We start from the raw sequence: 86,460 nt of genomic DNA, 5'->3' as shown, positions 1-86,460 counted from the left end.
TCAGGGCCAGCAGACATCGGGTCTGCACAACAGGCCGGATATAAGACTGCAGCCAGATCCTCAAGCGTCAAATGCAAACTTCACTTGCCAAACCGGGAGGCGTCCATATAAGCGGGCTTGACCGCGACCGATGCCGCCAAGCGCGGCGACGTCCAGCTCTGCCGCACCGCGTCGCCGTCTCTGGATGTGCGGGCCTGGCCGCGACCCGCCATTCCGGTCGCGGACAGGTCCGCCACCACCCCGGCGCACGATCAGCCCGGAATGCGCTCCACATGCAGCAGGTTGGTGCTGCCGCTGCGGCCGAAGGGCAGGCCGGCGATGACGACGATGTTGTCGCCGGGGGCGGCGAAGCCGTGGCTGACCGAAGCGCTGGCGGCATGCGCGACCATCTCGGTGACGTCGGCGACCTGCTCGAACGGGATCGGATGCACGCCCCAGGCCAGCGCCAGGCGGCGCGCGGTGCCGATCTGCGGCGTCAGCGCGAGGATGGGCGCCACCGGGCGCTCGCGGCTGGCACGCAGCGCACTGAAACCCGAGGACGTGTAGGCGACGGTGGCAGCCGGCTCGAGCAGCGCAGCGACGCGGCGCAGCGCGCAGCAGATTGCGTCAGGCGTGTTGGCGCCGGCTGGCGTGTGGCTCGCCTCCAGCCCGTCACGCCAGGCGGGATCCTGCTCCACCTCGCAGATGATGCGATGCATGATGCTGACCGCTTCCACCGGGTACTGGCCGGAGGCGGATTCGGCCGACAGCATCACCGCATCGGCGCCGTCGTAGATCGCGGTGGCCACGTCGGAGGCTTCGGCGCGGGTGGGTACCGGCGCGGTGATCATCGATTCCAGCATCTGCGTCGCCACCACCACCGGGCGGCCGGCGGCGCGCGCCGCGCGCACGATGCGCCGCTGCAGCACCGGCACCTGCTGCGGCGGCAGTTCCACGCCGAGGTCGCCACGCGCCACCATGACGCCGTCGGCCAGCGCGACGATGGGCTCGAGCTGCTCGATCGCCGCCGGCTTTTCCAGCTTGGCCATGATCCAGGCGCGGTCGCCGATGATCTCGCGCGCCTCGCGGATGTCCTCGGCGCGCTGCACGAAGGACAGCGCCACCCAGTCCACGCCCAGCGCCAGGCCGAAGTCGAGGTCGGCGCGGTCCTTGGCGGTGAGCGGCGAGATCGGCAGCACCACGCCGGGCACGTTGACGCCCTTGCGGTCGGACAGCACGCCGCCCACCAGCACCGTGGTGTCGGCAAAGTCGGGGCCGAAGGCATCCACCCGCAGGCGCAGCTTACCGTCATCGAGCAGCAGCTCGGTGCCGGTCTCCAGGGCGGCGAAGATCTCCGGATGTGGCAGGTTGGCGCGATGCACGTCGCCTTCCTCCGGCGACAGGTCGAGGCGGAAGCTCGCGCCCGGCGCCAGCGTGACCTTGCCTTCGGCGAAGCGGCCGACGCGCAGCTTGGGGCCCTGCAGGTCCATCAGCACGCCGATCGGGCGCTCGAGTTCCTGCTCGACCTGGCGGATCAGCTTCAGGCGCTCGGCGTGGTCGGCATGGCTGCCATGGCTGAAGTTCAGGCGGAAGACGTCGGCGCCGGCCTCGGCCAGCGCGCGGATGCGTTCGATGCTGGAGCTTGCCGGCCCCAGCGTGGCGAGAATGCGGGCACTGCGTTCGCGTTTCATGCTGTCTCCTTGACGGCAATGACGGCGGCGACGCCAGCGCGTGCCACCTGGGCGTCCTCGCCCGATTTCACCCCCGACACGCCGACGGCGCCGATCACGGTGCCATCAATGATGATGGGTTCGCCGCCTTCGAGCGGCACCACCGGCATCTTCAGCGCGGCGAAGCGGCCGTTGTTGACCATGTCCTCATATACGCTGCTGGGCTTGCCGCTCAGCACGCAGGTGCGCGCCTTCTCCGGCGCCACCATCGCGCTCATCGGCGCGGCGCCGTCCAGGCGTTGCAGCCACAGCGGGTGCCCGCCGGCATCGCACACCGCGATGCTGACCGCCCAGCCGTGGGCCAGGGCTTCGCGTTCGGCCGCCGCTGCGATGCGCTTCACATCGTCCAGCGTCAGTGCCTTGATGTCCTTCATCTGCTGTCTCCTCATTCTGTTGGCCACAATCAGCTTGCAGCGTGCTCTTTCCCGTAGGGCCGGCTTCAGACGGCCAGCGCTCCGCTCCGACATCCTGTGGCGGGCTGAAGCCCGCCCTACGACGACGCGGGGCGTTCCGGTCGGGTGATTCGTAGGGCCAGCTTCAGCCGGCCAGTGCTCCGCTCCGACATCCTGTGGCGGGCTGAAGCCCGCCCTACGACGACGCGGGGCGTTCCGGTCGGGTGATTCGTAGGGCCGGCTTCAGCCGGCCAGGGCTCCCCTCCGACATCCTGTGGCGGGCTGAAGCCCGCCCTACGACGACGCGGGGCCATGTCGATCAGGTGATCAGGACGGCGCGGAAGTCGTTCACGTTGGTCAGCGTCGGCCCGGTGATGAGCGAATCGCCAAGTGCCTCGAAGAAGCCGTGGCCGTCGTTGTTGTCCAGGCTGTCGCGCGGGCGGATGCCCTGCGCCCAGGCGCGTGCCAGGGTGTCGGGGGTGACGAAGGCGCCGGCGATCTCTTCCAGGCCGTCGACGCCGTCGGTGTCACCCGCCACGGCGTGCACGCCCGGCTCGCCGTTGAGCGCCAGCGCCAGCGACAGCAGGAATTCGACGTTGCGGCCACCGCGGCCATTGCCGCGCACGGTGACGGTGGTCTCGCCGCCGGACAGCAGCACGCACGGCGGCGGCACCGGCTGGCGGTGGTTGCTGGTCTGCAGGGCGATGCCGGCCATCACCTTGCCGACGTCGCGCGCCTCGCCTTCGATACTGTCGCCGAGCAGCACCGGCGTCACGCCTTCCAGCGCGGCGACCTTGGCGGCCGCCTTCAGCGCCAGTTGCGGGGTGGCGATCAGGTGGGTGGTGACGCGCGCCAGGCGGTCGTCACCCGGCTTCACCGTCTCGCCCGCGCCGCTCTCGAGCAGGTTGCGTGCGCCTCCCGGCAGCTCGATGCCGTAGCGGCGCACGATCTCCAGGGCATCGGCGCAGGTCGTGGGGTCGGCCACCGTCGGGCCGGAGGCGATGTCGATCGGGTTGTCGCCGGGCACGTCGGAAATCAGCAGGTTCACCACCCGCGCCGGATGGCAGGCCGCCGCCAGGCGTCCGCCCTTGATGCCGGACAGGTGGCGGCGCACGCAGTTCATCTCGGAGATGGTCGCGCCGGACTTCAGCAGCGCGCGGTTGATCACCTGCTTGTCTTCCAGCGTGATGCCGGCGCCGGGCAGCGGCAGCAGCGCCGAGCCGCCGCCGGAGATCAGGCAGATCACCAGGTCGTCCGCGGTCAGTCCGCGCACGAAGTCCAACATGCGGCCGGCGGCTTCGCGGCCGGCCGCGTCCGGCACCGGGTGTGCCGCCTCGACGATCTCGATGCGCTCACACGGCACGGCGTAGCCGTAGCGCGTGACGACCAGGCCGGTCAGCTCGCCCGGCCAGTGGCGCTCCAGCGCCTGCGCCATTGCCGCCGAGGCCTTGCCGGCGCCGATGACGAGGGTGCGGCCCTTCGGCGGCTCGGGCAGGAAGCGGGGGATGCAGTGTTCGGGCTGTGCCGCGTTCACCGCGGCGGTGAACATGTTGGCGAGCAGTTCGCGCGGGGTAATGTTCATTGCGTTTCCCTACGTTGTTGCGTCAGCGCGCGCCGAGATCGCTGAAGCGGATGTCCTGGGCGCCCTGCCATAGCACGGTGCGGCCCATCTCCATGAGCTTGTCTCCACCTTCGACCACGGTCAGGAAGTGATTGCCGGCGAGCTGCCCCATCTTGCTCGCGAAACAACTGCTGCCGTAGGCGAACAGGATCTCGGTTTCCGAGAAGCCGCCCGGGTAGAGCAGGATGTCGCCGCGCGACGGGTGGCTGGTGTGGTTCTCGAAGCCGACGCCGGTGTCGAAATCGCCCAGCGGCACCCAGACCGCCTCGCCGCTCCAGCGCGAGTGGATGACCTGGTTGGGAAAGGGAAGCAGCTTCAGGAAGGCGGCGCAGGTGCGGGGCGCGGCTTCTTCTTCGAGACGGGCGACGAAGCGGAAGGATCCGACGTCGATGGCGAGATGACGCATGACATGCTCCTCTGGTGGTCCCGCAGGCGCGCAGCCATGACGGGCCTGGCCGGTCCTTGCCGGGCCTTTGTTGTGGTTGCCGCCCGACGCAGTGCGGGCGGCGCGATGCTTGCAGCGAGATGTGCCGGCCGGGAAGCGGGTACCGGCCGGCGGGGTCTGTTACTTGCCGCCGATCTCGAAGTTGGCCATGCGCTCGAGTGCGCGCACCATGGCCGAGTGGTCCTGGCCGGCGCCGCCGTGGGCTGCGCAGGAATTGAACAGCTCCTGGGCGGTAGCGGTGTTGGGCAGCGACACGCCGAGCTGGCGCGCGGTGGTGAGCGCCAGGTTGAGGTCCTTCTGGTGCAGCTCGATGCGGAAGCCCGGATCGAAGGTGCGCTTGACCATGCGCTCGCCGTGCACCTCGAGGATGCGAGAGTTGGCGAAGCCGCCCATCAGCGCCTGGCGGACGCGTGCGGGATCTGCGCCGGCCTTGGCCGCCAGCAGCAGGGCCTCGCCCACCGCCTCGATGTTCAGCGCGACGATGATCTGGTTGGCGACCTTGGTGATCTGGCCGTCGCCGTTTCCGCCCACCAGGGTGATGTTCTTGCCCATCAGCTCGAACAGCGGCTTGACCTTGTCGAAGGTTTCCTGGCTGCCGCCGACCATGATGGTCAGGCTGGCGGCCTTGGCGCCGACTTCACCGCCCGACACCGGCGCGTCGAGGTAGTCGCAGCCGAGCGCGTTGATGCGCTTGGCGAAGTCCTTGGTGGCGACCGGCGAGATCGAGCTCATGTCGACCACGATCTTGCCTTTGGACAGGCCCGCGGCGACGCCGTTGGGGTTGAACAGCGCGTCCTCGACGTGGGGCGTGTCCGGCACCATGGTGATGATGATGTCGGCGTTGCGTGCCACCTCGGCGCCGCTGGCGCAGGCCCTGGCGCCGGCCTCGATCAGCGTCTTCGGCGTGTCGCCGTGGGTGAAGGTGTAGACGGTGTGGCCGCCCTTGAGCAGGTGGCCCGCCATGGGGGCGCCCATGATGCCGAGTCCGATGAAGCCGATGTTTGCCATTTCGTGTCTCCTGAAGTCTATTGGTGTGGTCGGGGTTGTGTAGGAGCGGGCTCGACCGCGATGCGAACGTCCGGGGTCTGTGCTGTCGCGGTCAGGCCCGCTCCTACGGTCAGTGGGTTCAGCCTGCGAGCGCCTTCATCCAGCCCAGTCCGGCGACGGTGCCGGCGGCCGGCTTGTATTCGCAGCCGATCCAGCCGTCGTAGCCGAGCTTGTCGATGAAGCGGAACAGCCAGGCGTAGTTGATCTCGCCGGTGCCCGGCTCGTTGCGGCCCGGGTTGTCGGCGATCTGCATGTGGGCGATGCGCGGCAGGTGCTTGGCGATGGTATTGGCCAGCTCGCCCTCCATGCGCTGCATGTGATAGATGTCGTGTTGCACGAACAGGTTGTCGGAGCCGACTTCGTCGAGCAGCGCGATCGCCTGCGCCGTGCCGTGCAGGTAGAAACCGGGGATGTCGAAGGTGTTGATCGGTTCGACCAGCAGGTGGATGCCGGCCGCCTTGAGCTGCCCTGCGGCGAAGCGCAGGTTATCGACGACGGTGGCGTGAACCTTGTCGGCATCCACGCCGGCCGGCACGATGCCCGTCAGGCAGTTCACCTGCCTGCAGCCCAGCGTCGTGGCGTAGTCGATGGCGCGGCCGACGCCGTCGCGGAACTCGGCGACGCGATCGGGGTGGCAGGCGATGCCGCGCTCGCCGCCTTCCCAGTTACCTGCGGGCAGGTTGTGCAGGACCTGGGTCAGACCATGGCGTTGCAGGCGTTCGGCGAGTTCGTTCTTGTCGAAGGCATACGGGAAGAGGTATTCCACGCCCTTGAAGCCCGCCTCGGCGGCGGCCTGGAAGCGGTCGAGGAAAGGAAGCTCGTTGAACAGCATGGTCAGGTTGGCGGCAAATTTCGGCATCGTTCTACTCTCCGTGTTCAGTTCGATCGTTACGGTCGCCGTGTAGGAGCGGGCTTGACCGCGACTCCACAGGCTTGACCGAGCCCTACGCATCGCATCGCGGTCAAGCCCGCTCCCACCGGGCAAACATCTTGTATGCGGTCAATGTCGCAGCCAGGCCCGCTCCAGCGCACGTGAAGGGAGGAGGGAGCGTAAGCGCCGGGGCAGGCCTGGCAGCGAACTCCTGCATCAGTCGAGCATCGAGACCGCGGTGGGGGCGTCGGCGCCCTTCTCGGCAAGCTCCTCGAACTCGTTGATGGCGTTGATCTCGGTGCCCATCGAAATGTTGGTGACGCGCTCGAGAATGATCTCGACCACCACCGGCACGCGGAATTCTTCCATCCACTGCTTCGCCTGGGCGAAGGCGGGCTGGATGTCTTCCGGCTTGCGCACACGGATCGCCTTGCAGCCCAGACCTTCGACCACGCTCACGTGATCGACGCCATAGCCTTCCGTTTCAGGCGCGTTGATGTTCTCGAATGCGAGCTGCACGCAGAAGTCCATGTCGAAGCCACGCTGCGACTGGCGGATCAGGCCGAGGTAGGCGTTGTTCACCAGCACGTGGATGTAGGGCAGGTTGAACTGCGCACCCACCGCCAGCTCCTCGATCATGAACTGGAAGTCGTAGTCGCCCGAAATCGCCACCACCTTGCGCTGCGGGTCGGCTGCGCACACGCCCAGTGCTGCCGGGATGGTCCAGCCGAGCGGGCCGGCCTGGCCGCAGTTGATCCAGTGGCGCGCCTTGTAGACGTGCAGGAACTGCGCGGCGGCGATCTGCGACAGGCCGATGGTGCTGACGTAGCAGGTGTCCTTGCCGAAGGCGCGGTTCATCTCTTCATACACGCGCTGCGGCTTCATCGGCACGTTGTCGAAGTGCGTCTTGCGCTGCAGCGTGCGCTTGCGCTCCTGGCACTCCGCAACCCATGCGCTGCGGTCGCGCAGGGCGCCGGCGGCCTTCATCTCGCGCGCCACTTCGAGCAGGCGGTCGAGCGCCGCGCCGGCGTCGGACACGATGCCGTAGTCGGGGCCGAACACGCGGCCGATCTGGGTCGGCTCGATGTCCACATGCACGAACTTACGGCCTTCGGTGTACACCTCGACCGAGCCGGTGTGACGGTTCGCCCAGCGGTTGCCGATGCCGAACACGAAGTCCGACGCCAGCATGGTGGCGTTGCCATAGCGGTGCGAGGTCTGCAGGCCCACCATGCCGGCCATCAGCGGATGGTCGTCGGGGATCGTGCCCCAGCCCATCAGGGTCGGGATCACCGGCACGCCGGTGAGCTCGGCGAATTCCTGCAGCCTGGCTTCGGCGTTGGCGTTGATCACGCCGCCGCCGGACACGATCAGCGGGCGTTCGGCGGCGTTGAGCATCGCCATCGCCTTCTCGGCCTGGGCGCGGGTGGCGGCGGGCTTGTAGGCGGGCAGCGGCTCGTAGGTGTCGATGTCGAACTCGATCTCGGCCATCTGCACGTCGAAGGGCAGGTCGATCAGCACCGGGCCGGGACGGCCGGAGCGCATGATGTGGAAGGCCTGCTGGAACACGCGCGGCACGAGGGCCGGCTCGCGCACGGTCACCGCCCACTTGGTGACGGGCTTGGCGATCGATTCGATATCGACGGCCTGGAAGTCTTCCTTGTACAGGCGGGCGCGCGGCGCCTGGCCGGTGATGCACAGGATGGGGATCGAGTCGGCGGAGGCCGAGTACAGGCCGGTGACCATGTCGGTGCCGGCCGGGCCCGAGGTGCCGATGCACACGCCGATGTTGCCCGGGTTGGCGCGGGTGTAGCCTTCGGCCATGTGCGAGGCGCCTTCGACGTGGCGGCCGAGGACGTGGTGGAAACCGCCGTTCTTCTTCATCGCCGAATACAGCGGGTTGATCGCGGCGCCAGGCACGCCGAACACCGTGCTCACGCCTTCCTTGCGCATCACCGCTGCGGCGGCATCCACTGCTCTCATACGGGCCATCTTTGTCTCCATTTCCGGTCTTGGTTGGGGGATGGCTGCAGATTAAAGGCATGCACGATTTCGTTGAATGCCCGCATCTGTCGCTTGTGTCGATACTTGAAGTATCGTCTTATCGATCCCGAGTGGAGATTGAGCGCTTGTTTTCAGTGGTTCTACATCGTTCCTGCTTATGCCGCATATAAGTTCCGGCAATAGTTGCTCCGCCAACGAATCCTAGAATCGGTCGTGCCTGCCGTCCAGTTGCCGCTGAACGCGAGCCATTGGCGGGCATTTTTCCCCACGAGGCGTTTCCCAGGAGGATGTACAGATGAGCAATCTCGACGAAGCTGATATTCGATATCTGCGTAGAGCTATTGAGCTTTCGCGCATCGCGCGGGACAAGGGTAACGGCGCCTACGGGGCAGTGCTGGTCGGTGCCGACGGTCAGGTGCTTGCCGAGGCGGAGAACAACCAGGTCACCGATCGCGATCCGACCGGCCATGCCGAGACCAACCTCGTGCGCATCGCCGCCAAGCGCTTCGATGCGCGCACGCTGGCCGGCGCCACGCTTTATGCAAGCGCCGAGCCTTGTGCGATGTGCGCCGGCGCGGTGTTCTGGAGCGGGGTGAAGCGCGTGGTGTATGCCCTCGGCAGCGAGCGCAACTACGCCCTGCTGCCGCCGTCGGGCGACGAGCTTCGAATCGGCTGCCGCGAGATCCTGGGGCGCGCCGGGCGTGCCGTGGAGGTGGTCGGCCCCGCCCTCGAGGACGAGGCTGCGCGGGTCTTTACCGGATAGGGGCATCGGTCGCTGCCCGCTCCGTCCGCCGCCGGCTGGCGGCGGTGGTCAGGTTTCCTCGCTCAACACCCGCCGCCCGACGTCGCACAGCAGGTTGCGCAGCCAGCGATGGCTTTCGACCAGGTGCGTGCGCTCGTGCCACAACTGGTAGAAGCGCATGCGCGGGAAGTCGAACGGCGGCGGCAGGATGGCGAGCGGCAGGAATCTCGCGAAGTGGCGCGCGAAATGCCGGCTGGTAGTGAACACGAGGTCGGTGCCCGGCAGCAGGTAGAGCGCCATGCTGAAGTAGGGCAGCACCACCGTCGCGTTGCGCGACAGATTGAGGCTCGCGAGGTGGGTGTCGACGACCCCGCGGTGCACGACCGAATACGGCGTCGGCACGATGTGGGCGGCGCGCAGGTACTGCTCGGCGCTCATGCCCTTGCGCGCGAGCGGATGGTTGCGGCCGACGACGCAGACCACCTCGTCCTCGATCAGCGTGGTCAGGTGCAGGCTGTCGGGCGGCGTCGGCCAGTTGCCGATCACCACGTCGAGTTCGCCGTCGGCGAGCGCGCGCTGGTAGTCGAAGCCCGGCCCCAGCGGATGGATGATCAGCCGCGCGTGCGGGGTTTCGCGCCGCATGCGCTCGACGACGCCCGACAGGAACACCACCGACAGGAAGTCCGGCGTTCCGATCCTGAAGGTGACTTCACTCTGGGCGGGATCGAAGCTCTTGCGCTCGGCAAACAGCTTGTCGATGTCGCCAAGGATGGTGCGCGCCGTGCCGTGGAGTTCGAGCGCGCGCTCGGTCGGGATCAGCCGCCCCTTGTCGAGCGCGAACAGCGGATCCTTGAAGATCTCCCGCAGCCGCTTGAGTGCATTGCTGATTGCAGGCTGTGACTGGTTCAGCTTGATCGCGGTGCGCGACACGCTGCGCTCGACGACCAGCGTGCACAGCACGCGCAGCAGATGCGTGTCGAGCGAATCGGCGGCTTTCGGCATGTGCGGTCCGTGTGCGGGGCTATCGAGTCAGGTTATTCCGAGTATAGCCGCGGCGCCGTTTCGTCCCGTTTCCGAAAAATATACTGCCCATCAAGCAAGGACATGCTTGCGGAAAACAAGGACATGCCGGCGCGGGCCGGTGAGGAGACAGGAGTCATGCAAGTTTCGATCGATCGGATCAACGCCATGGACCGGGACGCCTTCGTGAAGGCTTTCGGCGGGATCTTCGAGCATTCGCCGTGGGTGGCGGAGCGTGCCTGGCAGGCGCGCCCGTTTGCCGACATCGGCTCGGTGCACGATGCGATGAAGGCCGTGGTGCACGCCCTTCCGCGCGAGGAGCAGGTTGCGCTGCTGCGCGTACACCCCGACCTCGCGGGCAAGGAGGCCGAGGAGGGGACGATGACCGACCATTCCGTTTCCGAGCAGGCCAGCGCCGGGCTCGATGCGATGACGCGGGAGGAGATGGCGCACATGCGCGACCTGAACGTGCGCTACCGCGCGCGCCACGGCTTTCCGTTCATCATCGCCGTGCGCCGCTACACCAAGGACCAGATCTTCAGCGAGTTCGAGCGACGACTCGCCAACGATAGCGACGCCGAACTCGAAGAGTGCCTCGCCCAGATCTTCGTGATCACCCGCCTGCGCCTGATGGCGCTGGCCGGCGAGATGGCGGTCGCCTGAGCGGTATCCGCAGCAGTCAAACACCAAAGGAGACAGAGATGGACAAACAGGATCCGAGCCGGCGCCAGTTCCTCGCCGGCAGCCTCGCCCTCGGCACCGCCTCGCTGCTGCCCGCGCGCGCAATCGCGGCCGATACGCCGCAAGCCGCAGCGCCCGCAGCCGCGCCGACCCCTGCAGCGGGCGGCGGCCGCCTCACCTTCCACGCCATCGATACCCATCACGGTGCCACGATCGGCACCCTGCGGGTGGAGCTGCGCCGACTGGAAGGCGGGCGCTACCAGCCGGTGAAGACCTTCGACACCGTGAAGAATGGCCGCTCCGACGGCGCAGTCGTCGAGGGCGACGCGTTCAAGCCCGGCCTGTACGAGGCGGTGCTGCACGTCGATGACTACTTCGCTGCGCTCGGCACCAAGCTGCCGACGCCGAACTTCCTGTCCAAGGTGCCGCTGCGCTTCGGCGTGCATGACGCGTCGCAGCGTTATCACCTCGCGGTGCTGTTCAACCCCTGGAACTATTCCTACTACCGCGGCAGTTGAGGCGGCGCACCGGGCGCGGCGCGCGCCGCGCTTCCTTGCCGCCCCGCAGATTCCGATTCGATTTCCAGGAGAACCCCCATGGCAGGCATTACCACCCACGTGCTCGACACCACCAGCGGCCGCCCCGGCGCGGGCATGCGCATCGACTTCTCGATGATGGTCGATGGCAGCTACAAGCTGATCAAGACCGTCGTCACGAATGTCGACGGCCGCACCGACCAGATGATCCTCAAGCCCGAGGATACGGTGGTCGGCGAATACGAGCTGCTTTTCCATGTCGACGACTATTTCCGCAAGCTGGGCATGAACCTGCCCGAGCCCTCCTTCATCGGCCAGGTGCCGGTGCGTTTTGCCGTGTTCGACCCTAAACAGCACTACCACGTGCCCATGCTCGCCACGCCGTGGAGCTGCGCGACCTATCGCGGCAGCTGATCCGCTGCGAGCGGGCGGCGACGCCCGGAGCATCCATACCCGAGGGGCCACGCGCCGCTCGCCAAAACAATGTGAGGAGACCGAAATGAACGACAACCATGCGTGCCTCGAGCGCGGGAGGGCTGCCTGATGACACATGCTGCCGCCCTGCCTGCCAGTTCCGGCGCCGACGAGCGGTCGACGCTCGAGCGGGCCTATTCCCGGATCACCTGGCGCCTGATTCCCTTCCTCGCCACCCTGTGGGTGCTTGCCTGGCTCGATCGCGTCAACATCGGCTACGCCAAGCTGCAGATGCTCGACGACCTCGCCTTCAGCGAGGCGGTATATGGCCTGGGCGCCGGCATCTTCTTCCTTGGCTATTTCTTCTTCGAGGTGCCCAGCAACCTGCTGCTGGAGAAGATCGGCGCCAGGAAGACCATCATGCGCATCACCATCGGCTGGGGCCTGGTGTGCATCGCCCAGATGTTCGTCAAGACCCCGGGGATGTTCTACTTCCTGCGCTTTCTGCTGGGCGTGTTCGAAGCGGGCTTCTACCCCGGCATCATCCTGTACCTGACGTACTGGTATCCGACCACGCGGCGTGCGCGCGCCTTCGGCCTGTTCATGTCGGCAACGGCGCTCGCAGGCGTGATAGGCGGGCCCCTCGCCGGGGCGATCATGACCGGCCTGCACGGGTTGAACGGCTGGTCGGGCTGGCAGTGGCTGTTCCTGATCGAGGGCATTCCGTCGGTGCTCGCGGGCGTGGTGACAATGTTCTATCTGACCAACAAGCCGCAGGAGGCAAAGTGGTTGAGCGCAGAGGAAAAGCGCCTGGTGCTGGCGGACATCGAGCGTGACCACGGTCAGCTTGGCGATCGTGAGCACAGCTTCCTGTCGGCGCTGCGCAACCCCAAGATCTGGCTGCTGGTGCTGATCTTCTTCTGCGTGATCGGGGCGAACTCGTCGCTGACGTTCTTCGCGCCGACGCTGGTCAAGCAACTGGGATTCACCAGCACCATGCAGATCGGCTGGATCATGTCGGCCATCTACCTGCTGGGCGCCGCGGGCATGATCCTCAACGGCCGCCATTCGGACCGCAAGAAGGAGGCCAGGCTGCATTGCGGCGTCGCGGCCCTCGTCGGCGCGGTGGGCCTGACGGTGGTGGCGCTGGTCAGCGACAACACGGCCGTTGCCCTGGCTGCCCTGGCGGTCGCAGTGGTCGGCACGATGAGCGCCATCCCGGTATTCTGGCAGTTGCCCAGCTACTTCCTGTCGGGATCCGCCGCGGCGGCCGGCATCGCGTTGATCAACTCGATCGCCAACCTCGCCGGTTTCGGCGCGCCGTGGATGCTCGGCGTGGTGAAGACCAACACCGGGTCCTTCACCGGCGGGTTGCTTGCCGTCGCAGCGATCGAGGCGCTCACGCTGCTGATCATTCTCGCGGTCATCCCGCGGCGCATGAACACCAGGGCTTGAGCAGGCGTCAACCGTCGCGCCCGAACCCGGGCGACGTCTTCGGGCGCCGTCCGGGTTTGGCCTTTTGAGTGATACCGGCAGCGGACGCCGGCCTTATGATACTTTTGTCCGCCAATGCCCGACCCGGAGCAGATGGCGATTTGCGCTGGCTGGGACGCTGACCTTCCGGTCGTGTCGGAGCGGGGACATGGATCGATACACCGAGATTCGCAGCTTCACGCTCGTCGCCGAAAAGGGCAGCTTCGCTTCCGCCGCCCTGGTGGAGGGGGTAACGCCCGTGGTGATGGGGCGCCGGCTCGATGCGCTCGAGCAGCGCCTCGGCGTCAAGCTGATGCACCGCTCTACCCGCGGGCTGACGCTGACCGATCTCGGCGAGCAGTTTCTCGACCAGTGCCGCGCCTTGCTGCGCGAGTTCGACGCGGTGGAGAGCGCGGTGAGCGCCGGCCGCAAGGTCGTGCGCGGGCATCTGGTGGTGTCGGCGCCGGCCGCATTCGGTCGCCGCCACGTCGCGCCGCACGCGCCGGCATTCAAGGCGATGCATCCCGAGCTGAAGATGTCCTTCAATTTCACCGACAGCGTCGTCGACCTGGTGCGCGAGGGCTACGACATGGCGATCCGCATCGGCGAGGTCACCGATCCCAACTACGTCGCGGTGCGCCTGTATCCGAACCGGCGCGTGGTATGCGGTACGCCGGACTACTTCGAACGCCACGGCGTGCCGCGCGTGCCCGAAGACCTCGTGCGCCACAACTGCCTCGCCTTCAACCTGCAGGGCGGCCAGCAGCGCGGCTGGAGCTTCGTGCGCGATGGCCGGCTGTTCGCGGTGCGCGTAGATGGCGACCTCGACTGCAACGACGGCGAGTTGCTCTACGGCTGGGTCAAGCAGGGCCTGGGCATCGGCTGGCGCTCGACCTGGGAGATCCAGTCCGAGCTCAAGCGCGGCGAGCTGGTCACCGTGCTCGACGAGTTTGCCGTGCCGAGCTACGACATCCAGGCGGTGTATCCGCATCAGCGCTTCCTGCCGGCCAAGGTGCGGCGCTTCATCGATTACCTGAAGGCGATCTACAACACCTCCGGGTATTGGGAGGGAGGCGTGGGGGAGGGAGGCGCGAGGCAGAGCGGCGCAGGGTGAGGCCAGCGCACGGTGTCTTCTTCCAGCGGCTAAACTTCCAGTCCCGGATGCCGTAGAACGCTCGATGGAGGGGCCATATGACCCGGTTCAAGAACATCAACGATAGCGCCCGCATCGATCCCGGATTTACGTACGCCGACTACGCCGTGCAGATGAACGAGGTGATTTTCGCCGGATTGCCGCGGATGGCGCGGACGGTGTCCGGCACGCTGCCGACGAGCCTTTGCTGGTCGGCGTCTGCGCTCGACGCAAGCTGGGCGGACGGCGTCCTGCTGCACGGCGATGTGGCGCGCCAGCGCGGCGCCTCGCTCGTCCTGGACCATATCCTGCTCGAATCCGCGGATGCCTGGCTGGAAGCTTACGGCAAGGTCCAGATCGGCCTGGCGAGCGGCAGCACATCGGCGCTGAGCGCGAATCGGCTGGGTTTCGGCAATGACCAGACGGCCGAGGTGTGGACCGGCAAGCTGACGCTGGACATGGCGACCGGCGCACTGAGCGGCAGGATCCGGACGATGACCCTGGCGTGGAGCACGGACGATCCCGCCACGCCGGCGCACGAGTGGAATTACCTCACCCTGATCGGCAATGCCGCGTTGAGCTCCGCGGGCGAGCTCACGGGAAAGGTGCGCAGCGTCGAATGGGGGACGGCGACGAGTGCCGCCGCGCACGACGCGGATCTGCACTATGCGGTCGCAGGCAGTGTCGATGGCCTGAAGGCGGATGCCGGGGTGCTGTTCGCGGCGATTCAGACCGAAGGTTTCGATGCGCTGGCTACCGGCCTGAACGGTGCCAACGATTTCATCTGCGGCACCGTCGGCGCCGATCGCCTGGCGGGGGGGGCAGGCAACGACTGGGTGTTTGGCGGCGCGGGCAACGACGTGCTCGCCGGCGGCGCGGGAAAGGATCATCTGGTCGGCGCTGCGGGCAGCGACACGTTCGTCTTCGACAACCTCGCGACCGGTGGCGCCGACACCATCATGGACTTCGAAGCCGGCGACCGCATTGCCTTCGACACGACCGTATTCACCAGCCTGGCAGGCGGCATCGGGCCTGACAACTTCGTGCGCGGCAAGGTGGCGATGGACGCCAACGACTACCTGATCTTCGATCCCGCCGGCGGCAAGCTCTACTACGACGCCGATGGCAACGGCGCCGGCGCTGCGGTGCAGATCGTCGCCGTCAAGGGCGCGACCGCCGACCTGGGCTACGCCGATTTCCAGGTCTTTACCTGAGCAGTCGCTACCGTAGCCGCGTGCCGCGATCCCGGTCAGGTGGAGGAGCGTGGCGCAGCGGCGGCGCTGCGCACATGCAGCCGGATGTGCCGCGGCTGCGGCACCAGACCGGCGGCCGCGGCGCGGGCGCGCAACTGGCCGCAGCCGCCGTCCACATCCTGGCCCGCGGAATGGCGTAGCTTGGTCAGCACGCCGCGCTGGTGCAGCGCGCGCGCCATCGCGGCGGCGCGCTCCCAGGACGGGCGGCGGTAGGCCAGCTCCGGCACCGCGTTGTAGGGGATCAGGTTCATCACCGCGTACTTGCCGGCAAGCAGGCGGGCGACGCCTTCCACTTCCTCGTCGCTGTCGTTGATGCCTTCGAGCAGCGTCCATTGGTACTGGATGGGGTAGGTGGTGGCGCGCGCGTAGGTCTCGCCCAGCTCGACCAGTTCCTCCGGCGTAATCTGCGGGGCGCGCGGCAGCAGCGCCGCACGCAGCTCGGCGCGGGTGGTGTGCAGCGACAGCGCCAGCGCCGGCTTCACCGTCCGCTGCGGCAGGCGCTCGAACACGCGGCGGTCGCCGACGGTGGAGAAGACGAGGTTCTTGTGGCCGATGTCGCCCAGCGTGCCGAGCGCGTCGATCGCTTCCAGCACGCTGTCGAGGTTGTGCGCCGGTTCGCCCATGCCCATGAAGACGACCTTCTTCACCGGCTGCCGTGCGCGCGCCAGCGCCACCTGGGCGACGATCTCGGCGCTGTCGAGCTGGCGCACGAGGCCGTCGCGGCCGGTCATGCAGAACACGCAGCCCACCGCGCAGCCGACCTGGGTGGAGACGCACACGCCGCCGCGCGGCAACAGCACCGATTCCACCGTCTGGCCGTCGGCCAGTTCCACCAGCAGGCGGGCGCCGTCCTCGCCCGGGTGCTCGGAGCGGACGTGCGCCAGGCGGTCGAGCTCGGCGAGCAGGCCGGGCATGCCTTCGCGCAGCGCCAGCGGCAGGAAGTTCTCGGCGCGGCCGCGCCGCGTGTCGAGCGGGCGCGCCTGTATCCACGCGCGCAGCACACGCTGTTCATGGCCGGGTTTGGCGCCGAGGGCGCGCAGGCGCTGGCGGAGGTCTTCGATACGCATGGGGCGCGAATGTAGCACTGCGCGCCCGGTCGCGGCATGGTGTCAGCGGCGCCCGGGTTGATCACCCGCCGCTTCGGGCGGACAATCTCGCCCGAGTTGCAGCGGATGCGGTGAACGTGCCGCACTTGCCTGCCAGACCCCGAATTTCCCCCATTCCTGGCCAGAAGATCATGAAGAAGTTGACCTCCCTGCTGATGATGTCCCTCACCGCCGGCGCGCTGCTGTCGGGCTGTGGCAAGAACGAACCGGCGCCGGCGGCGCAGTCGGGCGCGGCGCCCGCGCCTGCGCCCGTCGCGAGCAAGATCGTGATCGGCCTCGACGACAACTTCCCGCCGATGGGTTTCCGCAACGAGAAGAACGAGCTCGTCGGCTTCGATATCGACCTGGCGAAGGAAGCGGCCAAGCGCCTGGGACTCGAGGTCGAGTTCAAGCCCATCGACTGGAGCGCGAAGGAAGCCGAGCTCAACGGCAAGCGTGTCGATGCGCTGTGGAACGGCCTGACCATCACCGAGGAGCGCAAGCAGAACATCGGCTTCACCGCGCCCTACATGGAAAACCACCAGATCATCGTCGTGCCGGCCGGCTCGGCGATCAAGGCCAAGGCCGATCTCGCCGGCAAGGTCGTCGGCATCCAGGACGGCAGCAGCGCGGTCGATGCGGTGCAGAAGGACGCGGTCGCGGGGTCGTTCAAGGAGCTGAAGAAGTTCGGCGACAACGTCACCGCGCTGATGGACCTCACCACCGGTCGCCTCGACGCGGTGGTGCTCGATGAGGTCGTCGGCCGCTACTACACGTCCAAGAAGCCGGGCGCGTACACCGTGCTCGACGACAACTTCGGCACCGAGGAATACGGCGTCGGCACGCGCAAGGACGACGCCGCGCTGCTCGGCAAGCTGCAGAAGGCGATGGACGAGATGAAGGCGGACGGCAGTGCCGCGCGCATCTCCAACGAGTGGTTCGGCAAGAACATCATCAAGTAAGGCCGGAGCCCGGCCGGGCTCTGCCATCGCGCCCAGCGCCGCTCCCATCCAGGCGAAATCGGCTGATACGAGACTGACCTGTGGGTGCGGCGACAGCCGCGATCAACCTTCGCCCCTCGCCGCTCACCCGGCCAGGGGCGCCGTGCCGCGACACCCCGCGCGCGGCCTGTCTTCCGGCTCTCCGCAATGGACTACATCCTCAGCATCATCGCGCCGCTTGCCGAAGGCTCGCTGGTCACCCTCAGGCTCTTCGTCATCACCCTGGTGCTGGCGGTGCCGCTCGGCCTCGCGCTGGCGCTGATCCGCATCTCGCGCTTCCGCGCCGCCAGCCAGGCGGTCAACGGCTACATCTGGCTGATGCGCGGCACGCCACTGATGCTGCAGTTGCTGTTCATCTACTACGCGCTGCCCTTCGTGCCGGTGGTGGGCGTGCGCCTGCCCGACTTTCCGGCGGCGATCGTAGCCTTCGCGCTCAACTACGCGGCCTATTTCGCGGAGATCTTCCGTGCCGGCATCCAGTCCATCGACCGCGGCCAGTACGAGGGCGCCAAGGTGCTGGGCTTCACCTATGGCCAGACCATGCGCCGCGTCGTGCTGCCGCAGGTGGTCAAGCGCATCCTGCCGCCGATGAGCAACGAGACCATCACCCTGGTGAAGGACACGTCGCTGATCTACGTGCTCGCGCTCAACGACCTGCTGCGCGCGGCGCGCGGCATCGTGCAGCGTGATTTCACGATCACGCCCTTCGTCGTCGCGGCCGGCTTCTATCTGCTGATGACGCTGGTGCTGACCTGGCTCTTCCAGCGCCTGGAGAAACGCCATGCCGTCTATGACTGAGGCCAACCCGCTGGCAGCGCCGATGACGAGTCCAATGATTCTCGCCGACGGCATCCGCAAGCGCTTCGGTGCCAACGAAGTGCTGAAGGGCGTGTCGCTGTCACTGGCCAAGGGCGAGGTGGTGGCGGTGATCGGCCCGTCCGGCTCGGGCAAGAGCACTTTCCTGCGCTGCCTGAACCACCTCGAGACCATCGACGCCGGGCGCATCGTCATCGAGGAAGAGGTGCTCGCGGAAAACGACGAGCGCGGCGAGGCGCGTTACGCGCCCGAGGCGGATGTGCGCCGCATCTGCCGGCGCATGGGCATGGTGTTCCAGCACTTCAACCTGTTTCCGCACCTCACCGTGCTGCAGAACGTGATCGAGGCGCCGATCACGGTGAAGGGCCTGAAGCGCGAAGCGATCCTGCCCAGGGCCGAGGCGCTGCTGAAGAAGGTCGGCCTGCACGACAAGCGCGACGCCTACCCGGCGCGCCTGTCCGGCGGTCAGAAGCAGCGCGTGGCGATCGCACGCGCGCTGGCGATGGAGCCGGACATCATGCTGTTCGATGAGCCCACCTCGGCGCTCGACCCCGAGCTGACGGGCGAGGTGCTGCGCACCATGCGCCAGTTGGCCGACGAGCACATGACCATGCTGGTGGTGACGCACGAGATGGGCTTCGCGCGTGAAGTCGCCAGCCGCGTGGTGTTCATGGACGGCGGCGAGCTGATCGAATCGCGCCCGGCGGCCGAATTCTTCGCCAGCCCGCAGCATCCACGCACGCGCGCCTTCCTTGACAGCATGCTGTGACGGCGCGCCGCCGCCCCGGCATCAGTCGCCGAGCATCGCCGCCAGCGTGTCGACGAGTTCAGCCCAATCGGCGTCGTCCTGGATTTCCTCGCGCAGGAACTGCGCCTGGCTGGGCGACCAGAACGCGGCGTCGGCGAGCCGGGTACCGCGCGGCAGCGGGCGGTGGGTCGAGACGAAGTGCTCGATGTCGGCAGGTGTGTCGGGCAGGCCGAGCTGCCGGAACAGGTCGCCGAGGTCGTGAGTTGCCTTTTCCATGTCTGCGTCTCCCGGGGCTGATCGAACCGGCGCCCGCATCGCTGCCGGCGTCCTGATACAGGATAGAGTGCGAAGCCCGGGTGGGAAAGGGCTGCCGTCGTGCTTCAGTTTTGCCGCCACATGCCGTTCTAGTTGATATACCCCGTTTCCTCCGAGCCGATTTCCCAGTCATGAAAAAAAGCGAACCCAATGTCGGTGCCCTGATCGCCGCCCTCCTTGCCGCCTTGCTGTCCGCAGTGGCTGCCGTCCTGGGCAGCGACGTCGCACGCTACTGCGCGTCAGCCGCCGCAGTCCTGGGCTTCGCTGCGGCATGGCTCGCCTGGAGCAGCGGGGCGAATTCGCAACAGGGTCAGGCGCTGGTTGCGCTGGAGGACGAGCTCGAGCGCGAGCGTGCGCAGAGCGCGGCACTGCAGGCGCGATTGCGCGACGCCGAGACTGCTGCGCAGGGTGCGCAGGCGGCGGCCGCAGCCGAGATCGAGCAATTGCAGGGTCTGCAGCGCGCATCCGGGCGCGCTGGCAGCCTGGCGCAGGAACTGCTCGCGATGGTCGACCAGGCGGTGGCGGACATGGCCGAGGCCAACACGCTGGCGAAGGCGAGCGGCGAAAAAGTGGCCCTTGGCGGCGACCTGATCGCGCGTGCCGGCGACGCCATCGAGCAGCTCGGCGCCGGCCTGCAGCGTGCGCAGGACGATCTCGTGGCGCTGGCGGCGCAATCCGGCGAGATCGGCGGCATCGTCGCTTCGATCACGCAGATTTCGGAACAGACCAACCTGCTGGCGCTCAACGCGGCGATCGAGGCGGCGCGTGCGGGTGAGGCGGGACGCGGCTTCGCGGTCGTTGCCGACGAGGTGCGCAAGCTCGCCGAGCAGGCGAGAAACGCGAGCGAGCGCATCGGCCGCATCGCCGCCGATCTCAGCCTGACTTCTCGCGATGCCTCCGACGCGGTGCGGGAGACTAGCCGCGTCGCCGACAGCGGCCGCGAGCTCGCCCACGGCGCGCGTGACGCGATGAGCGAGATCGAGGCCGGCGCACGGCGCCGCGTCGAGGTCGTCGGCCAGATCACGCGCGCGATTGGCCGCCAGCGCGAGATCGGTGCCGGCATCATCGACGCGCTCGACGGGCGCTGAACGGCGCGCTGCGCTTCAGCCCTGCGCCGGGACGAGCCGGCGTGTCACCCACGCGACGAAGTCCTGCGCCATCGCCGGCGTGATCTCGTGCCGTGCCGGGTAGCGCTTCTGCTCGAAACGCACCCCGAGCTGCTGCAGCAGGGACGCGCTGCGCTCGGCCCACTCCACCGGCAGGCGATCGTCCTGGTCGCCATGCAGGATCAGCGCGTCGAGCCCGCCGAGCTGCGCCGGCGGGGCGATCAGCGGGGCGATTTCGGGCAGGATGCGGCCGGACAGGATGGCGAACCCGGCAACGATGTCGGGGCGCGTCAGGCCGAGGCCCGCCGACATGATGCCGCCCTGGCTGAAGCCCGCTGCCAACGTGCGTGAGGGCGCGACGCCGGTGCGTGCCTGCAGGTCGCCGACGAAGCTTGCCAGCAACCGGCGGCTGTTTTCGGCGGCGTCGGCGTCGATCATCGGCCCGCTGGCGGTGAAATTGACACTGAAGGCGCTGTAGGCACCCGGCGCCATTTCGATCGGGAAGCGCACCAGTGCGACGGCGATGTCGTCGGGGATCAGGCCGAGGAAGCCGGCGAGCGAGGTTTCGTTGCTGCCCACGCCGTGCATCAGCAGCACGAGTCCGGCGGCGTTGCCGCGTGCGGGCCGCAGGCGGTAGGGCAGGCCCAGGTCGGTGACGAGAGGGGGAAGCTGGAGGCGGTCGTTCATAGGGGGTGTCCTGCGGTCAGCGTTTGTCTGCGGCGGGCAGCATGCGGGTCAGCACGTCGTCGCGATCGATGAAGTGATGCTTCAGCGCGGCGCCGACGTGGGCCAACAGGATGGCCAGCAGCGTGAAGTTGAGCGTTTCATGGACTTCCTGCAGCAGGTCACCGAGCGCCTTGTCCTTGCCGACCAGGTCGGGCAGCGGCAGCACGCCGAACCACACCGTCTGGAAGCCCTTCGCGGAACTCATCAGCCAGCCGCTGAGCGGGATCATGATCATCAGCGCGTACAGCACCCAGTGCGCCGCGTGGGCAGCGAGCCGCAATGCGGCGGGCATCGTCGCCGGCAGCGGCGGTGCGGGATGGGTGATGCGCCACGCCAGGCGCAGGATCAGCAGCACGAAGAGCGTCACGCCGGCCCATTTGTGCCAGGAATAGAGCTGCAGCTTGGTGGGCGACAGCGGCAGATCTTGCATGTACGTGCCGAGGGCGAAGGTGCCGATGATGCCCAGCGCCATCAGCCAGTGCAGCGAGCGGGCGGTGCGGGTGTAGCGGGCTTTCATGTCTGTTCCTTGATGAAGTTTGGATATCGTGGCCGCGAGGCGGCTGGCTCAGGCCGGCACGCCCTGCGGGGCCGCCACATCGACGTCGATGCGGGCGCCCAGCACGAAGCTGTCCATGCTCAGCACGCCGTAGGTCACGCCGCCTTCGAGCCGGGTGGCTTGGGTCCAGTCCTCGCCGGCGGCGCCGATGGCGAAGTACAGCGGCAGGAAGTGCTCGTCGGTGGGATGCGCCCGCGCTGCTGCCGGGGCCTTGCTGCGGTAGTCCAGCAGATCGCCGAGCTCGCCGTCCTCGATGCGTTGCCATACCCAGTCCGCAAAGGCCTGGGCATAGGGTTCGTCGGCGCCTGCAAGGCGGAATTCGTACAGGTTGTGCGTCATGCTGCCGGAGGCGACGATCAGGATACCCCGCTCGCGCAGCGGCGCCAGCGCCCGACCGAGTTCGAGCAGCGCCAGCGGCGAGGGGCTTGCGGGCTGCGACAACTGGATCACCGGGATGTCCGCCTCGGGATAGAGGTGCATCAGCGGCACCCAGGCTCCATGGTCGAGACCCTGGTGCTCGTTCGGCGTTGCGTTCAGGCCGCTGTGGGCGAGCTGCGCGATCACCTCCGAGGCCACGTCGAGCGCGCCGGGCGCGGGATACTGCAGGGTGTACAGCACGCGCGGGAAGCCGCCGAAGTCATGCACGGTGTCGGGCCGCGGGCTGGCGGTCACTTCCAGCCGGCGGCTCATCCAGTGCGGCGACAGCACGACGATGGCGCGCGGCCGCGGCAGGGCGCGCCCCAGCTTGCCGAGCAGCGGGCCAAGGCGGCCGGGTTCCACGGCGAAGGTGGGGGCGCCGTGCGAAATGAACAGGGTGGGAAGTTTCATGGTCGGGTCGTCCCGTGAAGTGGCGCACCAGGGAGGCGGTGCCGTGCCGATGCTTGCAGTCTATTGCTCGCCAGTGGATCGATAAATGATCCCGCGCTTGATTGACTGTCAATGACTGATTGACAATGCTCCATGGACCGCTTTCGCGAAATGGAGAGTTTCATCGCCGTGGTGGAGGCCGGCAGCTTCGTCGGCGCCGCTGACCTGCTGCGTGTCACCAAGGCCGCGGTGTCGCGCGGCGTGATGGAGCTGGAGGCCCGCCTGGGTGCCCGCCTGTTGCAGCGCACGACCCGCCGCCTGTCGCTGACCGAGGCCGGTCGTGCCTACTACGGCCGCTGCAAGCAGATCCTCGCCGAAGTGGAGGAGGCCGACAGCGCCGTGGGTGTGGTCACCGGCCACCCGGTGGGGCGGTTGCGCATCAACGCGCCCTTTTCCTTTGGCATCCTGCATCTGGCGCCGTTGTGGGGGCCGTTCATGGAGCGCTATCCGGACGTCGAACTGGAGGTGACGCTGGCCGACCGTATGGTCGATGTGGTGGAGGAGGGCTTCGACGTCATCGTGCGCATCAGCCGGCTGGAGGACTCCAGCCTGGTCTACCGGCGGCTGGCGTCGACCCGGATCCTTGCCTGCGCCAGCCCGGAATACCTGGCGCGCAACGGCAGCCCTGCCAGCGTCGAGGACCTTGCCCGCCATCCGGTCATCGCCTACACCTATGCGGCGCAGGGCGACCAGTGGCGCTTCAGCACGCCCGACGGCGAGCGCGAAGTGCTCACGCGTCCGCGCATGCGCACCAACAACGGCGACACCTGCCGTGCGGTGGCGCTGGCGCACCAGGGCATCGTGCTGCAGCCCGACTTCCTGGTCAGCGACGACATTGCTGCCGGCCGACTGGTTGAAGTCCTGCCCGATTGCCGCGGCCCGGAGATCGGCATCTTTGCCGTCTATCCGTCGCGCAAGCATCTTTCCGTCAAGGTGCGGGCGCTGGTGGACTTCCTGGTCGACGCGTTCGCGGCGCCCCGCGGCTGGGGGCGGGCAGGGGCCGTCTGAGGCCAGGGGCGGCTGACATTTCCGGTAACGGGAAGGGCTTGCAGTTTGGATGCTGCAATGCAACATTAAGACGTTTCCCGAACTTCGGAGTTGTTCATGTTCTTCGGTTCCCGCAGCACAAACCGTGTCAGCCTGGCCCTGCAGGGTGGGGGCGCCCATGGTGCGTTCACCTGGGGTGTGCTCGATGCGCTGCTCGAGGACGGCCGGCTTGATTTCGAAGGCATCAGCGGCACCAGCGCCGGGGCGATGAATGCGGTGGTGCTGGCCGACGGCCTGGCGAAGGGCGGCCAGGATGGCGCGCGCGAGGCGCTCGCGCGCTTCTGGGAGGCGGTGGCGAGCAGCGCGCCGTTCGACTTGAGCGTTGGCGCGGATGCCGAGAACGGCAGCGTGGCGCCCGGCGTCAAGATGCTGCTTTACTGGGCGCGGCAGTTCTCCCCCTCGCAGCTCAATCCGTTCGACATCAATCCGCTGCGCGACATCGTCAGCGCCCAGATCGACTTCGACCGCTTGCGGGCACGCAGTCCGCTCAAGCTCTTCATTGCCGCCACCCACGCGAACACCGGCCGCCTGCGGCTGTTCCGCACGCGCGAGCTGAGCGCCGCGGCGCTGCTTGCGTCCGCCTGCCTGCCATCCATCCATCACACCATCGAGGTCGACGGCGAGCCGTACTGGGACGGCGGCTATTCGGCCAACCCCGCAGTCTTCCCGCTGGTGTACGACTGCGACGCGAGCGACATCCTGCTGGTGCTGCTGAGCCCCCTGTTGCACGGAGAGACTCCCCGCAGCGCGGAGGAAATCCGCGGCAGGCAGATGGACCTGGCGTTCAATGCCACCTTCCTGCGCGAGATGCGCTCGCTTGCCCATGCGCGCGAGTACGCCAGCCGCTCGGTGTTGCCGCTGGGGCGACTGGAGCGGCGCCTGAAGCGGCTGAATTTCCACCTCGTCGCCGACGACGAGCTGATGAGCCAGCTTGCCGCGGAGACGAAGCTCACCACCAGCCTGGCCTTCCTGCAGATGCTGCGCGACCGCGGCCGCGCGCATGCGCTCGAGTGGCTGTCGGCGCACTTCTGGGAAATCGGCCGGCGCTCGTCGGTGGACATCCGCGGCATCTTCGATTGAAGTAACGGGTTTTCCGCAAGCTGAGCCGGTTCCGGTTCTGCGCCTTCGCTCGATGCCCCCCTGGAAAGCCCGTCTGCTCGGTCTGTCAGAACGTCTGTTCGCCCTCGCGCGCCGCTATCCCGGCACGATCGCCGCCTTCGGCTTCGTGTCGGGGCTCGCCAGCTTCTTCCTCGTCGACCGCCATGAAGGTTTCGCGCGCAGCGTGGCGGTGCTGATGCTGGTGGCCTGGGTGTGGCTGATGCTGGAGAACGCGCTGCGCAGCACGGTGGAGCGCTGGTTCGGCTTCACGCTGCCGCCGCCGCTGCTGCGTTACGCCACGCAACTGATTCACCAGGAAAGTCTTTTCTTCGCCTTGCCCTTCTTCGCCACGACCACTTCGTGGAACAGCGGCCAGGCGGCGTTTACCGGTCTGCTGGGTGTCGCGGCGCTGGTGTCCATCACCGATCCCCTCTACTACGGGCGTCTGGCCGAGCGCCGCTGGCTGTACCTGAGCTATCACACGCTAACGCTGTTCGCCGTGCTGCTGGCCGCCCTGCCGGTGATCCTGCACACGCCGACGCCGCTGAGCTACGAGCTGGCGCTGGGCGTCGCGGTGTTGCTGTCCTTCCCCTCCATCGCCGGCTCGCTGTCCATGCAGCGCTGGTGGCGCGGCGTGCTGCTGGTGCTGCTGATGGCAGCACTCGCTGGCGCCGGGTGGTGGCTGCGGCTGTGGGTGCCGCCGGCCACGCTGTGGCTGAACGAGGTGGCCGTGACCGTGCGGGTCGACGATGCGAGCAAGGCGCCCGGTGAAAGCCTGCGCGCGCTCGGTGCGGCCGAGCTCAAGGCCCAGGGGCTCTACGCCTACACCGCGATCAATGCGCCGCTCGGCCTGCAGGAGCGTATCTGGCATGTGTGGATGCATGACGGCGCCGAAGTGGACCGCATCGCCATCGACATCCGCGGCGGGCGCAAGGAAGGCTACCGGGCGTGGACCCACAAGCAGAACTTCCCGGCCCAGCCTGTCGGGCGATGGCAGGTCAAGGTCCTCACCGACGCCGGCCAGATGATAGGGACGTTGCGCTTCAGGGTCACCGCCGACGACGTGCCGGGCGCGGTCCGATAGTGACGCGTGGAGCGCCGCAGCGCGGCCGAGCGGGGCCCCCGGTGACGTCGCGGCCTTGATCACGGCTGCGGAAACCGCAAATGCTTGCGATTCGCATTATTTTTTGCTTTGCGAAGCGGGCGGACTATAGTTAAGGCATCCTCGCACGCATACCGGCCGGCGCCCGCGAAAAGGCACCGGGGGGTGCGTTTCCGGCTTAGTCGAGGCCGGGGCGAGGTGTACAGAACATTCCAGGGAGGCTCGATCAGGCCGGGTGCATGTGCCGGCCGGGCGCGGCATGTCCGCATCGGGGACCGTAGGGCGGGCACCGTGCTCGCCATAGCAGGGGATTCCCTTCCGGGAGAGACATGATGAAACACCTGAGTCACTCCGTGCTGCCCGCGCTGGCTGCCGTCGCGCTGTGCGGCCTATCCACCAGTGCGCTGGGCGGTGGCATGAACGACGCCGACCGCTGGAGCGGAGATCTCCGCTACAGCATCTATCACATCGCCGCGGAGAATGACGCGGCGCTCAAGGAGGGCGCAATGGCGTCCGGCCAGGCCGGACGTGCCGGCCCCGAATCGCTGCCGATGGGCAAGACCGATTCGGACATCACCGCATGGCCGTCGGACACCCGCTACAGCGTCTATCACATCGCCGCCGAGCGCGATGCCGAGAAGAAGGCTGGGATGATGAGCGGACAGGCCGGCCGCGCCGGTCCCGAGACCTTGCCCACCGGGCGCATCGAACTGCTCGATGCGCGTGACACGCGTTTCAGCATCTATGACACCAAGGGACGCAGCGAGTGGTGAGCAAGATCGAGTGGTGAGCGCGATCGACTGCTGAGCAGGATTGCCGGCAGCCGTCAGGCCGAAGGTGCGCTCAAGGCCCAACTGACAGGGGCGGCTCTGCGGAGCCGCCCTTGACGTTCATGCCATCAGCTTGATCAGCGCGCCGATTGCGCGAACATCAGCCCTGCGGGGCTCGCTGGCCTGGGAGCCTCCTGCTGCTGCGCCTCCCTGCCTTCGAACAGGCCGATGATCTGCGCCACCACCGCGCGCTGCGCCGGCGGGCAGGCATCTTCCCAGGCGCGCAGATAGTCGCCGAACGGGCGCTCGGCGTCTTCCGGGCGATGGTTCAGGTAGGCGATCGCACCGAGCGCGTCGCGGTTCTGCTCGAACAGCGGCAGCATGCGATTGGCCACCACCTCGTTCTTGTCGCGCAGATAGGGGCTGCCCTCGAGATCCGCACGATTCGAGCGGAACCAGTCGGCCAGCGTGGTGGAGGCCGACAGGCGCCGGTGGGGTTCGCTGACGAGGTAGTCGGCGAGGGCCTGCAGCGTCTGACCGTAGCCGGCGAACTGTGGCGCCGGTGGATCGGTTTCCCAGCGGCTGGCGAGCCGCCGCACCGTGTACAGCGCCGCCGCCTCGCACACGCTCTCCTCGAACCACTGGTTGCTGTGGCCGATCTCGCCATGATGGGCGAGCTTGTTGTCGAAATTGGAGTACAGGTGGCAGAGCTCGTGCGAGAACTGGTACACGAACTGGTGCCAGCGCGACTGACGCGCGCTCAGGCGGATCACGTAGTCGCCGTCGGCGCTCTTGTCATAGAAGGCCAGCGGGCCGCCTTCGCCGTAGACGATGCGCAGCGTGCCGAGCTCGCGCCCGGGAAAGCGCGGCGCAAGCTCCGCCGCGACCGCGTCGAGAACGATCCTGAGTTCGTCCAGCGAGGTGTTGCCCCAGCCCTCGGGCGAAATGCGCAGCGAGGGCGTGGCGCCGTGCGAGAGCTTGTGCTCCACCGCGGCGCGGGCCGGCTTGGCAGGAAGGACGGAAAACAGCACGGCCGCCACATACAGCAGGCGCACGAAACCCGTCCGCGGGCTCTTGCGCATGCCGTGACGCGCACCCAGCCGGATGGTGCGGTGCGTTTCGCCGCGCGGGTGATCGAGCTTGACGTTGGGTCGCATGATGGGTCCCGCAGTGCCTTCCTCCAGTCGTGCATCCGCCGATGAGACTGCTGGAAGTCGCGCAGCTCCTGTGAAATAAACAGTTCAAACCTAGCAGCCGAAGGCCACCCCCGTCAACCTGAGGATTCATGAAAAATCCATAATAATCAATATGCTAAGTGGTCTTCCGTGTGGCCGGCTAGGGCCGCGTGGTGCTGCGGTGCCATGGCCGCTGACAGCGCGTGCGCGCGGTGCGAAAATTAGCCATGGGGAGGTGCCACGCGGGCGGTGGACAAAGGTCCGGCGCAGGTGCGTCGAGCGGCCGGCGGGGCACAAAGGGGGCGGGGTGGAGCGCATCACCGATGTGCGGCAGCAACTGGTTGGCGTGGCAGCGCCAACCTCGCGCGTGCTGCGCCGCATCTACTGGGCAACGGCGGCCCTGGTCCTGCTGCTGCTGGTGGGCACGGCCGGCTTCCTGCATTACGGCCCCGCGGGCACGCCGCTGTCCGACGCCTTCTACATGACGGCCATCACCATCACCACCGTCGGCTATGGCGAAGTCGTCGATCTCAGCCGCAGCCATGGCGGCCGCCTGTTCGCCGCCTTCGTGTCGTTCGCCGGCTTTGGAACGGTGACCTTCATCTTCTCCAGCCTGACCGTCTTCTTCCTCGAAACCGATCTTAACGAAGCGCTGCGGAGGCGCCGCATGGAAAAGGCCATACGCAAGCTGCACAGCCACTACATCGTCTGCGGTTTCGGCCGCGTCGGCCGCAACGTGGCGATCGAGCTGCAGGTGACCAACCACCGTTTCGTCGCGGTGGACACCGAGGTCGGCGAGATCGAGCGCTTCCTCGAGCGCTACCCCGGACTGCTCTACATCCAGGGCGACGCCTCGGACGACGACGTGCTGGTGCGCGCCGACATCGCGGACGCGAAAGGCGTGTTCGCCGTCACCGGCGACGACAGCCGCAACCTGATGATCTGCCTGACCGCCAAGCAGCTCAATCCAACGGTGCGCGTGGTGGCGCGCTGCCACGAACTGCGCAACGCCGACAAGCTGCGCAAGGCCGGTGCGGACGTGGTGGTGTCGCCGGACTTCACCGGCGGCATGCGCATCGCCTCGTCGATGATCCGGCCGCAGGTGGTGTCCTTCCTTGACGAGATGCTGCGCTCCGAGGTCAAGACCCGCATCGACGAAGCGAGCGTGCCGGGCGGCTTCGAGCCCTGCACGCTGGCCGAGCTGGGGCGGCGCAGCCCGCACTACGTGCTGCTGGGCGTGCGCGTGGGCAGCGAGATGCACTTCAATCCGCCCGACGAGTTCCGCATCGAGCCCGGACAGACGCTGATCCTGATGGGCAATGCCTCAGGACGCGTCGCGTTGGAGTCCGCGCTGTTGCCTGCCGGCTGAGGGTGACGGCTGAGGGTGACGGCTGGGGGTGACGGTTGAGGGTGACGCTCAGCCGCCCTGCTGCGGCGGCCACGGCCGCCCGCGGCGGCGGCAGAAATCGCGCAGCAGCCAGTGGGCGATGGTCGACGGGCTGGGCAGCGAGGCAGGCAGCGCATCGACATGGAAGAAGCCGGCGTGCTCGATCTCGTCCGGCGCGCAGACGATGTCGCCGGCCTCGTATTCGGCCTGGAAGCCCAGCATCAGCGAATGCGGAAAAGGCCAGGGCTGGCTCGCGAAGTAGCGCACGTTGCGCACGCGCAGCGCCACTTCCTCGTCGATCTCGCGGTGGATCGCCTCCTCGGCCGATTCGCCGGCGTCCACGAAGCCCGCCAGCGTGCTGTAGAAGCCCGGCGCGAAATGGTAGGAACGGCCGAGGAGGATCTCGTCGCCGCGCTCCACCGCGACGATCACCACCGGCGACACGCGCGGATAGTGCTCGCGGCCGCAGGCGGGATTGGTGCAGCGGCGCACCTTGGCGTCGCCCGGCTGCACCGTCGCCGAACCGCAGGCGCCGCAGAACTGGTGCGCGCGGTCCCATTCGAGCAGTTCCAGCGCGCGCGCGGCGAGGCGGCGGAGGTTGTCCGGCAGGACGTCGTTGAGGCGCTTGAGGTGGGTGAAGCGGGTGCCCGGCGGCGGCTCGGCGTCGGCCGGCAGTTCCGCCGCCTGGCAGGGCAGGCCGGCGCCCGCCCCGGCGTCGGCCGGCACGCCCAGCGACTGGGTGCGCAGCGGCAGGCAGCCGAGCGCGCTGAGCGCGTCGCCCGCCGGCAGCGTGCCGGCGTCGGTGAGCAGCAGTTCGGCGCCGCGAAACGCCAGCCAGCGCAGCGGCTGCGCCAGTGCGCTGGCGGCGGCATCCTGCCCCATTCCCGGTTCATCCATAACGTCTTGCCGCCTCCACCGCGAGTCCGGCTCCGATACTGCCATAGAGATCGCCTTCCACGCTGCGTGCGGCGGGCAGCTCGGCGGCGATGCGTTCGCGCAGTTGCGCCACCCCGCTGGCGCCGCCGGTGAAGTAGATCGTGTCCACGCGCTCGCGGCGCACGCCGGCTTGTGTCAGCAGCGCGCCCACGCATTCGCCCACACGCTCGACCAGCGTGCGGGTGGCGCGGCTGAAGTCCTCGCGGGAGATGGCGTGCGTCAGGCCGGCTTCGAGGCGGTCGAGGTTCAGCGTCGCGACCGGCGCGGTGGACAGGTCGATCTTCGCCTGTTCCACCTGCAGCGCCAGCCAGTGGCCTTCGCGCCGGCTCACCAGCCGCGACAGGCGGTCGAGTTCGGTGCGCGCCAACGCATCGCGGTAGATGTGCTGCAGGTCGGCCCATGCCTGGCGGCTGTAGGCGAAGTTGATGGTGTGCCAGGTGGCGAGCTGGAAGAAGATGCTCGACGGGATTTCGGCGCCGTTTTTCATGCGGCCGCGATAGCCCAGCAGCGGCATCACGCATTCCAGGCTCAGCACGCGGTCGAAATCGGTGCCGCCAATGTGCACGCCGGCATTGCCCAGCAGGTCTTCATGGCGCTCGGCGTGTTTGCCAAGGCCGCGCGCGCGCTCCGGCGACAGGCGCACCAGCGAGAAATCCGCGGTGCCGCCGCCGATGTCGGCGATCAGCACCAACTCCTCGTGCGCCAGCGAAAGTTCGTAGTGCAGCGCCGCGCCGATCGGCTCGAACTGGAAGCTCACCTCGCGAAAACCCACCTGATGCGCGATCGATTCGAGCGTGCCCTGCGCCTTGCGGTCGGCGGCTTCGTCGTCGTCGACGAAATGTACCGGGCGGCCGAATACCGCCTGCTCGAAGGTGCGCCCGGCCTGCGCCTCGGCGCGCCGCTTGAGCTCGCCGATGAAGCTCGCCAGCAGGTCGCGAAAGCGCAGCGCGCGGCCGTGCACCTCGGTGTGGCCGTCGATCAGGCTGCTGCCGAGCAGGCTTTTCAGGGCGCGCATCAGGCGGCCTTCGTAGCCTTCGAGGTACTCGGCGAGCGCGGCGCGGCCGTAGCAGGTGCTGTCCTCGTCGGCATTGAAGAACACCGCCGACGGTAGCGTCGGCCGGCCATCCTCGAGTGCGAGCAGGGCCGGCGCATCCGGGCGCAGCCAGCCCACGGTGGAGTTCGAGGTGCCGAAGTCGATGCCGCAGGCGCGGGCAGGTGCTTGCATGGTCGGAGTCTGTGGCGGGACGGCCGGCGATGCTACGCGAGCGTGGCGCAACGGTCGACCGCCGCGCGGTGCGGAATCCGTGCGGAATTTCTCCTGCCTTGCGCGTTGGGGGTGCTTCAATGCGGCCGCTTGCGGGTGTAGGCTGGAATCATGAATACGACCGCACCGACGCCGGCCACAGGCAATGGCAGCACGGCTTTCCCGCTCGCGCTGCGGCGGGTGGCGATCGACACGTATCGCGAGAACGTCGCCTACCTGCATCGTGACTGCGAGGTTTATCGCGCCGAAGGCTTCCAGGCCCTGGCCAAGGTCGAGGTGCGCGCCAATGGGCGGCGCATCCTCGCCACGCTCAACGTCACCACCGACCCGCGCATCGTGCGCTGCAACGAGCTCGGGTTGTCGGAGGACGCTTTCGCGCAGCTTGGCGCCAGTCCGGGCGCGTCGGTGGTGGTGTCGCAGGCCGAGCCACCGACCTCGATCCCGGCCCTGCACCGCAAGATCGCCGGCGAGCGCCTGACACGCGACGATTTCCAAGCCATCGTGCGCGACATCGCCGAGCACCGCTATTCCAAGATCGAGCTCACCGCCTTCGTGGTCGCGTCCAACCAGGGCGAGCTCGACCGCGAGGAGGTCTACTTCCTCACCGAGGCGATGTCCGCGGTCGGCAGCCGGCTCGACTGGCGCGAGCGGCCGGTGGTGGACAAGCACTGCATCGGCGGCATCCCCGGCAACCGCACATCCATGCTGGTGGTGCCCATCGTCGCGGCGCACGGCATGCTGTGCCCCAAGACCTCGTCGCGCGCGATCACCTCGCCGGCCGGCACCGCCGACACCATGGAAGTGCTGGCCAACGTCGAGCTGCCGATGGAGCGCCTGTCCGAGATCGTGCGCGAGCACCGCGGCTGCCTCGCCTGGGGCGGCACCGCGCAACTGTCGCCGGCGGATGACGTGCTGATCTCGGTGGAGCGGCCGCTGTCGGTCGATTCGCCGGGCCAGATGGTGGCGTCCATCCTGTCGAAGAAGATCGCCGCCGGCTCCACCCACCTCGTGCTCGACATCCCCGTGGGGCCGAGCGCCAAGGTGCGTTCGATGCCCGAGGCGCAGCGCCTGCGCAAGCTGTTCGAGTTCGTCGCCGCACGCCTGAACCTGGCGCTGGATGTGGTGATCACCGACGGTCGCCAGCCCATCGGCGGCGGCATCGGCCCGGTGCTGGAGGCTCGCGACGTGATGCGGGTGCTGGAGAACGACCCGCGCGCGCCCAACGACCTGCGGCAGAAGGCGCTGCGCCTGGCCGGACGCATGCTGGAGTTCGACCCCGACGTGCGCGGCGGCGACGGTTTCGCCATTGCGCGCGACATTCTCGATTCCGGCCGTGCGCTGGCGAAGATGAACGCGATCATCCAGGCCCAGGGAGGCAAACCCTTCGACCACAACGCGCCGGCCCTCGCGCGCCTGGACTTCGTCGTCGCGGCGCCGGCCGATGGCGTGGTGACGGCGATCGACAATCACCAGCTTGCCCGCATCGCGCGCCTGGCCGGCGCGCCCAAGGTGCCCGGCGCAGGCGTCGACCTGCAGCGCAAGCTGGGTGATCCGGTGGTGGCGGGCGAGGCGCTGTACCGGGTGCACGCCGATTTCCCGGCAGATCTCGAGTTCGCCCGCCAGGCTGCCGCGCGCGCGAGTGCCTACACCATCGGCCGGGTGGTCGAGGTGCCGCACATGTACGTGGAGCTGTGATGGACCTGCTGCTGCATTTCGACGACGAGCGCGAGGCGGCGGAGCGCCTGGCGCGCGAAGCCGGGCTGGCCTCGGCGTGCATCGAGCGCCATCGTTTCCCCGACGACGAGTTGCGCCTGCGCCTGCCGGTCGATGGCGGTGGCGGTCTGCCGTTGGGGGTGGTGCTGTTCCGCAGCCTGGTCCGCCCCAACGAGAAGCTGGTGGAATTGCTCTTCGCTGCGCGTACTGCGCGCGCGCTCGGCGTCCGCCACCTGACCCTGGTCGCACCTTACCTCGCCTACATGCGGCAGGACATCGCCTTTCACCCAGGCGAGGTGATCAGCCAGCGCGTGCTGGGCGAGTTCCTTGCCGGCCTGTTCGATGCCGTCATCACGGTCGATCCGCACCTGCACCGCGTGGCGAGCCTGGCCGAAACGGTGCCGACGGGCCACGCGGTGGCGTTGTCTGCCGCACCGTTGCTGGCCGACCTGATCGCGGCCCGATGTGGCGGTGCTGCCCCGGTGCTGATCGGTCCCGACGCCGAGTCGGCGCAATGGGTCGGCGCCGCCGCGGCGCGGCACGGCTTCGAGCACGCGGTGTGCAGCAAGCGCCGTCATGGCGACCACGAGGTCGATGTCGAGCTGCCGCCGCTGGAGCTGCGGGGCCGCGCCGTGGTGCTGATCGACGACGTCGCCAGTTCCGGTCGCACCCTGGCGCAGGCTGCGCGCCTGCTGCTGCAGGCCGGGGCCGCCCGGGTGGACGTCGCGGTCACCCACGCCCTGTTTGCCGACGATGCGCTGCAGACCATCCGGGACGCGGGGGTCGGGCAGGTGTGGAGCACCGACTGCATCGCCCATCCGACCAATTCCGTCGCCATCGCGCCGCTGCTGGCCGCGGCCTTGCAGGTCCTGGCGGCGGATCGGGCCTGAGCCCACCCAGGCGTGCTGGCGTCGCCGGTCCCATGCCCGGGCGATGACGCTGGACGGGCCGCAGTGTTACGATTCAGGCCTGTATCAATGTGGTCAGATCGGATTTGGCCAGATTTGCCGTGTGGTGCCGTAGCCTGCGGCCTTGCAGCAGGCGCCCGTTTTTCATGAGGAATGATGTGGAACAGTCGGTGAGGACCGTCGTATTTGTCGACCTGACGGGCAGTACCGGTCTGTTCGAATCGATCGGCAATGTCCTGGCGACACAGGTCGTCACGCGCTGCACGCAGGCCATCGGCCAGCACTTCGCGCGCGCCGGCGGGCATATCGTCAAGTACCTGGGCGACGGCGTGCTGGTGCTGTTCGACGACACCGTGGCCGCGGTCGAGGCCTGTGCGCGGGTCAAGGAGCTGCTCGCCGAGCTCGACATCGCCGAACTGCGCAGGGTGCGGCTGGAGGCCAAGACGGGCGTCGAGCGCGGGCTGATCGTCGAGCACGACGGCGACTGCTATGGCGACGCGGTCAACGTCGCCGCACGCCTGAGCGACCTGGCCCAGTCGGGCGAGATCCTCGTCGGCGAATCGGTTTACGCCTGCCTGCCGGATTTTCACCGTGTCGCCTGCCACAACCTCGACCGCATCATCATCCGCGGCAAGGCCGAGCCGATGCGCGTGTGGCGCATCGACTGGGCGCGAACCGCCGAAACGACGCTCACGGCGCCGATGGAGTTCTTCGAGATGCAGGGCGAAAGGCCGGCCCAGCACCGCATCGATCTCAACTGCATGGACCAGCACCTTCGGCTCGAGCCGCACGACGGCCCGCTCATCATCGGCCGCGGCCAGGATGCGGGCTTCCAGGTGAACGACCAGCGCGTGTCGCGGCGCCATGCCCGCATCGAGTGGAATGGTGGCCAGTGCGTGCTTACCGACTCGAGCAGCAACGGCACCTGGGTGCGCTTCGCCGGTTCGCCGGTGGCGGTGACGCTGAGGCGCGACAGTTGCACGCTCAATGGCGAAGGCGAGATCGGCCTCGGCGCCACGGCCGACGATTTCACCGCGCCGACGGTGGGCTTCCGCGTGCTCAACGACGCCTGAAGGCCGTCAGCCTGGCCTTGCCGAGACCGGCCGGCGCAGGACGGCACGGGCCGCAACGGCGTGGGGAAGAGCCGATGCCGCACGATGACCCTGAAGTTGAGCAAACATCCGCGAATCACCCCGTCGCCATCGCGGGCGCGGGGCCCGCGGGCTTGGCTGCCGCGATCACGCTGGCACATGCGGGGCGTCGGGTGGTGGTGCACGAGGCGCGCCGCGAGGTGGGATGCCGCTTCGGTGCCGACCTGCAGGGGCTCGAGAACTGGTCGGGCGGCGAAGACGTGCTTGACGAACTGCGCGCACAGGGCCTGACTGACGGATTCATGCGTCATGGCTGCAGCGAGGGCGTCGCCTTCGATGCCTGGGACCGCGCCTACGCCTTGCGCAGCCCGTCGCCGTTGGTGTACGTGGTCGAGCGCGGTCCGCGACCGGGCAGCCTTGATCATGCGCTGTTGCAGCAGGCGCTCGACCTGGGTGTGGAGCTGCGCTTCGGCAGTCGTGTGCGCGAGGCCGGCGCCGTCCACATCCTCGCCACCGGTCCCACGCATGCCGACGCGGTCGCCGCCGGCTACCAGTTCGAGACCGGCATGGCGAATGGCTTCTGGCTGGTGCTGGACGACGCGCTGGCGCCGGGCGGCTATGCCTATCTGCGGGTCATGAACGGCCATGGCACGGTGAAGAGCTGCATGTTCGCGGACTTCGGCCGCCAGCAGTCGTACGTCGCGCGCACGGTGGAGCGCTTCCGGCGCCTGGTCGGCCTCGACATGCAGGCGCCGCGCTTCCATGCCGGGGCAGGGAACATCCTGATGCCGCAGACGGCGATGCACGGCGGGTGTGCGGTCGTCGGCGAGCGCGCCGGCTTCCAGGACGCCCTGGCCGGCTTCGGCATGCGCTACGCCATGCGATCCGGCGTGCTCGCCGCCCGTGCGCTGCTCGAAGGACGCGACTACGACAGCCTGTGGCGCCAGCACATGGCACAGCCGCTGCGCGCGTCGCTGGTCAACCGGGCGCTGTACGCCCGCTTCGGCAATCGAGGCTACCGCTGGCTGTTGCAGGCCCAGGCGGCCAGCGGCAACACCCGCGCCTTCCTGCGCTGGCTTTACGGCCACGGCGCGTTCAGCCGCAGCCTGATGCCGTGGGCCCGGCGGCGCGTCGGCGGCCGGCGCGCGGCGAGCCCGGACGATGCCCTGCTGTCGCGCTGACCCGAGCCCGGTCGGGCCACCGGCTCAGGCCAGCTTCCAGTCGAAGCTGCGGATGTGGCGGCGCAGCGTCGCGCACTCCTGCTCGAACGCGCGTCGCGCACCCGCGAAGTGCGCGTCCCAGTCGTCGCTTGCCCGTGCTTCGCGGTAGGTGGGATCGAGCTGCAAGGTCTGCACCGCGAGGATCAGGTCCGCGACCTCGTTCTGCAGTTCTCCGACAAGGTGGCGCAGACCGTCGCCGACGGCCGGCGCGGACGATGCGCCATGTGCGCCCGCCGTGCCGGCAGGCTCCTGCAGTTCGTCGATGATGCGCCGCAGCGCTTCCGCGTCGTTGTTGCGATAGGCCTCCTGCACGCGCAGGAAGCGTGCATGGGCCTCTTCCTTGTCCGCTTCGCCGGCACGGTCGGGATGGCAGCGGCTCGCTGCCGTCCGGTACAGCCGGCGCAGTTCGTCGCGTTCGCTTTCATCGAGTTCGGGCAATGCCGGTGGCTGCGCCTGCGCGCTGCGCTGGTAGGACTCGAAGTCATCCGCGGCCGCACGCGCGGCGTCGATGTCGGCGTCCGCACCCGAGCGTTCCGCCTGCAGCCGGGCGTGCTCATGACGCAGCCGCAGGCATTCGGACAGAACCTCGTGCAGCGCCTCATACTGGCGCCGTTCGAACTCGCGCACCAGTCTCTCCATGTCCGCCAGTTTCGCGCCGAATTCCAGTTTCTGCTCCTGCAGCCGCGCCGAGCGGGCGAGCAGGCGGTCGTGGTCGGGGTCCGGCAGCGGCGCGGGTGCCATCGGCGGCGTTTCAGGAAGGGGCGCAACGGTCGGCAATGGCTCGACTGCCACCGCCTGCTGCGGCGCAGGGCCGGACATGACCGCTGCGGGGGCTCCGGCGTCCGGCTTTGCTGCCTCAGGGGTCACGGCTGCCCTGTCTGCGGCCGCAGGCCCGATGCCCGCACTGGCATGAGCCGAAGCGCTGGACTTGTCCGCGTGGGGTCTTACGCCGCGCAGCAGCGTCAGGGCTGCCTCGCGGAGACGGGCGAAGGCGAGGCTCAGATTCACGGTCGATCTCCATTGCAGGTGCCGCGGGAATTTGCGGCAGTGCAGCAATGTTAATCGAGTCGTGGGTCGGGAATGTTGTACTGCAGCAAATGACTTCCCCGAGCCGACGGCGAGATACGCGCGGTCAACGAGCGCGGGCCCGACGGCGCTCGCTGCGCCGCCGGGCCCGCGACACCGATCAGCCCAGGCGGGCGAGGGTGCCGGCGTCTGCCAGTGCCATCACCACGTTGCCGCTACCCGAGGACTGCGCGTACTCGCCGTACTGGCGACCGGCGAGCGGGCCGGCGTCGGCCGCCATCGCGCGTGCCACGCCCAGCATCGTCGCCAGCGGGCGGCCGCCCATCTCGGCACCGACGAACTTGCTGTACTCGGTGATGCCCTCCACGGCCTCGTCGATCTTCCCCGCCTTCAACTGCGCGATGAAGCGCTGGTCGGCTTCGATGCGCTCGGGCAGCGGCCAGTTCTCGCGACCGCGCACCAGCACGTGGGAGAGCGCCGAGCTGGTCACGAACACCACCCGCCGGCCGAGCTTCTTCGCCGTCGCATGCACCAGCTCACCCGCGCGCACGCATTCCTCGTGCGTCGACATCAGCACCGAGGGCAGCGCCACCACCGGCACGTCGCCCGTCGGGTCGAGATACTGCATCGGTACGAAGGTGCCGTAGTCCCACTCGAAGTATTCCGAGTCGTTGCGGTTCGACGGTACGCCACCGGCCTTGAAGGCCTCGACCAGCGCGCCGGCGAATTCGGGGTCGCCCAGGTAGTCGTAGGGGCGGCCCGGGATCAGTTGCGGCGCCTCGTCGGCCACGCAGTGCCCCTTGTGCCGGGGCTGGCAGGTCACCGGCCAGTCGAAGGTGGCCACCCAGTGGCTGGAGACGATCACCCACAGGTCGGGCTTCAACTGGCGGCGAATCGCTTCGCCCAACTCGCGCTCGGCCGCCACCAGCGTCTGCTGGTAGTCGGGCGTGTTCTTCGCCAGGCCCAGCGTGGGCACATGCGCCGCGATCGTCGCGGCAATCACTCCACTCATCGTCGTCTCCTCTCAGTTGACAGCATTCGCGCCCGCTTGCGCGGTCGCTTCTTCATCGGCCTCGCGCTTGGCGATGTTGGCCAGGATCTCGGCGCCGCGGTTGGCCGCCGACAGGCCGCGGAACAGGAAGGCCAGGCCGATGGTGGCCTGCAGCTCTTCCCAGGTGGCGCCGGCGCGGCGCGCGGCGATCGCGTGCAGCGGGGCGGCGTCGTTCAGATCCATCATCAGCATGCCGAACAGCATCAGTTGCGAAGTCTTCACGTCGAAGCACTTCGGGTACATGGCGTGCGCGCGCATCTGCTCCTGCAGCTCGAGCAGCTTCGGGTCGAGCGCGCCGGTGACGTTGATGCGCGCCTCGATGCGCGGCGGCACGAAGCCGATCAGCTCCTTGTAGATCGCAAAACGCTCTTCCTGCGTGTAGTCCTGCTCGGCGTAGGCGCCGATGCGTTCGCGGACGAGGTCGATATTGACGCGGGGGGGAATCATTGGAGTCTCCTTGGAAATCAGACCGATCGTCGAAGCACCTCTGGACGATACGGTCATTGTCGAGCTTGCGATCGCCGCCGAGGTCCGGCCACATGCCGGCCCCGGCGCGATGTTCGGTTGCAGCGCTTCCCGATCGAACGCATGAAGCGTTTCAGTCATTCTGCGCCGACATCGAATTACCGGAGAATTCCAGCAAAGAACGAGGACAATTCGGCGAAGCCATCCAGCGGCAGGACGTGCGCAACGTACTGGTCGGGGCGGACCACCACCATGCAGCCCCTGTCACGATCGATGCCACGCATGTCGTAAATGTCGCCAAGCCCCTTGTGATCGACGCAGAAGGTTTTTTCATGGTCCTGCAGGCCGAGCTTTCCGGTCTTCGGCTTCAGCAAGGACGGCAGGTTCTCGTAGGCGAGCTGATCGAAGGTCTGCTGGAACACCGCGCGGAAGTCGATCACTGCGTCGATGTCTTCGCCCTTGCGGGTGTGCTTGACGACGGGCGAGCTGGGGTTGGTTTCCAGCCAGTCCGCGAGCTTGTGGATCGCCGAGCCCGCATCGGAACCGTCAGCTTTCCCTGCGAACGCATAGATGCGCCAGCGTGCGTCTGCCTCGGCGACATGGCCCAGTTGCATCTGCTTGGCGTCCGCCACACGCACCACCGGGGCCGAGTGGAAGCGACGGCCAATCTCCAGCTTGCTCGCAAGCGCCTCGTGAGTCCCGGCACCCGTAATTTGGGACTGGTCGTACTTCACCGCATTGCCGCCGGTGAATTCCAGGTTCTCCTTGAACTGGCGGATGATGCGCGGCTCCTCGGTGCCATTGCGTTCAGCCTCGGTGGTCGGTGCCGACATGACGCGAGCCCACTTGTGGTCCGTCTCGACCAGACGCTTGGCCTCGGTCAGACGCTCCCTGGAGTAGGTGCGCAGCAGGCTGGCATCTGCCCGGCCCTGCAGCACGTGCACCAGTTTCCAGCCCAGGTTGAAGGTGTCCTGCATCGACACGTTCATCCCCTGACCGGCCTTGGGCGAGTGCGTGTGGCATGCGTCGCCGGCGGTGAAGACGCGGGGATTGCGGTCTTCGCCTTCGGGAACGTCATCGAAGCGGTCGGTGATGCTGTGACCGATCTCATAGATCGACCACCAGACCACTTCCTTCACATCGATCGAGTACGGCTTGATGATGCGGTTCGCCGCGGCAATGATGTCATCCTGGTTCAGCTTGCGCTGCGCGATCTTCTCGTCCGGCGCGAGCTTGTCGAGCTCGACGTACATACGGAAGATGTAGCCGCCTTCGCGCGGCAGGATCAGCACATTGCCCTCCTTGGCGGAGGAGATCAGGCACTTCTGGCGGATATCCGGGAAATCCGTGTTGGCGAGGATGTCCATGACGCCCCAGCCCTGATGCGCGGCATCGCCATGCAGTTGCCCGCCGATCGACTTGCGCACCGCGGAATGCGCGCCATCGCAACCGACCACGTAGTTGGCGCGCACGGTGCGGGTTGCCCACCAGTTGATGCCGGTGGCGTCCTTCAGGGTCACGGTGACCGGATAGTCTTCGGTGGTGGGGTCGACCGTCACATTGACCACTTCCCAACCGTAGTCCGGCTCCAGCCGAGACGGCGAGTTCTTCATGACGTCCAGGAACAGTTGATGCATGCGCGCCTGGTTGATCAGGATGTGCGGCATTTCCGAGCTGTCGTCGGCCACGTCCTGCACGCGACCGACACGCTTGATGCGCTCGGGATTCGCGGGATCGGGCATCCAGAAGGCGGTTTGGTTGACCCAGTAGGTTTCGCGCTTGACCTGATCGGCAAAGCCGAAGGCCTGGAACATCTCCATGGTGCGCGTGTTGATGCCGTCGGCCTTGCCCTTGATGATGTTGCTGGGCATGCGCTCGATGATCATCGTCTCGATCTCGGGGAACTGCGACAACTGGGCGGCCAGACACAAGCCAGCGGGGCCGGTGCCGGCAATCAGCACATCGACCTTCTCGGGCAAGGGTTCGTTGATCCCGCGGTTGCGACGGTTCGGTGCCGCCGGCTTGATGTCGGGGTTGCCACCTCTGAATCCATTCTTGTAGAACTGCATGTTGTTTCCTCCTCTGGCGGCGCCCCGGCCGCGCGGTTTCGTGTGGCGCGTACTGTATGCAGTCGGCTCACATGTCTCAATGTGATGAGTAGAATAGATCCAATTCGAAATTCGAATTTCCATCCCGTACATGCATAGCCTCGACACCCGACTGCTGCAGATCTTTGACGAGATCTACAAGACACGCAGCGTGAGCCGCGCCGCGGAACAGCTCGGGCTGGGGCAGCCGGTGGTCAGCATTGCCCTGGGCAAGCTGCGCCAGCATTTCGGCGATCCGTTGTTCGTTCGCACCTCGTCCGGGATGGATCCGACGCCGCTGGGCGAGGAGCTTGTGCGACCGATTCGCAACGCGATCGACGCGCTGCAGGCGGCGCTCGGTTACCGCACCGCCTTCGATCCCCGCACCGTGCAGCGCATGTTCCGCATCGCGATGACGGATATCTCCCAGATCGTGCTGCTGCCCGGGCTGTGGACCCGCCTGCACCAGCTCGCTCCCGGCGTGACGGTGGATGTGACCAGCCTGTCGCTCGAGACGGCGCACATGCTGGAGTCCGGAGAGGTCGATCTGGCGCTCGGCTTCATGCCGCAACTGGACGCGGGCTTCTACCAGCAGACGCTCTTCGCGCAGCGCTACGTCTGTCTCGCCAGCGTGGATCACCCTCGCATACAAGGCGAATTGACTCTGGAGCGCTTCCAGGCTGAAGAGCATGCCATGGTGATCAGCTCGGGTACGGGCCATGGCTACCTGGAGCGCGAGCTCGCGCGCCAGGGCGTCACGCGCAAGGTGGTGTTGCGCGTACCGAACTTCCTCGGCGTGGCCTTCGTGGTCGAGCACACCGATCTGGTGGTCACGATTCCCGCCCGGCTGGGGGAGATGCTGAGCCAGCACGGCCGTTTCCGCATCTACCCGACGCCGTTCGCGCTGCCTGGCTACACGGTGAAGCAGTTCTGGCATGAGCGCTTTCATCACGACCCGGGCAACCGCTGGTTGCGCGGCCTGATCCGCGAACTGCTCGGCGAGGCGGCCGCGAATGCTCGCCGGCCCTGACGCCAGTCCTTGATGACCGGGCGAGGCCGGCTTCCTCGTCAGTCGAGGCATTCGAACGGCAGGCCGACGTAGTTTTCCGCCAGCGAAGTCGCGGCGGCGCGGGAACTGACCACGTAGTCGAGCTGCGCACGGCGGAAGCGGCGGGTGATGGTGTCCTCGCCCTCGAAGTCGTGCAGCATCGTGGTCATGAACCACGAGAAATGCTCGCCGCGCCAGATGCGCTTGAGCGCGGTGGCGCTGTAGCCGTCGAGGCCCGCCTGGCTGCCGTTGCGGTAGAAGTCGCGGATCGCCCTGGTGAGCACCACCACGTCGCCCGCGGCGAGGTTGAGCCCCTTGGCGCCGGTGGGCGGCACGATGTGCGCCGAGTCGCCGGCGAGAAACAGCCGGCCGTGCTGCATCGTCTCGCAGATGAAGCTGCGCATGGCGATGATGCCTTTCTGGAAGATGCGGCCTTCCTTCAGCGCCCAGCCTTCGTCGTTGGCCATGCGGGCGCGGAATTCGGCCCAGATGCGATCTTCGGACCAGTTGTTGACGTTGTCGGTGGGGTCGCACTGGAAGTACATGCGCTGGATCTTTGGCGTGCGCGTGCTCACCAGCACGAAGCCGCGGTCGCTCTGCGCGTAGATCAGTTCGTCGCTCGACGGCGGGGCCTCGCACAGGATGCCGAACCAGCCGCAGGGATAGACTTTCAGGTGTTCCTGACGGATGGCGGCGGGGATGGCCTGGCGCGAGGGGCCATGGAAACCGTCGCAGCCGGCAATGAAGTCGCACTGGATCTCGTGCGGTTCGCCGCCCTTCGCGTAGCGGATCGACGGCCGGGTGGTGTCGATGTCGTGCAGGCTGACGTCAGAGACGCCGAACTCGATGGTCGTACCATTGGCGAGCACCGCGGCGACCAGGTCCTTGATGACCTCGTGTTGCGGATAGACCATGATGGACTTGCCGCCGGTCAGCTCGTGCAGGTCGATGCGGTGGCGCTTGCCGCCGAAGGCGAGCTCGATGCCGTGATGCTCGAAGCCTTCACGCGTCATGCGCTCGCCCACGCCGACCTGCTTGAGCAGCTCGACGGTCGGGTGCTCGAGCACGCCCGCCTTGATCGTGCCCTCGATCGCTTCGCGCGTCTGGGCTTCGACGATGATCGATGCAATGCCCTGGCGATGCAGCAGATGCGAGAGCAGCAGGCCGGCGGGCCCTGCGCCGACGATGCAGACTTGCGTTCTTTCCATCATTTTCGTTCTCCTCGGGTGTGGATATGTTGGCTCGTACGTCGCTGGCCGATGCCCGAAGCGAAGTACGGCTGCCATGGTAGAAGCCGGCGAAAATATCGAGAATGGAGGAAACGTCGATATCGAATGTACTTTTCGAATGTTCGGCGAATGCCCGCCGCGGCATCGGTGTGCCTGGGTTCAGTCGGATGCGGAGGGTGTTTCAGCGGCCGCCTGGCCGTGAAATGCGCGGAAGGCCGACGGCGTCATGCCCTGGGTGCGGGTGAAGAAGCGTGAGAAGTAGGCCTGGTCCTTGAAGCCCAGCTCGTAGCCGATGCGCGTGATGTCGAGGTCAGAGTAGGCGATTAGGCGGCGCGCTTCCAGCAGCAGGCGATCGTGGATCAGCGCCTGCGCGCTGCGGCTGGTCTTGCGTCGGCAGGTCGCGTTGAGCTGGGCCGAGGAAACGCCCAGTTGGCTGGCATAGAAGCTGACCGGCCGCCATTCGCGGAAGTGCTTTTCGATCATTTCCTGGAAGCGGTCGATGCGCTGGCGGAAGCGATCGCGGCCGACTTCCCGCGCCTGCGGCTCGCCCGCGCGTGCCAGCCATACCAATATTTCCATCAGCAGCGCCATCAGGATGCAGGCCCGGCCCGGCTTCGCCTCTGCGTATTCGGCGCTGAAGCGCGCAAAGAGGCTCTTGATCAGCGCCAGGCCGGCTGCGTCGCCGGCGAGTGCGTGGCGCCGGGTCAGCTTCAGCGATTCGCGCAGCTCGGGGGCGAGGTGCAGCAGCTCGGCGATCAGGAACTGTGGCAGCGTGACGATGTGGCCCACCAGGTTGGGCGAGAACGAGAAGCCGTGGATCGCCCGCGGCGGGATCAGCGCGATGCAGGGCGAGGCCAGCGGCTCGGTCACCGTTTCGAGGGTGATCCACGCATCGCCCGCCTCGAGCATCAGGATCTGCAGCAGATTGTCGTGGCGGTGGGGGGCGATCTTCCATTCATAGATGGAACTGCGTGCCGCGATGGTCTCGTAATGGACCAGATCCGACGACGGCCAGATTTCCTCCTCGCCGAACAGCTTGTAGGTGGGAACGCGGGCATCGTCCATCGCTGCTCATCCAGTCCGGGCCATGGCCGGATTCTGCACGAGCGGCGATGTGGTGTGCAGCGTCTGCCGGTTGTCAGGGGCGCTCCGAGCGGGCATCTGCCGGTACCCGTCCTTGCTTGACCCACGCATAGATCGCCGGAATCACCGCCAGCGTCAGCACGGTCGACGAGATCATGCCGCCGACCATCGGCGCGGCGATGCGGCTCATCACCTCGCTGCCGGTGCCGCTGCCCCACATGATGGGCAGCAGGCCCGCCATGATGGCGACCACCGTCATCATCTTCGGCCGCACGCGCTCGACCGCGCCTTCCATGATCGCCTCGTACAGGTCGGTGACGGTCGGTGCCCTGCCTTCGGCGCGGCGGCGGGCCTGGATCGCCTCCCAGGCGTGATCAAGGTAGATCAGCATGATCACGCCGGTCTCCGCCGCGACGCCGGCGAGCGCGATGAAGCCCACCGCCACCGCCACGCTCATCTGGTAGTCGAGCCACCACATCAGCCACACGCCGCCGACCAGCGCGAAGGGCACCGACAGCATCACGATCAGCGTCTCGGTGAGGCGGCGGAAGTTCAGGTACAGCAGCACGAAGATCAGCGCCAGCGTCAGCGGCAGCACGATCTTCATCTTCTCCTTGGCGCGCTCCATGTTCTCGAACTGGCCGCTCCAGGTGGCGTAGTAGCCGGGCGGGAAGCTCACCTGTTCGGCCACCGCCTGCTGCGCCTTCTTCACGAAGGCGCCGAGGTCGGCGTCGCGGGTGTCGACATACACGTAGGCGGCGAGCAGCGCGTTCTCGGTGCGGATGCCGGCCGGGCCGAGCTTCAGGCGCACGTCGGCGAGCTGGCCGAGCGGGATCGGGCCGTTCATCGTCGGTACGTAGACGTCGGTGGCGATGCGCTGCGCGTCGTCGCGCAGGCCACGCGGGTAGCGCACCGACACGCCGTAGCGCTCCAGGCCTTCGACGGTGGTGGTGAGCATCTCGCCGCCGAGCGCGGTGGCGACCACGTCCTGCACCATGTCGATGGTGAGGCCGTAGCGCGCGAGCTGCTCGCGGCGCGGCTCGATGTCGAGGTAGTAGCCGCCGGCGACGCGTTCGGCATAGGCGCTGGAGGTGCCCGGCACGCTCCGTACCGCGGCCTCCACCTGCTTCGCCACCTGCTCGATCGTCGCCAGGTCCTTGCCGAACACCTTCACGCCGATCGGCGTGCGGATGCCGGTGCTGAGCATGTCGATGCGCGCCTTGATCGGCATCGTCCACGAGTTGGCCAGGCCGGGGAACTTCAGCGCGGCGTCCATCTCGGCGATGAGCGTGTCGGTGGTCATGCCCGGCCGCCATTGGTCCTGCGGCTTGAGGTTGATGACCGTTTCGAACATCTCCAGCGGCGCCGGGTCGGTGGCGGTGCTGGCGCGGCCGGCCTTGCCATATACCGACTCGACTTCGGGGAAGGTCTTGATGATGCGGTCGGTGGTGGCCAGCAGCCGTCCGGCCTCGGTCACCGACATGCCCGGCAGCGCCGCCGGCATGTAGAACAGCGTGCCTTCATTCAGCGTGGGCATGAACTCGGAGCCGAGCTGGCGCGCCGGCACGATGGTCGCGGCGGTCGCCAGCAGCGCCAGCAGCAGGGTGACGCCCTTGAAGCGCAGCACCGCGCGGATGATCGGACGGTACAGCCAGATCAGCAGGCGGTTCACCGGGTTGCGCGCCTCGGGCAGGATGCGCCCGCGCACGAAGAACAGCATCAGCACCGGCACCAGGGTCACCGACAGCAGCGCGGCGCCCGCCATGGCGAAGGTCTTGGTGAAGGCGAGCGGCGAGAACAGCCGGCCTTCCTGGCCTTCCAGCGTGAACACCGGCAGGAAGGACACGGTGATGATCAGCAGCGAGAAGAACAGCGCCGGGCCGACTTCCTTGCAGGCGGCGAGGATGGCGGCGGCGCGAAGCGCGCTGGTGTCGGCCCCGTCCGGGGACGCATCCAGCCGCTCCAGATGCTTGTGCGCGTTCTCGATCATCACGATGGCCGCATCCACCATCGCGCCGATCGCGATCGCGATGCCGCCCAGGCTCATGATGTTGGAGCCCAGCCCGAGTGCGCGCATGGCGATGAAGGCGATCAGGATGCCCAGCGGCAGCGTGATGATCGCCACCAGCGCGCTGCGCACGTGCAGCAGGAACACGACGCACACCGCGGCGACGATCAGGCTTTCCTCGAGCAGCGTCCATTTCAGGTTGGCGATCGCGCGTTCGATCAGCGTCGAGCGGTCATACACCGGCACGATCTCGGCGCCGGCCGGTAGCCCGGGGGCGATCTCGGCGATCTTTGCCTTCACGCCGGCGATCACGTCGAGCGCGTTCTGGCCGAAGCGCGCCATGACGATGCCGGAGGCGACTTCACCTTCGCCGTTCAGCTCGGCGATGCCGCGGCGCTCGGCGGGCACCAGCTCGACGCGGCCGATGTCGGCCACTCGCACCGGGGTGCCGCCCTCGCTCTTGAGCACGATGGCGGCGATGTCGTCGATGCTGCGCAGGTAGCCACGGCCGCGCACCATGTATTCGCGCTCCGCGAGCTCGACGAGGCGGCCGCCGACGTCGCGGTTGGACGCGCGGATCGCCTTCGTCACCTCGTCGAGCGCGATGCCGTAGCTCGCCAGCCGCTGCGGATCGACGGTGACCTGGTATTCGCGCACGTAGCCACCGAGACTGGCCACCTCCGCCACGCCGGGCGCCTTGGTGAGCTGGTAGCGCAGGTACCAGTCCTGCAGGCTGCGGGTGTCGGCGAGGCTCATGTCGCGGCCGGTGAGCGCGTACTGGTACACCCAGCCCACGCCGGTCGCGTCCGGCCCGAGCTGCGGCGCAACGCCCTGCGGCAGGCGGCCGGCGGCCGTGCTGAGGTATTCGAGCACGCGCGAGCGCGCCCAGTAGATGTCGGTGCCGTCCTCGAAGATCACATACACCCAGGACGCGCCGAACATCGAGAAGCCGCGCACCACCTTCGCGCGCGGTACCGCCAGCATCGAGGTGGTGAGCGGGTAGGTCACCTGGTCCTCGACCACCTGTGGCGCCTGGCCGGGGAAATCGGTGAAGACGATGACCTGCACGTCGGAGAGGTCGGGCAGGGCGTCGAGCGGCGTGTGCTTGACGGCGTACAGCCCGCCGCCGATCAGGAACAGCGTGGCCAGCAGCACCAGGAAGACATTGCGAGCGGACCAGTCGATGACGCGGTCGAGCAGGCCGGTGGCGGCTGGCGCCTGATCATGGGGCGTGTGCATGTCAGTGGCCCTGGTGTGCGCCGGCGGCCGGTGCCTGGGCCGCCGAGCTGCGCTCGAGGCGGACGATCACGTATTCGCCCGGGGCGCGCTCGGCAAAGTCGAAGCGGACCGGCAGGCCCGGCACGATGCCCTTGAGCAGGCCGGGGTCGGCCAGCGTGAAGTCCATGGTCATCGCCGGCCAGTTGAGCGACGCGACCTCGCCGTGGGTGATGGTCACGCTGTTGGCGGCGGCATCGATCGCATCGACGGTGCCGTCGGCGCGGTGGGTTTGCGCGCCGGTGGCGGCAGGGCCGGACGGCTGGGGATCGGCGTCGGTGAGATTGGACAGCGCCGCCTTCAACTGGCTCTCCGAGTCGATCAGGAAATTCGCCGACACGACCACCCGGTCGCCGGCGCGGAGGCCTTCGCGCACTTCGACGAGGTCACGGCCGCGGGCGCCGAGCTTCACCGGCTGCGGCTTGAAGCGGCCCTCGTCCAGCGCCAGCAGCACGACCTGGCGCACGCCGTCGTCGATGACCGCCGAGGCCGGCACGGTCACGCGCGGCACGCTGTTGCCCGCCGCGAGCTCCACCTGGGCGAACATGCCCGGGCGCAGTTGCCCGTCGCGATTGGCCAGTTCCAGGCGCACCCGCGTGCTGCGCGTCGCGGTGTCGAGCGTGGGGTAAAGGTAGCCGACCTTCGCCGCGAAGGTCTGGCCGGGGAAGGCAGGGATCGTCACCGTGGCGGTCTGCCCTACGCGCACGCGCGCCAGGTCCTGCTCGAAGATGTCGGCGATCACCCACACCGTCGACAGGTCGGCGATGCGGTAGATCGCCTCGCCGGGCATGAAGCGTGCGCCTTGCACCGCGTTCTTTTCCAGCACCACGCCGTTGGCCGGTGAGGCGAAGGTCTGGCGCTGTCCCGCCTGGCCGGCGACCTCCATGTTGCGCAGTCGGGCGCGCGTCGCTTCGGCGAGCCGGCGCGCGGATTCCGCCGCCGCCGGATCGCTCGCCGCGGCGTCGCGCTGCAGGCGCTCGGCGATGCGCAGCTCCTCGCCGGCCGACTGCAGCTCCGGGCTGTACACGGTGAACAGCGGCTGGCCGCGGCGCACCGGGTCGCCCACGGCATTCACGTGCAGGCGCTCGATCCAGCCTTCGAAGCGCGGCGCCACCTGCACCACCGCACGCTCGTCGATCTCCACCCGGCCCACCGCGCGCACCGCCGCGTCCACCACCCCTTCCGCGGCGAGCGCGGTCTTCACGCCCAGCGTCTGCACGCGCGCCGGGCTCACCACCACCACGCCGGCATCGTCGGGCTTGTCATCCGCATAGACGGGGATGTAGTCCATGCCCATCGAATCCTTCTTCGGCACCGGCGAGGTGTCGGGCAGGCCCATCGGGTTGCGGTAGAAGAGGATCTTGCGTGCGCCGGCGGTGCTCGCGGGGGCTGAGGATGCGGAGGACGAGCCGGCAGCCTGGCTGGCGGCGGGCGTGGTTGCCGGCGCGGCGGGATGGGCGTCGCCCGCGTTGCGGCTACCCGCCCAGTAGCCGGCGCCCAGCGCCAGCGCGACCGCCGTGGCGGCCAGTGTGAGTTGCAGGGCGGGCTTCACTTGATCTCTCCGGTCAGTTTTTCCATGTCGGCGAGCGCCATGCGCGCATCGACCTCGGCCTGCAGCAGCGCCATGCGGGTGTCGATCAACTGGCGCTCGGCGTCGAGCACCGAGTCGAAATCCACGCGCGCGTTGGCGAACGCCGCCCGCGTCGCGTCGCGCGTCGCCTCGGCCTGCGGCAGCAAGGTGCCGCGCAGCAGGCGCGCCGTGTCGCGTCCGCCGGTGAGCGTGGAATGCGCACGGCCAAGCTCGCCCAGCAGCGTCGCCTCGGCCGCCGCGCGCCGCGCTCCGGCCGCCTCTTCCATGTGCAGGGCCTCGCGCTCGCGCGCCCGGCGCGCCGACTGCTGCAGCGGGATCATCACCTCGAACATCAGGTCCCACGACTGCTCGCCGCCGCGTGGCCGGTTGTTCGTCAGCCCGACGGCGAAGTCGGGGTAGCGCTCGCGCCAGGTGCGCTCGCGCTGCAGCCGCGCCGCTTCCATGCCGCGATCTTCGGCCGCCAGTGTCGGGCTGAAGCCGCGGGCGCGCTCGATCAGCTCGGCGAACGGCGGCACCGCTGGCAGCGGCGGCAACTCGCCCGGCGCTGCCAGCGGCGCATTCGCTGCACGCGCGAGCAAGGCATTCAGCGCTGCCGCCGCGCCTTGCCGGCGCTGTTCCACCGCCACCAGCGCCACCCGCTGCGCCGTGAGTTCGCGCTGCGCCCGCAGCACCGCCGCCTGCGGCAGCAGGCCGGTGCGGTAGCGCGCCAGCGTCGTCTCCTCCAAGCCCTGCAGCAGCGCCAGCGCATTGCGTCCCAGCACCGCCTCCCGGTCGGCCATGTAGTAGCGCAGCCACGCCGACCTGATCTCCGCCACCAGGGCCAGCCACGCCGCCTCTCGCGTCGCCTCCGCCTTGCCGGCCAGCGCCCCCGCCGCCTGCGCCTCCAGCTCGCGCTTGCCCCAGCCCGGCAGCGGCTGCGTGATGCGATAGCGCGTCTCGCCCACCTGGCCTGGTACCAGCGAGGTCGAGCCGCCGCGCATCTCGTTGGTGAAGTCCATCAGCTCGACCTGGAAGGTCGGATCCGGCAGCGCGCCCGCTGCGCCGACGCGCTCGCGCGCCGCCGCCGCCTCGGCCCGCTCGACGGCGAACATCGGATTGCTGGTGCGTGCGTGCTCGATCAGGCTGCCCACGTCCGCACCGAGAAGAGTCGCGTCCGCGTCCGCGAGCGCCGGCGCTGCGGCGAACGAGGCGCCGCAGGCAAGTGCGCCGAGAAGGGAGCGTGCCCTGTGCCGCCGTGCAGGTTGCAATTTCATGAGGAGGAAGTTCGCCGACGAATCGTTAGCCGCGTTCGACCGGCCTGGAGGGAGCCTTAAGGGAACCGCAGGTCAGGAGAGCGGGCGGGGTGTCCATGGAGCGGGCGAGGACTGTCCGAGCACCGAGCGAAGCGAGGGCGAGTTCCGCAGCCCGCGGAATGGACACCCCGCCCGCTCTCCAGGCCGCGCACCCAGCTCAACGACAAGACATCACTGTGCAACTTCCAGCACCGTCACCGTGTAGGCCCCGCCCACGCGGGTCGCATCGAAGCGGATGCGGTCGCCCGCCTTCACCTTGTCCAGCATCGCCGCATCGGCTGCGCGGAACACCATCGTCATCGCCGGCATATCCAGGCTCTTCAGCGGGCCATGGGAGATCGTCAGCTTGCCCGCCGCCTTGTCCACCTTCTTCACCGTGCCCTCGGACAACTCGGCCACCGCGCCGGCGGTGGCCGGTGCGGGCGTGTGGTGCGCGTCGTGCTCGTTCGCGGCGTGGGCAGGAACGGAAACCAGCAGCGCAAGGCTCAGCGCCGAAACGGAAAAGGCGATCTTCATGTCGAACTCCACAGAAAATGGAAACTGACGCCAGTGTGCCGCTTGCTTGGGGACGCACGGCTGACACGAGCATTACATTTTTGTCAGATTGGCTATCCACCCCGCAGCGTCAAGAATAACGTCCAGCACGCGTCCACGCGCCAACACAACGCCGCCCACCCTCACGCCACCCTCACGCATGCCCTTTCTGCCCCATCTCGCCTCGCGCGGCGTACGCGCCGCACTCGCTGCCGCGCTGCTGTTCGGCGCGGGCACGCCGCTCGCCAAGCTGCTGCTGCGCGACATCGACCCCTGGATGCTGGCCAGCCTGCTCTATCTCGGCTCAGGGCTCGGCCTCGCCCTCTACCGAGCGATCGTGCGCGTGCCCAAGGTGCGCCTCGCGCCGGCCGAGGCCGGCTGGTTTGCCGCTGCGGTGTTCGCCGGCGGCGTCGTCGCCCCGGTGCTGCTGATGTCCGGGCTCGCCGCCATGCCCGCCGCCGGCGCCTCGCTGCTGCTCAACGCCGAAGCCGTGTTCACCGCGCTGATCGCCTGGGCCGTGTTCCGCGAGGGCGTGGATCGGCGCATCGCCCTCGGCCTGCTCGCCATCGTCGCCGGCGCGCTGGTGCTGAGCTGGCCGGCGAGGAGCAGCGGCGGGGTGGCCGGCTTCGGCGGCATCGTGCCGACGCTGCTCGTTCTCGGCGCCTGCCTGGGCTGGGCCATCGACAACAACCTCACGCGCCGCGTATCGCTCGCCGACCCCACCTGGATCGCCTCGGTCAAGGGCCTCGTGGCCGGCACGGTCAATCTCGGCATCGCGCTGGCTGCGGGTGCCGCGCTGCCGGCACCGGTCGCGGCCCTGGCGGCGATGGGTGTCGGCCTGTTCGCCTATGGCGCCAGCCTCGCGCTCTTCGTCGTCGGCCTGCGCGAACTCGGCACCGCGCGCACCGGCGCCTATTTCGGCATCGCCCCGTTCTTCGGCGCGGCGCTCGCCGTGCTGCTCGGCGAGCCGCTGACCGGGGCGCTCGTCGCGGCCGGCGGGCTGATGGCGGTGGGCGTGTGGCTGCACCTCACCGAACGTCACGCGCACGAGCACACTCACGCGGCGATCACGCACGACCACCTGCATGTGCATGACGCGCACCATCGCCACACCCACGACTTCGACTGGGACGGCAGCGAGCCCCATCGGCATGTGCATACCCACGAACCGCTGCGGCACGTACATCCGCATTTCCCCGACGCGCACCATCGTCATCGGCACTCCTGACGGCAGGGGAGGAGCGCGGCGCGTGTTCAGGGCCTGACGACGATCGTTCCCCTCATCCCCGCCTGATAGTGCCCGGGAATCAGGCAGGCGAACTCGAACGCCCCGGCGCGGTTGAACTGCCACACGATCTCGCCCTTTCCGCCGGGTGCCACATGGGCCATCCACGGCTCCTCGTGCTCCATTTCCGGAAACTTCTCCATCAGCGCCGCATGTTCCGCGAGTGCGGCCGGCGTGCCGATCACCATCTCATGCATGACCTTGCCGACATTGCGATGGGTGAAACGCACTGTTTCACCGCGCTTCGCCTCGATGTGGTCCGGGGTGAAGCGCATGTCGTCGCTCATCGTGATCGGGATGGTGCGGCGCACCGCCTTCGCCTCGCCGGCGATGCCCCAGTCCTGCTGCTCGCGCACGACCGGGCCCGTCCTTTGCGCGGGGTGGGCAGCATCGCCGTGGGCCAGGGCACGGCGGCCCGGGGCGAACAGCGTGGCAACGCCCGCGGCGAGGCCGAGGGCGAGAAAGGTGCGACGGGTCTTCATTCGGGTCTCCGCATGTTCGGGTTCGATTCCTCGTCGTTCTCGTCGCTCTCGTCGTTCTCGTCGTTCTCGTCGTGCTCGTCGTGGCATGCGGGGCCAGTCAATGCCCTTCATGCCCGGCCGGCTTGCGCACCTGCATCTCGACCGTCGGCGCGTCCTGCACGCGCCGCATCGCCCGGCCGCCGGCCGAGCGGCTGCGCGGCGCTTCGGCCAGCGGTGCGCCGGTCCACTCGTGGGCGACGGTGCCGGGCGGATGGCGGAACCAGCCCGGGTCGGAATAGTCGCCCGGCTTCTGTTCGCGGCGTACCTTCAGCACGGTGAACATGCCGCCCATCTCCACCGCGCCGAACGGCCCCTGGCCGGTCATCATCGGCAGCGTGTTGTCGGGCAGCGGCATCTCCATCTCGCCCATGTCGGCCATGCCGCGCTCGCCCATCAGCATGTAGTCGGGCACCAGCTTCTGGATGCCCTCGACCAGGCCGCGGTGGTCGACGCCGATCATGGTCGGCACGCCGTGGCCCATCGCGTTCATGGTGTGGTGCGACTTGTGGCAGTGCATCGCCCAGTCGCCTTCCTCGTCGGCGATGAACTCGATCTGCCGCATCTGGCCCACCGCGATATCGGTGGTGACCTCGGACCAGCGTGATTCGGGGCGAGTCGGCCCGCCGTCGGTGCCGGTGACCTCGAACTCGTGACCATGGATGTGGATAGGGTGATTGGTCATCGTCAGGTTGCCGATGCGCACGCGCACGCGGTCGCCCTTGCGCACATTGAGCGAGTCGATGCCGGGAAAGGCGCGGCTGTTCCAGGTCCACAGATTGAACTCGAGCATGGTGTTCACCTTCGGCACGTAGCTGCCTGGCTCGATGTCGTAGGCGTTGAGCAGGAAGCAGAAGTCGCGGTCGACGCGCGCGATGTGCGGATGCGGTGCGCGCGGATGGGTGACCCAGAAGCCCATCATGCCCATCGCCATCTGCACCATCTCGTCGGCGTGCGGGTGGTACATGAAGGTGCCGGGGCGGCGGGCGACGAACTCGTAGACGAAGGTCTTGCCCGGCGGGATCTGCGGCTGGTTGAGGCCGCCCACCCCGTCCATGCCATTGGGCAGGCGCTGGCCGTGCCAGTGGATGGTGGTGTGCTCGGGCAGGCGGTTGGTGACGAAGATGCGCACGCGGTCGCCTTCCACCACCTCGATCGTCGGCCCCGGCGACTGGCCGTTGTAGCCCCACAGCCGCGCCACCATGCCGGGCGCGATCTCGCGCTCGACCGGCTCTGCGACGAGGTGGAACTCCTTCACGCCGGCGTTCATGCGCCACGGCGCGGTCCAGCCGTTGAGCGTGACCACCGGGTCGTAGGGGCGGCCCGCGCCGGTCACGCCTCGCGGGAGCAGCGGCGCGGCAGTGGCGGCACTCGACTGGATCACCGGTTCGGGCAGGGCGGCCATCGCCACCCGGCTGACGGCGCCGGCGGCGGCCAGCAGGCCGGCACCGGCGAGGAACTGACGTCGGTTCGACATGAGGGTCTCCGGGTTTCTCAATGGCCGCCGCTGGCTGCCGCCGGGGCTTCGCTGGCTTGAAGGACGAGCGGGGTGATCGGCTGCCCCAGCAGGCTGGCCCGCAGGGCGGCGTCGGCGCGCCAGAAGTCGCGCTCGGCTTCGATCGCCTGCACCACGCTCGCGATCTGGGCACGGCTTTCGGCGAGCAGGTCGAATACGCCGATCAGCATGCCGTTGTATTGCAGCACCGACTCGTCGACGATGCTCTGCCGCAGCGGGACGATCTCGTCGCGGTAATGACGCGCCAGATCATGGGCGCTGCGATAGCCGTCGTAGGTCGTGCGCACCTGCGAAGCGGCATCGCGGGCAACCCGGACGGTGCGATTGAAGGCCGCGAGGTAACGCGCCTGACCGCCCGAGCGCGCCGCATCGCCGAAGTCGAACAGCGGCAGCGGCAGTTCGACCTCGAAGCCCTTCTGGGTCGGCTGTCCGGTTTCGCTGTTGCTGACGCCCGACAGATGCAGGCCGTTCACGACACTGGTCACGCGCGTCAGTCCCAGTTCCTTCGCCGTGCGGTCGAGCTCGGTACGTGCGATGCGCAGGTCGAGCCGTTCGTCGAGCAGCACCTTGCCGGCGGTCGCTTCGTCCATCGGCGCCTTGGGCAGTTCGGGCAGGCGATCGGGCAGTTTCAGCGCGAGGGCCTGGGTCGGGGTGAGCCCCAGGCGCCGCACCAGGGCTTCACGCGCGGCAGCCGCGTTCTGGCGCGCACGCACGACGGCCGCCACCGATTCGGCCGACAGCGCCTGTTCGCGGGCGCGTTGCAGGCGGCTGAAGTTGCCGGCGGCCTGCATCCGGCGTGCGAGTTCGGCCGTCGTCCCGGCCGCCGCGGCCACATCTTCCCGGTAGCGCGCGATCTGGCGCGCGGCGACCGCATCGATCCAGGTCTGGCGCACCTCGGTGACGGTGCTCAGCAGCGCGCTCGAGGCCTGCAGCCGGCTCTGCTGCTGGCGGAACTCGGCGCGCTCGAGGCGTGCGGGCAGGAGCAGGAGATCGAGCAGCGAGACGCTCAGCGAGCGGCCAATGTCGAGTTCGCGCTCGCCGCCACCCGAACGCAGCAAGCGCTCGAAGCTGAACACCGGGTTGGGCATGCGGGCCGACTGGGTGGCCTCGGCCGAGGCGGAGGCCGCCTCCGCCAGCAGCACCTGGAACGCGGGGCTGTAGCCCAGCGCGATGCGGACCGCGTCATCCATCGCCAACGGTCTTTCCAGCAGGCGATCGACCTCGGCGCTCATCGAGGCCCGTTCCTCGTCGGAGCGCAGCCATCGCACCTCGCTCCCCGCCTGCGTCTGTGCGAAGCGCTGGACTTCCCGGTAGTTCTCGTCGATGGTCACGCCTGCACAGCCGGTCAGGACGATCGCGGCCATCGCGGACAACGGCAAGGCCCGCCTCATGGCTGCGCTCCCGGGCGGGCCCTGCGGTCAAGCTGCCCCGCGTGCCCGCCCAGGCTGCCCGCTTCGTCGTTCACCTCACGCCATGGGCGCATCGGCTCGTCCGGCCGGTAAGGCCGGTAGGTTTCGAGCGGCGACTGGTAGGGAGGCAAGATCACCGTCTCGGCCCGCGTCCCGCCTTCAGCCCGTGGCGGCGCAGCCGTGACCGGGCGTTCGGGGATAGCGGATGCGGTATCGGCGGCCTGGGCGCCCAACACGATGCCGAGCCCAAGACCGATGCCTCCGGCGACGCGGAGGATGCGTTCTCTGTGCATTGGGATGATCCGTTTTTTGTTCTTTATCGGGCGCAGAGGGCGGGCGTTCCGCCCCCGCCTTCGCCGCAGCCGCTACTTCGTCGCCGGCGGGGAAGCCGGGGCCGGCGCCTTCATCATCCGCTGCATCATGTCGAGGTGCTGCTGCATCATCTTCATGTGCTCCTGCATCAGCGTCGGGTCCATCATCATCATGCCGCCTGCTGCGCCCGGCCCGGTCCCGGGGCCGCGGCCACCTTGCATCGGTATGCCCATCGGACCACCCATCGGACCGCCCATCGGACAGGGCTGCGTCACCGCTTGCGAGGCGGTTTCCAAGGCCTTGATCTGTTCTTCCATCAGCGCCATGCGGCGTTCGGGGTCGGTCGCTTCGCGGATCGCCTTCATGCGCACCTGCAGCGCCGGGACACTGGCGGCTGGCGCCCATTCCTGAGTCTGGCGCATGGCACCCGCGCCGGTGCCCTGAGCAGCAACCGGCCCGGCGAGCAGGGCAAGAGATATTGCAAGCACCGGCATCAAACCGGGTGCGGAAAGCTGGCGTTTCATGATCGACCTCCGTGGGGATGAACGGGATGCGACGACGGGCGCGACGGATACCTCCGCCGCGTTGCCATCTTGATTCCTCCATGCCGTCGGCAGGCTGACCCTTCGATTACATCTTTGTAATGCTGATTCGAGCCGATCTCCGGGCGCGCAATGGGTAAGCCCGGTGGCCCAGTCATTGGAAAAATCCTGCCGGTGAGATTGCCGAACGGACCTGCACGCGGTTGTCGAGTCCGAGTTCCATGACCAAAGCTCCCAGCGATGTCGCGCCTATACCTCCGCCCGGCGCAGCCGCAATGCATTGCCGACGACCGACGCCGAACTGAAGCTCATCGCCAGCGCGGCGATCATCGGTGACAGCAGCAGACCAAAGACCGGATACAGCACACCGGCCGCGATCGGTACGCCCAGTGCGTTGTAGAGCAGGGCGAAAAGGAGGTTCTGGTGCATGTTGCGCACCGTGGCGACGGATATGTTGCGCGCGGTGGCGATACCGCGCAGGTCGCCTTTCACCAGCGTCAGGTGTGCGCTGTTCATCGCGACGTCGGTGCCGGTGCCCATCGCGATGCCGACGTGGGCGCGGGCGAGCGCCGGGGCGTCGTTGATGCCGTCGCCCGCCATTGCGACGACGCAGCCCTCGCCCTGCAGCTTCGCGACCAGGTCGTTCTTGTCCGCCGGCTTGACCTCGCCGAAGACTTCGTCGATGCCCAGTCGGGCGCCGACTGCGCGCGCGGTGGTAAGGCCGTCGCCGGTCGCCATGATGATGCGCAGCCCGCTATCGCGCAGCGCCTGCAGCGCGGCCGGCGTGGTGGCCTTGACCGGGTCGGCGACCGCGAGCAAGCCCGCCGCCTGGCCATCGACGGCGAGGTACATCACGCTGGCGCCTTCCAGGCGCAGGGCTTCGGCGCGTTCTGCGAGCGCTTGCCACGCGACCTGTTCGTCTTCCATCAGCGCGGTATTGCCGAGGACGACCCGTCGGCCGTCGACGGTGCCGCGCACGCCGATCCCGGAAGACGATTCGAAGCTTTCCGCCGTGCTCAGCGCCAGGGAGCGCAGCTTCGCCTCAGCGACGATGGCGTGGGCGAGCGGATGCTCGCTGCCCTGGTCGAGACTGGCAGCGATGCGCAACACGTCGGCCTCGCTCCAGCCGTTTGCCGCGGCAACGCCGTGGAACGCGGGCCGGCCCTCGGTGAGGGTGCCGGTCTTGTCCACAATCAGCGTATCGACCTTGCGCAGCGATTCGATCGCGGCGGCGTCGCGGAACAGCACGCCGTGCGTGGCTGCCTTGCCGGTGGCGACCATCACCGACATCGGCGTCGCCAAGCCGAGCGCGCACGGGCAGGCGATGATCAGCACCGCCACCGCATTGATCAGGCCGTAGGCCCAGCTCGGTTGCGGGCCGAACAAGCCCCACACCAGCAGCGTGGTCACCGCGATCGTCACCACGCCGATCACGAACCAGCCGGCGACGACGTCGGCCAGGCGCTGCATCGGCGCCCGCGAGCGCTGCGCCTGCGCGACCATCTGCACGATCTGCGACAGTACCGTCTGCGCGCCGATCTTCTCTGCCAACATCACCAGCGCGCCGCTGGTGTTGAGCGTGGCGCCGATCAGCTTGTCGCCGGGGCGCTTCGTCACCGGCATCGGTTCGCCGGTGAGCATGGATTCATCAACCGCGCTTTCGCCTTCGACCACCGCGCCGTCGACCGGCACCTTCTCGCCGGGCCGCACCCGCAGGCGGTCGCCGGGATGCACATGGGCGAGTGGGATATCCTCCTCGCCGCCGTCGGCGCGGATGCGGCGCGCGGTTTTCGGCGCCAGGCCGAGCAGGGCCTTGATTGCGGCGCCGGTCTCGGAGCGCGCCTTCAGCTCCATGACTTGACCGAGCAGGGTCAGCGAGATGATCACCGCCGCCGCTTCGAAATAGACCGCGACATGTGCCCCCATGCGGAACGAGGGCGGAAACAGGTCGGGTGCCGCCGTGGCGATGAGGCTATACACATAGGCGGAGCCGGTGCCGATGCCGATCAGCGTCCACATGTTGGGGCTGCGATTGCGGATCGACTGCACGCAGCGCACGAAGAAGGGCCAGCCCGACCACAGCACCACCGGCGTCGCAAGCGCCAGCTCAACCCAGGGGCGACCGGCGCCGAGCAGGCGGTCGAACAGACCGCCGGACATCGCGATCAGCGTGACCAGCACGGTGAGCGGCAAGGTCCACCAGAATCGTTGGCGGAAATCGGCCAGCTCCGGGTTCTCTCCCTCTTCGCCCCCTTCGCCCCCCGGCATCACCGGCTCCAGCGCCATGCCGCATTTGGGGCAGGTGCCGGGGCCGATCTGGCGGATTTCCGGGTGCATCGGGCAGGTGTATTCTGTGCCCGACGTTTCGGCACTCTTCGATGCAGCAGGCACCGCTGCTGCCGGTTGCAGATACTTCGCGGGTTCGGCCTCGAACTTCTGCAGGCAGTTCGCGCTGCAGAAGCGATAGGTATGGCCGGCGTGCACTGCCCGCCACGACGAGTCCTGCTTGACCGTCATGCCGCATACCGGATCCTTGTCGGGTTCCGCCGCGGCGGCAGGCGCAGCGCCATGACCGCCGCCGTCGTGGCCGCCTTCATGACCGGAGGGGGCACCGCGCGCATGGCGGTGGTCTGCGTGCGAGTCGTGATGTGTGCTCATGAACGGTCTCCGCAAGGGCGCGAATGGTGTCCCGCAGCCGGCGGCGGTGCGGAGCAGCACGGCGAAACCGGCGCCGCCCTGTGTGCCCGCTCGTTCTCGCGGCACCACGCGCGCAATGACGCGCACACTGAAAGCAACCAGTTCTTCAATTCGGCCTCCCGCGCGCAGACGGCCTCGCAATACCACGGCCTCGGTTTGAAGCCTACGCCTTGGAGGCTGTCGAGGAGCTGACCCGCAGATTACATTTCCGTCACCGCCGCGAAGCTCCGCCCGCAGGTAGGGGCAGCGAGCGGGGAAACGACCAGCTCTCTCGCACCGATGTGCTCGAACGGATCGCGCTCCGCAGCCCGAGTCGGCGGGCGGTGACACCCGCGACAAAGCCTGCTAGACGGCAAGGCGCGAGAGTTCTTCCGCAAGGGTTGTCTCGTTGAAGCGCTTGTGCGCCTTGAGGCCGGCAAGCAAGCGGGCGACCTTCTTGGGCAGAGCCTCCCCGAACATCGCGTTTGCCGCATCCGGCAACTCGACAAGGCAGTCTTCCCGAAAGTCCGCGTTGGGTGCATCGGGTTCGCCGGGGTCGCAATCGACGAAGACGATCGCGCCGTTCGATTTGCGCACGAAGGCGTTGGTCAGCGACGAGAAATCACCCACTCCGTATCCCGCCGCGTGGACGGTCGCCACCGCGCGGGCGAGTTTCAGGAAGTCCTTGGCCGTCGGCCGCTTGAGCGCGGACAGCGGCACACCGTCGATGAACTCGAAGACCAGGAACCAGCAGCCATTGTCATCGTCGAGAAACCACTGACCGTAGTGATGGTAGATGGGAACGTGCTGGGTCCATCGAAGTTGCTCGTAGTACCACGCGGTGTGGATCAGATGACGAATCGAATCGAGCTCATCCGTTCGGAACAATTTCAGCGCGCGCACGGCATCGGTCGGGACTTCGACGACCTTGTACACTTCGCCCTCCCACCCGCGACCCACATTCTCGAGCACACGGTAGGGGCCGATGCGTTCACCGTCCTCGATGCCAAAAGATCGTACTTTTCCCACGTATGCGACTCCTTCCTGCGGCATGAGGATCAGGGTTTCAATTCGAGACCGGCATCGCGGCAATGCGCTTCATGTCGTGCGTGCTGTCGCCGTGTCGATGCTACGACGATCAAGTTGGAATGCGAAATTCGCGCGGCAACCCAGACCCCAAACTGACGTCGCGATTACATCTTTGTAATCCTGCGGCCGGGCCTCGCGGTGCAAGGCACAATTCACCCCGCAAGCTGCCTGCACGAACCGACACGAGACCGCGGTGAAGATCCTGATCGTCGAAGACGAGCCCAAGACGGGCGACTACCTGCGCCAGGGCCTGAGCGAGGCCGGCTTCGTCGTCGACCTGGTGCGCGACGGGCTGGACGGCCTGCATCTGGCGCTGACCGGCGACTACGACCTCGTCGTGCTGGACGTGATGCTGCCCTCGCTGGACGGCTGGGGCGTGCTGCAGACGGTGCGCCGCGGCGGGCACGACATGCCGGTGCTGTTCCTGACCGCGCGCGACCAGGTGGAGGACCGTGTGCGCGGGCTGGAGCTGGGCGCCGACGACTACCTGGTGAAGCCGTTCGCCTTTTCCGAGCTGCTGGCGCGGGTGCGCACGCTGCTGCGCCGTGGCAAGGCGCGCGAGCCCGAGGTGCTGCGCGCGGCCGACCTGGAGCTCGACCTGCTGCGCCGGCGGGTGACGCGCGGCGGCGTCCGCATCGACCTCACCGCCAAGGAGTTCGCCTTGCTCGAGCTGCTGCTGCGCCGCCAGGGCGAAGTGCTGCCGCGCTCGCTGATCGCCTCGCAGGTGTGGGACATGAATTTCGACAGCGACACCAACGTCATCGAAGTCGCGGTGCGGCGGCTGCGCGCCAAGATGGACGAGCCGTTCGAGCCGAAGCTGATCCGCACCGTGCGTGGCATGGGCTACGTGCTCGACGTGGCGGAGCCGTCGGCGTGAGGCTGTCGCTCACCGCGCGCCTGGCGCTGCTGTTCGCCGCAGCCACTGCCGGCCTGCTGGTGGTGGTTGCGGTGGTGCTCGGACAGGCGGCCGAGTCGCACTTCCTCGAGCTCGACGAACACGAGCTGTGGGGCAAGATGACGCTGATCGCCAATTTGCTGCAGCGCGTCGATTCGCCCGCGGCGCTGGAGGCGCTGCCGCAGCGGCTGGACGACGCGCTGGTCGGCCACGACGCGGTCGCGGTGCTGATCCGCAATGCCGAGGGGGCCGTGATCTACGCCTTTCATCCGCAGGCTTTCGCACCCGCGCAGGCCGGCGGTGTGCCGCTGTCGGCCACCGGCGCGGCGTGGTGGATAGGCGGGCAGCAGTATCTTGGCCATGAATCGCAGTTTGTCCTGCCGCTACCGGCGGACGCCGCCGACGGGCACCGCGAACTGCGCGTGCTGCTTGCGATCGACGTGTCGCACCACCAGCATTTTCTCGATTCGGTGCGCAAGCGCTTGTGGCTCGGCATCGCCTTAGCGGCGGTGGCGGCAGCGCTGCTCGGCTGGTTCGCCGCGCACCGCGGCCTGGCGCCGCTGCGCCGCGTCACCGCGACCGCGCGCGGCCTGTCGGCCGACCACCTCGACCAGCGTCTGGACGGGCGCGATGCGCCGGCCGAGGTGCGCGAGCTGGTGGACGCCTTCAACGGCATGCTCAACCGCCTGCAGTCGTCTTTCCGGCGGCTGACGGATTTCTCCGCCGACATCGCCCACGAGCTGCGCACGCCGATCTCCAACCTGATGACGCAGACCGCAGTGGCGCTGTCGCAGGCACGCAGCGCCGACGAATACCGCGAGGTGCTCGGCTCCAACCTGGAAGAGTACGAACGCATCGCGCGCATGGTGGGCGACATGCTGTTCCTCGCCCAGGCCGAGAACGGCCGCCTCCCGCTGCCGGTCGAAACCGTCACGCTGGCCGACGAGGCGCGCGCGCTGGCCGAGTTCTACGAGGCGCTGGCGGAGGAGGGCGGGGTGCGCATCGAAGTGCATGCGGCGGAGGGGGGCGTCGCGGTGAGCGGCGACCGCCTGATGCTGCGTCGGGCGCTTTCCAACCTGCTGTCGAATGCGCTGCGCCACACGCCATCGGGCGGCATGGTCGCCATCGACATCGGGCGCGAGGGAGACGAAGCGCTGATCGCGGTGTCCAATCCCGGCGAGCCGATCCCCGGCGAGGAGCTGACGCGTATCTTCGAGCGATTCCATCGCGCGGGCGCCGGTCGCCGCGACCGCGGCGAAGGGGCCGGGCTGGGGCTGGCGATCACCCGCTCCATCGTCGAGGCGCATGGCGGGCGGGTGACGGCAAGCTCGGACGCCGGAGCGACGCGCTTCACCCTGAGCCTGCCGCTACATGGCCCGCGCCAGGCGCAGGCGGCCGCCGACCAGAAGTGACCGACCTGCATTGACCATTTTGTGGAGATAAGCGCATGAAACCTCGATTCCCCCGTCGCCTCGCGCTCGAGCGCACGCCGCGGCACCTGCTCGCCGGGCTGTTCCTCGCCGCCGTCCTGGGCATGCCGCCGGCCTTCGCCGCAGGCGAGGACGTCACCATGTACAAGGATCCGAACTGCGGCTGCTGCGGCAAATGGGCCGAGCACATGCGCGCCAGCGGCTTCCGGGTGAAGGAAGTGGCCACGCCGCAGATGGCCGCGGTCAAGCACGCGGCCGGCGTGCCGCAGGCGCTGGGCTCCTGCCACACCGCCAAGGTCGGCGGCTACGTGATCGAGGGCCATGTGCCGGCCGCCGACGTGAAGCGCTTGCTGGCGGAAAAGCCGGCGGTGGCGGGGTTGCCGGCACCGGGCATGCCGCAGGGCTCGCCCGGCATGGAGGGCCCGTTCCCGGCCGAACGCTACGATGTCGTCAGCTTTGATCGCGAGGGCCGCACCGCGGTGTTCGCGCAGCACTGAGCGGAGGCGCCACTGCGCTTCAGCGCATGCGCAGGATGCGGATGGCGCCGGCGAGCACCACCAGCGCGATGAGGGTGCCGATGATCCAGTCCGGCCACGGGCTGGCCGTCAGGCTCACCAGTACGCCGGCGGCGATCACGCCGAGGTTGGCGATGACGTCGTTGGCCGAGAAGATGTAGCTCGCGCGCATGTGGGCGCCGCCGTCACGATGGCGCGCCAGCATCAACAGGCAGGCGACGTTGGCCGCCAGCGCCAGCAGCGAGATGCCGATCATCGCCGGGGCCTCGGGCAGGCTGCCGGCGGCCATGCGGCGCACCACTTCCGACAGCGCGCCCAGCGCCAGCAGCAATTCGAGCATGCCCGCCAGCCGCGCGGCGCCCAGCTTGTGTGCGGCGGAACGCCCCACCGCGAACAGCGCCACGCCGTACACCGCGGCGTCGGCGAACATGTCGAGCGCATCGGCGATGAGTCCGGTCGAGCGCGCCCACCAGCCGGCGACGATCTCCACCACGAACATCGCCGCGTTGATCGCCAGCAGCCACCACAGCACGCGCGTCTGCGCAGCGTCGTCGGTCGTGGCAGCCGCCGGCGCTGCGTCGGCAGGCAAGGGGCCGGTCTCGACCAGCTCGGCGCCGAAGCCCAGCGGCAGCAGCGGCGTGAGGATGGCGGTGGCCTCGCCCTCATGGTCGACCGTCAGGCGCCGTCCCGGCAGGTCGAAATCCAGCGCCGTGACTGGCGCGTCGGCCAGCCGCAGGCGGATCATCTGTTCCTCGGACGGGCAGTCCATGCCGGGAATGCGGAACACCGAGCGCGACAGCGGACGGTCGGAAGCCTGGGCGGAATTGGCGGGCGAGTGCATGGTCCACGCAGCGGGAACGGGATGAGCGCGAGTGTACGCCAGGCGGCAGGCCGGGATGCGAAGGCCATCGCGCCGCGGCAAGGACGAAGCGGGAAGTCGATATGCAACAGCAACATGCAGGAGCAGTCATGAAAGCGCATCGATGGAGCAGAAGGCCGGCGTTCGCCCTCGCCGCCGCATTAATGCTGTGCTTCACCGCGCCGGTCGTCGCACAGCCGCGCGACACCGTCACCGGCGACCGCGGCGGCGACATGGCGGTCGACCTGGTGGTGGTGCGGCCGCTGGGCATCGTCGCCACCGTGATCGGCACGGCGGGCTTCGTGCTGGCGCTGCCCTTCACCCTGCCCAGCGGCAGCACCGAGGACACCGCGCGCGAATGGATTGCCGCGCCGTTCGAATACACCTTCAACCGTCCGCTGGGCGACTTCGACCGCTGCGGCGCCGACCGCCATCCCTGCGGACGGCGATGAGCGGAGTGAGCGCCTCGCCAGGGCCGGCGGCCTACGCCGGGCGCCCGCTGTTCGAACCGATCTCCCGGTTGCTGGCGGCCTGCGCCGGTGCGGGGCTGCCTGACTCCGCCCGGCTCACCGCCCTGCTGCGCAGCGTCGCGCCCCCAGCGGTGAGCGGCGCGGGGCAGCCGATCCGCTTCGTCGCGCCCGAGGGCGAAGTGGATGGCTATGAGGCGCATATCCACGCCACCGGCGAAGTGCCGACCCGGCCGGACGACTGGCACGACTTCTTCAATGCGCTCGCCTGGTGCGTGTGGCCACGCACCAAGGCGGCGTGCAACACGCTGCACATCGAGGAACTGCGTGCCCGCGAGGCGGCCGGTCTGCCCGGGCGCGGGCGCCGCCGCGATGCGCTGACGCAGTTCGACGAATGCGGCCTGGTGGTCGTGTCCGCCGACGCGGAGATCCCGGCGCTGCTCGCGGCGCACGAGTGGGAAGAGGTGTTCTGGCGCCGCCGCGAGGCCGTGCTGCGCAGCTCCCGCTTCCTCGTCGTCGGCCACGCCACCTGGGATCAACTGCGCGCGCCCTTCTTCGGCCTGTGCGCGAAGGTCATCTATCGCGTGGTCGAGCCGGCCTGGCTGGCGCTCGACGCGGCCGAGCGTCAGGCGGAGACCGACTGCTGGCTCGCCGACCATCTGCGCGGGCCGGCAGGCATCGCCGCGCCGCGCGACCTGTCGCCGTTGCCGCTGCTGGGCATCCCCGGGGTGACGCCGGACAGCGAACAGGCCGAGTACTACCGCGACACGCGCCAGTTTCGTCCGCGCCGCGTAGCCGGTGCGGCGCAGGCGTCCTCCATCGACTAGTCTGAAAGCCGGGCCTCGGCGCGCGTGGATCGGCGGCGAGGAGAGGGGAGGGGCGCGCGGGCGCATGACCGGGTGGAAGGAGGCGAAGATGCGCATCAGGGCGATTGTGGGAGCCACGCTTGCCTGCCTGTGCGGGGCGGCGCTGGCGGCGAGCGGGGAGTGGCTGTCGCTGGGCAGCAAGCATTGGTCGCCAAGCGTCTTCTCCAAGTCGGGCATCGGCACGCAGAACGCACGCGCCGAAGCGCGCGTGACGCGCGAGGAAATCCAGGGCTGGTGCGAAAACTGGGCGCCGGGCGACCGCGGCTGCGTGCAGCGCGAGCTGTCCTCACCGGAAGCGAAGGCCACCTATCGTGCGTCGGCTGACTGCACCCGCGGCCGCATCACCGCCGTCGACGGCGAGACCTACACCCTCGCCGGGCGCTGGGACAACAGCGACATCGGTGGCGGCCGCACGCGCTGGCGCGACCGCAATGGCCGCATCGTCGGTCGCGACAACGCCAGCGGCGGTCTCGGCATCGCCCAGCAGTGGGAGGTGCTGTGTCCCGAGGGGCGCGGCACGGCGCGCAGCGCGCCGACAGTGCAGGCGCCCATGGCGCAGCCACCGGCGCTGCGCGCGCCGCACCCGGCGGTGGCGATGGCGCACAGCTTCGCGGTGGGCGAGGTCGTCTATGCGCGTTCGGGTCCGGCCTGGGTGCGCGGCCGGGTGACCCACCTCAGCCAGCTCGCCGGGCCGCGCGGGCCCGAGATCGCCTATGGCGTGACGCTGGACAGCGGCGAGCGCGGCGTGCTGCCGCCGCACATGCTGCGCAAGGCGCCGCGCCGGTAAGTCGGCGCCTGCAGAGGCGCCAGCGCAGCACCCGGATTGTTTTGTTGGTCAAAACAGTGATGCGTCGATCTGGTTGTTTATCATCGACGGGCAAATAACGATAATTTGCGGCAATGCACCATGCCCAAGGAATCGAGACCAAACCCATGCTCGCCCAACTCGAACGTCCCAGCCTGCAGGCGCCACGCCTGCGCCAGATCTTTTCCGACTACGGCCTGACCTATTTCGCCAACGGCCTGATCGCCTTCATCTTCTCGGCCACAGGGCCGCTCGCCATCATCCTGTCGGTGGGCACGCGCGGCGGCCTGTCGCAGGCGGAACTGGCCTCCTGGGTATTCGGCGTGTTCTTCGTCAATGGCCTCGTCACCATCGCCATGAGCTGGCGCTACAAATCGCCGCTGGGCTTCGCGTGGACCATTCCCGGCACCGTGCTGGTCGGGCCGGCGCTGCAGCATCTGAGCTTCGCCGAGGTGATCGGCGCGTTCTACGCCACCAGCCTGCTGGTGCTGGTGATGGGCGCCAGCGGCTGGGTGAAGCGGCTGATGTCCGCGCTGCCCATGCCGATCGTGATGGGCATGGTGGCCGGCGTGTTCCTGCGCTTCGGCCTCGACCTGGTGCGTTCGCTGCACAGCAACGTCGCCGTCGCCGCGCCCATGGTGATCGCCTTCCTCGCGCTGTCGGCGAGCCCGGCGCTGGGCAAGCGCATGCCGCCGCTGATCGGGTCGCTCCTGGTCGGCGCGCTGGCGGTGGGCCTGCTCGGTCAGCTCGACACCAGCGCGCTGGGCAGCTTCGCCTTTGCCGCGCCGGTGGTGCAGGCGCCGGTGTGGTCGGTGGGGGCGCTGGTCGAGCTCGTGGTGCCGCTCGCCATCACCGTGCTGGTGGTGCAGAACGGGCAGGGCGTCGCCGTGCTGAAGGGCGCCAAGCATGAGCCGCCGGTCAATGCCATCGCGGTGGCCTGCGGCATCGGTGCCTTCTTCAGCGCCGCCGTCGGCGCGGTCAGCACCTGCCTGACCGGCCCGAGCAACGCGCTGCTGACGTCCTCGGGCAAGCTCGAGCGGCAGTACACCGCGGCGCTGACCTTCGGCGCGTTCGGCGTGCTGTTCGGCCTGATGGCGCCGACCTTCACCGGCCTGATGCTGGCCACGCCCAAGGAATTCATCATGGCGCTCGGCGGCCTGGCCATGCTGCGCGTGCTGCAGGGCTCGTTCATCGGTTCGTTCGGCAGCGGCAAGTTCACGCTGGGCGCGCTGGTGAGCCTGCTCGTCACCGTCACCGACATCGGCATCTTCAACATCGGCGCCGCATTCTGGGGTCTGGTCGCCGGCTTCGTCGTGTCGTGGCTGATGGAGAAGGCCGACTTCGTCGCGCTGGCGAACAAGGGCTGAACTTTCTGTCGATGGATTCCGCTTTCCGCAGCGGTGCCCGCGAGGGCATGCGCGCCTTCCTGCCGATCTCGGTCGGCCTCGTCCCGTGGGCGATCGTGACCGGCATCGCGATGCGCTCGATCGGCCTCTCCGAGCTCGAGTCCATGGGCATGAGCCTGCTGGTGTTCGCCGCCACCGCACAGCTCGGCACGCTGCCGCTGATCGCCTCAGGCGCGCCGCTGTGGCTGATCTTCCTCACCGGGCTGGTGCTGAACCTGCGCTTCGTGATCTTCAGCGCGGCGATCGCGCCGGCCTTCCACGACCACTCGCTGGCGCGCCGGCTGGCGAGCAGCTACCTGCTGACCGACGGCGTGTTCGCAGCGGTGTCCGAGAAGTTGCGCTCGTCCGATGACCCGCAGTGGCGCTGGGGCTGCTACCTGGTGCCGTCGCTGTATGGCTGGGCGCTGTGGCAGGTGTGTGCGCTGGTGGGCGTGCTCGGTGCCGGCGCGGTGCCGCAGGACTGGTCGCTGGAGTTCATGGCCACGATCGCGCTGATGATCATGCTGGTGCCCATGGTGAGGACGCGGCCGATGCTGCTCGCCGCGCTGGTGGGCGGGCTCGGCACCGTGTTGCTGCGCGGCATGCCGCTGCGGCTGGGGCTGTTCGTGGCGATCGCGCTCGGCATCGCAGCGGGCTTCGCCGCCGAACACTGGCAGGAACGGAGGGCGGCGCGATGATCGAAGGCGTTTGGCTGTGGATCACCTTCGTCGCGCTGGCGCTGACGACGGTGATCACCCGCGGCAGCTTCATCCTGATCGGCGAGAAGGGCCGTCTGCCGCCGACGGTGCAGCGCGCGCTGCGCTATGCGCCGGCCTCGGCGCTGGCGGCGTTGATCGTGCCCGACCTGCTGCTGGACCACGGCCATTTCCAGGCCTTCAACCCGAAGCTGGTGGCGGGGGCGGTGATCGTCGCCATCGCGCTGCGCACGCGCAACCCCTGGCTGCCCTTCATTCTCGGCATGGGCGTGCTGATCGCCTTGCGCAAAGGGCTGGGCTGGTAGCAGGCGGGCTGAAGCGCGTGCCGCGCGGCGGCAGGCGCTTCAGCCCGCCTCCACCCAGATGTGGCGCGCGACCACGTGCTCGAGCGCGATCTCGACGTGGTCGCACAGGATCACCGTCATCGGCTGCTGCTGCAGCACGCGCACCGGGTGAGTGGTCGACAGGCCGTAGGCGTGCAGTTGCTCGCGCTGCAGCGGGTCGATGTCGTCGCCGAATTCGGCGATGTGGACCAGACGACCGACCGGCGTGCCGGTGAGGCGGATGCGCTCGTGCGCGGGGCGGGCTGGGGTGGGCGTCATCATCGGCGTCCTCAGGCGAAGAAGCGCAGGATGTGGTTGAGCACCCCGCCGACGAGGAAGGCGGTGGGCACGATCATCGCGACCATGGTCGCGGCGGTGCGCAGGCCCTGTTCCTTGATGATCATCATCAGGCTGGCGACGCAGGGGATGAACAGGGTGATCGTCACCATGCCCACCACTACCTGGGTGGCGTCGAGCTGGCCCTGCAGCGCGAACAGGCCGGTGGCGCCGAAGTCGCGGCGCAGGAAGCCCATCACGAAGGCGGCGCTGGCTTCCGGCGGCAGGCCCAGCCAGCCGGTGACCAGCGGCTCGCCGGCCTTGATGATCCACGGCAGCGCGCCGCTCCGGTCGAGCAGGAACATGATCAGCGTGCCGAGCAGGAACAGCGGGATCACCTCGATCAGGTACCACTTCAGCCGGCCGCCGGTCTTCTTCAGCACGTTGCCCAGCACCGGCATGCGCATCGGCGGCAGCTCGGTGACGAGCGGGATGCGGCGGCCCTTCACCACCTTGCCGGCGAGCCAGCCGGTGAACAGCAGCACGCCGACCATGCTGGCGGCCCAGATCAGCGTCACCGCGAAGGACTGTCCGCCGAGCATGCCCAGCACCACGCCGAGCTGAGCCGAGCAGGGAATCGCCAGCGCCATCAGGAAGGTGGTGATCAGTCGCTCGCGCTTGCTGTGCAGGATGCGGGTGGTGAGCGTGGCCATGGTCACGCAGCCCAGGCCCAGCACCATCGGCAGCACCGCGCGGCCGTTGAGGCCGATCGCCGCGAACATGCGGTTGGCGATCACCGACAGGCGGGTGAAGTAGCCCGAATCCTCCAGTACGCCGAAGGCGAGGAAGAAGGTGGTGACGATGGGCAGGATCAGCGCCAGCGCGTAGGTCATGCCCATCGTCCACAGGCCGTACTGGCCCACGAACAGGTCGGCGAGCCAGGGAATGCCGACGTGCTGATGCACGAAGCCGGTGACGGCGGGGTTGAGCACTTCGCCGAAGAAGCTCTTTTCCAGCAGCCCGACGAGCGTGCCGGCGCCGAAGTCGCCGACGAAGAGATACACCACGTACAGCACCGCCAGCAGCATCGGCCAGCCCCAGAAGCGATGCACCGCGAGCTGGCCGACGAGCAGCGACAGCGTGCGGTCCTTGCCCGCGGCCTGGCGGGTGACGGTGCGCGCCAGCGCCTCGGCGGCGCCGCCGCGTTCGCGCGCGAGGCGCGCCGGCGGCGATTCGCGGCCGGTGAGGGCGCAGCCTGCCGCCAGCGCCGCCTGCACCGGTGCGGCACCGGCCTGCTCGCCGAGCCAGCGCTCCACTTCGGGGTCGCGGCCCAGCAGCAGGATCGCCAGGCCGCGCGCGGCCAGCCGCGGATGCGGCGCGTGGCGTTCGAGCAGGGCGGCGAGGCTGGCGATGTTCGTCTCCAGGTCGGCGTCGTACTGCAGCAGCGGCGCCGGCGTTTTCGCCCGCGTCAGCGCCTCGGTGAGCGGGGTGACGCCTTCGCCACCGGTGGCGACGGTGGCCACGACCGGCACGCCCAGCGCTTCGGCCAGTGCCGCGGCATCGACGGTGACGCCACGCGCCCTGGCCTCGTCCGCCATGTTGAGCGCCAGCACCATGGGCACGCCCAGCTCGGCGAGCAGCGCGGTGAGGTTCAGCGTGCGGCGCAGGTTCTTGGCGTCGCCCACCTGGATGATGACGCGCATGTCCTCGTGGAGCAGCGCGCGCATGGTGGCGCGCTCGTCGTCGCTGCGCGAAGGCAGCGCCAGCACGCCCGGGGTGTCGAGCAGCGATGCCTCGCGGTCGAAGCGCGGCGTGGCGCGCGCCACTTCCACCGTGGTGCCGGGATAGTTGGAGACGTTGACATAGGTGCCGGTCAGGCGATGGAACAGCACCGATTTCCCCACGTTGGGGTGGCCGACGAGGGCGAGGGTGCGCAGCGCGCGATCGCCGGCGAGTGACGCAGCGTGATTCATGAACGATCCGGATGCGGACGTGCGGAATTTCTCGAGTCTGAAAATGATAATCGATGCTATTCGTTTTTTTTCTGAGCCAGGTCAAATTCTTGGCTGTCCCGGTCGCGAGCGTCCGTGCCAGCGTGGCACATGCCAAATCCATCCCCGCCCGACGCTTTTCATGTTCGTTTAAGGCTGCGGCAATAGAATTGCGGTCTATCGTCATTCAGGGGGTCGTATGCCGCGCTTCATCACATCGCAGGTCCTGCCACGGCGCCACCACGGCTCCCCCTCTGCGCGCCGGGATTGGCCGATGACGAGACGTGCCGGCTGCCTGCTGGCGCTGTTCGCAGCCCTTGGCGTCGTCGCCCCGGGGATTGCGGCCGCCGCGAGCGCGGAAATCCGCGTAGATGAAGTGCAGATGAAGCAGTTGGCCCTGCGCCTGGAGCAGGCGCAGCCGACGGAAGTGGGCAGCCTGCGTGGCCTGCAGGCGCGCGTCATGTCGCGCGCTGCCGACGTGTGGCTGGTGTCGGCGCCGGCGGCGGGAGTGGTGCAGGGCGTGCATGTCGTCTCCGGCGAACGGGTGGACGCGGGCCAGCCGCTGCTGCGTTTTGCCAGCCCGTGGCTGGCCGAGTTGCAGCGCGACACCGAGCAGGCCAATGCGCAACTCGCGCAGGCGCAGGGGCAACGAGCGCGCGACGAGAACCTGTTCCGTGAGGGCATCGTGCCGCAGTCCCGCATCGAGCAGAGCCGTGCCGCCGAGTCGGTGGCGCGTGCCGCGCGCGACGAGAAGGTGCGCCAGGCGAAGATCGCCGGCGTGAGCAAGGGCGGAATGTTCGCCGAACTGTCGGCACCCTTCGCCGGCCGCGTCGGGGAGGTCAGCGTGAGCCCCGGGCAGCGCGTGGAGGCCGGTGCGACGCTGGCGCGGGTGACGCGCGACGGCCCGCTCGCGGTGGAGGTGCTGGTGCCGCGTGCGAGCGTCGGCAGCATCGCGCCGGGCGCGCGCCTGCGCGTCGGTGGGGTGGACGGCAAGGTGGTCGGCGTCGATCCGCAGATGATGGAGGGCACGCAGATGGCCATGGTGCGGGGCACACTGGCTGCGGCGCCCGGACTGCTGCCTGGCCAGGCGGTGGAGGCCGAGATCGACACCACGCTGCGGGGCGTGCGCCTGCCTGCGCGCGCGCTGGTACGCAGCCAGGGACGCACAGTGTGCTTCGTGGCGACCGGCACGCCCGGCAGCTTCGTCGCGCAGCCGGTGCAGGTGCTGTCGGAGGATGCGCGTGAGGCGGTGGTTGCCGGCCTCGCCGCGGATGCGCGCGTGGTGGTCGAAGGTACGGCGGCGCTGAAGTCGATGATGAACGCCGGGGACTGACGATGCTCACCCGCCTGGTTTCCTTCTCGCTCACGCAGCGTCTGTTCGTGCTCGTGCTCACCCTCGGGCTGGTCGGCATGGGCGTGGTCGCCTTCCGCGGCCTGCCCATCGACGCCTTCCCCGACGTCTCCACCACCCAGGTGAAGATCATCATGAAGGCGCCGGGCATGACGCCGGAGGAAGTGGAGACGCGCATCACCACTCCGATCGAGCAGGAGCTGCTGGGCATTCCCAGCCAGCGCATGCTGCGCTCGACCTCCAAGTACGCGCTCGCCGACATCACCATCGATTTCGAGGACAGCACCGACATCTACTGGGCGCGCCAGCAGGTGTCGGAGCGGCTCAACAACGTGTTGAAGGATCTGCCGGCCGGGGTGTCCGGCGGGCTGGCGCCGATCACCACGCCGCTGGGCGAGATGTTCATGTTCACCGTGGAAGGGCCGCTGTCGCTGGAGGAGAAGCGCACGCTGCTCGACTGGACGATACGCCCGGCGCTGCGGACGATTCCCGGCGTCGCCGACGTCAACAGCCTGGGCGGACATGCGCGCACCATCGAGGTGGTGCCCGATGCCACCGCGATGCTGGCGCAGGGCGTATCGCTCGCCGAGCTGGAAGCAGCGCTGGCGGCGAACAACCGCAACGACGGCGCCGGTCGCCTGACCGAGGGCGAGGAGGCGCTGGTGGTGCGCGCCGAAGGCGCGGTGCGCACGCCGCAGGACGTGGCGGCGATCGCGGTGAAGCGCGTCGGTGACGCGGTGCTGCGCGTCGGCGACATCGCCCAGGTGCGCATCGGCAGCCTCACGCGATATGGTGCGGTGACCCGCAGCGGCCAGGGCGAGGCAGTCGAGGGCCTGGTGCTCGGCCTGCGCGGCGCCAATGCGCGCGAGGTGGTCGCCGGCGTCAAGCTGCGGCTGGCCGAGCTCGCGCCCAGCCTGCCGCCGGGCGTGGAGATCGTGCCCTTCTACGATCGCAGCAACCTGGTCGACCGCGCGGTGCACACCGTGTCGAAGGCGCTGGTCGAGGCGGTGGTGCTGGTGCTGGTGCTGCTCTTCCTGTTCCTCGGCAACCTGCGCGCGGCGCTGGTGGTGTCGATGATGCTGCCGCTGGCGGCGCTGGCGACCTTCCTGCTGATGCGCCAGTTCGGCCTCAGTGCCAACCTGATGAGCCTGGGCGGCCTGGCCATCGCCATCGGCATGCTGGTCGACGCCGCGGTGGTGGTGGTGGAGAACGTCGAGACCGAACTCGCCAAGGGCGGGGCGAGCAGCCGCCTGCCGATCCTGCACCGCATCTTCCGCGCCACGCGCGAGGTGGCGGTGCCGGTGGCCTCCGGCGTGCTGGTGATCGTCATCGTGTTCGTGCCGCTGCTGACGCTCGAAGGGCTGGAGGGCAAGCTGTTCCGGCCGGTGGCGCTGACCATCGTGTTCGCCCTGTCGGCTTCGCTGCTGCTGTCGCTGACGGTGATCCCGGTGCTTTGCTCCTACCTGCTCAGCGCCGCGCATGCCGGCGAGCCCTGGCTGGTGCGCTTCCTGGTGCGCCATTACCGCAGGTTGCTCGACCTGGCCTTCGCGGGGCAGAAGACAGTGTTCGTCGCCGCCGGCGTGGCGCTGGTGGCAGCGGTGGTGGCCTTCCCCTTCATCGGCAAGAGCTTCATGCCGACGATGGACGAGGGCGACCTCATCATGCAACTGGAGAAGCTGCCGTCGATCTCCCTCAACCAGACGATCGCGCTCGACACCCGGGTGCAGCAGGCGGTGCTGGCGCGGGTGCCGCAGGTGGCGGCCATCGTTGCGCGCTCCGGCTCGGACGAGCTCGGCCTCGATCCGATGGGGCTGAACCAGACCGATACCTTCCTCGTGCTCAAGCCGCGCGAGACCTGGCCGGTGCCCGACCCGGAATGGCTGAGGGATCAACTGCGCGACGTCATGAAGGAGTTTCCCGGCGTGTCGTACAGCTTCACCCAGCCGATCGACATGCGCGTGTCGGAGATGCTGACCGGTGTGCGTGGCGCGCTGGCCATCAAGATCTACGGCACCGATCTCGCCGCGCTCAACGGCCTGGCGAAGCAGGTCGAGACGGTGGTGCGGCAGGTGCCCGGCGCGCAGGACACCTTCACCCTGCAGAATGACGGCGTGCAGTACTTCCGCGTCGTCATCGACCGGCTGGCCGCCGGCCGTGCCGGGCTGACGGTGGAGGCGGTGCAGGACGACCTGCGCCGCATGCTCGAGGGCCGCAGCGTGGGCACCGTGATCGAGAGCGGCCGGCGCACGCCGCTCGTCATTCGCGGCGGCGGTGCGGTCACCACGCCGCAGGCCTTCGCCGCGCTGCAGCTCACCACGCCCGACGGCAGCCGCATGCCGCTGGCGCAGGTGGCGCATCTGGAGCGCATCGAGGGGCCGGTTAAGATCGACCGCGAGTCGGCGCAGCGCTTCGTCGTCGTGCAGTCCAACGTCAGCGGCCGCGATCTGGTCGGCTTCGTCGCCGAGGCGCAGCGGATGGTGGGCCAGCAGGTGAAGCTGCCCGCCGGCTATCGCATCGCCTGGGGCGGCCAGTTCGAGAACCAGCAGCGCGCCGCGGCCCGCCTCGGGCTGGTGGTGCCGGTGGCGTTGGCGCTGATCTTCTTCCTGCTGTTCTCCACCTTCGGCTCGGTGCGGCAGGCGGCGCTGATCCTGTCCAACATTCCGTTCGCGCTTATCGGCGGGATCCTGGCGCTGGCGGTGACGGGCGAATACCTATCGGTGCCGGCGTCGGTGGGTTTCATCGCGCTGCTCGGCATCGCCGTGCTCAACGGCATCGTCATGGTGTCGACCTTCAACCAGTTGCGCACCGCCGGCATGAGCCGGGTCCAGGTGGTGCGCGAGGGCGCGCTGCGGCGCCTGCGGCCGGTGCTGATGACGGCCAACATCACCGCCTACGGCCTGATCCCGCTGCTGCTGGCGACAGGGCCGGGTTCGGAGATCCAGCGCCCGCTGGCGATCGTGGTCATCGGCGGCCTGCTGAGCTCCACCGCGCTGACGCTGATCCTGCTTCCCCTCATCTACCTGCGCTTCGGCTTTCCGCCCAAGCCGGCCACGCTGGAGGCGTGAACGATGCCTGCTCCCGATACCTGCCTGAACCTGGTGATGCCGAGCGCGCTGGCCGGCGACGTGGTGGACCTGCTGCTGGACCATGCCGAGCTGCAGATCAGCTTCGCCAGCTTTCCGGTGAGCGCGCACGGCGCCGACGTCGCACTTGTCGAGCCGAGCGAGCATGTCAGCGGCCAGGCCAGCCGCATCCAGATCCAGTTGCTGCTGCGCCGCGAGGACGCCGAGACGGTGCTCGGCCACCTCAAGGCGCAGTTGCCCAACCCCATGGTCTTCTACTGGTCAATGCCCATTCTGTCTTCCGGGAGGCTGGGATGACGAACCGCCTCCTCATGCCGTCGCCTCGTCGTGACTCTCTGCGCCCCATGCCGCGCCGCCTGATTGCCCTCGGCCTGCTCGTGCTCGCCTGCCAGCAGGCTTGGGCAGCGCCCGCCGAGCCGCCGGAACTGCCACCGTCCGCCGTCGTGCGCACGCTGCTGGAGAGCGCGCCCGCGGTGGGGGCGGCGCGCCACGAGCTGGACGCGAGCGAGGCGCAGGCGCGGCAACTGCGCGCTGGTCCGCACGAGTGGACGGTGCGCGGCGACCTGCAGCAGCGCACCGTGCGGCCGGAGAACGACCGGCGTTATGGCGAATATGCGGCTGCGCTCGAGCGTGGCGTGCGCATCGGCGGCAAGGCCGACATCGACGATCGCCTCGGCGCCGCAGGCCAGGAAGTGTCGCGCTGGGCGCTGGGCGACGCGCAGCACGAGGCGGCGCGCGAAGTACTTGCGCGATGGTTCGACTGGTTGCGCGCGGAGGACGAAGTCGCTGCCCGAACGCGCCAGCACGCGCTCGCCGCCGAGCTGGCGCGCATCGCCGAGATCCGCCTGCGGCAGGGCGATGCGGCCCGGCTCGACCTCAACCTGGCGCAAGGCGCCGTCGCGCAGGCTGCGGCACAGCTCGCCAGCGCAGAGGCAAGACGGACGGAAGTGGGTGCTGAGCTCGATATCCGCTTTCCGGGGCTGCGGCCGCGCGCGGCGGTGAATCTGTCCGAGCCCGCCGACCCGGCAGGCATCCGCTTCGACACGGAAGCCATGATGTCGCGCAACCACGAGCTGGCGAAGGCCCGCGCGCTGTCGCGGCAGGCGATGCTGACGGCGCAGCGCGCCGATGCGAACCGCATGCCCGATCCGGTGCTCGGCGTGCGCTACGCGAGCGACAAGGGCGGCGACGAGCGTGTGCTCGGCCTCACCGTCGCGATCCCCATCGGCGGTGCGGCGCGTGCGGCGGCCTCCGATTCCAGCCTGGCGATGGCGCGCGCTGCGGCCGCGCAGGAGGCGGCCATCGAGGCGCGGGTGCGTACCGAGGCCGCGCGCGAGCTTGCCGCAGTGCGCAGCGGCTACCAGACCTGGCATCGATTGCGGGCGGCCGCGACCGCCCAGCAGACGGCGACCGACATGCAGGAAAAGGCCTGGAAGCTCGGTGAATCGTCGATCGCCGACCTGCTGCAGGCTAGGCGCACGGCCGACGAGCTGCACCTGGCCGAGCGGCTGGCCCGCATCGACGCCCTGGCCGCGTTTCATCGCTGGCGGCTCGATACCCACGAGCTGTGGGATTTCGACAACGACGAGCATTGATGCCCGATGCGCGGCGCGCCGTCGTGAGCTCGCCGCGCGGTGCGTACGAAACGTCTGCCCGAACGCGCCTGCCGCGCGGGCCCGGCGAGGGCTTCAGATGTCCGCCCACTGCCGCAGCAGGTTGTGATAGGTGCCGGTGAGCCGCACCACCGGGTCGGTGTCGCCGATGTCCTGACGCAGCTTGAGGAGGGCCATGTCCATCTCGTACAGCAGGCGGCGCTGGCCGGGGTCGCGCACCATGCTCTGCATCCACATGAAGCAGGCCACACGCTCGCCGCGCGTGACCGGCAGCACGCGGTGGATGGACGACGACGGATACACCACCATGCTGCCGGCGGCGAGCTTCACGCCGTGGTCGCCGAAAGTGTCCTCGATCATCAGTTCGCCACCGTCGTAGCTGTCCGGGTCGGACAGGAACAGCGTCGCCGACACGTCGGTGCGCACATAGCCGCGCCCGTCGGGCAGCCGGCGCACCGAGCCGTCGACATGGTTGCCGAAGCTGTTGGCCTCGTCGCCGTAGCGGTTGAACAACGGCGGATAGATGTGCAGCGGCAGCGCGGCGGTGAAGAAGGTCGCGCTGCGCGACAGCGCGCCCAGCACCAGTTGGCGCAGCGCCGGCAGGTGCTCGGCTTCTTCGCCCAGTTGCCGGTTGTTCTTCACCTGCGCCGCCTGCATGCCGGCGGTGTTGCCGCCATGCGCCCACGCGGAGCGGGCGAGCAGGTCGCGCGCCAGCGCGAGTTCTTCGGCGGTGAGGACGTCGGGGATGGTGATCAGCATGGGAGGTCCGGTGTCGGTTTTCCGGGGTGCTAGTCCGGCGATGCAATCAGGTGGATGCGTCGAGCCGTCAGGGTAGGAGCGGGCTTGACCGCGACCCGGCGTCGCGAGATCGCGAAATCGCGGTCAAGCCCGCTCCTACGGCGAAATGGCGTAGCGTCTTCGCGCAGCGAATGGAGGAGCGAGACAACTCCCTCGTCCGCAATGCCGTCAGAACCTGTACTCGCCCGTCAGGATCACCGTGCGCCGCGTGCCCGGCACGGTGAAGCCGCCGTTGTCATACACCTGGTCGTAATACACCTTGTCGAACAGGTTCTTCACGTTCAGGCGCGCCACCCACTTCGGCTGCTCGTAGGACAGCATCGCGTCCCAGCGCGCGTAGGCCGGTGCGGTGTTGGGCTTGAAATTGCCATTGACGAAGAGGTTGTCGGCGTTGGCCGTCGACGGCGAGTAGGCGTAGCGCTCGGTCTTCGCCTCCACCCCGCCGCCCACCTTCCAGCCATGGCCCAGCGCGTAGGTGGACCACAGGTTGAAGGTGGCCGCCGGCGTGTTGCGCGGCACCTGGCCCTTCAGGCGCGCGTCGGCCTTCGTCGCCACGCCCGCCGCATTGCGATTCTCCGCCACCTGCAGGATGTCCGCGTCCATCAGCGACAACCCGGCGAAGACCTCCCACTTGGGCGTGATGCGGCCGGCGACTTCGAGCTCGATGCCGTCGGTGCGGCGCTTCCTGGTCAGGATCGCGGCGCTGGATTCGAGGTCGGTGTTGCGCTCCCATTCCTTTTCGGCGCGGTACAGCGCGGCGCGTAGCGCCAGGTCGCCCTCCAGCAGCAGCCACTTGGCGCCCAGCTCGGTGACGTTGCTGCGCTCGGCCGGGTAGGCGTTGCCGGACAACTGGTAGAGGTCGGCCGTCGGGCTGAACGAGTCGCTGTAGCTGAGGTAGTAGTGCGTGTCTGCGCTCGGCTGCCAGGACAGGCCGGTGCGCACGCTGGTCTCGCCGAAGCTCAGCGCTGCGCTGCTGGCAATGCGCGTGTTCTGGTTGTAGAAGTCGTAATCGGCATCGAGCTCGTCGCGCCTCAGGCCGAGGGTGAATTTCCAGTCGGGAACGAATTCGATCGTGTCCTGTGCATACACCGCGATGGTGTCGCCGCTGTATTTGCCCGCCGCCGGGCGGTTGAGGACGCCGCCGGTGTAATGGGCGGACGCGGCGCTGCCCTGGTTCAGCAGCGTCCAGCGTGTGGCGTTTTCCTTCAGGTACTCGACGCCCGCCAGCAGCTCGTGCTTCATGCCGAACAGCTCGGTGCGCATGGTGAGGTCCGACTGCAGCGTGAGGTCTTCGGTTTCGCTGCGGCGCGTCTTGCTCTGGCCGGCGGTCAGGTCGACCGTCGGCGCCCGTGTGTTCGACGGTGCCGCGGCCCAGTAGGCGCGGTTGTAGGTGGCGTAGCGCAACTGCGTGCGCAGTTCGGCCTTGGACGACAGGCGGAGCTGGTGCACCAGCGAGGTGATGTTGGTCTCGGAGTCGTCGAAGGTGTCTCTCGTGCCCCAGAAGTCTTCCGGGTCGAACAGCCGCGACGGGCGCTTGGTCCTGCTGTCGAAGGGCACGCCGTAGTCTGGGTTGTCGGCGGTCTTCAGGTAGTAGTGGTTCAGCGTGATTTCGCTGTCGGTGTACAGGCCGGTGGCCAGGCTCACGCCCACGCCCTCGCGCCGCACCTCGGCTTCGGTGCCGGTGACCGCGTTCTCGCGGATGCTGCCCTCGTCACGCTTCATCAGATTCAGGCGCAGCGCGGTGCTGTCGCCCAACTGCTTGTTGAAGTCGCCGGTGATCTCGCGGTAGTCGTCGGTGCCGATGCTGCCGGTGATCTTGCCGCGGTCGCCGAGCAAAGGCGTCTTGCTCACCTGGTTGATCACGCCGCCGGCCTGGCCACGGCCGAACAGCATCGCCGCCGACCCGCGCAGCACATCGATCTGCTCGAGGTTGAAGGTTTCGCGGTTGTACTGGGCGGTGTCGCGGATGCCGTCCAGGTACATGTCGCCGAAAGTGTAGAAGCCGCGCAGGTTCATGTTGTCGCCCGAGCGGCCGCCTTCGCCGGCGTTGAAGGTCAGGCCGGAGACATTGCGCAACGCCTCGCGCAGCGAGCCGACCTGCTGCTCCTCCATCAGCGTGTTGGTGACGGTGGTCACCGCCTGCGGGATGTCGTGCGGATCCTGCAGCGTCTTGCCGACACGGGTGGTGGTGGCGCGATAGCCGTCCTGCACCGCTTCGCCGGCGGCCTGCACCGTGACGGCGGGCAGTTGCTGGGCTGCGGGCGCGCCAGCGCCGCTGCTCTGCGCCTGCGCGCCGAGCGAGATGCCGGCCAGCATCAGTGCGCCGAGGGGCAGCAGGGGCGTGTTGCGGGAATCGGATTGCGGACGTGCAGCGGCCTGCTGCGCATGATGTTCCATCGGGGCAAGTCTCCGGATTGTCGGGAAGTCGTTGGGGCTGGCTTCCTGACGACCGGGACATGGGAGCCCCGCATCAGGTGGCTGGCTGATCTGGAGGTGAGATTATCATGGTAATGATAACAATTCGCAATACGTTTCTTGATGAAAGGGCTTGTTTTTGCGGCGGGACATCAGCTTTGTCCATTGCCTGGATGGCCTGGATTGCCTGGATGCTCGCCTGAACCGGCTGCCGCCTCCGCCTGCCAGCCGCCGCCCAGCACCTTGTAAAGCGCTACCGCGTCGGCCAGCCGTGCCTGGCGCAGTTGCGCGAGCTGGTCCTGCGCGGTGAACAGGGTGCGCTGTGCGTCGAGCACCGTCAGCAGCTCGTCGGCGCCTTCACGGTAGCGCAGCTCGGCGAGGCGCAGCGAGCGCTGCGCTTCGGCAAGGATCTCGCGCTGGGCCGCCTCCTGTCGTGTGTCGCGGGCGGCGTTGCCGAGCGCGTCCTCGACTTCCTTCAGGGCGGTGAGGATGGCGGACCGGTAGCTCTCGACCAGCTCGCGCTGGCGCGAGCGAGCCACTTCGACCTGCGCCTGTCGCACGCCCGCGTCGAAGATCGTCTGCAGCAGGCCGGCCGAGATCGACAGGCTGTTCGATGGGCTGGCGAGCGACAGCAGCAGCTCGCTCGCCACGCCGCCGGTCACCGACAGGCTGATGCGCGGCAGCAGGGCGGCGCGGGCTGCGGCGATGTCGGCCGACGCGGCGGCGAGCCGGGCTTCGGTGCTGGCGAGGTCGGGGCGGCGCAGCAGCAGCTCGGCCGGCAGCCCGGGGGCGACGGCCGGCACCACGACGTCGGCAAGTGCGACGTCGGTGGTTGGCGCCTGCTGCGGCACGCGGCCGAGCAGGATCGCCAGCGCGCTGCGCGTCTGGCGCTCGCGCACGGCAATTGGTTCGATCGCGGCGCGCTGCGTCAGCACGGTGGTGCGCTGGCGGCTGACGTCCAGCGCCGAGGCGGCGCCGTTACGAAAACGGGCTTCGACGATCTTCAGCACGCGCTCGGCGATAGCGAGGTTTTCCTGCGCGATGGTGAGGCGCTCAGTCGCGGCGAGGCTGTCGAACCAGGTGGTGGCGACGGCAGCGGCCAGGCTCAGGCGCGCGGCGTCGCGATCGTAGCGGGTGGCGGTGAGCGTCGCGGCGGCGCTGTCGGTGCCGGCGGCGAGTCGTCCCCACAGGTCGAGTTCATAGCTTGCCGACAGGCTGAGGCCGGAGCTCTTCGTCTCGCTCACCACGTTGCCCGCGCGATTGCCGCTGTCATTGCGCCGCCAGCCGCTGTCGGCGCCGAGGTCGAGCGTCGGGAACAGCGACGCGCCGGCGATGCGCAGCGCGAGCTCGGCCTGGGTGACGCGTTCGGCCTGGATCCTGAGGTCGGGACTGGCGGCGAGCGCCTCCCGGATCAGTGCCTCGAGGCGAGTGGAGCCGAAGCTCTGCCACCAGGTGTCGGACGGCGTGGCGGCCTCGTCGCTGGTCGTGACTGCTTCCATCCAGGTCGCTGGCAGCGGCACATCGGGCCGCGCCACCGGTTCGGTGATGGCGCAGCCTGCGAGCAGCAGCGCGGCAATGCCGGGCACGAGCCGGCCAGGTAGCGGAATTCCGGGTTTCATCGGGCGGCGGACTGGGGTGGGTGATACGGTTTGCATGGTGTCTTCCGGGGGAGCGGCAGGAGCGGACTCGAGCAAGGCAGGCGCGTCATCGCGTCCCGATCGCGCCCCGGTCCGCTCCAACGGGTCGTGGCTGGTTCATTCCGACGCCAGCGCGACGACCGGGTCCAGCCTTGCGGCCTTGCGCGCCGGCAGCCAGCCGAACACCAGCCCGGTGGCGAAGGCGCAGCCGAAGGCCAGCACTACCGGCATCACCGAATAGCGGATCGGCGTGCCGAAGCTGGCGATGAGGGCCGCGCTGCCCAGCCCCACGGCCACGCCGACGAGGCCGCCGACCGCGGACACGACGAGCGCCTCGATGAGGAACTGCTGCAGGATGTTGCGCATGCGCGCGCCGGTGGCCATGCGGATGCCGATCTCGCGCGTGCGCTCGGTGACCGACACCAGCATGATGTTCATGACGCCGATGCCGCCCACCAGCAGCGAAATCGCCGCCACGGTGCCGAGCAGCACGGTGAGCGTGTTCTGTGTCTCGCTCACGGTGGCGATCACCGAGGCCATGTTGCGGATCTGGAAATCTTCCACCCCGTGGCGCGCCAGCAGCAACTGGCTCACCTCGGCCTGCGTGTCGTCGATGCGCGACACGTCTTCCACCGCTACCGTGACGTTGCGCAGGAAGCGCTGGCCGGTCAGGCGCAGGCTGCCGGTGGTGAAGGGCACGAAGACGATGTCGTCCTGGTCCTGTCCCCAGGGTGTGGCGCCCTTTGGCGTCATCGTGCCGATGACCTGGAAGGGGATGTTATTGACCAGCACGTACTGGCCGATCGGGTCGGCGTCGCCGAACAGCGCCCGCGCCGTCGTCTGGCCGAGCACTGCGACGGTGGCGTAGCGCGCTTCGTCGGCGGCGCTGAAGAAGGTGCCGGTGGCCACGTCCCAGTTGCGCGCCAGGCTGTATTCGGACGAGGTGGCGTTGACCGTGGTGCGCTGGTCGGTGTTGCCGTAGCGCACGGTGACGCCCGCGCCCTGCTCCGGCACCGAGGCGAGCACGTTGGGCAACTCGGCGATGGCGCGTACGTCCTCGATCACCAGCGTGGCGGTGGTGTCGCGCCCGCGCTGGTTGGGCGCGCCGGGGCGCACGGTGAGCAGGTTGGTGCCCATGGCGCTGATCTGGTCGACCACCTTCTGCTTGGCGCCGTCGCCGATGGCCAGCATCGCGATCACCGAGGCGACGCCGATGACGATGCCGAGCAGCGTCAGGATGGCGCGGAAGACGTTGGCCCGCAGCGCGCGCAGCGCCGTGCGGGTCGCCTCCAGCACATCGGACAGCGAGGAGGTGCGATCGACGTGCGGCGTGAAATCCGGCTCCGGCCCCTGTGGCGGCTTGGGCCCCGGATCGGTGACGATGCGGCCGTCGCGGATCTCGATGATGCGCTGCGCCTGCTCGGCGACCTCGCGTTCGTGCGTGATCAGGATGATCGTGTGGCCTTCGGCCGAAAGCTGTCGCAGCAGCTTCATGACCTCCTCGCCGCTCTTGCTGTCGAGCGCGCCGGTGGGCTCGTCGGCGAGGATGATGCGGCCGCCGTTCATCAGCGCGCGCGCGATCGACACCCGCTGCTGCTGGCCGCCGGAGAGCTGGTTGGGGCGGTGACGCGTGCGTTCGCCCAGGCCGAGGGCGGCGAGCAACTGCTCGGCGCGCGCATGGCGCTCGGCTGGCGGCATGCCCGAGTAGACCGCCGGCACCTCGACGTTCTCACGCGCGCTGGCACCGCCGATCAGGTTGTAGCTCTGGAACACGAAGCCGAAGGCCTCGCGCCGCAGGCGCGCGAGCTCGTCGCGGTCGAAGCCGGCCACGTCCCTGCCCATGAAGTGGTAGATGCCGCTGCTCGGGCGGTCGAGGCAGCCGAGGATGTTCATCAGCGTGGATTTGCCCGAACCCGAGGCGCCGACGATGGCCACGAACTCGCCCGGGTAGATGCTCAGGTCGATGCCGTGCAGCACCCGGGTCTCGACCTCGCCGTTGATGAAGCTGCGGGTGATGCCCGACAGCTCGATGAGCGGGACGCGGGCGGGGGGCTCGGCGCTGCGCGCCGCGTCCGTCGCCGGGCTGCCGAACGTGTCGCGCTTCATAGCCGCGGCGGCATGCGCGGCGTGGCGCCGCTGCCGTTGCTGCCCGGCGTGGTGAGGCCGGCGACCACGCGCTCGCCTTCGGCGAGGCCGGACAGCACCTGCGCCTGCACGCGGTTCGATACGCCGATCTCGACCTTGCGCTCTTCCAGGGTGCCGCCATCGGTCGCGACGCGGACGCTGCGCTGGCGCGGACGCGGGGCAGCGGCCTGGTCAGCCTGGCCCGCTGCGCTCCGGGTGGCATCGCCGCCCGTGCGCGATGCGCCAGCCGGCGCCCCTGCCGGCACACTTGCCTGTGCTGCGGCGGGGGTCCCGCCGCCCTGCGCACGCGGCCCGCGCCCGCCCTGGCTCAGCGCTGCCATCGGTACCACCAGCACATCCTTCGCCTGTGCGACGACGAAGAACACCTGTGCGGTCATCTGCGTCATCAAATGGCCGTCGGCGTTGGGGACGTCGAACAGCGCGTTGTACAGCACCACGTTGTTGGTCACCGTGGGCGTGGGCTCCACTTTTTCCAGCTTGCCGTACCAGCGCTTGCTCTGGCCGCCCAGCGTGGTGAAGTAGGCGTCCATGCCGAGCTTGAGCCGGCTCACGTCGGCTTCCGACACCTGGGTCTGCACGGTCATCGTATTGAGGTCGGCCACCCGCAGGATCACCGGCGCCTGCTGGTTGGTGTTCAGCGTCTGGCCCTGGCGCGCGGTGATGGAAACGACGGTGCCGGTCATCGGTGACAGGATGCGCGAGTACTGCAGGTTGGCCTCGTCGGCGCGCAGGGTGGATTCGATCTGCTCGATCTGCGCGCGCAGCGCCTCCAACTGGGCCTGGGCCGACTTCTGCGTCGCCTCGGCGGTCTGCAGCGTCTCCTTGGTGGTGGCGTCCTCGGCCATCAGCGCCGTCTGGCGGCGCAACTGGATGCCTGCCAGGGTGAGCTGTGCCTCCCGGTCCTTGAGCTGGGCGCGGAGGTTGCGCAGTTGCGCGCGCGAGGCGTCGACCCTGGCCAGATACACGGTGGGGTCGATCTCGGCCAGCAGTTCGCCCTCCTTGACCTCGGAACCCACGTCCACGTGGATCTTCTTCAACTGGCCCGAGACCTGCGCACCCACATCCACGTAGTTGCGCGGCTGCAGCGTGCCGGTGGCGGTCACCACGTCCTCGATGTCGCCGCGCTGCACGGTGGTGAATTGGTACTTCGTCTGTTCGTCGGTCTTGCCGAAAATCCGGGGCCATGCGAACCAGGTGGCGCAGGCGAGCGCGGCAACGATGGCGAGGTACAGGGCGGGACGTTTCCAGCGTGACGGGCGAGGGGGGGCGTCGGAACTCATCGGGCAGGGGAGGGCTGTCGTGGGGCGATTGTCTGGTGTCTACGGTACGAGACCATGGACGAAGCATAGAGGTTCGCGCCCGGCCGATGTGTATCGCGCTGTACATGCGCCGTTGGCTACCAGGAATGCAGACGGGGCACACGCGATGAGCGGTGCCCCGTCAGGACCGGGTGCGGGCCAGGCCGCTGCGCGGCCGTGCGGCCACGCTACCGGAGGCGCCGCCACCGGGGTTGCCGCCGCCGGTGTGACGGCCGGCGGTTCGATGACTACGGCTGCTGCGGCACCGTGATGAAGCCCATCTTCTCGATGCCGGCGGTGCGCGCCTGGGACATCACTTCGGCGAGCTTCTGGTAGCGGGTGTTCTGGTCTGCACGCAGGTGCAGCTCGGGCTGCGGCGACTTCGCGGCCGCCTCGGCCAGGCGGCCGGGCAGCGCGGCGGCGTCCAGCGGCTGGTCGTTCCAGAACATGCGGCCTTCGGCGTCGAGCGCGAGGGTGACGGTTTCTGGTTTTTCCACCGTGGGCTGGCTCGCCGCCTGCGGCAGGTCGATCTTCACCGAGTGGGTCAGCAGCGGCGCGGTGATCATGAAGACGATCAGCAGCACCAGCATCACGTCGATGAGCGGCACCATGTTGATGTCGCTCTGCGGGGCGCGTGCGTCGCCCTGGCTGAATCCGCCGAACGCCATCATGCCGCTCCGCTGGTGGCCGGGCGGATGCTTGCCGGGGTGCTGCTGCCGCCCTGCAGCTCGTTCAGCGGCACGATGCGCGAGCCGGTCGAGAACCAGGCGTGCAGGTCGTGGGCGAAGGCGTCGAGCTCGGACAGCTCAAGCCGGTTCGAGCGCGTCATCCAGTTGTAGGCCAGCACTGCGGGGATCGCGACGAAGAGGCCGAAGGCGGTCATGATCAGCGCCTCGCCCACCGGTCCGGCCACCTTGTCGAGCGTCGCCGCACCGGACACGCTGATGTTCACCAGCGCGTGATAGATGCCCCACACCGTGCCGAAGAGGCCGACGAAGGGCGCAGTGGAGCCGATGGACGCCAGCAGCGTCATGCCCGATTCCAGGCTGGCGGTGGACAGCGCGATCGACTTGCGCAGCGCGCGGGTGATCACCTCGTCGGCGTCCAGGGTGCTGCCCAGGCTGCCTTGATGCGTGTGGCGGCGGACGTGATCGGCGGCAGCGGCGCCCTGCTGGGCGAGCGCCTCGAAGGGCGAACCCGCTGCCTGCTGGGCAAGGCGCCTGAGGCCTTGCCCGAGGTCGGGAGCGGACCAGAAGGCTTCCACCGCGCCGTCGAAGCGGCGTGC

General features: G+C 68.6%; 79 protein-coding genes (1 of these 79 only partly in view). 36 read left to right on the top strand and 43 right to left on the bottom strand.

Annotation, left to right across the window (positions count from 1 at the left end):
• Positions 1 to 251: 251 nt before the first annotated feature.
• The 7 genes from pyk to gcl all read right to left on the bottom strand — a co-directional run bounded on the left by pyk (position 252) and on the right by gcl (position 8,077).
• Positions 252 to 1,670, bottom strand: coding sequence for a pyruvate kinase (gene pyk / locus GH664_RS12255; RefSeq protein ID WP_153168354.1), 1,419 nt, complete (start codon positions 1,668 to 1,670; stop codon positions 252 to 254).
• Positions 1,667 to 2,083: a heme-binding protein gene (locus GH664_RS12250; protein ID WP_153168353.1), complete on the bottom strand. Its 417-nt coding sequence runs from the start codon at positions 2,081 to 2,083 to the stop codon at positions 1,667 to 1,669. Before GH664_RS12250 ends, pyk begins: the two co-directional genes overlap by 4 nt.
• A gap of 337 nt (positions 2,084 to 2,420) precedes the next feature.
• Complete coding sequence (locus tag GH664_RS12245; protein WP_153168352.1) at positions 2,421 to 3,683, bottom strand: glycerate kinase; 1,263 nt, start codon at positions 3,681 to 3,683, stop codon at positions 2,421 to 2,423.
• Positions 3,684 to 3,705: 22 nt separating this feature from the next.
• On the bottom strand, positions 3,706 to 4,128 hold the full coding sequence (locus tag GH664_RS12240) for a DUF3830 family protein (protein WP_153168351.1): 423 nt from the start codon (positions 4,126 to 4,128) through the stop codon (positions 3,706 to 3,708).
• Between the two features lie 159 nt (positions 4,129 to 4,287).
• Positions 4,288 to 5,175: a 2-hydroxy-3-oxopropionate reductase gene (locus GH664_RS12235; RefSeq protein ID WP_153168350.1), complete on the bottom strand. Its 888-nt coding sequence runs from the start codon at positions 5,173 to 5,175 to the stop codon at positions 4,288 to 4,290.
• 118 nt (positions 5,176 to 5,293) lie between these two features.
• A complete protein-coding gene (gene hyi / locus GH664_RS12230) occupies positions 5,294 to 6,073 on the bottom strand; it encodes a hydroxypyruvate isomerase (protein WP_153168349.1) in 780 nt (259 codons plus the stop codon).
• A 228-nt stretch (positions 6,074 to 6,301) separates the two neighbouring features.
• On the bottom strand, positions 6,302 to 8,077 hold the full coding sequence (gene gcl / locus GH664_RS12225) for a glyoxylate carboligase (RefSeq protein ID WP_153168348.1): 1,776 nt from the start codon (positions 8,075 to 8,077) through the stop codon (positions 6,302 to 6,304).
• A gap of 307 nt (positions 8,078 to 8,384) precedes the next feature.
• Between gcl and GH664_RS12220 the strand changes: the two genes are divergently transcribed.
• Complete coding sequence (locus GH664_RS12220) at positions 8,385 to 8,852, top strand: nucleoside deaminase (RefSeq protein WP_153168347.1); 468 nt, start codon at positions 8,385 to 8,387, stop codon at positions 8,850 to 8,852.
• Between the two features lie 48 nt (positions 8,853 to 8,900).
• Here the strand turns inward: GH664_RS12220 and GH664_RS12215 are convergent, their stop codons facing one another.
• Positions 8,901 to 9,833, bottom strand: a complete 933-nt coding sequence (locus tag GH664_RS12215; RefSeq protein ID WP_153168346.1) for a LysR substrate-binding domain-containing protein — start codon at positions 9,831 to 9,833, stop codon at positions 8,901 to 8,903.
• Positions 9,834 to 9,989: 156 nt separating this feature from the next.
• Here GH664_RS12215 and uraD point away from each other — a divergent pair, with 156 nt between their 5' ends.
• From uraD to GH664_RS12185, 6 genes are all read left to right on the top strand, one after another.
• Positions 9,990 to 10,514 carry a 2-oxo-4-hydroxy-4-carboxy-5-ureidoimidazoline decarboxylase gene (uraD, locus tag GH664_RS12210; protein WP_153168345.1) on the top strand — a complete coding sequence of 175 codons (525 nt, stop codon included), beginning with the start codon at positions 9,990 to 9,992 and terminating at the stop codon, positions 10,512 to 10,514.
• A gap of 38 nt (positions 10,515 to 10,552) precedes the next feature.
• Positions 10,553 to 11,050, top strand: coding sequence for a hydroxyisourate hydrolase (locus tag GH664_RS12205; RefSeq protein WP_153168344.1), 498 nt, complete (start codon positions 10,553 to 10,555; stop codon positions 11,048 to 11,050).
• 78 nt (positions 11,051 to 11,128) lie between these two features.
• A complete protein-coding gene (gene uraH / locus GH664_RS12200; RefSeq protein WP_153168343.1) occupies positions 11,129 to 11,482 on the top strand; it encodes a hydroxyisourate hydrolase in 354 nt (117 codons plus the stop codon).
• A gap of 129 nt (positions 11,483 to 11,611) precedes the next feature.
• Positions 11,612 to 12,937, top strand: coding sequence for an MFS transporter (locus GH664_RS12195; protein ID WP_153168342.1), 1,326 nt, complete (start codon positions 11,612 to 11,614; stop codon positions 12,935 to 12,937).
• Between the two features lie 187 nt (positions 12,938 to 13,124).
• The gene (locus GH664_RS12190) at positions 13,125 to 14,069 is read left to right on the top strand and encodes a LysR family transcriptional regulator (RefSeq protein WP_153168341.1); all 945 of its coding nucleotides are present in this window, start codon (positions 13,125 to 13,127) and stop codon (positions 14,067 to 14,069) included.
• A 77-nt stretch (positions 14,070 to 14,146) separates the two neighbouring features.
• A complete protein-coding gene (locus tag GH664_RS12185) occupies positions 14,147 to 15,301 on the top strand; it encodes a calcium-binding protein (protein ID WP_153168340.1) in 1,155 nt (384 codons plus the stop codon).
• Positions 15,302 to 15,336: 35 nt separating this feature from the next.
• Here GH664_RS12185 and GH664_RS12180 read toward each other — a convergent pair whose 3' ends face one another.
• Positions 15,337 to 16,407, bottom strand: coding sequence for an RNA methyltransferase (locus GH664_RS12180; RefSeq protein WP_153168339.1), 1,071 nt, complete (start codon positions 16,405 to 16,407; stop codon positions 15,337 to 15,339).
• Positions 16,408 to 16,577: 170 nt separating this feature from the next.
• Between GH664_RS12180 and GH664_RS12175 the strand changes: the two genes are divergently transcribed.
• The 3 genes from GH664_RS12175 to GH664_RS12165 all read left to right on the top strand — a co-directional run bounded on the left by GH664_RS12175 (position 16,578) and on the right by GH664_RS12165 (position 19,011).
• On the top strand, positions 16,578 to 17,387 hold the full coding sequence (locus GH664_RS12175) for an amino acid ABC transporter substrate-binding protein (RefSeq protein ID WP_153168338.1): 810 nt from the start codon (positions 16,578 to 16,580) through the stop codon (positions 17,385 to 17,387).
• Between the two features lie 186 nt (positions 17,388 to 17,573).
• Positions 17,574 to 18,224, top strand: coding sequence for an amino acid ABC transporter permease (locus GH664_RS12170; protein ID WP_153168337.1), 651 nt, complete (start codon positions 17,574 to 17,576; stop codon positions 18,222 to 18,224).
• A gap of 34 nt (positions 18,225 to 18,258) precedes the next feature.
• Positions 18,259 to 19,011 carry an amino acid ABC transporter ATP-binding protein gene (locus GH664_RS12165; protein ID WP_153168364.1) on the top strand — a complete coding sequence of 251 codons (753 nt, stop codon included), beginning with the start codon at positions 18,259 to 18,261 and terminating at the stop codon, positions 19,009 to 19,011.
• Positions 19,012 to 19,032: 21 nt separating this feature from the next.
• On the opposite strand, the gene GH664_RS12160 is transcribed toward GH664_RS12165, so the two are convergent.
• Positions 19,033 to 19,266 (bottom strand): DUF2789 domain-containing protein, encoded by a 234-nt coding sequence (locus GH664_RS12160; protein ID WP_153168336.1) that lies wholly within the window; start codon positions 19,264 to 19,266, stop codon positions 19,033 to 19,035.
• Between the two features lie 170 nt (positions 19,267 to 19,436).
• Here GH664_RS12160 and GH664_RS12155 point away from each other — a divergent pair, with 170 nt between their 5' ends.
• The gene (locus GH664_RS12155; protein WP_153168335.1) at positions 19,437 to 20,393 is read left to right on the top strand and encodes a methyl-accepting chemotaxis protein; all 957 of its coding nucleotides are present in this window, start codon (positions 19,437 to 19,439) and stop codon (positions 20,391 to 20,393) included.
• A 15-nt stretch (positions 20,394 to 20,408) separates the two neighbouring features.
• Here GH664_RS12155 and GH664_RS12150 read toward each other — a convergent pair whose 3' ends face one another.
• Genes GH664_RS12150 through GH664_RS12140 form a run of 3 tightly spaced genes read right to left on the bottom strand, consistent with a single transcriptional unit; the run spans position 20,409 to position 22,521 of the window.
• Positions 20,409 to 21,098, bottom strand: coding sequence for an alpha/beta hydrolase (locus GH664_RS12150; protein WP_153168334.1), 690 nt, complete (start codon positions 21,096 to 21,098; stop codon positions 20,409 to 20,411).
• Positions 21,099 to 21,114: 16 nt separating this feature from the next.
• On the bottom strand, positions 21,115 to 21,654 hold the full coding sequence (locus tag GH664_RS12145; protein WP_153168333.1) for a cytochrome b: 540 nt from the start codon (positions 21,652 to 21,654) through the stop codon (positions 21,115 to 21,117).
• Positions 21,655 to 21,702: 48 nt separating this feature from the next.
• Positions 21,703 to 22,521: a class III extradiol ring-cleavage dioxygenase gene (locus tag GH664_RS12140; RefSeq protein WP_153168332.1), complete on the bottom strand. Its 819-nt coding sequence runs from the start codon at positions 22,519 to 22,521 to the stop codon at positions 21,703 to 21,705.
• 132 nt (positions 22,522 to 22,653) lie between these two features.
• Between GH664_RS12140 and GH664_RS12135 the strand changes: the two genes are divergently transcribed.
• The 4 genes from GH664_RS12135 (at position 22,654) to GH664_RS12120 (ending at position 26,580) form a co-directional block, all read left to right on the top strand.
• The gene (locus GH664_RS12135; RefSeq protein WP_153168331.1) at positions 22,654 to 23,568 is read left to right on the top strand and encodes a LysR family transcriptional regulator; all 915 of its coding nucleotides are present in this window, start codon (positions 22,654 to 22,656) and stop codon (positions 23,566 to 23,568) included.
• A 96-nt stretch (positions 23,569 to 23,664) separates the two neighbouring features.
• Positions 23,665 to 24,687 carry a patatin-like phospholipase family protein gene (locus GH664_RS12130; protein ID WP_153168330.1) on the top strand — a complete coding sequence of 341 codons (1,023 nt, stop codon included), beginning with the start codon at positions 23,665 to 23,667 and terminating at the stop codon, positions 24,685 to 24,687.
• A gap of 52 nt (positions 24,688 to 24,739) precedes the next feature.
• Positions 24,740 to 25,789, top strand: a complete 1,050-nt coding sequence (locus GH664_RS12125; protein WP_153168329.1) for a DUF5924 family protein — start codon at positions 24,740 to 24,742, stop codon at positions 25,787 to 25,789.
• A gap of 347 nt (positions 25,790 to 26,136) precedes the next feature.
• Positions 26,137 to 26,580, top strand: a complete 444-nt coding sequence (locus GH664_RS12120; RefSeq protein WP_153168328.1) for a hypothetical protein — start codon at positions 26,137 to 26,139, stop codon at positions 26,578 to 26,580.
• 134 nt (positions 26,581 to 26,714) lie between these two features.
• Here the strand turns inward: GH664_RS12120 and GH664_RS12115 are convergent, their stop codons facing one another.
• Positions 26,715 to 27,734 carry a hypothetical protein gene (locus GH664_RS12115; protein ID WP_153168327.1) on the bottom strand — a complete coding sequence of 340 codons (1,020 nt, stop codon included), beginning with the start codon at positions 27,732 to 27,734 and terminating at the stop codon, positions 26,715 to 26,717.
• A gap of 325 nt (positions 27,735 to 28,059) precedes the next feature.
• On the opposite strand from GH664_RS12115, the gene GH664_RS12110 reads away from it, so the two are divergent.
• The gene (locus tag GH664_RS12110) at positions 28,060 to 29,121 is read left to right on the top strand and encodes a TrkA family potassium uptake protein (protein ID WP_228111488.1); all 1,062 of its coding nucleotides are present in this window, start codon (positions 28,060 to 28,062) and stop codon (positions 29,119 to 29,121) included.
• A gap of 48 nt (positions 29,122 to 29,169) precedes the next feature.
• Here GH664_RS12110 and nudC read toward each other — a convergent pair whose 3' ends face one another.
• Together nudC and GH664_RS12100 are read right to left on the bottom strand one after the other, a co-directional pair.
• Entirely contained in the window at positions 29,170 to 30,036 is an 867-nt protein-coding gene (gene nudC, locus GH664_RS12105) for an NAD(+) diphosphatase (protein ID WP_228111487.1), read from the bottom strand.
• Positions 30,029 to 31,300, bottom strand: a complete 1,272-nt coding sequence (locus GH664_RS12100) for an Hsp70 family protein (RefSeq protein WP_153168325.1) — start codon at positions 31,298 to 31,300, stop codon at positions 30,029 to 30,031. Before GH664_RS12100 ends, nudC begins: the two co-directional genes overlap by 8 nt.
• Before the next feature lie 150 nt (positions 31,301 to 31,450).
• On the opposite strand from GH664_RS12100, the gene GH664_RS12095 reads away from it, so the two are divergent.
• The 4 genes from GH664_RS12095 to GH664_RS12080 all read left to right on the top strand — a co-directional run bounded on the left by GH664_RS12095 (position 31,451) and on the right by GH664_RS12080 (position 36,232).
• Positions 31,451 to 33,034, top strand: a complete 1,584-nt coding sequence (locus GH664_RS12095; protein ID WP_153168324.1) for a thymidine phosphorylase family protein — start codon at positions 31,451 to 31,453, stop codon at positions 33,032 to 33,034.
• Entirely contained in the window at positions 33,034 to 33,942 is a 909-nt protein-coding gene (locus tag GH664_RS12090; protein WP_153168323.1) for a ribose-phosphate diphosphokinase, read from the top strand. Before GH664_RS12095 ends, GH664_RS12090 begins: the two co-directional genes overlap by 1 nt.
• 188 nt (positions 33,943 to 34,130) lie before the next feature.
• On the top strand, positions 34,131 to 35,033 hold the full coding sequence (locus GH664_RS12085; RefSeq protein ID WP_228111486.1) for an adenylate/guanylate cyclase domain-containing protein: 903 nt from the start codon (positions 34,131 to 34,133) through the stop codon (positions 35,031 to 35,033).
• Between the two features lie 74 nt (positions 35,034 to 35,107).
• A complete protein-coding gene (locus GH664_RS12080; protein WP_153168322.1) occupies positions 35,108 to 36,232 on the top strand; it encodes an NAD(P)/FAD-dependent oxidoreductase in 1,125 nt (374 codons plus the stop codon).
• A gap of 24 nt (positions 36,233 to 36,256) precedes the next feature.
• Here GH664_RS12080 and GH664_RS12075 read toward each other — a convergent pair whose 3' ends face one another.
• The 3 genes from GH664_RS12075 to GH664_RS12065 all read right to left on the bottom strand — a co-directional run bounded on the left by GH664_RS12075 (position 36,257) and on the right by GH664_RS12065 (position 38,795).
• Positions 36,257 to 37,279 carry a J domain-containing protein gene (locus tag GH664_RS12075; protein ID WP_153168321.1) on the bottom strand — a complete coding sequence of 341 codons (1,023 nt, stop codon included), beginning with the start codon at positions 37,277 to 37,279 and terminating at the stop codon, positions 36,257 to 36,259.
• A 178-nt stretch (positions 37,280 to 37,457) separates the two neighbouring features.
• Positions 37,458 to 38,309, bottom strand: a complete 852-nt coding sequence (locus GH664_RS12070; protein WP_153168320.1) for a hypothetical protein — start codon at positions 38,307 to 38,309, stop codon at positions 37,458 to 37,460.
• Positions 38,310 to 38,321: 12 nt separating this feature from the next.
• Complete coding sequence (locus GH664_RS12065; RefSeq protein WP_153168319.1) at positions 38,322 to 38,795, bottom strand: carboxymuconolactone decarboxylase family protein; 474 nt, start codon at positions 38,793 to 38,795, stop codon at positions 38,322 to 38,324.
• Between the two features lie 10 nt (positions 38,796 to 38,805).
• Here GH664_RS12065 and GH664_RS12060 point away from each other — a divergent pair, with 10 nt between their 5' ends.
• A complete protein-coding gene (locus GH664_RS12060; RefSeq protein ID WP_255424936.1) occupies positions 38,806 to 38,940 on the top strand; it encodes a hypothetical protein in 135 nt (44 codons plus the stop codon).
• Between the two features lie 31 nt (positions 38,941 to 38,971).
• Here GH664_RS12060 and GH664_RS12055 read toward each other — a convergent pair whose 3' ends face one another.
• The gene (locus GH664_RS12055) at positions 38,972 to 40,882 is read right to left on the bottom strand and encodes an FAD-dependent monooxygenase (protein ID WP_153168318.1); all 1,911 of its coding nucleotides are present in this window, start codon (positions 40,880 to 40,882) and stop codon (positions 38,972 to 38,974) included.
• Positions 40,883 to 41,012: 130 nt separating this feature from the next.
• Here GH664_RS12055 and GH664_RS12050 point away from each other — a divergent pair, with 130 nt between their 5' ends.
• Complete coding sequence (locus tag GH664_RS12050) at positions 41,013 to 41,930, top strand: LysR family transcriptional regulator (RefSeq protein ID WP_153168317.1); 918 nt, start codon at positions 41,013 to 41,015, stop codon at positions 41,928 to 41,930.
• Positions 41,931 to 41,968: 38 nt separating this feature from the next.
• On the opposite strand, the gene GH664_RS12045 is transcribed toward GH664_RS12050, so the two are convergent.
• From GH664_RS12045 to GH664_RS12020, 6 genes are all read right to left on the bottom strand, one after another.
• Positions 41,969 to 43,159: a 4-hydroxybenzoate 3-monooxygenase gene (locus GH664_RS12045; RefSeq protein WP_153168316.1), complete on the bottom strand. Its 1,191-nt coding sequence runs from the start codon at positions 43,157 to 43,159 to the stop codon at positions 41,969 to 41,971.
• A gap of 177 nt (positions 43,160 to 43,336) precedes the next feature.
• The gene (locus GH664_RS12040) at positions 43,337 to 44,242 is read right to left on the bottom strand and encodes a helix-turn-helix domain-containing protein (protein ID WP_153168315.1); all 906 of its coding nucleotides are present in this window, start codon (positions 44,240 to 44,242) and stop codon (positions 43,337 to 43,339) included.
• Positions 44,243 to 44,315: 73 nt separating this feature from the next.
• Positions 44,316 to 47,507, bottom strand: coding sequence for an efflux RND transporter permease subunit (locus GH664_RS12035; protein ID WP_269468951.1), 3,192 nt, complete (start codon positions 47,505 to 47,507; stop codon positions 44,316 to 44,318).
• Between the two features lies 1 nt (position 47,508).
• Positions 47,509 to 49,095 carry an efflux RND transporter periplasmic adaptor subunit gene (locus GH664_RS12030; RefSeq protein ID WP_153168314.1) on the bottom strand — a complete coding sequence of 529 codons (1,587 nt, stop codon included), beginning with the start codon at positions 49,093 to 49,095 and terminating at the stop codon, positions 47,509 to 47,511.
• The gene (locus tag GH664_RS12025) at positions 49,092 to 50,387 is read right to left on the bottom strand and encodes a TolC family protein (protein WP_153168313.1); all 1,296 of its coding nucleotides are present in this window, start codon (positions 50,385 to 50,387) and stop codon (positions 49,092 to 49,094) included. Before GH664_RS12025 ends, GH664_RS12030 begins: the two co-directional genes overlap by 4 nt.
• Before the next feature lie 210 nt (positions 50,388 to 50,597).
• Positions 50,598 to 50,942, bottom strand: coding sequence for a copper-binding protein (locus tag GH664_RS12020; protein WP_153168312.1), 345 nt, complete (start codon positions 50,940 to 50,942; stop codon positions 50,598 to 50,600).
• Positions 50,943 to 51,120: 178 nt separating this feature from the next.
• Here GH664_RS12020 and GH664_RS12015 point away from each other — a divergent pair, with 178 nt between their 5' ends.
• Positions 51,121 to 52,188, top strand: coding sequence for a DMT family transporter (locus GH664_RS12015; protein WP_153168311.1), 1,068 nt, complete (start codon positions 51,121 to 51,123; stop codon positions 52,186 to 52,188).
• 26 nt (positions 52,189 to 52,214) lie between these two features.
• On the opposite strand, the gene GH664_RS12010 is transcribed toward GH664_RS12015, so the two are convergent.
• The 7 genes from GH664_RS12010 to GH664_RS11980 form a co-directional block, all read right to left on the bottom strand.
• Positions 52,215 to 52,727 carry a plastocyanin/azurin family copper-binding protein gene (locus GH664_RS12010; protein ID WP_153168310.1) on the bottom strand — a complete coding sequence of 171 codons (513 nt, stop codon included), beginning with the start codon at positions 52,725 to 52,727 and terminating at the stop codon, positions 52,215 to 52,217.
• 97 nt (positions 52,728 to 52,824) lie between these two features.
• The gene (locus GH664_RS12005; RefSeq protein ID WP_153168309.1) at positions 52,825 to 54,240 is read right to left on the bottom strand and encodes a multicopper oxidase family protein; all 1,416 of its coding nucleotides are present in this window, start codon (positions 54,238 to 54,240) and stop codon (positions 52,825 to 52,827) included.
• 17 nt (positions 54,241 to 54,257) lie between these two features.
• The gene (locus GH664_RS12000) at positions 54,258 to 55,670 is read right to left on the bottom strand and encodes a TolC family protein (protein WP_153168308.1); all 1,413 of its coding nucleotides are present in this window, start codon (positions 55,668 to 55,670) and stop codon (positions 54,258 to 54,260) included.
• Positions 55,667 to 55,981 carry a hydrolase gene (locus tag GH664_RS11995; RefSeq protein WP_153168307.1) on the bottom strand — a complete coding sequence of 105 codons (315 nt, stop codon included), beginning with the start codon at positions 55,979 to 55,981 and terminating at the stop codon, positions 55,667 to 55,669. The genes GH664_RS12000 and GH664_RS11995 overlap by 4 nt, the downstream gene beginning before the upstream one ends.
• 72 nt (positions 55,982 to 56,053) lie before the next feature.
• Entirely contained in the window at positions 56,054 to 56,524 is a 471-nt protein-coding gene (locus GH664_RS11990; protein ID WP_153168306.1) for a hypothetical protein, read from the bottom strand.
• A gap of 267 nt (positions 56,525 to 56,791) precedes the next feature.
• Positions 56,792 to 59,200: a heavy metal translocating P-type ATPase gene (locus tag GH664_RS11985; protein ID WP_153168305.1), complete on the bottom strand. Its 2,409-nt coding sequence runs from the start codon at positions 59,198 to 59,200 to the stop codon at positions 56,792 to 56,794.
• A gap of 384 nt (positions 59,201 to 59,584) precedes the next feature.
• On the bottom strand, positions 59,585 to 60,154 hold the full coding sequence (locus GH664_RS11980) for a hypothetical protein (protein ID WP_153168304.1): 570 nt from the start codon (positions 60,152 to 60,154) through the stop codon (positions 59,585 to 59,587).
• 346 nt (positions 60,155 to 60,500) lie between these two features.
• On the opposite strand from GH664_RS11980, the gene GH664_RS11975 reads away from it, so the two are divergent.
• Genes GH664_RS11975 through GH664_RS11965 form a run of 3 tightly spaced genes read left to right on the top strand, consistent with a single transcriptional unit; the run spans position 60,501 to position 63,129 of the window.
• Positions 60,501 to 61,184, top strand: coding sequence for a heavy metal response regulator transcription factor (locus GH664_RS11975; protein WP_153168303.1), 684 nt, complete (start codon positions 60,501 to 60,503; stop codon positions 61,182 to 61,184).
• Complete coding sequence (locus GH664_RS11970) at positions 61,181 to 62,614, top strand: heavy metal sensor histidine kinase (protein ID WP_153168302.1); 1,434 nt, start codon at positions 61,181 to 61,183, stop codon at positions 62,612 to 62,614. The genes GH664_RS11975 and GH664_RS11970 overlap by 4 nt, the downstream gene beginning before the upstream one ends.
• Before the next feature lie 35 nt (positions 62,615 to 62,649).
• Positions 62,650 to 63,129: a DUF411 domain-containing protein gene (locus GH664_RS11965; RefSeq protein WP_153168301.1), complete on the top strand. Its 480-nt coding sequence runs from the start codon at positions 62,650 to 62,652 to the stop codon at positions 63,127 to 63,129.
• A 19-nt stretch (positions 63,130 to 63,148) separates the two neighbouring features.
• Here the strand turns inward: GH664_RS11965 and GH664_RS11960 are convergent, their stop codons facing one another.
• Complete coding sequence (locus tag GH664_RS11960) at positions 63,149 to 63,988, bottom strand: cation transporter (RefSeq protein ID WP_153168300.1); 840 nt, start codon at positions 63,986 to 63,988, stop codon at positions 63,149 to 63,151.
• A 128-nt stretch (positions 63,989 to 64,116) separates the two neighbouring features.
• On the opposite strand from GH664_RS11960, the gene GH664_RS11955 reads away from it, so the two are divergent.
• The 6 genes from GH664_RS11955 (at position 64,117) to GH664_RS11930 (ending at position 68,550) form a co-directional block, all read left to right on the top strand.
• Entirely contained in the window at positions 64,117 to 64,458 is a 342-nt protein-coding gene (locus tag GH664_RS11955; RefSeq protein WP_153168299.1) for a hypothetical protein, read from the top strand.
• On the top strand, positions 64,455 to 65,300 hold the full coding sequence (locus GH664_RS11950; protein WP_153168298.1) for a DUF3025 domain-containing protein: 846 nt from the start codon (positions 64,455 to 64,457) through the stop codon (positions 65,298 to 65,300). Before GH664_RS11955 ends, GH664_RS11950 begins: the two co-directional genes overlap by 4 nt.
• A 64-nt stretch (positions 65,301 to 65,364) precedes the next feature.
• Positions 65,365 to 66,126 (top strand): hypothetical protein, encoded by a 762-nt coding sequence (locus GH664_RS11945; protein ID WP_256219469.1) that lies wholly within the window; start codon positions 65,365 to 65,367, stop codon positions 66,124 to 66,126.
• 146 nt (positions 66,127 to 66,272) lie between these two features.
• Positions 66,273 to 67,511 carry a benzoate/H(+) symporter BenE family transporter gene (locus tag GH664_RS11940; RefSeq protein WP_153168296.1) on the top strand — a complete coding sequence of 413 codons (1,239 nt, stop codon included), beginning with the start codon at positions 66,273 to 66,275 and terminating at the stop codon, positions 67,509 to 67,511.
• Between the two features lie 11 nt (positions 67,512 to 67,522).
• Complete coding sequence (locus GH664_RS11935; protein ID WP_153168295.1) at positions 67,523 to 68,227, top strand: AzlC family ABC transporter permease; 705 nt, start codon at positions 67,523 to 67,525, stop codon at positions 68,225 to 68,227.
• Positions 68,224 to 68,550 (top strand): AzlD domain-containing protein, encoded by a 327-nt coding sequence (locus tag GH664_RS11930; RefSeq protein WP_153168294.1) that lies wholly within the window; start codon positions 68,224 to 68,226, stop codon positions 68,548 to 68,550. The genes GH664_RS11935 and GH664_RS11930 overlap by 4 nt, the downstream gene beginning before the upstream one ends.
• Before the next feature lie 39 nt (positions 68,551 to 68,589).
• Here GH664_RS11930 and GH664_RS11925 read toward each other — a convergent pair whose 3' ends face one another.
• Positions 68,590 to 68,850, bottom strand: a complete 261-nt coding sequence (locus tag GH664_RS11925; protein ID WP_308445452.1) for a ferrous iron transport protein A — start codon at positions 68,848 to 68,850, stop codon at positions 68,590 to 68,592.
• An 8-nt stretch (positions 68,851 to 68,858) separates the two neighbouring features.
• A complete protein-coding gene (gene feoB / locus GH664_RS11920; protein WP_153168292.1) occupies positions 68,859 to 70,817 on the bottom strand; it encodes a ferrous iron transport protein B in 1,959 nt (652 codons plus the stop codon).
• Between the two features lie 292 nt (positions 70,818 to 71,109).
• Between feoB and GH664_RS11915 the strand changes: the two genes are divergently transcribed.
• Genes GH664_RS11915 through GH664_RS11900 form a run of 4 tightly spaced genes read left to right on the top strand, consistent with a single transcriptional unit; the run spans position 71,110 to position 76,864 of the window.
• Entirely contained in the window at positions 71,110 to 72,168 is a 1,059-nt protein-coding gene (locus GH664_RS11915; RefSeq protein ID WP_194270396.1) for an efflux RND transporter periplasmic adaptor subunit, read from the top strand.
• Between the two features lie 2 nt (positions 72,169 to 72,170).
• Positions 72,171 to 75,251 carry an efflux RND transporter permease subunit gene (locus GH664_RS11910; RefSeq protein ID WP_153168290.1) on the top strand — a complete coding sequence of 1,027 codons (3,081 nt, stop codon included), beginning with the start codon at positions 72,171 to 72,173 and terminating at the stop codon, positions 75,249 to 75,251.
• A gap of 3 nt (positions 75,252 to 75,254) precedes the next feature.
• Positions 75,255 to 75,566: a DUF3240 family protein gene (locus tag GH664_RS11905; RefSeq protein WP_153168289.1), complete on the top strand. Its 312-nt coding sequence runs from the start codon at positions 75,255 to 75,257 to the stop codon at positions 75,564 to 75,566.
• Entirely contained in the window at positions 75,563 to 76,864 is a 1,302-nt protein-coding gene (locus GH664_RS11900) for a TolC family protein (protein ID WP_153168288.1), read from the top strand. Before GH664_RS11905 ends, GH664_RS11900 begins: the two co-directional genes overlap by 4 nt.
• A gap of 93 nt (positions 76,865 to 76,957) precedes the next feature.
• Here the strand turns inward: GH664_RS11900 and GH664_RS11895 are convergent, their stop codons facing one another.
• The 7 genes from GH664_RS11895 to GH664_RS11865 all read right to left on the bottom strand — a co-directional run.
• The gene (locus GH664_RS11895) at positions 76,958 to 77,641 is read right to left on the bottom strand and encodes a Fe2+-dependent dioxygenase (protein WP_153168287.1); all 684 of its coding nucleotides are present in this window, start codon (positions 77,639 to 77,641) and stop codon (positions 76,958 to 76,960) included.
• Between the two features lie 207 nt (positions 77,642 to 77,848).
• Positions 77,849 to 80,077 carry a TonB-dependent siderophore receptor gene (locus GH664_RS11890; RefSeq protein ID WP_228111485.1) on the bottom strand — a complete coding sequence of 743 codons (2,229 nt, stop codon included), beginning with the start codon at positions 80,075 to 80,077 and terminating at the stop codon, positions 77,849 to 77,851.
• Positions 80,078 to 80,247: 170 nt separating this feature from the next.
• On the bottom strand, positions 80,248 to 81,714 hold the full coding sequence (locus GH664_RS11885) for an efflux transporter outer membrane subunit (RefSeq protein ID WP_153168286.1): 1,467 nt from the start codon (positions 81,712 to 81,714) through the stop codon (positions 80,248 to 80,250).
• 135 nt (positions 81,715 to 81,849) lie between these two features.
• Entirely contained in the window at positions 81,850 to 83,838 is a 1,989-nt protein-coding gene (locus tag GH664_RS11880) for a MacB family efflux pump subunit (protein WP_153168285.1), read from the bottom strand.
• On the bottom strand, positions 83,835 to 85,157 hold the full coding sequence (locus GH664_RS11875; protein ID WP_153168284.1) for an efflux RND transporter periplasmic adaptor subunit: 1,323 nt from the start codon (positions 85,155 to 85,157) through the stop codon (positions 83,835 to 83,837). Before GH664_RS11875 ends, GH664_RS11880 begins: the two co-directional genes overlap by 4 nt.
• 266 nt (positions 85,158 to 85,423) lie before the next feature.
• The gene (locus GH664_RS11870; protein WP_153168359.1) at positions 85,424 to 85,843 is read right to left on the bottom strand and encodes a biopolymer transporter ExbD; all 420 of its coding nucleotides are present in this window, start codon (positions 85,841 to 85,843) and stop codon (positions 85,424 to 85,426) included.
• Positions 85,843 to 86,460 carry the 3' portion of a MotA/TolQ/ExbB proton channel family protein gene (locus tag GH664_RS11865; protein WP_153168283.1) on the bottom strand. It continues 141 nt past the right edge of the window, so only the last 618 of its 759 coding nucleotides appear in the window; the start codon falls outside the window, past its right edge; it ends in the stop codon at positions 85,843 to 85,845. The genes GH664_RS11870 and GH664_RS11865 overlap by 1 nt, the downstream gene beginning before the upstream one ends.

It is taken from the genome of Thauera sp. 2A1 (genome assembly GCF_009469595.2).
Classification (GTDB): domain Bacteria; phylum Pseudomonadota; class Gammaproteobacteria; order Burkholderiales; family Rhodocyclaceae; genus Thauera.
This window is presented reverse-complemented; position numbering and strand designations above follow the sequence as displayed.

Bases quoted from the DNA above. Each gene is read 5' to 3' on its own strand.
- GH664_RS11895 (WP_153168287.1), bottom strand. From the start codon at position 77,641: ATGCTGATCACCATCCCCGACGTCCTCACCGCCGAAGAACTCGCGCTG.
- GH664_RS12180 (WP_153168339.1), bottom strand. From the start codon at position 16,407: ATGCGTATCGAAGACCTCCGCCAGCGCCTGCGCGCCCTCGGCGCCAAA.
- GH664_RS12035 (WP_269468951.1), bottom strand. From the start codon at position 47,507: ATGCACACGCCCCATGATCAGGCGCCAGCCGCCACCGGCCTGCTCGAC.
- GH664_RS12190 (WP_153168341.1), top strand. From the start codon at position 13,125: ATGGATCGATACACCGAGATTCGCAGCTTCACGCTCGTCGCCGAAAAG.
- feoB (WP_153168292.1), bottom strand. From the start codon at position 70,817: ATGAATCACGCTGCGTCACTCGCCGGCGATCGCGCGCTGCGCACCCTC.
- GH664_RS11900 (WP_153168288.1), top strand. From the start codon at position 75,563: ATGACGAACCGCCTCCTCATGCCGTCGCCTCGTCGTGACTCTCTGCGC.
- GH664_RS12235 (WP_153168350.1), bottom strand. From the start codon at position 5,175: ATGGCAAACATCGGCTTCATCGGACTCGGCATCATGGGCGCCCCCATG.
- pyk (WP_153168354.1), bottom strand. From the start codon at position 1,670: ATGAAACGCGAACGCAGTGCCCGCATTCTCGCCACGCTGGGGCCGGCA.
- nudC (WP_228111487.1), bottom strand. From the start codon at position 30,036: ATGGATGAACCGGGAATGGGGCAGGATGCCGCCGCCAGCGCACTGGCG.
- GH664_RS12050 (WP_153168317.1), top strand. From the start codon at position 41,013: ATGCATAGCCTCGACACCCGACTGCTGCAGATCTTTGACGAGATCTAC.
- GH664_RS11880 (WP_153168285.1), bottom strand. From the start codon at position 83,838: ATGAAGCGCGACACGTTCGGCAGCCCGGCGACGGACGCGGCGCGCAGC.
- GH664_RS11875 (WP_153168284.1), bottom strand. From the start codon at position 85,157: ATGAGTTCCGACGCCCCCCCTCGCCCGTCACGCTGGAAACGTCCCGCC.
- GH664_RS11915 (WP_194270396.1), top strand. From the start codon at position 71,110: ATGACGAGACGTGCCGGCTGCCTGCTGGCGCTGTTCGCAGCCCTTGGC.
- GH664_RS12250 (WP_153168353.1), bottom strand. From the start codon at position 2,083: ATGAAGGACATCAAGGCACTGACGCTGGACGATGTGAAGCGCATCGCA.
- GH664_RS12020 (WP_153168312.1), bottom strand. From the start codon at position 50,942: ATGAAGATCGCCTTTTCCGTTTCGGCGCTGAGCCTTGCGCTGCTGGTT.
- GH664_RS12040 (WP_153168315.1), bottom strand. From the start codon at position 44,242: ATGGACGATGCCCGCGTTCCCACCTACAAGCTGTTCGGCGAGGAGGAA.
- GH664_RS12005 (WP_153168309.1), bottom strand. From the start codon at position 54,240: ATGTCGAACCGACGTCAGTTCCTCGCCGGTGCCGGCCTGCTGGCCGCC.
- GH664_RS12010 (WP_153168310.1), bottom strand. From the start codon at position 52,727: ATGAAGACCCGTCGCACCTTTCTCGCCCTCGGCCTCGCCGCGGGCGTT.
- GH664_RS12150 (WP_153168334.1), bottom strand. From the start codon at position 21,098: ATGAACGACCGCCTCCAGCTTCCCCCTCTCGTCACCGACCTGGGCCTG.
- GH664_RS12195 (WP_153168342.1), top strand. From the start codon at position 11,612: ATGACACATGCTGCCGCCCTGCCTGCCAGTTCCGGCGCCGACGAGCGG.
- GH664_RS11965 (WP_153168301.1), top strand. From the start codon at position 62,650: ATGAAACCTCGATTCCCCCGTCGCCTCGCGCTCGAGCGCACGCCGCGG.
- GH664_RS12065 (WP_153168319.1), bottom strand. From the start codon at position 38,795: ATGATTCCCCCCCGCGTCAATATCGACCTCGTCCGCGAACGCATCGGC.
- GH664_RS12120 (WP_153168328.1), top strand. From the start codon at position 26,137: ATGATGAAACACCTGAGTCACTCCGTGCTGCCCGCGCTGGCTGCCGTC.
- GH664_RS11950 (WP_153168298.1), top strand. From the start codon at position 64,455: ATGAGCGGAGTGAGCGCCTCGCCAGGGCCGGCGGCCTACGCCGGGCGC.
- GH664_RS11870 (WP_153168359.1), bottom strand. From the start codon at position 85,843: ATGGCGTTCGGCGGATTCAGCCAGGGCGACGCACGCGCCCCGCAGAGC.
- hyi (WP_153168349.1), bottom strand. From the start codon at position 6,073: ATGCCGAAATTTGCCGCCAACCTGACCATGCTGTTCAACGAGCTTCCT.
- GH664_RS11905 (WP_153168289.1), top strand. From the start codon at position 75,255: ATGCCTGCTCCCGATACCTGCCTGAACCTGGTGATGCCGAGCGCGCTG.
- GH664_RS12055 (WP_153168318.1), bottom strand. From the start codon at position 40,882: ATGCAGTTCTACAAGAATGGATTCAGAGGTGGCAACCCCGACATCAAG.
- GH664_RS12135 (WP_153168331.1), top strand. From the start codon at position 22,654: ATGGACCGCTTTCGCGAAATGGAGAGTTTCATCGCCGTGGTGGAGGCC.
- GH664_RS11960 (WP_153168300.1), bottom strand. From the start codon at position 63,988: ATGCACTCGCCCGCCAATTCCGCCCAGGCTTCCGACCGTCCGCTGTCG.
- GH664_RS11930 (WP_153168294.1), top strand. From the start codon at position 68,224: ATGATCGAAGGCGTTTGGCTGTGGATCACCTTCGTCGCGCTGGCGCTG.
- GH664_RS12160 (WP_153168336.1), bottom strand. From the start codon at position 19,266: ATGGAAAAGGCAACTCACGACCTCGGCGACCTGTTCCGGCAGCTCGGC.
- GH664_RS12205 (WP_153168344.1), top strand. From the start codon at position 10,553: ATGGACAAACAGGATCCGAGCCGGCGCCAGTTCCTCGCCGGCAGCCTC.
- uraD (WP_153168345.1), top strand. From the start codon at position 9,990: ATGCAAGTTTCGATCGATCGGATCAACGCCATGGACCGGGACGCCTTC.
- GH664_RS12130 (WP_153168330.1), top strand. From the start codon at position 23,665: ATGTTCTTCGGTTCCCGCAGCACAAACCGTGTCAGCCTGGCCCTGCAG.
- GH664_RS12070 (WP_153168320.1), bottom strand. From the start codon at position 38,309: ATGAGTGGAGTGATTGCCGCGACGATCGCGGCGCATGTGCCCACGCTG.
- GH664_RS12025 (WP_153168313.1), bottom strand. From the start codon at position 50,387: ATGAAATTGCAACCTGCACGGCGGCACAGGGCACGCTCCCTTCTCGGC.
- GH664_RS12140 (WP_153168332.1), bottom strand. From the start codon at position 22,521: ATGAAACTTCCCACCCTGTTCATTTCGCACGGCGCCCCCACCTTCGCC.
- GH664_RS11935 (WP_153168295.1), top strand. From the start codon at position 67,523: ATGGATTCCGCTTTCCGCAGCGGTGCCCGCGAGGGCATGCGCGCCTTC.
- GH664_RS11885 (WP_153168286.1), bottom strand. From the start codon at position 81,714: ATGAAACCCGGAATTCCGCTACCTGGCCGGCTCGTGCCCGGCATTGCC.
- GH664_RS11890 (WP_228111485.1), bottom strand. From the start codon at position 80,077: ATGGAACATCATGCGCAGCAGGCCGCTGCACGTCCGCAATCCGATTCC.
- GH664_RS12015 (WP_153168311.1), top strand. From the start codon at position 51,121: ATGCCCTTTCTGCCCCATCTCGCCTCGCGCGGCGTACGCGCCGCACTC.
- GH664_RS12155 (WP_153168335.1), top strand. From the start codon at position 19,437: ATGAAAAAAAGCGAACCCAATGTCGGTGCCCTGATCGCCGCCCTCCTT.
- GH664_RS12100 (WP_153168325.1), bottom strand. From the start codon at position 31,300: ATGCAAGCACCTGCCCGCGCCTGCGGCATCGACTTCGGCACCTCGAAC.
- GH664_RS12090 (WP_153168323.1), top strand. From the start codon at position 33,034: ATGGACCTGCTGCTGCATTTCGACGACGAGCGCGAGGCGGCGGAGCGC.
- GH664_RS11985 (WP_153168305.1), bottom strand. From the start codon at position 59,200: ATGAGCACACATCACGACTCGCACGCAGACCACCGCCATGCGCGCGGT.
- GH664_RS12045 (WP_153168316.1), bottom strand. From the start codon at position 43,159: ATGATGGAAAGAACGCAAGTCTGCATCGTCGGCGCAGGGCCCGCCGGC.
- GH664_RS12240 (WP_153168351.1), bottom strand. From the start codon at position 4,128: ATGCGTCATCTCGCCATCGACGTCGGATCCTTCCGCTTCGTCGCCCGT.
- GH664_RS11955 (WP_153168299.1), top strand. From the start codon at position 64,117: ATGAAAGCGCATCGATGGAGCAGAAGGCCGGCGTTCGCCCTCGCCGCC.
- GH664_RS11990 (WP_153168306.1), bottom strand. From the start codon at position 56,524: ATGAAACGCCAGCTTTCCGCACCCGGTTTGATGCCGGTGCTTGCAATA.
- GH664_RS11940 (WP_153168296.1), top strand. From the start codon at position 66,273: ATGCTCGCCCAACTCGAACGTCCCAGCCTGCAGGCGCCACGCCTGCGC.
- GH664_RS12170 (WP_153168337.1), top strand. From the start codon at position 17,574: ATGGACTACATCCTCAGCATCATCGCGCCGCTTGCCGAAGGCTCGCTG.
- GH664_RS11910 (WP_153168290.1), top strand. From the start codon at position 72,171: ATGCTCACCCGCCTGGTTTCCTTCTCGCTCACGCAGCGTCTGTTCGTG.
- GH664_RS12095 (WP_153168324.1), top strand. From the start codon at position 31,451: ATGAATACGACCGCACCGACGCCGGCCACAGGCAATGGCAGCACGGCT.
- GH664_RS12000 (WP_153168308.1), bottom strand. From the start codon at position 55,670: ATGAGGCGGGCCTTGCCGTTGTCCGCGATGGCCGCGATCGTCCTGACC.
- GH664_RS12245 (WP_153168352.1), bottom strand. From the start codon at position 3,683: ATGAACATTACCCCGCGCGAACTGCTCGCCAACATGTTCACCGCCGCG.
- GH664_RS12215 (WP_153168346.1), bottom strand. From the start codon at position 9,833: ATGCCGAAAGCCGCCGATTCGCTCGACACGCATCTGCTGCGCGTGCTG.
- GH664_RS12080 (WP_153168322.1), top strand. From the start codon at position 35,108: ATGCCGCACGATGACCCTGAAGTTGAGCAAACATCCGCGAATCACCCC.
- GH664_RS11945 (WP_256219469.1), top strand. From the start codon at position 65,365: ATGACCGGGTGGAAGGAGGCGAAGATGCGCATCAGGGCGATTGTGGGA.
- GH664_RS11995 (WP_153168307.1), bottom strand. From the start codon at position 55,981: ATGCACAGAGAACGCATCCTCCGCGTCGCCGGAGGCATCGGTCTTGGG.
- GH664_RS12220 (WP_153168347.1), top strand. From the start codon at position 8,385: ATGAGCAATCTCGACGAAGCTGATATTCGATATCTGCGTAGAGCTATT.
- GH664_RS12145 (WP_153168333.1), bottom strand. From the start codon at position 21,654: ATGAAAGCCCGCTACACCCGCACCGCCCGCTCGCTGCACTGGCTGATG.
- gcl (WP_153168348.1), bottom strand. From the start codon at position 8,077: ATGGCCCGTATGAGAGCAGTGGATGCCGCCGCAGCGGTGATGCGCAAG.
- GH664_RS12115 (WP_153168327.1), bottom strand. From the start codon at position 27,734: ATGCGACCCAACGTCAAGCTCGATCACCCGCGCGGCGAAACGCACCGC.
- GH664_RS12185 (WP_153168340.1), top strand. From the start codon at position 14,147: ATGACCCGGTTCAAGAACATCAACGATAGCGCCCGCATCGATCCCGGA.
- GH664_RS12165 (WP_153168364.1), top strand. From the start codon at position 18,259: ATGATTCTCGCCGACGGCATCCGCAAGCGCTTCGGTGCCAACGAAGTG.
- GH664_RS12125 (WP_153168329.1), top strand. From the start codon at position 24,740: ATGCCCCCCTGGAAAGCCCGTCTGCTCGGTCTGTCAGAACGTCTGTTC.
- GH664_RS11925 (WP_308445452.1), bottom strand. From the start codon at position 68,850: ATGATGACGCCCACCCCAGCCCGCCCCGCGCACGAGCGCATCCGCCTC.
- uraH (WP_153168343.1), top strand. From the start codon at position 11,129: ATGGCAGGCATTACCACCCACGTGCTCGACACCACCAGCGGCCGCCCC.
- GH664_RS12175 (WP_153168338.1), top strand. From the start codon at position 16,578: ATGAAGAAGTTGACCTCCCTGCTGATGATGTCCCTCACCGCCGGCGCG.